Source organism: Acidovorax sp. T1 (genome assembly GCF_002176815.1).
In the GTDB taxonomy this organism is placed as follows: domain Bacteria; phylum Pseudomonadota; class Gammaproteobacteria; order Burkholderiales; family Burkholderiaceae_C; genus Acidovorax.
Genome location: NZ_CP021648.1, coordinates 3,066,146 through 3,179,025, shown reverse-complemented (window position 1 = coordinate 3,179,025; position 112,880 = coordinate 3,066,146). Strand labels below are relative to the sequence as shown.

104 protein-coding genes, 2 tRNA genes and 1 pseudogene (2 of these 107 running past the window's edge) are annotated in these 112,880 nt (G+C 64.8%); 67 read left to right on the top strand and 40 right to left on the bottom strand.

Annotated features, from left to right (window positions below):
• The 7 genes from CCX87_RS14835 to CCX87_RS14805 form a co-directional block, all read left to right on the top strand.
• On the top strand, positions 1–891 hold the 3' portion of the coding sequence (locus tag CCX87_RS14835) for a sensor histidine kinase (RefSeq protein ID WP_087747493.1). The gene continues 954 nt to the left of window position 1, outside the view; only the last 891 of its 1,845 coding nucleotides appear in the window; its start codon lies off the left edge, out of view; its stop codon occupies positions 889–891.
• Positions 892–922: 31 nt separating this feature from the next.
• Complete coding sequence (gene rodA, locus CCX87_RS14830) at positions 923–2,095, top strand: rod shape-determining protein RodA (RefSeq protein WP_087747492.1); 1,173 nt, start codon at positions 923–925, stop codon at positions 2,093–2,095.
• 125 nt (positions 2,096–2,220) lie between these two features.
• Positions 2,221–2,568 carry a YegP family protein gene (locus tag CCX87_RS14825; protein ID WP_087747491.1) on the top strand — a complete coding sequence of 116 codons (348 nt, stop codon included), beginning with the start codon at positions 2,221–2,223 and terminating at the stop codon, positions 2,566–2,568.
• Between the two features lie 99 nt (positions 2,569–2,667).
• Positions 2,668–4,152 carry a metalloprotease TldD gene (tldD, locus tag CCX87_RS14820; protein ID WP_087747490.1) on the top strand — a complete coding sequence of 495 codons (1,485 nt, stop codon included), beginning with the start codon at positions 2,668–2,670 and terminating at the stop codon, positions 4,150–4,152.
• 92 nt (positions 4,153–4,244) lie between these two features.
• Positions 4,245–4,781 (top strand): hypothetical protein, encoded by a 537-nt coding sequence (locus tag CCX87_RS14815; RefSeq protein ID WP_087747489.1) that lies wholly within the window; start codon positions 4,245–4,247, stop codon positions 4,779–4,781.
• 281 nt (positions 4,782–5,062) lie between these two features.
• Complete coding sequence (locus CCX87_RS14810) at positions 5,063–6,184, top strand: 3-deoxy-7-phosphoheptulonate synthase (RefSeq protein WP_087747488.1); 1,122 nt, start codon at positions 5,063–5,065, stop codon at positions 6,182–6,184.
• Positions 6,185–6,282: 98 nt separating this feature from the next.
• Complete coding sequence (locus tag CCX87_RS14805; protein WP_087747487.1) at positions 6,283–6,594, top strand: hypothetical protein; 312 nt, start codon at positions 6,283–6,285, stop codon at positions 6,592–6,594.
• 48 nt (positions 6,595–6,642) lie between these two features.
• Here the strand turns inward: CCX87_RS14805 and mpl are convergent, their stop codons facing one another.
• Positions 6,643–8,067, bottom strand: a complete 1,425-nt coding sequence (mpl, locus tag CCX87_RS14800; protein ID WP_087747486.1) for a UDP-N-acetylmuramate:L-alanyl-gamma-D-glutamyl-meso-diaminopimelate ligase — start codon at positions 8,065–8,067, stop codon at positions 6,643–6,645.
• Between the two features lie 197 nt (positions 8,068–8,264).
• On the opposite strand from mpl, the gene CCX87_RS14795 reads away from it, so the two are divergent.
• From CCX87_RS14795 to CCX87_RS14765, 8 genes and pseudogenes are all read left to right on the top strand, one after another.
• Positions 8,265–8,861 (top strand): hypothetical protein, encoded by a 597-nt coding sequence (locus CCX87_RS14795; protein ID WP_087747485.1) that lies wholly within the window; start codon positions 8,265–8,267, stop codon positions 8,859–8,861.
• A complete protein-coding gene (locus CCX87_RS14790) occupies positions 8,858–9,439 on the top strand; it encodes a TlpA family protein disulfide reductase (RefSeq protein ID WP_087747484.1) in 582 nt (193 codons plus the stop codon). The genes CCX87_RS14795 and CCX87_RS14790 overlap by 4 nt, the downstream gene beginning before the upstream one ends.
• A 149-nt stretch (positions 9,440–9,588) precedes the next feature.
• Entirely contained in the window at positions 9,589–10,038 is a 450-nt protein-coding gene (accB, locus tag CCX87_RS14785) for an acetyl-CoA carboxylase biotin carboxyl carrier protein (protein ID WP_087747483.1), read from the top strand.
• Between the two features lie 118 nt (positions 10,039–10,156).
• Entirely contained in the window at positions 10,157–11,506 is a 1,350-nt protein-coding gene (gene accC, locus CCX87_RS14780) for an acetyl-CoA carboxylase biotin carboxylase subunit (protein WP_087747482.1), read from the top strand.
• Between the two features lie 77 nt (positions 11,507–11,583).
• On the top strand, positions 11,584–12,486 hold the full coding sequence (gene prmA, locus CCX87_RS14775; RefSeq protein ID WP_087747481.1) for a 50S ribosomal protein L11 methyltransferase: 903 nt from the start codon (positions 11,584–11,586) through the stop codon (positions 12,484–12,486).
• 55 nt (positions 12,487–12,541) lie between these two features.
• Positions 12,542–12,607, top strand: a pseudogene (locus tag CCX87_RS21680) (zinc-ribbon domain-containing protein); the annotation flags it as partial.
• A 435-nt stretch (positions 12,608–13,042) separates the two neighbouring features.
• Positions 13,043–14,017 carry a DUF3426 domain-containing protein gene (locus CCX87_RS20925; RefSeq protein ID WP_232476592.1) on the top strand — a complete coding sequence of 325 codons (975 nt, stop codon included), beginning with the start codon at positions 13,043–13,045 and terminating at the stop codon, positions 14,015–14,017.
• Positions 14,018–14,038: 21 nt separating this feature from the next.
• Entirely contained in the window at positions 14,039–14,935 is an 897-nt protein-coding gene (locus tag CCX87_RS14765) for a carbohydrate kinase family protein (RefSeq protein ID WP_087747478.1), read from the top strand.
• Between the two features lie 125 nt (positions 14,936–15,060).
• Here CCX87_RS14765 and CCX87_RS21355 read toward each other — a convergent pair whose 3' ends face one another.
• The 8 genes from CCX87_RS21355 to CCX87_RS14725 all read right to left on the bottom strand — a co-directional run bounded on the left by CCX87_RS21355 (position 15,061) and on the right by CCX87_RS14725 (position 25,261).
• Positions 15,061–15,600, bottom strand: a complete 540-nt coding sequence (locus CCX87_RS21355; RefSeq protein WP_087748379.1) for a histone — start codon at positions 15,598–15,600, stop codon at positions 15,061–15,063.
• Between the two features lie 190 nt (positions 15,601–15,790).
• A complete protein-coding gene (locus CCX87_RS14755; protein WP_087747476.1) occupies positions 15,791–16,987 on the bottom strand; it encodes a ribonucleotide-diphosphate reductase subunit beta in 1,197 nt (398 codons plus the stop codon).
• A 135-nt stretch (positions 16,988–17,122) separates the two neighbouring features.
• Positions 17,123–20,053, bottom strand: a complete 2,931-nt coding sequence (locus tag CCX87_RS14750; RefSeq protein WP_087747474.1) for a ribonucleoside-diphosphate reductase subunit alpha — start codon at positions 20,051–20,053, stop codon at positions 17,123–17,125.
• Between the two features lie 368 nt (positions 20,054–20,421).
• Positions 20,422–21,042, bottom strand: coding sequence for a 1,6-anhydro-N-acetylmuramyl-L-alanine amidase AmpD (gene ampD, locus CCX87_RS14745; protein WP_087747471.1), 621 nt, complete (start codon positions 21,040–21,042; stop codon positions 20,422–20,424).
• Entirely contained in the window at positions 21,026–22,516 is a 1,491-nt protein-coding gene (locus tag CCX87_RS14740; protein ID WP_087747469.1) for a sigma-54-dependent transcriptional regulator, read from the bottom strand. Before CCX87_RS14740 ends, ampD begins: the two co-directional genes overlap by 17 nt.
• Positions 22,517–22,531: 15 nt before the next feature.
• Positions 22,532–24,235: an ATP-binding protein gene (locus CCX87_RS14735; RefSeq protein WP_087747465.1), complete on the bottom strand. Its 1,704-nt coding sequence runs from the start codon at positions 24,233–24,235 to the stop codon at positions 22,532–22,534.
• Positions 24,236–24,239: 4 nt separating this feature from the next.
• Entirely contained in the window at positions 24,240–24,467 is a 228-nt protein-coding gene (locus CCX87_RS14730; protein ID WP_087747463.1) for a PP0621 family protein, read from the bottom strand.
• The gene (locus CCX87_RS14725; RefSeq protein WP_087747461.1) at positions 24,464–25,261 is read right to left on the bottom strand and encodes a cytochrome C assembly family protein; all 798 of its coding nucleotides are present in this window, start codon (positions 25,259–25,261) and stop codon (positions 24,464–24,466) included. The genes CCX87_RS14730 and CCX87_RS14725 overlap by 4 nt, the downstream gene beginning before the upstream one ends.
• An 86-nt stretch (positions 25,262–25,347) precedes the next feature.
• Here CCX87_RS14725 and ffh point away from each other — a divergent pair, with 86 nt between their 5' ends.
• Positions 25,348–26,724: a signal recognition particle protein gene (gene ffh, locus CCX87_RS14720; protein ID WP_087747459.1), complete on the top strand. Its 1,377-nt coding sequence runs from the start codon at positions 25,348–25,350 to the stop codon at positions 26,722–26,724.
• Positions 26,725–26,835: 111 nt separating this feature from the next.
• On the opposite strand, the gene miaB is transcribed toward ffh, so the two are convergent.
• The 7 genes from miaB to CCX87_RS14685 all read right to left on the bottom strand — a co-directional run bounded on the left by miaB (position 26,836) and on the right by CCX87_RS14685 (position 33,592).
• Positions 26,836–28,170: a tRNA (N6-isopentenyl adenosine(37)-C2)-methylthiotransferase MiaB gene (gene miaB / locus CCX87_RS14715; RefSeq protein ID WP_087748378.1), complete on the bottom strand. Its 1,335-nt coding sequence runs from the start codon at positions 28,168–28,170 to the stop codon at positions 26,836–26,838.
• A 91-nt stretch (positions 28,171–28,261) separates the two neighbouring features.
• Positions 28,262–28,609: a hypothetical protein gene (locus CCX87_RS14710; RefSeq protein WP_087748376.1), complete on the bottom strand. Its 348-nt coding sequence runs from the start codon at positions 28,607–28,609 to the stop codon at positions 28,262–28,264.
• Positions 28,610–28,793: 184 nt separating this feature from the next.
• Positions 28,794–28,870 (bottom strand) — tRNA-Met (locus tag CCX87_RS14705).
• A 24-nt stretch (positions 28,871–28,894) separates the two neighbouring features.
• Positions 28,895–29,674, bottom strand: coding sequence for an enoyl-CoA hydratase (locus CCX87_RS14700; RefSeq protein WP_087748375.1), 780 nt, complete (start codon positions 29,672–29,674; stop codon positions 28,895–28,897).
• Between the two features lie 75 nt (positions 29,675–29,749).
• Positions 29,750–31,579, bottom strand: a complete 1,830-nt coding sequence (locus CCX87_RS14695; RefSeq protein WP_087747456.1) for a M61 family metallopeptidase — start codon at positions 31,577–31,579, stop codon at positions 29,750–29,752.
• Between the two features lie 103 nt (positions 31,580–31,682).
• Positions 31,683–32,408: a DsbC family protein gene (locus CCX87_RS14690; protein WP_087747454.1), complete on the bottom strand. Its 726-nt coding sequence runs from the start codon at positions 32,406–32,408 to the stop codon at positions 31,683–31,685.
• Between the two features lie 50 nt (positions 32,409–32,458).
• Positions 32,459–33,592, bottom strand: a complete 1,134-nt coding sequence (locus tag CCX87_RS14685; protein ID WP_087748373.1) for an FAD-dependent monooxygenase — start codon at positions 33,590–33,592, stop codon at positions 32,459–32,461.
• Positions 33,593–33,680: 88 nt separating this feature from the next.
• Here CCX87_RS14685 and CCX87_RS14680 point away from each other — a divergent pair, with 88 nt between their 5' ends.
• The gene (locus tag CCX87_RS14680; RefSeq protein WP_087747452.1) at positions 33,681–34,550 is read left to right on the top strand and encodes an MOSC domain-containing protein; all 870 of its coding nucleotides are present in this window, start codon (positions 33,681–33,683) and stop codon (positions 34,548–34,550) included.
• Positions 34,551–35,115: 565 nt separating this feature from the next.
• Here CCX87_RS14680 and CCX87_RS14675 read toward each other — a convergent pair.
• A complete protein-coding gene (locus CCX87_RS14675; protein WP_198314719.1) occupies positions 35,116–35,931 on the bottom strand; it encodes a DUF4189 domain-containing protein in 816 nt (271 codons plus the stop codon).
• A gap of 661 nt (positions 35,932–36,592) precedes the next feature.
• On the opposite strand from CCX87_RS14675, the gene ychF reads away from it, so the two are divergent.
• The 6 genes from ychF to CCX87_RS14645 all read left to right on the top strand — a co-directional run bounded on the left by ychF (position 36,593) and on the right by CCX87_RS14645 (position 44,724).
• Complete coding sequence (gene ychF / locus CCX87_RS14670; RefSeq protein WP_087747450.1) at positions 36,593–37,687, top strand: redox-regulated ATPase YchF; 1,095 nt, start codon at positions 36,593–36,595, stop codon at positions 37,685–37,687.
• Positions 37,688–37,698: 11 nt separating this feature from the next.
• Entirely contained in the window at positions 37,699–38,256 is a 558-nt protein-coding gene (locus CCX87_RS14665; RefSeq protein WP_087747447.1) for an antibiotic biosynthesis monooxygenase, read from the top strand.
• A gap of 294 nt (positions 38,257–38,550) precedes the next feature.
• Complete coding sequence (locus CCX87_RS14660) at positions 38,551–39,306, top strand: ABC transporter ATP-binding protein (RefSeq protein WP_087747443.1); 756 nt, start codon at positions 38,551–38,553, stop codon at positions 39,304–39,306.
• 94 nt (positions 39,307–39,400) lie between these two features.
• Positions 39,401–41,779, top strand: a complete 2,379-nt coding sequence (locus CCX87_RS14655) for an ABC transporter permease (protein ID WP_087747441.1) — start codon at positions 39,401–39,403, stop codon at positions 41,777–41,779.
• Between the two features lie 45 nt (positions 41,780–41,824).
• Entirely contained in the window at positions 41,825–43,069 is a 1,245-nt protein-coding gene (locus CCX87_RS14650) for an efflux RND transporter periplasmic adaptor subunit (protein ID WP_087747440.1), read from the top strand.
• Positions 43,070–43,083: 14 nt separating this feature from the next.
• On the top strand, positions 43,084–44,724 hold the full coding sequence (locus CCX87_RS14645) for a bifunctional aminoglycoside phosphotransferase/ATP-binding protein (RefSeq protein WP_087747438.1): 1,641 nt from the start codon (positions 43,084–43,086) through the stop codon (positions 44,722–44,724).
• On the opposite strand, the gene CCX87_RS14640 is transcribed toward CCX87_RS14645, so the two are convergent.
• Complete coding sequence (locus CCX87_RS14640; protein ID WP_087748369.1) at positions 44,699–45,223, bottom strand: YqaA family protein; 525 nt, start codon at positions 45,221–45,223, stop codon at positions 44,699–44,701. The two genes, CCX87_RS14645 and CCX87_RS14640, sit on opposite strands and share 26 nt — an antisense overlap.
• Positions 45,224–45,384: 161 nt before the next feature.
• Here CCX87_RS14640 and CCX87_RS14635 point away from each other — a divergent pair, with 161 nt between their 5' ends.
• The 4 genes from CCX87_RS14635 (at position 45,385) to purH (ending at position 49,104) form a co-directional block, all read left to right on the top strand.
• Positions 45,385–45,939: a M15 family metallopeptidase gene (locus CCX87_RS14635; protein ID WP_087747436.1), complete on the top strand. Its 555-nt coding sequence runs from the start codon at positions 45,385–45,387 to the stop codon at positions 45,937–45,939.
• Positions 45,940–46,118: 179 nt separating this feature from the next.
• Positions 46,119–47,165: a tRNA dihydrouridine synthase DusB gene (dusB, locus tag CCX87_RS14630; protein ID WP_087747434.1), complete on the top strand. Its 1,047-nt coding sequence runs from the start codon at positions 46,119–46,121 to the stop codon at positions 47,163–47,165.
• Positions 47,162–47,395, top strand: a complete 234-nt coding sequence (locus tag CCX87_RS14625) for a Fis family transcriptional regulator (protein ID WP_087747432.1) — start codon at positions 47,162–47,164, stop codon at positions 47,393–47,395. Before dusB ends, CCX87_RS14625 begins: the two co-directional genes overlap by 4 nt.
• Positions 47,396–47,490: 95 nt before the next feature.
• Positions 47,491–49,104, top strand: coding sequence for a bifunctional phosphoribosylaminoimidazolecarboxamide formyltransferase/IMP cyclohydrolase (gene purH / locus CCX87_RS14620; RefSeq protein ID WP_087747431.1), 1,614 nt, complete (start codon positions 47,491–47,493; stop codon positions 49,102–49,104).
• An 85-nt stretch (positions 49,105–49,189) separates the two neighbouring features.
• Here purH and CCX87_RS14615 read toward each other — a convergent pair whose 3' ends face one another.
• The 3 genes from CCX87_RS14615 to thiD form a co-directional block, all read right to left on the bottom strand.
• The gene (locus CCX87_RS14615; RefSeq protein ID WP_087747429.1) at positions 49,190–50,935 is read right to left on the bottom strand and encodes an alkaline phosphatase D family protein; all 1,746 of its coding nucleotides are present in this window, start codon (positions 50,933–50,935) and stop codon (positions 49,190–49,192) included.
• Between the two features lie 174 nt (positions 50,936–51,109).
• Positions 51,110–52,420 (bottom strand): glutamate-1-semialdehyde 2,1-aminomutase, encoded by a 1,311-nt coding sequence (gene hemL / locus CCX87_RS14610; RefSeq protein WP_087747427.1) that lies wholly within the window; start codon positions 52,418–52,420, stop codon positions 51,110–51,112.
• Positions 52,404–53,351 carry a bifunctional hydroxymethylpyrimidine kinase/phosphomethylpyrimidine kinase gene (thiD, locus tag CCX87_RS14605; protein ID WP_087747424.1) on the bottom strand — a complete coding sequence of 316 codons (948 nt, stop codon included), beginning with the start codon at positions 53,349–53,351 and terminating at the stop codon, positions 52,404–52,406. The genes hemL and thiD overlap by 17 nt, the downstream gene beginning before the upstream one ends.
• 94 nt (positions 53,352–53,445) lie before the next feature.
• Here thiD and CCX87_RS14600 point away from each other — a divergent pair, with 94 nt between their 5' ends.
• From CCX87_RS14600 to CCX87_RS14570, 7 genes are all read left to right on the top strand, one after another.
• Positions 53,446–53,619 carry a rubredoxin gene (locus CCX87_RS14600; protein WP_087747422.1) on the top strand — a complete coding sequence of 58 codons (174 nt, stop codon included), beginning with the start codon at positions 53,446–53,448 and terminating at the stop codon, positions 53,617–53,619.
• Between the two features lie 60 nt (positions 53,620–53,679).
• Entirely contained in the window at positions 53,680–54,078 is a 399-nt protein-coding gene (locus tag CCX87_RS14595) for a response regulator (RefSeq protein WP_086911440.1), read from the top strand.
• The gene (locus tag CCX87_RS14590; protein WP_087747420.1) at positions 54,078–54,443 is read left to right on the top strand and encodes a response regulator; all 366 of its coding nucleotides are present in this window, start codon (positions 54,078–54,080) and stop codon (positions 54,441–54,443) included. Before CCX87_RS14595 ends, CCX87_RS14590 begins: the two co-directional genes overlap by 1 nt.
• 15 nt (positions 54,444–54,458) lie before the next feature.
• Positions 54,459–54,986, top strand: coding sequence for a chemotaxis protein CheW (locus CCX87_RS14585; RefSeq protein WP_087747418.1), 528 nt, complete (start codon positions 54,459–54,461; stop codon positions 54,984–54,986).
• 21 nt (positions 54,987–55,007) lie between these two features.
• A complete protein-coding gene (locus CCX87_RS14580; RefSeq protein WP_087747417.1) occupies positions 55,008–57,296 on the top strand; it encodes a methyl-accepting chemotaxis protein in 2,289 nt (762 codons plus the stop codon).
• Between the two features lie 54 nt (positions 57,297–57,350).
• Positions 57,351–63,497: a hybrid sensor histidine kinase/response regulator gene (locus CCX87_RS14575; protein ID WP_087747415.1), complete on the top strand. Its 6,147-nt coding sequence runs from the start codon at positions 57,351–57,353 to the stop codon at positions 63,495–63,497.
• 96 nt (positions 63,498–63,593) lie between these two features.
• Positions 63,594–64,748, top strand: coding sequence for a PilT/PilU family type 4a pilus ATPase (locus tag CCX87_RS14570; RefSeq protein WP_087747413.1), 1,155 nt, complete (start codon positions 63,594–63,596; stop codon positions 64,746–64,748).
• A gap of 39 nt (positions 64,749–64,787) precedes the next feature.
• On the opposite strand, the gene CCX87_RS14565 is transcribed toward CCX87_RS14570, so the two are convergent.
• On the bottom strand, positions 64,788–66,266 hold the full coding sequence (locus CCX87_RS14565; RefSeq protein ID WP_198314718.1) for a cryptochrome/photolyase family protein: 1,479 nt from the start codon (positions 66,264–66,266) through the stop codon (positions 64,788–64,790).
• 21 nt (positions 66,267–66,287) lie between these two features.
• Between CCX87_RS14565 and CCX87_RS14560 the strand changes: the two genes are divergently transcribed.
• The 6 genes from CCX87_RS14560 (at position 66,288) to CCX87_RS14535 (ending at position 71,032) form a co-directional block, all read left to right on the top strand.
• The gene (locus CCX87_RS14560) at positions 66,288–66,887 is read left to right on the top strand and encodes a YqgE/AlgH family protein (protein ID WP_087747409.1); all 600 of its coding nucleotides are present in this window, start codon (positions 66,288–66,290) and stop codon (positions 66,885–66,887) included.
• Positions 66,884–67,303 (top strand): Holliday junction resolvase RuvX, encoded by a 420-nt coding sequence (gene ruvX, locus CCX87_RS14555; RefSeq protein WP_087747407.1) that lies wholly within the window; start codon positions 66,884–66,886, stop codon positions 67,301–67,303. The genes CCX87_RS14560 and ruvX overlap by 4 nt, the downstream gene beginning before the upstream one ends.
• A complete protein-coding gene (pyrR, locus tag CCX87_RS14550; protein ID WP_087747405.1) occupies positions 67,300–67,821 on the top strand; it encodes a bifunctional pyr operon transcriptional regulator/uracil phosphoribosyltransferase PyrR in 522 nt (173 codons plus the stop codon). The genes ruvX and pyrR overlap by 4 nt, the downstream gene beginning before the upstream one ends.
• A 2-nt stretch (positions 67,822–67,823) precedes the next feature.
• Positions 67,824–68,786 carry an aspartate carbamoyltransferase catalytic subunit gene (locus CCX87_RS14545; RefSeq protein ID WP_087747403.1) on the top strand — a complete coding sequence of 321 codons (963 nt, stop codon included), beginning with the start codon at positions 67,824–67,826 and terminating at the stop codon, positions 68,784–68,786.
• Between the two features lie 79 nt (positions 68,787–68,865).
• A complete protein-coding gene (locus tag CCX87_RS14540; RefSeq protein ID WP_087747401.1) occupies positions 68,866–70,158 on the top strand; it encodes a dihydroorotase in 1,293 nt (430 codons plus the stop codon).
• Between the two features lie 136 nt (positions 70,159–70,294).
• The gene (locus CCX87_RS14535; protein ID WP_087747399.1) at positions 70,295–71,032 is read left to right on the top strand and encodes a lysophospholipid acyltransferase family protein; all 738 of its coding nucleotides are present in this window, start codon (positions 70,295–70,297) and stop codon (positions 71,030–71,032) included.
• Between the two features lie 122 nt (positions 71,033–71,154).
• Here the strand turns inward: CCX87_RS14535 and CCX87_RS14530 are convergent, their stop codons facing one another.
• Positions 71,155–72,219, bottom strand: a complete 1,065-nt coding sequence (locus tag CCX87_RS14530) for an ABC transporter ATP-binding protein (RefSeq protein WP_087747396.1) — start codon at positions 72,217–72,219, stop codon at positions 71,155–71,157.
• 104 nt (positions 72,220–72,323) lie between these two features.
• Here CCX87_RS14530 and CCX87_RS14525 point away from each other — a divergent pair, with 104 nt between their 5' ends.
• Positions 72,324–73,952 (top strand): ABC transporter permease, encoded by a 1,629-nt coding sequence (locus CCX87_RS14525; protein ID WP_232476409.1) that lies wholly within the window; start codon positions 72,324–72,326, stop codon positions 73,950–73,952.
• A gap of 189 nt (positions 73,953–74,141) precedes the next feature.
• Positions 74,142–75,554 carry a phospholipase D-like domain-containing protein gene (locus CCX87_RS14520; protein ID WP_087747392.1) on the top strand — a complete coding sequence of 471 codons (1,413 nt, stop codon included), beginning with the start codon at positions 74,142–74,144 and terminating at the stop codon, positions 75,552–75,554.
• A gap of 397 nt (positions 75,555–75,951) precedes the next feature.
• On the opposite strand, the gene CCX87_RS14515 is transcribed toward CCX87_RS14520, so the two are convergent.
• The 7 genes from CCX87_RS14515 to CCX87_RS14485 form a co-directional block, all read right to left on the bottom strand.
• Positions 75,952–76,026, bottom strand: a tRNA-Arg gene (locus CCX87_RS14515).
• A 52-nt stretch (positions 76,027–76,078) separates the two neighbouring features.
• Entirely contained in the window at positions 76,079–80,425 is a 4,347-nt protein-coding gene (locus tag CCX87_RS14510; protein WP_087747390.1) for a translocation/assembly module TamB domain-containing protein, read from the bottom strand.
• The gene (locus CCX87_RS14505; protein ID WP_087747388.1) at positions 80,425–82,305 is read right to left on the bottom strand and encodes an autotransporter assembly complex protein TamA; all 1,881 of its coding nucleotides are present in this window, start codon (positions 82,303–82,305) and stop codon (positions 80,425–80,427) included. Before CCX87_RS14505 ends, CCX87_RS14510 begins: the two co-directional genes overlap by 1 nt.
• 4 nt (positions 82,306–82,309) lie before the next feature.
• Positions 82,310–83,497: a vWA domain-containing protein gene (locus CCX87_RS14500; protein ID WP_087747386.1), complete on the bottom strand. Its 1,188-nt coding sequence runs from the start codon at positions 83,495–83,497 to the stop codon at positions 82,310–82,312.
• An 18-nt stretch (positions 83,498–83,515) separates the two neighbouring features.
• Positions 83,516–84,118, bottom strand: coding sequence for a GNAT family N-acetyltransferase (locus CCX87_RS14495; protein ID WP_087747383.1), 603 nt, complete (start codon positions 84,116–84,118; stop codon positions 83,516–83,518).
• Positions 84,119–84,138: 20 nt separating this feature from the next.
• Positions 84,139–84,384, bottom strand: a complete 246-nt coding sequence (locus tag CCX87_RS14490; RefSeq protein ID WP_087747381.1) for a hypothetical protein — start codon at positions 84,382–84,384, stop codon at positions 84,139–84,141.
• Positions 84,385–85,239, bottom strand: coding sequence for an AAA family ATPase (locus tag CCX87_RS14485; protein ID WP_087748368.1), 855 nt, complete (start codon positions 85,237–85,239; stop codon positions 84,385–84,387).
• Between the two features lie 106 nt (positions 85,240–85,345).
• Between CCX87_RS14485 and CCX87_RS14480 the strand changes: the two genes are divergently transcribed.
• Positions 85,346–86,008, top strand: a complete 663-nt coding sequence (locus tag CCX87_RS14480) for a c-type cytochrome (RefSeq protein WP_087747379.1) — start codon at positions 85,346–85,348, stop codon at positions 86,006–86,008.
• Between the two features lie 117 nt (positions 86,009–86,125).
• On the opposite strand, the gene CCX87_RS14475 is transcribed toward CCX87_RS14480, so the two are convergent.
• Complete coding sequence (locus CCX87_RS14475; RefSeq protein WP_087748367.1) at positions 86,126–86,560, bottom strand: DUF1841 family protein; 435 nt, start codon at positions 86,558–86,560, stop codon at positions 86,126–86,128.
• A 177-nt stretch (positions 86,561–86,737) separates the two neighbouring features.
• Between CCX87_RS14475 and CCX87_RS14470 the strand changes: the two genes are divergently transcribed.
• The gene (locus tag CCX87_RS14470; RefSeq protein WP_198314717.1) at positions 86,738–86,959 is read left to right on the top strand and encodes a hypothetical protein; all 222 of its coding nucleotides are present in this window, start codon (positions 86,738–86,740) and stop codon (positions 86,957–86,959) included.
• 61 nt (positions 86,960–87,020) lie between these two features.
• Here the strand turns inward: CCX87_RS14470 and CCX87_RS14465 are convergent, their stop codons facing one another.
• Positions 87,021–87,818: an IclR family transcriptional regulator domain-containing protein gene (locus CCX87_RS14465; protein WP_087747377.1), complete on the bottom strand. Its 798-nt coding sequence runs from the start codon at positions 87,816–87,818 to the stop codon at positions 87,021–87,023.
• Positions 87,819–87,910: 92 nt separating this feature from the next.
• Between CCX87_RS14465 and CCX87_RS14460 the strand changes: the two genes are divergently transcribed.
• The 6 genes from CCX87_RS14460 to CCX87_RS14435 all read left to right on the top strand — a co-directional run bounded on the left by CCX87_RS14460 (position 87,911) and on the right by CCX87_RS14435 (position 93,338).
• Positions 87,911–88,612 carry a 3-oxoacid CoA-transferase subunit A gene (locus CCX87_RS14460; RefSeq protein ID WP_087747375.1) on the top strand — a complete coding sequence of 234 codons (702 nt, stop codon included), beginning with the start codon at positions 87,911–87,913 and terminating at the stop codon, positions 88,610–88,612.
• Between the two features lie 29 nt (positions 88,613–88,641).
• On the top strand, positions 88,642–89,286 hold the full coding sequence (locus CCX87_RS14455; protein ID WP_087748365.1) for a 3-oxoacid CoA-transferase subunit B: 645 nt from the start codon (positions 88,642–88,644) through the stop codon (positions 89,284–89,286).
• A gap of 28 nt (positions 89,287–89,314) precedes the next feature.
• Positions 89,315–90,517, top strand: coding sequence for a 3-oxoadipyl-CoA thiolase (gene pcaF, locus CCX87_RS14450; protein WP_087747373.1), 1,203 nt, complete (start codon positions 89,315–89,317; stop codon positions 90,515–90,517).
• A 2-nt stretch (positions 90,518–90,519) separates the two neighbouring features.
• Entirely contained in the window at positions 90,520–91,320 is an 801-nt protein-coding gene (gene pcaD, locus CCX87_RS14445; protein ID WP_198314715.1) for a 3-oxoadipate enol-lactonase, read from the top strand.
• Between the two features lie 36 nt (positions 91,321–91,356).
• Complete coding sequence (locus CCX87_RS14440; protein WP_087747371.1) at positions 91,357–92,085, top strand: SDR family oxidoreductase; 729 nt, start codon at positions 91,357–91,359, stop codon at positions 92,083–92,085.
• A gap of 242 nt (positions 92,086–92,327) precedes the next feature.
• Complete coding sequence (locus tag CCX87_RS14435) at positions 92,328–93,338, top strand: Bug family tripartite tricarboxylate transporter substrate binding protein (RefSeq protein ID WP_087747369.1); 1,011 nt, start codon at positions 92,328–92,330, stop codon at positions 93,336–93,338.
• A 92-nt stretch (positions 93,339–93,430) separates the two neighbouring features.
• On the opposite strand, the gene CCX87_RS14430 is transcribed toward CCX87_RS14435, so the two are convergent.
• Both CCX87_RS14430 and kefC read right to left on the bottom strand, forming a co-directional pair.
• Positions 93,431–94,072 (bottom strand): trimeric intracellular cation channel family protein, encoded by a 642-nt coding sequence (locus CCX87_RS14430; protein WP_087747367.1) that lies wholly within the window; start codon positions 94,070–94,072, stop codon positions 93,431–93,433.
• Between the two features lie 81 nt (positions 94,073–94,153).
• Positions 94,154–96,019, bottom strand: coding sequence for a glutathione-regulated potassium-efflux system protein KefC (kefC, locus tag CCX87_RS14425; RefSeq protein WP_087747365.1), 1,866 nt, complete (start codon positions 96,017–96,019; stop codon positions 94,154–94,156).
• 202 nt (positions 96,020–96,221) lie between these two features.
• Here kefC and CCX87_RS14420 point away from each other — a divergent pair, with 202 nt between their 5' ends.
• The 3 genes from CCX87_RS14420 to CCX87_RS14410 all read left to right on the top strand — a co-directional run bounded on the left by CCX87_RS14420 (position 96,222) and on the right by CCX87_RS14410 (position 98,130).
• Positions 96,222–96,860, top strand: coding sequence for a LysE family transporter (locus CCX87_RS14420; RefSeq protein ID WP_087748362.1), 639 nt, complete (start codon positions 96,222–96,224; stop codon positions 96,858–96,860).
• Between the two features lie 106 nt (positions 96,861–96,966).
• On the top strand, positions 96,967–97,584 hold the full coding sequence (locus tag CCX87_RS14415) for a ParA family protein (protein ID WP_087747363.1): 618 nt from the start codon (positions 96,967–96,969) through the stop codon (positions 97,582–97,584).
• 81 nt (positions 97,585–97,665) lie between these two features.
• Positions 97,666–98,130: a MaoC family dehydratase gene (locus tag CCX87_RS14410; protein WP_087747360.1), complete on the top strand. Its 465-nt coding sequence runs from the start codon at positions 97,666–97,668 to the stop codon at positions 98,128–98,130.
• A 28-nt stretch (positions 98,131–98,158) separates the two neighbouring features.
• Here the strand turns inward: CCX87_RS14410 and CCX87_RS14405 are convergent, their stop codons facing one another.
• Positions 98,159–98,470 (bottom strand): DUF4148 domain-containing protein, encoded by a 312-nt coding sequence (locus CCX87_RS14405; protein ID WP_087747357.1) that lies wholly within the window; start codon positions 98,468–98,470, stop codon positions 98,159–98,161.
• Between the two features lie 221 nt (positions 98,471–98,691).
• On the opposite strand from CCX87_RS14405, the gene CCX87_RS14400 reads away from it, so the two are divergent.
• Positions 98,692–99,633, top strand: a complete 942-nt coding sequence (locus CCX87_RS14400) for a LysR family transcriptional regulator (protein ID WP_087747356.1) — start codon at positions 98,692–98,694, stop codon at positions 99,631–99,633.
• Here CCX87_RS14400 and CCX87_RS14395 read toward each other — a convergent pair.
• Both CCX87_RS14395 and CCX87_RS14390 read right to left on the bottom strand, forming a co-directional pair.
• The gene (locus tag CCX87_RS14395; RefSeq protein ID WP_087748360.1) at positions 99,625–100,128 is read right to left on the bottom strand and encodes a tRNA (cytidine(34)-2'-O)-methyltransferase; all 504 of its coding nucleotides are present in this window, start codon (positions 100,126–100,128) and stop codon (positions 99,625–99,627) included. The genes CCX87_RS14400 and CCX87_RS14395 overlap by 9 nt on opposite strands.
• Positions 100,129–100,190: 62 nt before the next feature.
• Positions 100,191–100,913: a ComF family protein gene (locus CCX87_RS14390; protein WP_087747354.1), complete on the bottom strand. Its 723-nt coding sequence runs from the start codon at positions 100,911–100,913 to the stop codon at positions 100,191–100,193.
• A 35-nt stretch (positions 100,914–100,948) separates the two neighbouring features.
• On the opposite strand from CCX87_RS14390, the gene CCX87_RS14385 reads away from it, so the two are divergent.
• The 8 genes from CCX87_RS14385 to CCX87_RS14355 all read left to right on the top strand — a co-directional run bounded on the left by CCX87_RS14385 (position 100,949) and on the right by CCX87_RS14355 (position 107,203).
• On the top strand, positions 100,949–101,851 hold the full coding sequence (locus tag CCX87_RS14385) for a biotin synthase (RefSeq protein WP_087747352.1): 903 nt from the start codon (positions 100,949–100,951) through the stop codon (positions 101,849–101,851).
• Positions 101,852–101,963: 112 nt separating this feature from the next.
• A complete protein-coding gene (locus CCX87_RS14380) occupies positions 101,964–102,425 on the top strand; it encodes a DUF2244 domain-containing protein (protein WP_087747349.1) in 462 nt (153 codons plus the stop codon).
• 58 nt (positions 102,426–102,483) lie between these two features.
• Entirely contained in the window at positions 102,484–103,653 is a 1,170-nt protein-coding gene (gene coxB, locus CCX87_RS14375; protein WP_087747347.1) for a cytochrome c oxidase subunit II, read from the top strand.
• A 30-nt stretch (positions 103,654–103,683) separates the two neighbouring features.
• A complete protein-coding gene (gene ctaD / locus CCX87_RS14370) occupies positions 103,684–105,303 on the top strand; it encodes a cytochrome c oxidase subunit I (RefSeq protein WP_087747346.1) in 1,620 nt (539 codons plus the stop codon).
• An 11-nt stretch (positions 105,304–105,314) separates the two neighbouring features.
• Entirely contained in the window at positions 105,315–105,425 is a 111-nt protein-coding gene (locus CCX87_RS21350; RefSeq protein WP_232476408.1) for a cytochrome oxidase small assembly protein, read from the top strand.
• Positions 105,426–105,435: 10 nt separating this feature from the next.
• Complete coding sequence (locus tag CCX87_RS14365; RefSeq protein ID WP_086911482.1) at positions 105,436–106,053, top strand: cytochrome c oxidase assembly protein; 618 nt, start codon at positions 105,436–105,438, stop codon at positions 106,051–106,053.
• Complete coding sequence (locus CCX87_RS14360; protein ID WP_087747343.1) at positions 106,050–106,268, top strand: DUF2970 domain-containing protein; 219 nt, start codon at positions 106,050–106,052, stop codon at positions 106,266–106,268. Before CCX87_RS14365 ends, CCX87_RS14360 begins: the two co-directional genes overlap by 4 nt.
• Positions 106,269–106,321: 53 nt before the next feature.
• The gene (locus CCX87_RS14355) at positions 106,322–107,203 is read left to right on the top strand and encodes a cytochrome c oxidase subunit 3 (RefSeq protein WP_087747341.1); all 882 of its coding nucleotides are present in this window, start codon (positions 106,322–106,324) and stop codon (positions 107,201–107,203) included.
• Positions 107,204–107,265: 62 nt separating this feature from the next.
• On the opposite strand, the gene CCX87_RS14350 is transcribed toward CCX87_RS14355, so the two are convergent.
• The gene (locus tag CCX87_RS14350; protein ID WP_087747339.1) at positions 107,266–107,487 is read right to left on the bottom strand and encodes a twin transmembrane helix small protein; all 222 of its coding nucleotides are present in this window, start codon (positions 107,485–107,487) and stop codon (positions 107,266–107,268) included.
• Positions 107,488–107,502: 15 nt separating this feature from the next.
• On the opposite strand from CCX87_RS14350, the gene CCX87_RS14345 reads away from it, so the two are divergent.
• From CCX87_RS14345 to CCX87_RS14325, 5 genes are read left to right on the top strand one after another with little or no spacing between them, the layout of a single operon-like run.
• On the top strand, positions 107,503–108,276 hold the full coding sequence (locus CCX87_RS14345; protein WP_087747338.1) for an SURF1 family protein: 774 nt from the start codon (positions 107,503–107,505) through the stop codon (positions 108,274–108,276).
• Positions 108,218–108,964, top strand: coding sequence for an SCO family protein (locus tag CCX87_RS14340; RefSeq protein WP_087747336.1), 747 nt, complete (start codon positions 108,218–108,220; stop codon positions 108,962–108,964). Before CCX87_RS14345 ends, CCX87_RS14340 begins: the two co-directional genes overlap by 59 nt.
• Positions 108,961–110,142, top strand: coding sequence for a COX15/CtaA family protein (locus CCX87_RS14335; RefSeq protein ID WP_087747334.1), 1,182 nt, complete (start codon positions 108,961–108,963; stop codon positions 110,140–110,142). Before CCX87_RS14340 ends, CCX87_RS14335 begins: the two co-directional genes overlap by 4 nt.
• Complete coding sequence (gene cyoE / locus CCX87_RS14330) at positions 110,139–111,035, top strand: heme o synthase (RefSeq protein WP_087747332.1); 897 nt, start codon at positions 110,139–110,141, stop codon at positions 111,033–111,035. The genes CCX87_RS14335 and cyoE overlap by 4 nt, the downstream gene beginning before the upstream one ends.
• 5 nt (positions 111,036–111,040) lie before the next feature.
• On the top strand, positions 111,041–111,652 hold the full coding sequence (locus tag CCX87_RS14325) for an SCO family protein (protein ID WP_198314714.1): 612 nt from the start codon (positions 111,041–111,043) through the stop codon (positions 111,650–111,652).
• Positions 111,653–111,706: 54 nt separating this feature from the next.
• Here the strand turns inward: CCX87_RS14325 and CCX87_RS14320 are convergent, their stop codons facing one another.
• Entirely contained in the window at positions 111,707–112,711 is a 1,005-nt protein-coding gene (locus tag CCX87_RS14320) for a Bug family tripartite tricarboxylate transporter substrate binding protein (protein ID WP_087747329.1), read from the bottom strand.
• Positions 112,712–112,841: 130 nt separating this feature from the next.
• Positions 112,842–112,880, bottom strand: partial view of an RNA polymerase sigma factor RpoH gene (rpoH, locus tag CCX87_RS14315; RefSeq protein ID WP_087747327.1) — the 3' portion only. The gene runs 903 nt beyond the window's last position; only the last 39 of its 942 coding nucleotides appear in the window; its start codon lies beyond the right edge, outside the window; it ends in the stop codon at positions 112,842–112,844.

Sequence of the window (112,880 nt, the reverse complement as noted above, 5' to 3'; positions counted from 1 at the left end):
TTTGTAGCGCTGTACTGCTGGTCTGCGCTGCGCACGGGCAGCCATCTGCACCGGCTGGTTGCTGCCGCCTTGGTTTTCAACTTGCTGGTGGGCGTGCGGGATTGGGCTGTGTTTCGGGTGCAGATGACGCTGGGGGGCAATACGTTGATGCGTTACTCCTCGGTGGTTTTCGGCGTGTTGCTGGCCTATATTGTGTTCACGCGGTTTCGGGAGGCCAGCGTGCAGGTGCGATACCTGCTGTCCACCATGGCCCTGCAGATGGCCGCCAAGGAGCAGGCGCTGCAATCAAGCTACGAGCGGCTGGAGTTGCTTGCGCGGGAGCAGGAACGGGTGAACGAGCGCACACGCATCCTGCGTGATCTGCACGACGGGGTAGGGGCCCACATCAGTGCCGCCATCCGGCAACTGCAGTCGGGCCGGGCGAGCAACGACGAGGTGCTGCATACGCTGCGGGATTCACTGGACCAGATCAAACTGTCGATAGATGCCATGCACCTTCCTGCGGGGGATGTCACGGGCTTGCTGGCCAATCTGCGTTACCGGCTGGAGCCTAAGCTCAATGCGGCGGATATCGAACTGCTTTGGGACGTGGACCTGATTGAACCGCTGGAGCGGCTGGATGCGGTCGGCATGCGGCATCTGCAATTCATGGTGCTGGAGTCCTTGTCCAATGTGCTGCAGCATGCGCACGCCAGCAAGCTGCGGATCGAGGCCAAGGCGCAGGGACACTGGGTCGTGGTTCGCATTGCGGACAACGGGGTGGGTTATGACACCGCGCGACCGTTTCGCAAAGGGCTGCTTGCGCTCCATGAGCGTGCCAAGGCCATCGGTGCCGCCCTTGTCATTCGCAGCAGGGTGGGCGAGACCGTGGTGGAAATCACGTTGGCCTGACAGGTCGTGGTGCCGGCAGGGATAATTGCCCATGGCCGCCGTTTTCGACAAACCTTCTTTCCCCCAGCGTTTTTTGCCCCTGTTCCAAGGGTTTGACTGGCCGCTCGTCCTGGTGGTGGCTGTGCTCGCCAGCGCCGGGTTGCTGGCCATGTATTCATCCGGGTACGACCACGGTACGCGCTTTGCGGACCATGCGCGCAACATGCTGATTGCCGTTGCCATCTTGTTCATGGTGGCCCAGGTGCCGCCCCAGAAGATCATGGCCCTGGCTGTGCCCCTGTATGCCGTGGGGGTGGCGCTGCTGGTGGCGGTGGCCTTGTTCGGCATCACCAAGAAGGGGGCCCAGCGCTGGATCAACCTCGGCGTTGTCATTCAGCCCAGCGAACTGCTCAAGATCGCCATGCCCCTGATGCTGGCCTGGTGGTTCCAGAAGCGCGAGGGGCAACTGCGGCCGCTGGATTTTGCCGCCGCGGGGCTGCTGCTGGTCATTCCCGTGGGCCTGATCATGAAGCAGCCCGACCTCGGCACCTCGCTGCTGGTGCTGGCGGCGGGGCTGTCGGTGATCTTTTTTGCCGGCTTGTCGTGGAAGCTGGTGCTGCCCCCGGTGTTGCTGGGCGTCGTGGGCATCGTGCTGCTGGTCTCGCTGGAGCCCCGGCTGTGCGCCGACGGCGTGCGCTGGTCCATCCTGCATGACTACCAGCAGCAGCGCATATGCACCTTGCTCGATCCCTCGCGCGACCCGCTGGGCAAGGGTTTTCACATCATCCAGGGCATGATTGCCATTGGCTCGGGCGGCGTTTTTGGCAAAGGGTTCATGGCCGGCACGCAGACCCACCTGGAGTTCATTCCCGAGCGCACCACCGACTTCATCTTTGCGGCCTTTTCCGAAGAATTCGGCCTGGTCGGCAACCTGTTTCTGATTGTGTGCTTTTTGCTGCTGGTGTGGCGCGGGCTGGCCATTGCGGTGGGCGCAACCACTTTGTTCGGGCGGCTCATGGCGGGGGCGGTGTCGATGATCTTCTTCACCTATGCGTTTGTGAACATGGGCATGGTCAGCGGAATCTTGCCGGTGGTGGGCGTGCCGCTGCCGTTCATCAGCTATGGCGGCACGGCCATGGTCACGCTGGGGCTGGCGCTGGGCATTCTGATGTCGGTGGCGCGGGCGCAGCGCATCGACCCCAGCGACGCGCGGCCGGCGCTGTAATCGGCGCTTAACGGGCGCTTTCCCGTTTCCCTGCCGCCTTCCCTGCCGCCTCTTGCGCGATGGGGGCTTGCGGGTTACAACGCGGGTGCCAACCGTGTTTTGGCATTCATCCGGAGGTGTTTCCCATGGCGTCCAGGTTTGAGCTGAAAAAATCCAAGAACGAAAAGTTCGTCTTCAATCTGCTGGCAGACAACGGCAAGGTCATTTTGACCAGCGAGCTCTACGACTCCAAAGCCAGCGCGCTTAATGGTATTGAGTCGGTCAAGAAAAATGCGCCCGACGATGGCCGTTATGGCAGGCTGAGCGCCAAGGACGGATCGCCCTATTTCACGCTCAAGGCGGGCAACGGCCAGGTCATTGGCCAAAGCCAGATGTTTTCTGGCGAGAAGGCGCGCGACGAAGGTATCGCATCGGTCAAGGCCAACGCCCCCGGGGCGGCGACGGACGACCAGACGGCGAATCAGGCGGCGTAACCAGACGGTGCCATGGCCCCGCAGGGGTGGGGCGGTGCGCCGCGAGGGCATGCGCCCCTTGCGCCGCGCAGGGCATGGCGGCACGCCTAAAATGGCTGTATGTCATCACGCTCCCCCTCTGCCGCGCCCCAGCGCGCGTCCACCCTGCAACGCATGGATGTTGCCCGCCAGTTGCTCCTGACGCCTTTTGGTCTTGACGAAGGCCATCTGGCGCGTGCGCTGGCTGAAATTCGCACCCACCAGGTGGACGATGCCGATCTGTATTTCCAATACACCCGTAGCGAAGGCTGGAGCCTGGAAGAGGGCATCGTCAAAACAGGCTCGTTCTCCATTGACCAGGGCGTGGGGGTGCGAGCCATCAGCGGCGAAAAGACAGCCTTTGCCTATTCCGACGATATCTCCGAAGCCTCGCTGCTTGATGCGGCCCGCACTGTACGGTCTATTTCGGCTGTGGCGCAGGCGGGTCGTGCGCGAGTAGCTTCTAAAAAGATAGCAGGCGGGCGCAGCCTCTACCCCGGCGTGGATCCCATCTCCACGCTGGACAGCACGGCCAAGGTGGATTTGCTGATGCAGGTGGAGCAGCGCGCCCGCGCCAAGGACCCGCGCGTGGCCCAGGTCATGGCCGGTTTGGCCAGCGAATACGACGTGGTGCTGGTGGCCCGCGCGGACGGCACGCTGGCGGCCGATGTGCGGCCGCTGGTGCGGCTGTCGGTGACGGTGATCGCTGAACAGAACGGTCGCCGTGAAATGGGCTCGGCCGGTGGCGGTGGGCGCTTTGGGCTGGCGTATTTTGATGAAGCGCAAATTGCCCAGTATGTGGACGAGGCGGTGAACGCCGCATTGGTCAATCTCGAGTCGCGCCCCGCGCCTGCGGGCGAGATGACGGTGGTTCTGGGCCCCGGCTGGCCCGGCATCCTGCTGCACGAGGCCATCGGCCACGGGCTGGAGGGCGATTTCAACCGCAAGGGCTCCAGCGCCTTCAGCGGCCGCATCGGCCAGCGCGTGGCGGCCAAGGGCGTCACGGTGCTCGATGACGGCACCATCGCCGACCGGCGCGGCTCGCTCAATGTGGACGACGAGGGCAACACCAGTCAGCGCAATGTGCTGATCGAAGACGGTATTTTGAAGGGCTACATCCAGGATTCGCTCAACGCCCGCCTGATGGGCGTGGCGCCCACCGGCAACGGCCGGCGCGAAAGCTATGCGCACATTCCCATGCCGCGCATGACCAACACCTACATGCTGGGCGGCGACAAGGACCCCCAGGAGATCGTGGCCAGCATCAAAAAGGGCCTGTATGCCACCAACTTTGGCGGCGGGCAGGTGGACATCACGTCGGGCAAGTTCGTGTTCTCGGCCAGCGAGGCCTACTGGGTGGAAAACGGCAAGATTCTTTACCCGGTCAAGGGCGCGACCATCGTCGGCAGCGGCCCCGACTGCCTCAAGCGCGTCAGCATGATCGGCAACGACATGCGCCTGGACAGCGGCGTGGGCACTTGCGGCAAGGAAGGCCAGAGCGTGCCGGTGGGCGTGGGGCAGCCCACGATGCGGATCGACGGGCTGACGGTCGGCGGAACGGCCTGAAACCCCGCCGGGGTGGGGGCTTCGGTGCCCTGCGGCTTTCGGCGGGCCGCACGGGGGACGACATCCCGCAGAGGCGGGCGCACAATCACGCCATGCCGGCGCCGCTTTCCAGTTTGCAGCAAACCCTTCAGTCGTTTGGCGACATCAGCCGTTTTCTGCGCGAAGGCGTGGCCGACGAGGATTCCCGCCAGCTGCGGGACAGCCTGGGGGCGCTGTCGATGCACATCGACGAGGCGACGCGTCTGCGCCGGTCTGGCGCGGATGCCAGTGCTATCACCCGCCGCGTGGTCGAACTGGCCCAGTGCGCACGCGAGCACCAGCTTTTCCTGACGGGCCTGGGTTCCGCCTGGCACGCGTTGTACGAGTTTGGCGCCTACCAGCGCGCGCTGCGGGAGTTGCGCGACACCATTGCCGCATGGCTGCAGGCGCTGGAGCGCCATAGCGCGCGCGAGGGCGCCTGCTTTCGGCAATTCGAACTGCTGGCCTGGCGCACGCTGGGCGAGGCCTTGCTGCTCATCGATATGTACGAGCACGATAGCGGCCCGCACAGCGATGTGTCCGAGGCCGCGCCGCCGCGCTTGTCGGGCTGGCAGCGCGTGCAGGCCTGGCTGCGGCACTTGCGCGGATAAAAGCCTGCCCCTCGCCAGCCGGGTGCCATCGCCGTCCGCCAGGGCAGTTGCCGCCACGCCACAAAGCCCCATGCTTGCTGCGGTGCGGCAAACACTGTGCTACATTGATTCACATGCAAGTTCGCAGCGCGTTTTATTTTTGGTTTTGGATCTCAGTCCCCGGCGGATGAGAGGACAACGCGCAAGCCCACCAACCTCACCATACCAACCGCCGACGCTGAAAAGCCCGGCGGTTTTTGTTTTTCTGACCTTCTGACATTTCAATCCACGAGGAAGCCACCATGACGGCCCACGCCACCCCCGCTACCGATTCCTGGTACCGCAGCGTCGAGAAAACCAGCCAGACCGACGACGAACGTATCAAGGACATTACCGTGTTGCCACCTCCCGAGCACCTGATCCGCTTTTTCCCCATCAGCGGAACGCCGGTGGAAGCGCTGATCACCCAGACGCGAAAGAACATCCACCACATCATGGCCGGCAAGGACGACCGCCTGCTGGTGGTGATTGGCCCCTGCTCCATCCACGATCCCGCCGCGGCGCTGGAATATGCCCGCCGCCTGGCCGCCGTGCGCGCCCAGTACGCCGACACGCTGGAAATCGTGATGCGCGTGTATTTCGAGAAACCCCGCACCACGGTGGGCTGGAAGGGCCTGATCAACGACCCCTATCTGGACGAAAGCTACCGCATCGACGAAGGCCTGCGCATCGCGCGCCAGTTGCTGATCGAGATCAACCGCCTGGGCATTCCCGCCGGCAGTGAGTTTCTGGACGTGATCTCGCCCCAGTACATCGGCGACCTCATCAGCTGGGGCGCCATTGGTGCTCGCACCACCGAGAGCCAGGTGCACCGCGAGCTGGCATCGGGCCTGTCGGCGCCCATCGGCTTCAAGAACGGCACGGACGGCAACATCCGCATCGCCACCGACGCCATCCAGTCGGCCAGCCGGGGCCACCACTTCCTGTCGGTGCACAAAAACGGCCAGGTCGCCATCGTCAACACCAAGGGCAACAAGGACTGCCACGTCATCCTGCGCGGCGGCAAGGCGCCCAATTACGATGCCGCCAGCGTGGCCGCCGCGTGCAAGGACCTCGAAGCCGCCAAGCTGCCGCCCACCCTGATGGTCGATTGCAGCCACGCCAACAGCAGCAAGCAGCACGAAAAGCAGCTGGATGTGGCGCGTGACATCGCCGCCCAGATTGCCGGCGGCTCGCGCAGCGTTTTTGGCCTGATGATCGAAAGCCACCTGAACGCCGGTGCCCAGAAGTTCTCGCCGGGCAAGGACCTGCCCGCTGCGCTCGAATACGGCAAAAGCATTACCGATGCCTGCCTGGGCTGGGATGATTCGCTGCAGTCGCTGGCCGAACTGTCGGCCGCCGTGGTGGCCCGCCGCGCGCGCTGAGTCTGCGCTGCTGCGCGGTGTAAGCTCAAACCTTTGGTGGGGCCCGCCGGTGTGCGGCCCCGGCTTACATCCCCCTTGCGCCAGAAAGGCAACCCATCATGCACAGCGAAGTGTCGGTCCAGCTGACTGGAAACCAGGAGTTCCGTTTTGATCTGGAGGGCCAGGAGCCCATGGCGCATGAAGCCGGGCGCCACTGGCTGGACGATCAGTTCATTGCCCTGGATTGCGAACCCCTGCGCGCCAGTGGCAAGGTGTTGCTGGCCGACAAGGTGCTGACCGTGGCGCGCGCCGCCGGCGCCTCGTTGTTCAACGATCCCGTGTGGTCGCGTGATTTCGCCCGCGCCGCCAGTGCCGCGCTGGCCAAACCCGTGGTGCGAGTGGACGTGCCGGGCATGGCGGTTTCCTTCTGAATATTCAGCAAAAATAGCCGCTAGCGCTTATGTAGTAAGCGCAAACAGCTATTTTTTTGATAGTGCCTGCAACAGCCGCTCGTGCACGCCGCCAAAGCCGCCATTGCTCATGCAGACAATGTGATCGCCCGGTTGCGCCGCTTGCACCACCTGGCTGACCAGGGTGTCAATGTCCGGCGCGGTCTGCGCGCGCTGGCCGGGGCCCACGCCCAGCGGCGCCAGGGCCGCAGCGGCATCCCAGTCCAGCCCCGCCGTGTGGCAAAAGGCCAGGTTGGCGGGCTCCAGCGCCCAGGGCAGCTGGCTTTTCATGGCGCCCAGTTTCATGGTATTGCTGCGCGGCTCGAACACCGCCAGGATGCGCGCATCGGGCCCGAGGCTGCGGCGCAGGCCGTCCAGTGTGGTGCGCAGCGCCGTGGGATGGTGCGCAAAATCGTCGTACACGGCGATGCCGCCCACGGTGCCGCGCAACTCCATGCGGCGTTTGACATTCTGAAAATCGGCCAGCGCCTGTGCCGCCTGCTGCACCGGCACGCCCACATGGTGCGCCGCTGCGATGGCGGCGAGCGCATTGAGCTGGTTGTGCACGCCAGTCAGGCCCCATTGCACGCGCGCTGCGGCTTCGCCCTGGTGCAGCACGTCAAAAGCCTGCGGGTCGCCCACGGCAGAAAAATCGCTCACTGCGGCACCGAAGCTGCTCACCGTGCTCCAGCAACCCGTGTGCAGCACGCGGGCCAGGCTCTCTTCGAGCCCGTTGACCACCACGCGGCCCGAAGGCGGCACGGTGCGCACCAGGTGGTGAAACTGGCGTTCGATGGCGGCCAGATCGTCAAAAATGTCGGCGTGGTCGAACTCCAGGTTGTTCAGCACCGCCGTGCGCGGGCGGTAGTGGACGAACTTGCTGCGCTTGTCGAAGAAGGCGGTGTCGTATTCGTCGGCCTCGATCACAAACAGCGGGCGGGTGTCGAGCGCCCCGTCGCCTGCGCCGGGACGCTGCGGGGCGCCCAGGCGGGCGGAGACGCCAAAGTTCAGTGGCACGCCGCCAATCAGGAAGCCCGGCTGCAGCCCGGCGCTATCCAGAATCCAGGCCAGCATTGACGTGGTGGTCGTCTTGCCATGGGTTCCTGCCACTGCCAGCACATGCCGGCCCTGCAGCACCTGTTCGGCCAGCCACTGCGGGCCGCTGGTGTAGGGCAGGCCGGCATCCAGGATGGCTTCCATGAGGGGAAACTTCGGGCTGCCGTCTGCCAAGCGGGCCCGGCTGACCACGTTGCCCACGACGAACACATCGGGGCGCAGCGCCAGCTGGTCGGTGCCAAATCCTTCGATCAATTCGATGCCCAGGGCCCGCAACTGGTCGCTCATGGGTGGGTAAACGCCGGCATCACAGCCCGTTACCCTGTGTCCGGCTTCGCGGGCCAGCGCGGCCAGACCCCCCATGAAGGTGCCGCAGATCCCCAGTATGTGTATGTGCATGGGCGCAGATTCTAAGGTTCAACCAGAAAACGCCCTGTAGCGCTTGAGCGGTAAGCGTGAGAAGCTATGAAAAACATAGTGTCATCGGTGGCCTGTGGCCACCAATGGCCGTGTCGCCGCCGGGCCATGGGGTGCGCAGTGGCGGTCTGTCATGGGTTCGCGCCACAATAGCGCCTCCAACGCCATCCGGTTCTGCCATGCCAACATCTTTGAGCGCCGAAATCGTCAGCACCACTGCCCGGCTGGTCGTGGAAGAGGGGCTGGAATGGGGCCCTGCCAAGCGCCGCGCGCTGCGTGAACTCGGCCTGCCAGCGCGCACCCCGCTGCCCGACAACGACGCGGTGGAAGAGGCGGTGCGCGAATACATCGCGCTCTTTTGCGCCGACACCCAGCCAAACGAATTGCGTGCCCTGCGCCAGCTGGCGCTGGTCTGGATGGAACGCATGGCGGCCTTTCGGCCCCACTTGGGAGGGGCGGTGTGGCGTGGTACGGCCACGCGGCTGTCAGATATTTATTTGCAGTTGTTCTGCGATGACTCCAAATCGGCCGAAATCGCGTTGATAGACCACAACGTCGATTACGAGCCGCGCACTGTTCCGGGCTTTCACGGCGATTCTGTGGAGGCCCTGAGTGTGGGCAGCATGTGTCCTGAACTGGGTGAAATGATCGGCGTGCATTTGCTGATCTACGATCTTGACGATTTGCGCGGGGCTTTGCGCCCCGATGCCAAGGGGCGATCGCCGCGTGGTGACATCACCGCCGTGCGGCGCCTTCTCCAGGAAAATGTTCCATGACCGCGCCCATGATGGAATCTTCTGCTTCTTCTGTGCCCCCTCACGCCACAAAGCCGGTGAGCCGGCGCCGGGCCCTGTATGCCGGTGTGGCCGCAGCGGCCGCCGTTGGCGGTGCCGGTCTGGCATGGTGGCGCCTGCAACCCCATGCCGTGCAGGCGGGCGCAGAGCAGGCGCTATGGGCGCAGGCGTTCGATACGCCCGAGGGCGCGCGCCTGGCCATGGGGGCGTTTGCGGGCAAGCCCTTGCTGCTCAACTTTTGGGCAACCTGGTGCCCGCCCTGTGTGGACGAGTTGCCCATGCTCAATGCCTTTTATCGCGAGAACCAGGCCAACGGCTGGCAAGTGGTGGGGCTGGCGATTGATCAGCCGTCTTCGGTGCGGAAATTCCTGGCGCGGTTGCCGCTCGATTTTCCCGTGGGCCTGGCGGGGCTGGGGGGCTCGGAGTTGGGGCGTTCGCTGGGCAATCTGACGGGGGGGCTGCCCTTTACGGTGGTGTTCAGTGGGGACGGGCGTGTGGCACATCGTAAAATGGGCCAAGTGACCCCGGAAGATTTGCAAAAGTGGACCATCCTGCGCTGATGGAATCGCGCTGCAAAATGGCACTTTAACGTCACATGGCATTGGTAATGCCCTGATGTCAGCGGTGGAAAATGTGCTCCGAAGACTGAAGTAGGCTGAAATTGGAGTAAATTCGCGCCCTATTTAGTTTTATAGCCGTTGGAGCTCCCATGGATTTGCGAAAACTCAAAACCCTGATCGACCTGGTATCCGAGTCGAATGTGTCCGAACTCGAAATCACCGAAGCCGAGGGCAAGGTCCGTATCGTCAAGAGTGGCGGCGCCGTGGTGCAGCAATATGTTCCGGCCCCCATGCCCGCTCCGGCGGCTGCCGCTGCACCCGCAGCTGTGGCGGAGTTGCCGGCCCCGGTGGCAGCAGCGCCGACCGGTCATGTGGTGAAGTCTCCCATGGTGGGCACGTTCTACCGCTCGTCGAGCCCCGGCGCCAAGGCGTTCGTCGAGGTGGGTAGCCAGGTCAAGGAAGGCGAGACGATCTGCATCATTGAAGCCATGAAGATTCTCAATGAAATCGAGGCCGACAAAGCCGGCACCGTGACGAAGATTCTGGGTGAAAACGGCCAGGCCGTGGAATACGGACAGCCGCTGTTCGTGATTGAGTAACCCCTGCCCATGTTTAAAAAGATTCTGGTCGCTAACCGCGGCGTTCTTGCCGAAGGCAAGGCGAAGCAGATTGCCCTGGCACGCGCCAGCGTGCGGGCGATGAGCCGCGAGACAGCCTATGTTTAAAAAGATTCTTGTTGCCAATCGCGGCGAAATCGCCCTTCGCATCCAGCGCGCCTGCCAGGAACTGGGCGTCAAAGCCGTGATGGTCTATTCAGAGGCCGATCGTGATGCCAAGTATGTGAAGCTGGCCGAAGAGGCCGTCTGCATTGGCCCGGCGCCGTCGCCACTGTCCTACCTCAACATGCCCGCCATCATCTCGGCGGCCGAGGTGACGGATGCGGAAGCCATCCACCCGGGTTATGGTTTCCTGTCCGAAAATGCCGACTTTGCCGAGCGGGTGGAAAAAAGCGGTTTCCAGTTCATTGGCCCCACGCCCGAAAACATCCGCATGATGGGTGACAAGGTGTCGGCCAAGCAGGCCATGATCCGCGCTGGCGTGCCCTGCGTGCCCGGGTCTGACGGCGAGTTGCCGGACGATCCGGTGCAGATTCGCCGCATTGCAAAGGCCGTGGGTTACCCGGTGATCATCAAGGCCGCTGGTGGCGGTGGTGGCCGCGGGATGCGCGTGGTGCACACCGAGGCTGCCCTGATCAACGCCGTGCAGATGACCAAGGCCGAGGCGGGCGCTGCGTTTGGCAATCCTGCGGTGTACATGGAGAAGTTTCTTCAGAACCCGCGCCATATCGAGATCCAGATTCTCGCCGACAAGCACCGCAATGCTGTGTATCTGGGCGAGCGCGACTGCTCCATGCAGCGGCGCCACCAGAAGGTGATTGAAGAGGCGCCGGCGCCCGGCATTCCCCGCAAGCTGATCGAGCGGATTGGTGAGCGCTGTGTGGCGGCCTGCAAGAAGATCGGTTACCGCGGCGCGGGCACGTTCGAGTTCCTGTATGAAAACGGTGAGTTCTACTTCATCGAGATGAACACGCGCGTGCAGGTGGAGCACCCGGTGACCGAATGGATCACGGGCGTGGACATCGTGCGCACGCAGATCATGGTGGCCGCCGGTGAAAAGCTGCCCTTCACCCAGCGGCAGATCGAGATTCGTGGCCATGCCATCGAATGCCGGGTGAATGCGGAAGATCCCTACAAGTTCACTCCTTCGCCGGGACGCATCACCATGTGGCATGCACCGGGCGGCCCGGGTGTGCGCGTGGATTCGCATGCCTATGCCAATTATTTTGTTCCCCCGAACTATGACTCGATGATCGGCAAGATTATTGTGCATGGCGATACGCGTGAGCAGGCCCTGGCCCGCATGCGCACGGCGCTGTCGGAGACGGTGATTGAGGGGATCAGCACCAATGTACCGCTGCACCGCGAGTTGATGGTGGATGCCAAGTTTGTGGCGGGTGGCACCAACATTCACTATCTGGAAGAGTGGTTGTCACAGCGCAAGCGGTGAAGTCACCTTGTGCATCGTTCTATGCTGGCTCCTGGCAACGGGTGCCAGCATTTCATTTTTTCTGAGAGGCGTGTCCCATGTTTGAGCTGAGTCTGATGTGTCCGGAAGACCGCATTGAGGCGGTGAGCGATGCGCTGGACGCGCTGGATGCCCTGAGTGTGTCGGTGGAGGACGCAGACGCACAGACCGACGCCGAGCAGGCATTGTTCGGGGAGCCGGGCATGCCGCCGCCCAAGGATGGCTGGCAACGCAGCCGGGTGGTGGCCTTGTTTGCGACGGAAGCCGCCGCGCGCGACGCGCAGCAACTCTTGGCCGTGCAGGACTTTTTCGCAGGCTGCCAGGTGCTGGGTCTGGCGACCGTGCCGGAACAGGACTGGGTGCGGCTGACGCAGTCTCAGTTTGCGCCGGTCGATATCACCCCCGACTTCTGGATTGTTCCCACTTGGCACGAGTTGCCTGCGCAGGCGCTGCGCAGCATCCGGCTGGATCCGGGGTTGGCCTTTGGCACGGGCACCCATCCCACCACGCGCATGTGCCTGCGATGGATTGCGCGCCATGGTGCGGCGGGTGCCGAGGCTGGAAATCCGCTGGGGCGTGTGCTGGACTACGGTTGTGGCTCGGGCATCTTGGCCATCGGTGCGGCCAAGTTCGGTGCTACGGATATTGATGCCGTGGACATTGACCCGGCGGCCGTCGAATCCACGGTGCAGAACGCGCAGGCCAATGGTGTGCAGGTACAGGCTGGCCTGCCGGACAAGGCCCTTGGGACTTATCAGACCGTGCTGGCTAACATTCTGGCCACTCCGCTGAAGGTGCTGGCCCCCTTGCTGTGCGCGCATGTCGCTTCAGGCGGGCACCTCGTGCTCGCGGGTATCCTGGAGCGCCAGGCGCAGGAGCTGCAGGAAGCCTACGCACCGTGGATCCGCCTGGAGGTTGCCGATGCCGAGGATGGCTGGATTCTCATGACGGGCTCCCGCTGAATTTCTTGTGCCGCAGCCGATTGCCTAAGGGGGCGCCAACTACCATGGATCGCAGATGAGCCAGATTACACGCTGCCCGTCCTGCACGACCAAGTTCAAGGTGGTGGCCGACCAGTTGCGCATTTCCGACGGCTGGGTGCGATGCGGGCAATGCAAGGAGGTTTTTGATGCATCGGCCCACCTGCTGCCCTCGGAGCCGCAGGCCTTGCTGCCGGATGTGTCCATGACCGCCGCGCGCCCACCGCTGACACCTGTGGCGCGTGCCACCGATGCAGGGCGCGCCTGGGGCGCCCCCACAGCTGGGGACAACTCTGCTTCTTCCGCGCCATCCATGCCGCCCACCGACTCGCACGACACATCGTGGGATTCCTCTGCGCGAGACGCTGTGCTGGATGTGCCGGGCCCGGTGGTTCCTGCATTTCTTGTTACGGAAACAGCGGTTGCATCTTCCTTAGAGACAGAGACAGAGACAGAGACAGAGACAGAGACAGAGACGATACCGCAGTCATCCAGTCCATTTCCCTGGCGATCTGGTGTGTCTGCAGGTGCCACCGATATGGCGCCGATATCCGATACGTTGTCGCCGTTCACGCAGATGGGTGGTGAAGAATCGTCCAAGGAAGAAACGCCTGCGGTCGAGATGTGCGAGAGTCCGGCCGGCTATGAGCTGCCATCTGCCGAATGGCGTGACGCGGAGTGGCCAGAAGAGTTGCGGGGCGAAAATTCGACCGCTGCAGCCGGTGCGTTGCATCCACCTACGGAGTTGCTGCGCAAGCAATCGGTTGAGGAGCAGGACATTGGTGATTTCGCGGATGCGCTTGACAGTGCGCAGGCGCAGGAGAACGGGTCAGAGCAGGGTCCTGACATGTCATTCGATGAGCCCTCATTGTCTGAATCGTCTTCCTGCAAGTCGCCGTCCGGCATGGGGCTGGGGGATGCGTTGGATGGGAACCTTCGTGACAGCATGCCGCAAGATCAGCAAGAGGATGACTTGCACGACGGGGTTTTGGGCGCAGATGAGGTGAGTTTCGTGCGCGCGGCGAAGCGCAAGGCCTTCTGGCGGCGCCCCCTTGTGCGGGTGGCGTTGGGGGCCGTTGTGTTCGTGCTGTTGTGCACATTGGCATTGCAGGTGGTGCTGCAGGAGCGCGATCGCATTGCTGCCATGGATGCGCGTGTTCGCCCTTGGCTTCAGATGCTGTGTGAACCCTTCCAATGTGCGTTGGCTCCGCTGCGGCAGATATCGGATGTCATGATCGACAGCTCTTCATTCCACAAGGGGCGCGCAGACAGCTACCAGCTGACCTTTGCCATCAAGAACCGTGCAACCGTGCCCCTTGCCACGCCTGCCATGGAATTGACCTTGACCGATGCACAGGACCAGCCTGTGCTCCGGCGGGTGTTTTTGCCGCAAGAGATGGCGGCTCCCACGGAACTGCCTGCCTTGGGCGATTGGACCGCTTCGGTTGCGGTCAACGTGACCACTGGCGGGGCACGCGTGGCGGGCTATCGGCTGCTGGCGTTTTATCCCTGATCTTTCTATCTATCTTTTGCCATGGCTGTACTGATTTGCGGTTCACTTGCGTTTGACACCATCATGACTTTTGAAGGGCGGTTTGCCGAGCAGATCTTGCCCGATCAGTTGCATATCCTCAATGTCTCGTTTCTGGTGCCCTCCTTGCGGCGCGATTTTGGAGGATGCGCTGGCAATATTGCCTACAGTCTGCGGCTGCTGGGTGGCGAGCCGCTGCCCATGGCAATGCTGGGTAGCGACGGCACCGACTATCTGTTGCGACTGAAGGAGTTGGGCATCAGCACGGCACACGTAGGTCAGAGCCATGACACCTACACGGCGCAGGCCATGATCATGACGGACCGTGACAACAACCAGATCACGGCATTTCACCCCGGGGCCATGATGCAGGCCCATGCGAACCGCATTGAGCCTTGGACGGATGCGCGTCTTGGCATTGTTGCGCCCGATGGTCGGGACGCAATGCTGGAGCATGCGGCGCAGTTTGTGGCGGCAGATATTCCGTTTGTCTTCGATCCAGGCCAGGGTCTGCCCATGTTCAGCGGAGCTGAACTGTCCCGGTTTGTCGAGCAGGCCACCTGGGTCACTGTGAACGACTATGAAGGCAAGATGCTGTGCGAGCGCACGGGCTGGTCATGCGCGGAAATCTCGCGCAAGGTGAAGGGGCTGATCGTCACGTTGGGGGCGCAGGGTTGTGAGGTGTGGATTGACGGAGAAAAGACGTTGGTCCCTGCTGTAAAACCCGCACAGGTGGTAGATCCGACGGGATGTGGCGATGCATGGCGGGGTGCGCTGCTTTTTGGGTTGGAGCGTGGCTGGTCGCTCGTGCGTTGCGCCGAGTTGGGCAATCGCGTGGGGGCTCTCAAAATTGCACAGCGTGGACCGCAGAACTACACATTGGACTTCACCCCAGCCTGACGCGGCGTGCATGCCGGAGTTTGCGGTCTGTGCTGCCGATAGCAGCCCAGACGTCTGGCCACCATTGTTCTGGGCATAAAAAACCCGGTGCACGAGCACCGGGTTGGGCACTGAATGGGCCTGGTTTACGGCTTGGTGCCGGTCGGGAAGGGCCAAGCGGCCTGGGGGTTCAGCGTGGTTTGCGCAGATGGCGCGGCCGCAGGGGCCTTCACGGCTTTCTTTGCGGGGGCTGCCTTTGGGGCAGATGCAGTAGCCTTCTTTGCAGCCACTACCTTCTTGGCAGGAGCAGCTTTCTTCGCTGGTGCAGCCTTCTTGGCGGCCACTACCTTTTTGGCAGGAGCGGCTTTCTTTGCTGGTGCAGCCTTCTTGGCGGCCACTACCTTCTTGGCAGGAGCAGCTTTCTTCGCTGGTGCAGCCTTCTTGGCCGCCACTACCTTTTTGGCAGGAGCGGCTTTCTTTGCTGGTGCAGCCTTCTTGGCGGCCACTACCTTCTTGGCAGGAGCAGCTTTCTTTGCTGGTGCAGCCTTCTTGGCGGCCACTACCTTTTTGGCAGGAGCGGCTTTCTTTGCTGGTGCAGCCTTCTTGGCGGCCACTACCTTTTTGGCAGGAGCAGCTTTCTTCGCTGGTGCAGCCTTCTTGGCGGCCGGTTTTTTCGCAGTTGCCATCATGTTCTCCTTGGGTCAATTTGCAAAGAGCACTTCCTGTCTGCAGTGGACAGAAAGCGATCCATGGGGATGGAGAAGAGCTCCATCCCCATGAACACGGGAACGCCCCACCAGGCGGCGCTCTGCGGCACTGTCTGTGTGGGGTGTGGTGTAAAAATCCATGGTGGTGTGATGCCTGCAAAAAGGGGCGCTAATCCCAGGACAGCGCACCACCGGACTGGTATTCAATAACCCGGGTCTCGAAGAAGTTGCGTTCCTTCTTCAAATCGATCATCTCGCTCATCCACGGAAAAGGGTTTTCTTCGTTGGGAAACAGTGTCTCCAGCCCGATCTGCGTGGCCCGGCGGTTGGCGATGTAGCGCAGATAACCCTTGAACATCGAGGCGTTCATGCCCAGCACGCCACGGGGCATGGTGTCTTCGGCGTAGCGGTATTCGAGTTCGACAGCCTTGAGGAACAGCGCCTTGATCTCGGCCTTGAACTCTGCCGTCCACAGGTGGGGGTTTTCAAGCTTGAGTTGGTTGATCAGGTCGATGCCGAAGTTGCAGTGCATGGACTCATCGCGCAGGATGTACTGGTATTGCTCGGCCGCACCGGTCATCTTGTTCTGGCGGCCCAGCGCCAGGATCTGGGTGAAGCCGACGTAGAAGAACAGCCCTTCCATCAGGCAGGCGAACACGATCAACGACTTGAGCAGAGTCTGATCGGTTTCGGGCGTGCCGGTGTGGAAGTTGGGGTCCATGATCGCTTCGATGAAGGGGATCAGGAACTGGTCCTTGTCGCGAATCGACTGGACTTCGTTATAGGCGTTGAATATCTCGCTCTCATCCAGGCCGAGTGACTCGACGATGTACTGGTAGGCGTGCGTGTGGATGGCTTCCTCAAACGCCTGGCGCAGCAGGAACTGTCGGCACTCAGGCGCGGTGATGTGACGGTAGGTGCCCAGCACGATGTTGTTGGCAGCCAGCGAATCGGCGGTGACGAAGAAGCCGAGGTTGCGCTTGATGATGCGGCGCTCGTCTTCGGTCAGGCCGTTGGGGTCTTTCCACAACGCGATGTCGCGCGTCATGTTCACCTCTTGCGGCATCCAGTGGTTGGCGCAGGTGGCCAGGTATTTTTCCCACGCCCACTTGTACTTGAAGGGCACCAGCTGGTTGACGTCGGTCTGGCCGTTGATGATGCGCTTGTCGGCGGCGTTCACGCGGCGTTGCGTGGCTGCAGCAGGTGTTGCTTGCAGTGCTGCGGGGGCAGGCATTGATGCATGTACTTCCTGCAGGGAAGGGGCTGGGAAAGGCAAAGGCGGCTGTCCCGCCGGGTGGCTTTTGTGCAGTCCACCGTCCAGTTGATTTTGCGATGAGGGCTTGACTTCTTCGTCCCAGGTCAACATAGATTTTCCAGTGTTCGGATTATGAAAGCAGTGCTGCAAAAAGAAAAGCACTGAAGCGTTGTGCAGCAACGATTTGTTGCTTCACAGCACATGCGCAACGCCTCGGAAGAGTTCGAGGCGTTGCACGTAAAGTCTTTATTGGCAGGCTTCGCAGCCAGGATCGTCGATGGCGCAGAACTTGACGTCCGTGGCAGGCACCGCTGCTGCTTGATTGGCCGCCGCAGCGGCTGCCGCTTCCAGTGCGGTGGGCTTGGCATGTGCAGGTGCCGAAGCCGCAGTTGCGCCACCATCGGTGCCAGACGAAACCGAGTTGAGCTGGCGCGTATTTACGGTGCTCATCTCGACGTGGGTCGCGCTTTGTGTGCGCAGGTAATACGTAGTCTTGAGGCCGCGTACCCAGGCGAGTTTGTAGGTGTCGTCCAGTTTCTTGCCTGATGCACCTGCCATATAGATGTTCAGGCTCTGCGCCTGGTCGATCCACTTCTGGCGACGCGATGCGGCCTCCACCAGCCACTGGGGTTCGACTTCAAACGCCGTGGAGTACAGCGCCTTGATGTCCTGCGGCACGCGGTCGATAGGATGCAGCGAGCCCTTGAAGTGCTTGAGGTCCATGATCATTACGTCGTCCCACAGGCCCAGGCGCTTGAGGTCGCGCACCAGGCCGCCGTTGATGACCGTGAACTCACCCGACAGGTTGGACTTGACCGACAGGTTGCCGAACGACGGTTCGATCGACGCATCGACACCGATGATGTTCGAGATGGTCGCCGTGGGGGCGATGGCGACGCAGTTGGAGTTGCGCATACCGTCTTGCGCGATCTTCTTGCGCAGGGCTTCCCAGTCCAGCGTGGACGAACGGTCCACTTCCACATAGCCGCCACGGGCTTGCGAGAGCATGTTCAGCGTGTCGAAAGGCAGGATGCCGCGATCCCACAGCGAGCCCTTGTAGCTGGAGTACTTGCCGCGCTCCCGGGCCAGCTCGGTGGACGCCCAGTAGGCGTAGTAGCAGATGGCTTCCATCGACTGGTCGGCAAACTCCACGGCTTCCTGCGAAGCGTAAGGAATGCGCAAATCGTACAGGCTGTCCTGGAAGGCCATCACGCCCAGGCCCACCGGGCGGTGGCGCAGGTTGGAGTCGCGGGCCTTCTTGACGGCGTAGTAGTTGATGTCGATCACGTTGTCGAGCATGCGCATGGCCACCGTGATGGTCTTCTTGAGCTTGTCGTGGTCGATCTGGCCGTCCTTGATGTGCTGCAGCAGATTGACCGAGCCCAGGTTGCACACAGCGGTTTCGGTGTCGCTGGTGTTGAGCGTGATCTCGGTGCACAGGTTGGACGAATGCACCACGCCGGCGTGCTGCTGGGGCGAGCGCACATTGCAGGCATCCTTGAAGGTGATCCAGGGATGGCCGGTCTCGAACAGCATGGTCAGCATCTTGCGCCACAGGTCCGTGGCCTGCACGGTCTTGGCGGGCTTGATCTCGCCACGCGCTGCCTTCTCTTCGTAGGCGACATAGGCCTTTTCGAAGGCGGCGCCGAACAGGTCGTGCAGGTCGGGCACGTCGGACGGCGAGAACAGGGTCCAGGTGCCCTTTTCCATCACGCGGCGCATGAACAGGTCGGGGATCCAGTTGGCCGTGTTCATGTCGTGCGTGCGGCGGCGGTCGTCGCCGGTGTTCTTGCGCAGCTCCAGGAACTCTTCGATGTCCAGATGCCAGGTTTCCAGGTAGGTGCAGACGGCGCCCTTGCGCTTGCCGCCCTGGTTCACGGCCACAGCCGTGTCGTTGACCACCTTGAGGAAGGGCACCACGCCCTGCGATTCGCCGTTGGTGCCCTTGATATGGCTGCCCAGGGCACGCACGCGGGTCCAGTCGTTGCCCAGGCCGCCGGCAAACTTGGACAGCAGGGCATTTTCCTTGATCGACTCGTATATGCCATCGAGGTCGTCGGGCACCGTGGTCAGGTAGCAGCTCGACAGTTGCGAGCGCAGCGTGCCGCTGTTGAACAGCGTGGGCGTGCTGGACATGAAGTCGAAGCTGGAGAGGATTTCATAGAACTCGATCGCGCGGGCTTCGCGGTCGATTTCGTTCAGGGATAGGCCCATGGCCACGCGCATGAAGAAAGCCTGGGGCAGTTCGATGCGGCTTTTCTTGACGTGCAGGAAGTAGCGGTCATACAGGGTCTGCAGACCGAGGTAATCGAATTTCAGGTCGCGGTCCGCCTTGAGCGCGGCGCCCAGGCGCTGCAGGTCGTATTGCAGCAGGCGTTCATCGAGCAGGTCGTTTTCCACCCCCTTCTTGATGAACTGCGGGAAATAGTCCACATAGCTTTGCGCCATGTCGCTCTGGGTGACTTCGCGGCCCAGCACTTCCCGCACGATGGTGTGCAGCAGCAGGCGCGCCGTGGCGTAGGTGTAGTCCGGATCTTTCTCGATCAGGGTGCGCGCGGCGAGGATGGATGCCTTGTAGACCTCTTCCATCGGAACGCCGTCATACAGGTTGCGCATGGTTTCCGCCACGATGGGCTGGGCGCTGACGTCTGCACCCAGGCCGACACAGGCCGATGCAATGAGCGACTGCAGGCGTGCCAGGTCCAGCGCCACACGCTCGCCGCCGTCAATGACATGCAGCTGGGGGGCGGCAGGCGTCTGCTCTTCGGTTTGCCGGGCGCGTTCCTGGGTGCGGCGCTCGCGATAAAGCACATAGGCCCGGGCAATTTCATGGTGGCCGCCGCGCATCAGGCCCAGTTCCACCTGGTCTTGCACGTCTTCAATATGGAAGGTGCCTCCGCCGGGGCGTGAGCGCATCAGCGCGCGAATCACGTTTTGCGTTAGCGCATCCACCACCTCGCGCACGCTGGCTGATGCAGCGCCCTGCGTGCCGTGCACGGCCAGGAAGGCTTTCATCATGGCGACAGCTATTTTTTGCGGCTCAAACGGGACGACAGCACCGTTGCGCCGAATGATCTGGTAGTGCGTCAGCACGTTGGCCGCAGCGCCGCCGTGAGTGGGCAACCCCTGCGGGGTGGCGGCGAGGGCGGCGGGCGGGGTGTTCAAAGCAGCTTGCATGGGTGTCCTCTTCTGTGGGCTGTGCGGGATGGGCTGGCGGGCTGGAAAAGCAGTCGCGGAATTCGCAGGGTGCAACGGCTTTCAATCAGCAGCACGCTATATGTGGTGTGTCGTGAGTGTTCAAGACACTACCGGTAGTGTACAGCCGGGAAAACCCTTCCTGTCTCAAACAAGTTGTTGATAGGGCGCGAAGTAGGACATCGACAGGCCCGGCAAGCCCCATGCAGCGGGCTTTCCATGACCGAAATCAAGCAAAATAGGGCGATACAGGCGGTTTTCCGATAGCGAGCCGCATGGATATTGCGGCAGACTTTTTTTAAGCCGCCGGATGGCGGCGCCAGTGCTGATGTTTGCGTGCTACAGCGGCATCATCGGATGGTGTTGGCAGCGCCTCGGGTTTCGATGGGGAACCGCGCGAGGGGCCACGCGAGCAGGTTTTGCAGCTGCGTCCAGTTGAATCCCGGGCCGGGGTCTTGCTTGCGTCCTGGGGCGATATGTTCATGTCCCGCCACATGGGCCACGGGGTAGCGCCCTGCAAGGTCGACGCACAGGCGGGCCAGCACCTCGTATTGCGCCGGCTCGAAGGTCCGTCCTTCGAGTCCCTCCAGCTCGATACCAATCGAGTCGTCGTTGCATTGGGCGCGGCCGCGATAGCAGGACTGGCCAGCATGCCAGGCGCGCTGGTCGCAGTCGACAAATTGCCAGAGGGTGCCATCCCGCTCTATGAAGAAGTGCGACGACACCTGCAGCCCGCGGATGCTTTGAAAGTACGGGTGCGCGTCCCAGTCGAGGGTGTTGGCAAACAACTGCTGCACTGCCCCGCTGCCATATTGTCCCGGCGGAAGGCTGATGGAGTGGACAACGATCAGGTCGATGCCGGCGCCATGGGGTCGTGGACCAAAATTAGGCGAGGGCTGCCTGAGGGCGTTCCGATGCCAGCCCGCGTCCCACAAAGTTCGCGCTGCAGGTTCGTCAGGCAAGGTCGTCATGTACGTCGTTGTCGTTCGGCGCAGCAATGTTCAAGCGGGCAATGCGGTAGCGGATCTGGCGCAGGCTGATGCCCAGCCGTGCTGCAGTGGCTGTCCGGTTGAAGTGGGACTCGCGCAGTGCGCGCACCAGGATCTCCCGCTCCTGCTGGTCCAGCCAGGCCTGAAGGTCATTGGGCAACGTGGCGCATGGGGGTGGCCCACTGGCCCCGTGCGTGCCAGAGGGTACTTCGGTGATGGGTGCTGGCGGGGCGGGCCGGGTGCCGAAGGCCTCTGCGGTGGAAGTGGCGCACTCCACATGCAGTTCGTCTCCGTCACTCAGCGCCACGGCGCGGTGCAGCAGGTTTTCCAGCTCGCGCACGTTGCCGGTGAGGGGATGGCTGGCGATGGCGCTCAGCGCACGCTCTGTCAGCGCCGGTGGCTTGATGCCCGATTCGTGCGCAATGCGGGCCAGCAAGGCGGCGCACAGGGCGGGCAGGTCCTCCCGGCGCTCGCGCAGCGGCGGAATGACGATCTCGATCACGTTCAGGCGGTAATACAGGTCCTGGCGGAATCGCCCCGACAGCACGTCGGCAGCGAGGTCGCGGTGGGTGGCGCTCACGATGCGCACGTCCACGGTCTCCTCCTGGGTCGAACCCAGGGGGCGCACGCTGCGCTCTTGTATGGCGCGCAGCAGTTTCGATTGCATTGCCAGGGGCAGGTCGCCGATTTCGTCGAGAAACAGGGTGCCGCCGCGTGCTGCCTGAAAATATCCGTCGCGATCCTGGCTGGCGCCGGTGTACGAACCCTTGCGGGCGCCAAAAAATTCGGCTTCCAGCAGATTTTCAGGGATGGCACCGCAATTGACGGCAACGAGCGGGCCGTCAGAGCGCTGGCTGCTGGCGTGCAGCGCCTTGGCCACCAGTTCCTTGCCTGTGCCGGATTCGCCATGTATCAGCACCGGGGCCATGCTGCGGGCCACCTTGGCGATGCGCTGCTTGACATTGCGAATGGCCTGCGAATCGCCCACGAGGCGGTCCAGCGCCTCGCCGGTGCCGGCCTGCTCGGTCGCACTGCTGCCTGGGCGACCCGGGCTGCGGCTGGAGCGCGGGGCAGGCACACCGCCGGTGCCCTGGATGGCAGATGCCACCACAGAGCGAAACTGTTTCAGATCCACCGGCTTGGTCAGGTAGTCGAATGCCCCTGCGCGCAGGGCCTCGACGGCGTTCTCGGCCGAGCCGTAAGCCGTCATGACCACGCAGCGCTCCCGGCGCTGCTGGTCCCGCAAATCCTGCAACAACTCCATGCCAAAGCCGTCGGGCAGGCGCATGTCGGTGATGACGGCGTCAAACCGCTGGTCTTTCAGTTGCTGGCGCGCCTCCTGCACGCTGGAGGCGGTCTCCACGCGGTAGCCTTCGCGCAGCAGCGTCAGTTCGTACAGGGTGCGCAGATCGGGCTCGTCGTCGATCACAAGGATGGAGGCGGTTGGGGCGTTCATGGGTGCAGGAGCGATTCAGACCACGATGGTGTCAAAAAGGGTGGCATTTTCGGCGGGGCGTGTGTTGCGGCGAAAACCTACGGTGAACGCATTACCGCCGATCTTGCCGCGCGCTGTGGCGTACACCAGGCGCTGGTAACCAATGGAGGCGCCGTGGCGCTGACACAGCTCACGGCAGATATACAGGCCCAGTCCGCTGGATCGACTTTCCGAGGAAAAGAAGGGCTCGAACAGGTGGCGCTCCACTGATTTGTCCATGGGCGCGCCATCGCTCCACACCTGCAGGCTGATGGGCCCTGAGGGGCTGACGCGCGTGGTGATGATCAGGGAATCGTTTTCCTGGCTCTTGTAGCGCAGGGCGTTGTCCAGCAGGTTGAAAAGGACACGCCGCAGATGCTCGGTATCGAACTCGATCTGGGCGCCCTGGGCCATCAGTGAAATGGTGGCGCGGCGCTGCGCCGGATCATGGCGTTGCCAGTCAGCGCAGATCTGGGCCACGGATTCGTCCAGCATCAGTGTGGAGGCGGGCGCGTGGCTGATCTGGTGTTGCACCCGCGCAATGTCCAGCACCTCCTCGGCGATGCGCGCCAGGCGCTCCGCGTTCTGTCGCACCATTTGGGCGAGTCGTTTCTGGCCCGGGTCGTGCAGATCCTCTTCGAGCAAGGCATTGGCCTGGACAATGGCCGCCAGCGGGTTGCGTATTTCGTGGGCCACGGCAGCGGACATGCGGCCCATGGAGGCCAGCTTTTCGGTGCGCAAACGGGCCTCGAGCTCGCGCAGATCGTGCAGGAACATCACGCACAAGCGCTCGCCGGCCTCTTGCAGGGATTCATGGCGCGCGGCGGTCAGCCAGGTGCGCACATGCAGCCCGGTGGGGCTCTGCCCGGGGTGAAACAGGTCTGTGTCGGCCGTGACGGGCTGGTCCTGGCGAAACGTGCGTTGCGCCAGTCGTACCAGCGGTTGCCAGGCGGGGCTGTCGTCCAGGGCAAAAGGGGGCTTCAGCGCGCTGGGGCCGCCCAGCAACAGCAGTGCGGCAGGGTTGGCAATCCGCACCATGTCCTGACTGTCCAGCACCAGCACGCCGTCGGTGAGATGCTCGATCACCAGCGCGTTCACCTGGGACTGCACTCTCGCGGCCAGCTGGCTTTGCTGGGCCAGCTGCTGTTCGCGCGCCAGTCGCACCGACAGCTGGTGCACCAGGTAGCTGATGATGAAAAAGCCGGTGCCTGTCAGGGCGCTCTGGAGATAGCGCGCGGCGTCATCGCCCCCGTTGTGCTGGCCCTGCCACCAGGCCCAGGCCAGCAACAACAAGGTGACGCCCGCCGTCGTGCCCAGGGCCAGGGTCAGCGTGCCCAGCACAGCCGCCATCAGGATGGGCAGGCCGAACAGGGGCGTGTAATTCATCGTGCCGGCCTGCAGCAACTGCAAGGCGCACACGGCCGCCAGATCCACGCCGATGAACGGGAGCCATTGCGGGCCCGCCGCGGGCTGCGGAGGGGCGCGGCCTGTCAGGGCGCGCTCGGCCACGGTGGCTGCCAGATAGGCCAGGCACACCGCCAGCACGGCCGGCTCGGCTCCCAGGTTGATGAACTGGCCCAGGCCCTGCAAAAAAAGCAGTGCCAGCGCGACCATGACGCGGCCGGTCAGGAACCCCCGCCACAGGCGCACAAAAGGGGCATCGACGGCAGAAAGAGAAAGGCCGGCGGGCAGGAGAGGCATTGCGTCAGGCGCTGTGTTGGCGCCTGTGCTCGGCGCAGCAGTAGGCGTGCTGCCCCAGCATCAGGGCCTCAGTGCGTGGCACATGCAACCCGCAGTGGTCGCAGGCCACCATGTCCTGCGGCAGGGCGGGCGGGCGGGGCGCTGCCTTTGCGGCGCCGGATGCGGTGGGGCGGCGGCTGCGCCAGATGCCCACGGCCACCACCAGAACCACCAGCAAAACGAGGTATTTCATGCGTTGCGACCCAATACGACTTCCATCACGAAGCGCGAACCCACATAGGCCAGCAACAAAAGCCCGGCGCCAGCGTAGAGCATGCGCACAGCATTGCGCCCCCGCCAGCCAAAGCGCGAGCGGCCCAGCAGCAGGGCCGCAAAGGTGATCCATGACAGCAGCGAGAAGATCGCCTTGTGGTCCCAACGCCCTGCATGCCCGTAAAGCGTTTCCCCAAACAGCCAGCCAGCCAGCAGGGTGGCCGTCAACAGCACGAAGCCGGCGGTCACGAAGCGGAAGGTGAGCCGCTCCAGCGTGAGCAGCGGGATGCCGTTTTGCGGGTCTGCGGCCTGGCGGATATGGCGCTCGGCGCGTGTCATGAGCCAAGCATGCACTACCGCCGCGGCGAAAAGTCCGTAGCAGGCAATGCCCAGTGCCAGGTGCAGCGGCAGCCAGGCCGAAGCGGCCACATGCAGGGGCTGGCCAGGAAACAGCAGGCTCAGCACGATGGCCGCCGCGCCCAGCATCGCCAGGATCCAGCGGGCCTGCAACTGTGGGAAAAGCTGCCGCTCCACGGCATACATGGTGAGCACCAGCCACGCGGTCATCGACAGCGCGGGCGCGAAACCGAAGCGGGGGGCTTCGCCCCATAGACCCCACACCAGCACGGCGGCGTGCAGCACCCACGCCAGCAGCAGCGCGTTGCGCGCTGCGGTGGCGCTCAGGCGCGAGGACGCCGCCGCCGACACGGCATACGCGGCAGCGGCTGCCAGGGCCAATAGCCAACTGGCAGGGGAAGCACTGGGTAAAATCATGACTGACAGTTTAGCCTTTCGCCCACCGCCAGCGCCCTGGCGGGTCCGCGCGCCGATGGCGCTCGCGGGCACTACCGGAATACCCTATGGCATCCGCCCTTACCGACAAACTCACGCGCCTCGTCAAGGAGATGCGTGGCCAGGCCCGCATCACCGAGTCCAACGTTACGGACATGTTGCGCGAGGTGCGCATGGCCCTGCTCGAAGCCGACGTGGCCCTGCCCGTGGTGCGCGACTTCATTGCCCGCGTCAAGGACAAGGCGCTGGGCCAGGAGGTGCTGGGCTCGCTCAAACCCGGGCAGACGCTGGTCAGCATCGTCAACCGCGAACTCGCCGCCACCATGGGCGAGGGCGTGGCCGACATCAACCTGGCCGCCCAGCCGCCTGCCGTGATCCTGATGGCCGGCCTGCAGGGCGCGGGCAAAACCACCACCACCGCCAAGCTGGCCAAGCACCTGATCGAAAAGCGCAAGAAGAAGGTGCTGACCGTGTCCGGCGACGTGTACCGCCCAGCCGCCATCGAGCAACTCAAGACGGTGACCAGGCAGGCCGGTGCCGAGTGGTTCCCCAGCACGCCCGATCAGAAGCCGCTCGATATCGCTCTGGCCGCCCTCGACTACGCCAAGAAGCATTACTTTGATGTGCTGCTGGTGGACACCGCGGGCCGCCTGGCCATCGATGAAGCCTTGATGAAGGAAATCAAGGATCTGTATGCCGCGCTGAATCCGGTCGAAACCCTGTTCGTGGTCGATGCCATGCAGGGCCAGGACGCCATCAACACCGCCAAGGCTTTCAAGGAGGCGCTGCCGCTGACCGGTATCGTGCTGACGAAGCTCGATGGTGATTCGCGTGGCGGTGCCGCACTGTCGGTGCGCCAGATCACGGGGGCACCCATCAAGTTTGCCGGGGTGTCCGAAAAGCTCGATGGCCTGGAAGTGTTCGACGCCGAGCGCCACGCCGGCCGCATCCTGGGCATGGGCGACATCGTGGCGCTGGTTGAGCAGGTGACTGCGGGCGTGGACATCGAAGCCGCCCAGAAGCTGGCTGCCAAGGTCAAGAGCGGCGACGGCTTTGATCTGAACGACTTTCTCTCGCAGATCCAGCAGATGAAGCAGATGGGCGGTCTGTCCAGCCTGATGGACAAGCTGCCGTCTCAGCTGACCGCCAAGGCCGGTGCCCTGGACATGGACAAGGCCGAAAAAGACATCAAACGCAAGGAAGGCATCATCCAGAGCATGACGCCCTTGGAGCGCCGCAAGCCCGAGCTCATCAAGGCCACGCGCAAGAAGCGCATCGCCAATGGTGCGGGCGTGCATGTGCAAGAGGTCAACCGCCTGCTCAAGGAGTTCGAGCAGATGCAGGGCATGATGAAAAAGATGAAGGGCGGCGGCCTGATGAAGATGATGAAGAAGATGGGCGGTATGAAAGGCTTGGGCGGTGGCATGCCCAAGATGCCGTTCTGATTTTTTGGTGTTTTTGGCCTCAAGCGCTTGTGTGGTAAGCGCTAGTAGCTATAAAAACAGAAGCAAAAACCGGTGCAAGGCCGGTTTTGGATGGATTGGATGCGCAGGTGCTCAAGCGTTTTCGCGCACCAGCACCTCGCCGCGCAGTGTGTAGGCCTTGGCTTCAGTGATGCTCACATCCACCATTTGCCCCACCAGGCGGGGTTGGCCGACAAAGTTGACCACGCGGTTGCATTCGGTGCGGCCCATCAGCTCGGTGGCGTCGCGCTTGGAGGCGCCTTCCACCAGAATGCGCTGCACCGTGCCCACGCGGCTTTCGCTGATGGACTTGATGTTGGCGTTGATGACAGATTGCAGGTGCTGCAGGCGGCGCAGCTTCACATCGTGCGGCGTGTCGTCGTGCAGGCCCGCCGCCGGTGTGCCGGGGCGGGGGCTGAAGATGAAGCTGAAGCTGTTGTCGAAGTGGATGTCGTCAATCAGCTTCATCATTTTGTTGAAGTCGTCTTCCGTCTCGCCGGGGAAGCCCACGATGAAATCGCTGCTCATCGCCAGGTCAGGGCGGATGGCGCGCAGCTTCTTCACCGTGCTCTTGTATTCCATGGCGGTGTAGCCGCGCTTCATGGCCATCAGGATGCGGTCGCTGCCATGCTGCACCGGCAGGTGCAGGTGGCTGGCCAGCTTGGGGATGTTGGCGTAGGCCTCGATCAGCCGGGGCGTGAACTCGTTGGGGTGGCTGGTGGTGTAGCGGATGCGCTCAATGCCCGGGATGTCGGCCACGTATTCGAGCAGCAGGGCGAAGTCGGCAATTTCTGCCGTGTCGCCCATCTTGCCCAGGTAGGCGTTGACGTTCTGACCCAGCAGGGTGATTTCTTTCACGCCCTGGTCGGCCAGGCCCGCCACTTCGACCAGCACGTCGTCAAACGGGCGGCTCACTTCTTCGCCGCGCGTGTAGGGCACCACGCAGTAGCTGCAGTATTTGCTGCAGCCTTCCATGATCGATACAAAGGCCGATGCGCCCTCGACCCGTGCAGGCGGCAGGTGGTCGAATTTCTCGATCTCGGGGAAGCTGATGTCCACCTGGGGCTTGTTCAGGCGCGCACGCTGGTTCAGCATCTCGGGCAGGCGGTGCAGGGTTTGCGGGCCAAACACCACATCCACATAAGGCGCGCGCTTGATGATCTCGGCACCCTCCTGGCTGGCCACGCAGCCGCCCACGCCGATGAGCACGCCCTTTTCCTTGAGGTGCTTGATGCGCCCGAGGTCGCTGAAGACCTTTTCCTGCGCCTTTTCGCGCACCGAGCAGGTGTTGAACAGGATCAGGTCGGCTTCATCCACGTTTTGCGTGGCTTCGTAACCCTGGGCGGCGCCCAGCACGTCGGCCATCTTGTCCGAGTCGTACTCGTTCATCTGGCAGCCGAAGGTTTTGATAAAGACTTTTTTGGACATGGCGATTTCTTCAACGGGAATGCACGCCATGGCGCACAGGGGCGTCGTGGCGTGGACTGCGCACCACCGGGCAGGCCAGTGGTGGCAACGGTTATTTCTGTGCCGAATCCGACTCGGCGCGGAAGTTGCGCTCGACGGAGTCGCTGCCCTTGCGTGGCTGGCTCGCCTCTGCCTGGGTGAGGATCCAGGCAGAAATCAACAGGCCCGTGCCGGGCTCGATGACGTAGTTGACCTTGAAGCTTTGCCCCAAGACCGTGTGCGCCATGACCAGCGTGTTCTGCGGGCTGAACAGCCGCATGCCAGGCGCCATGCGGATGGCGCGCCCGTTCAGGGTGGCATCGGCGGTGCTGTTGAGGGTGAGATTGCCGCGCAGCGCGGCTTCGGGAAAGTTGCGCACCATGCCCATGCCCGAAGGCACCTGGGCGGTGGCGGGGGTCATGGTCAGCACCAGTGCTGTGATCCATGCGCTCGCAAGGGCGCGACCACAGTGGCGAGGTGACGCGGTGGCCGAAAGCGACTTGAAGTGGCAGCGGTTCATGGTGTGTATCCAGAGGCTGTGGGGGCAAAGGAGCCCGATTTTATGGGCCAAGAAAAAAGCCAGCGCGAGGCTGGCTTTTTTGATTTGGTGGTGATAGGTGGATTTGAACCACCGACATCAGCATTATGAATGCTGCGCTCTAACCAACTGAGCTATATCACCGAAGAGCAATATTATAGAACAAATTTACTGGTGGGTGAAGTTCGCCGCGCGCTTGTTCACAAAAGCATCCATGCCTTCCTTCTGGTCCTGGGTGGCGAACAGCGCATGGAACAGGCGGCGCTCAAACATCACGCCATCGGACAGGGAGCTCTCGAAGGCCCGGTTCACCGACTCCTTCGCCGCCATGACGGCGATCTGCGAGAAGTTCGCAATGGTCAGGGCAGCGCCCAGGGCTTCTTCCATCAGCTTGTCCAGGGCGACCACGCGGCTCACCAGGCCGGCGCGTTCGGCTTCCACCGCGTCCATCATGCGCGCGGTGAGGGCCATGTCCATGGCTTTGGCCTTGCCCACCGCGCGCGGCAGGCGCTGCGTGCCGCCCGCGCCGGGAATGACGCCGAGCTTGATTTCGGGCTGGCCGAACTTGGCGTTGTCGGCGGCGATGATGAAGTCGCACATCATGGCCAGTTCGCAGCCGCCGCCCAGTGCGAAGCCGCTCACGGCGGCAATCACGGGTTTGCGGATGGAGCGGATGGTTTCCCAGTTGCGGGTGATGTAGTCGCCCTTGTAGGCGTCGGCAAAGCTGTATTTGGCCATGGCGCCAATGTCGGCACCCGCCGCAAACGCCTTTTCGCTGCCCGTGATGATGGTGCAGCCGATCTTTTCATCGGCGTCAAAAGCCTTGAGCGCCTCGCCCAGCTCGTTCATGAGCTGGTCGTTCAGGGCATTGAGTTGTTTGGGGCGGTTGAGCGTGATGACGCCAACCTTGTCCGCTTCGGTGCGAACTTCAATGGTTTCGTAGGCCATGAAATCTCCTGGGTTGATGGGTTCAAACAACTTTGAGGACTATACCGAAGCGCGAATTTTGGCTGTTGAGCGCAATCATGGCGCTGCCGTTCCGGTCAGCCAACGCCTCAGCGCGGCGCTGCCGGTTGCGGTGAGGCTGATGGTGTCTGGCGTTGCCGCAGGTGCCTTGCGGCTGCGCTGCCCTGCCGGCTTGGACGTGGCGGGGGCAATGGCCGGCAGGGTCAGTGGCAACTGCAGCAGGCGGCCATCGCGCGCCACCACGGCGGTGATCTGAGTGGCTTGGCCGGCATAGAACGCCACATCCTCCAGCCGGGCAATCCGCCAGCCCTGGCCTTGTACATCCAGGCCCAGCCATTCGTCACCAGCGGCCAGGCCTGCCTTTTCGGCGGGCCCGCCGCGCAGCACGGTCTTGATCTGCACGCTGTGGTTTTCCGTGACGCGCAGGCCCAGGCGCTGCGCCAGCTGGGGCTGCTCGGGTTGGAGTGCCACGCCGTGGGCGGCCAGCAGCTCGTCCAGCGGGAGTTCGGCGGTGCTGTGCACCCACTGGTCGAGTTCTGTGTCAAAAGACCGCCCCGCCAGCGTGGCCAGTTCGGCGCGCAGATCGGCCTCGCTCATGGGGCCACCGGCGCAGCGTTTCCACAGGGCGCGCATCACGTCGTCGAGCGTGGTCTTGCCTTCACGGCGCAGAGTCAGGTCCAGGCACAGGGCGACCAGTGAGCCCTTGGTGTAGTAGCTCACCGTGGCGTTGGGGGTGTTTTCGTCCTGGCGGTAATACTTCACCCAGGCATCGAAACTGGCCTGCGCCACCGTCTGCACGGTGCGGCCCGGTGTCTGCAGGACCTGGTTGGTGGCCTTGGCCAGCAGCTTGAGGTAGGTGGCATCGTCGATCAGGCCAGCGCGGCGCAGCAGCAGGTCGTCGTAATAGCTGGTGAACCCCTCGAAGAACCACAGCAGCTGGGTGTAGTTTTCCTGGCTGTAGTCGTAGCGAGAAAACTCTGCTGGGCGCAGGCGCTTGACGTTCCAGGTGTGAAAGTATTCGTGGCTGATGAGTCCGAGCAGGGTGGTGTAGCCATCGCTGGCGCGCGCCTCGCCTGTGCGGGGCAGGTCGCGCCGGCCGCAAATCAGGGCCGTGGAGTTGCGGTGCTCCAGGCCGCCATAGCCGTCGTGAACGGCATTGAGCATGAACAGGTAGTTCTTGATGGGCGGCTTGCCCTTGCCGTGCCAGAAGCGGATGGCGGTCTCGCAGATCTTTTGGGTGTCGGCCAGCAGGCGCTTGCCGTCAAAAGAGGGCGCGGCCCCGGCCACCACGAAGCGGTGGGGCACGCCACAGGCCGTGAATTGGCCACTCCAGAAGGTGCCCATTTCGACCGGGCAATCCACCAGTTCGTCATAGTGGCCTGCTGCATAAACCCCAAAGCCCTTCTTGTCGACGGCTTGCGGCGTGAGGCCCGTGGCGACGGACCAGTGCGCAGTGGCCGCCGTACTGGCGATGTCGAGCGCGTGGGGCGCGTCTTCCTGCCCGTGCACCCGCAGGCACAGGCTGGTGCCGTTGAAGAAGCCGCGCGAGGCATCCAGCCATGCCGTGCGTACCGAGGTGTCGTAAGCGCACACTTCGTAAGTCAGCACAAGGGGCCGGTCGGTGCGGCAGTTGGCCTGCCAGCGGTGCTTGTCGAGCTGGACCAGTGGAACAGCGCGCCGCCCCTGCTGTGCCACCAGCCGCTGAAGGTTTTTGGAAAATTCGCGCACCAGGTAGCTGCCCGGTATCCAGACAGGAAGCGACAACTCCTGCTGCGCCTGGGGCTGCGCCACGGTGAGCGTGATGGTGAACAGGCGTGCATGCAGGTCGGCGGCTTCCACGCGGTAATGAACGGGGGCCTGCGTGGCGGGGGGGCGGGTGGTGGGCATGGGTGCGGCGTCGCGGAAGGCGGGTGCCTGGTGCTGGTGCGCACGTCACCCGTGGGGTCTCTGGGGCTCGAAGGGGAGGGAGGGGGTGCCCCCTCGCATGAACTCAGTTGCTGCTCGGGGCGCCGCCGGCTTCCGCCAGGCGCTTTTCCACATCCTGGGCGCTGATGGCGCCGGGAACGCGCGCGCCGTTCGCAAAAATCAGCGTGGGGGTCCCGGTGATCTTGTATTTTTTGCCGAATGCAAGATTGCGCTGCAGGGCACTGGTGTCGCAGCTGGCCGTGTTGGGCGTCTTGTCGCGCAGCATGAGGTCGTGCCAGGTGGTCGCCCTGTCTTTGGCGCACCAGATGTTGCGGGATTTTTCTGCTGAGTCGGGGCTCAGGATGGGATACAGAAACAGATAGACCGTGATGTTGTCCACGTTTTGCAGGTCTCGCTCGAAACGCTTGCAATAGCCGCAGTTCGGGTCTTCAAACACCGCCAGCTTGCGTTTGCCATCGCCACGCACGATGGTGAAGGCATCCTTCAGGGGCAACGCCGCAAAATCCACCGCAGTGAGTTTGTTGATGCGGTCTTCGGTCAGGTTGCGGCGTGCCTTGGTGTCGATCAGTTCGCCCTGGATGACGTAGTTGCCCTTGGCATCGGTGTAGAAAAGGTCGGTGCCGATGCGCACTTCATACAGGCCCGGCATGGCCGTGGTGCGGACCTCGTCGATTTTTTCCATTTGCGGAATGCGTTCGGCCAGCGTTTTACGGATGGCGGCTTCCTGGGCGGAGGCGGTAAAGCTCAGGGCGAAAGTGGCTGCAGCCAGCAGGGTGGGAATCAATTGCATCGTGTTCTCGTTCGGTGTTGTCGCGGCGGCTGCGTTTGCAGCCGCGGGTATCAGTGGGTTCCCATGGCCTGGCGGGCCATCCAATCTTTAAGGGGGCCGCTGTGCTCGAAGCCCTTCATGCCCCAGTTGCGCAGCGCCTGCCAAGGCCCTTCGGTGCGCGCAAAAAGTTGCTGCAGTCCGTCAGTGGCCAGCCCCATGGGCAGCATGGCCGCCTTGCGCTCGCGCTCGTAACTGCGCAGCAAGCGCAGGTCGGCCACGCTGCGCCAGTAGTCGCGCCCATGCAGCACGCGGGCCAGGGCCTGCGCATCAGCCAGTCCCAGGTTCAGCCCCTGCCCGGCCAGTGGATGCACGTTGTGCGCTGCATCGCCGGCCAGCACCCAGCTGCGTGCCTGGCTGCCCTGGGCTGGCAAGGCGCCGCACCAGCGGTTGGCCTGCGCCTGTTGCAGGGGCCATGCGGCACGTTCGCCCTGCAATTGCAGCGTTCCCAGCGCACCCTGACTGGCGGCTTCGAGGCGCTGGGCAAATTCCTGCGGCGCCAGCGCCAGCAACTGCGGCACCTGTTCCTTGAGAACAGACCACACCACTGCCACAGAGTTCCCCTGCGCGCCGTCCAGCGGCAAAAAGGCCAGGATGCCGTCGGGCAAAAACCACTGGCGGGCGACTTGGCCGTGGGGGGATTCGCAGGCCAGCCGGGTGGCGATGGCGTGCTGCTCGTAGGCGGTCACCTCGAAGGCCACGCCAAACTCGCTACGGGTGCGGCTGGCTCGGCCTTCGCACACCACGGTGAGGGTTGCCGGCACCGGCTCGGAAACCACCTCGACCTGGGGCTGGTAGCGCACGGCTTCCGCCAGGCGGGCTTCGAGTGCGGGAACGTCCACGATCCAGGCCAGTGCATCAACGCCCTGCGTGGTGGCATCAAAGCGCACGGCGCCTCCCTGGTCGCCAAAAACCTGCATCTGGGTAATTGCCGTGGCATGGGCCGGATCTGGCCAGCTGCGCAATGAATCGAGCAACTGGCGCGATGCTGCGTTCAGTGCGTAGGCCCGCACGTCGCCCGCGGGCGCCAACGAAGGAGCGGGCGCAGCCACCAGGGCCACGCGCAGCCTCTCGCGGGCGAGCAGCAAGGCCAGGGTGCGGCCCACCACGCCGGCGCCACGGATACAGATGTCAAAGGTTTTCGCCATGGCGGCATTGTAGGAGGGGGCCACCGGTCAGCAGGCGGGGCAAAATGGCCCATCCGGCCCATGGCGCCGCTGACTGGAGCTTCCCCGCGTGACTTCCCTTCCTGATTCCGATCTGTCCGGCACGATCTCGCGCTTGTTTGTGTACCCGGTCAAGTCCTGCGCGGGCATCGCGGTGCAAGAGGCTCTGCTCACCGATACGGGCCTGGATCTGGACCGTGCCTGGATGGTGGTCGATGCAGAGGGCGTGTTTTTGACCCAGCGCACATTGCCTCGCATGGCGCTGATCCGCCCCCAGCTCAAAACCTCGGAACTGGTGCTGCGCGCGCCGGGCATGCTGGCGCTGCATGTGGCCATCGATGCCGTGGAAGGCCCCGCCACCGTCACGGTATGGGAGGACACCGTGCCCGCCTGGGACATGGGCCCACTGGCTGCACAATGGTTCAGCGATTTTCTGGGGCAGCCCTGCAGCCTGGTGCGGTTTGATCCGGATTACCGCCGCCTGTCGAGCATGGACTGGACCGAGGGGGTGGAGGCGCCCAATCAGTTTGCGGACGCGTTTCCGCTGCTCGTGACCAGCGAGGCATCGCTGGCGGAGCTGAATGCACGGCTGGCGGCCACCGGGCAGGAGGGGGTGGGTATGGAGCGTTTTCGGCCCAATGTGGTGCTGGCGGGCTTCGGGGCGCACGATGAAGACCGTGTGGACATGGTGCGTGTGGATGCTGGGGGGCACGAGGTGCATTTGCAGCCCGTCAAGCCCTGTTCGCGCTGCCCCATCCCCAATATCGATCCGGCCACCGCACAAAGCAGCCCGGCTGTGGCCGACACCCTGCAGACCTACCGGCAGGACGAGCGCCTGGGCGGCGCCGTCACCTTCGGCATGAATGCCATCGTGCGGCAGGGGGCCGGGCAGGTGCTGCGGGTGGGCCAGTCCATTGCGGCGGATGTGCCTTTCAAATGAACGGAGGGGGCTTTGCCCCCAGGTCCGTAAAGAAAACCAGAAAGTCCTGCCAAGAGCCTCCAATGGGGCAACCTCGGCAAGGCCACCCTTTTCAACGCCCTGACTAAGGCCGGCATTGCCGCCGAAAAGTATCTCGCAGGCAGGATGGGCTGAGGACCCCAGCAGGATCACGCGCTTTCAGGGCGCGGCATACAAAGCCAGGACAAAAATGCGGAGAACCACAAAGGCCATCCTACGATGGCCGTTGTCGGTCGCAGTGCAGGCGGGGCGTAGCCGAGTGATGTGCTGGAGCAGGCGGGCAAGACTATTTGCTTTATGCGTGAAAGTAGTCCATCAGGACAGCCGCTAATTTCTTCGGCCGCTTTCGACGCGGCCTATAAGTCGTCCGAGGGCTGCAGATCGGCGAAGCTGGCCCTATCGCTGTTGATCTCGCAGCAAAGGGGGGAGCAGCGCGCAGGCGTTTGCCCCACTGTGCGGAGTCGTGGTCCGGCGGGGCGCAGGCCCTCAGGTGCTCGTGTCTGTCATGCTGTCCCGCCAGGCCGTAAACCGAGGTAAGCGGCGGGTGCTACTTCCTGCTGATCACCACGGCGCCGCTCAAACCCTTTGCGTCGGAGTTTTGACCACGCATCAGGTTGGGGCTGGCGATGACGAGGGTGTAGTTGTCGGGGTAGTACACCCCGGATCCCAGCAGGTAGACCGGGTTGCTGGCGTTGACGGTCACGGTGTCGCCCCGTACGGTGATGGTCGCGTCCTGCTGCACCCGTTTGGACTCGCCCGATGTAGCGACATAGGCCAGCACCAGCACCCCGCGAAAGCTGTCATTGCCCAGGCTCTCTGTCACGCGCAAAGTGCCGGTGGCGGTGTAGCTGGTCTGGGACACATAGTCCACCAACCACTCGCCCAGCAGGGGGAAGCCGCCGGCGGTCGCCTTGTTGCTATCTTGAGGTGTGGGTGGACGTGCGACCTGGGCGGGGGGCAGGGTTGTGGTCTGCGGCGTGGACGACACCTTGGCATCGCAGCCCCATGCGCGTACCTTGCAGCTGGAGCCGCCTCTGGCCCGGCATTCCGACATGGCCCGCGCCTGGGTGTTGGAGCTGGTGTTGCCTGTGCCCCACCCATAGGCGTTGGAGCCCTTGGCCAAGTCGGCGGCGTAGGCGCCGCATTGGCCGGCGAAGCGCAGCACGACGGAACAGTCCGCACCGCATTCGCGCAAGGCGCGCTGATCGGCCTGATCCATGTTGGGGTGGTTGAAGGAAAAACCGTATTTCTCGCCCTGTAGGGTGTCGATGGCCAAGGAGCCCGATGCCATGGCATGGCTGCCCGCAAGCAGCAGCATGCCAACGGCCAACCTGGCAACAACAGTTATCAGTGCAGAGACCATAGTTTTTCTCCAAAAGAATGTAGTGCTTGCCACGCAGGCTCGACCCACGCAGGCGGTCGTCCCTGGGTGGGCCCCGGCAGATTATCAGGTGGAGCCCTCTATTGGCCATCGCGTGGGGCGGCTTGTCACGCTCGCACTAAGCGCTGTCGAGGTGGTCATCCCATCCTCAACACCCAAGCCAACTCAGTGACGGTGCAGCACGGCGGTCCTGGGTGCGTGTGGTTCAGGACTCTCCACATCGCCCTGGCGACCTGCATTCATTGCGTCTCAAGCCCGCGTAGAGCGCCAGATTCAGCAAGTCGCGTTAGCGTTTAGCCAGCTTGTTCATCGCAGTTTTCCGGACGGCAGATCAGAATGCTGGAGGACGCGCGCCCGTGGCTTTGCTCGTTTGGGCATCTGAATGCAAAACCCGGATAGCAGGCGGTCGCAGAGAAACCGCCCGTCAGCCACGGTGCTTCGACGTAGCAAAGATTCGCTGATCAGTACAATCGGCATCAGTTTCCCCTTGGCAAAACGAGGACCAAGTCCTCAAAAATCATAGATTCCGACACCCGGTTCGCTGTGATTGCCGGCCATTCGCCAAACGCGCGGATCGGGCACCTCCACCACACCCGTGTTGGGCTCGATGGTGCGAAAGGGGTTGATTCATAAAGGATTTTCCATGAGCCTCCAATGCGGCATCGTGGGCCTGCCCAACGTCGGCAAGTCCACCCTTTTCAACGCGCTGACCAAGGCCGGCATTGCCGCCGAAAACTACCCCTTCTGCACCATTGAGCCCAATGTGGGCGTGGTGGAAGTGCCCGATCCGCGCCTGCAGCAGCTGGCCGAGATCATTCATCCGGAGCGCATCGTCCCGGCCATTGTTGAATTTGTGGACATTGCCGGCCTGGTGGCTGGCGCCAGCCAGGGCGAAGGCCTGGGCAACCAGTTTCTGGCCCATATCCGCGAAACCGACGCCATTGTCAATGTGGTGCGCTGCTTTGAAGACGACAACGTGATCCACGTCGCGGGCCGGGTGGACCCGATTTCCGACATCGAGGTCATCCAGACCGAGCTGTGTCTGGCCGACATGGGCACCGTCGAGAAGGCGCTCAACCGCTACACCAAGGCCGCCAAGTCGGGCAACGACAAGGACGCCGCCAAGCTGGTGGCGCTGCTCACGCGCATCCAGGCCGCGCTCAACGAAGGCAAGCCGGCACGCAGCGTGGAAATCACCAAGGAAGAGCAGCCCCTGCTCAAGTCCCTGTGCCTCATCACCGCCAAACCGGCGATGTTCGTGGGCAATGTGAGTGAAGACGGCTTCGAGAACAACCCGTTCCTCGATCGCCTGAAGGAATACGCGGCCAGCCAGAACGCCCCCGTGGTGGCCATTTGCGCCAAGATGGAAGCCGAAATGGCCGAGATGAGCGACGAAGACCGCGACATGTTCCTGGCCGAAATGGGCCAGACCGAGCCCGGCCTGGCCCGTCTGATCCGTGGTGCGTTCAAGCTGCTGGGGTTGCAGACTTATTTCACCGCCGGCGTGAAGGAAGTGCGCGCCTGGACCATCCACATTGGCGACACCGCCCCGCAGGCCGCCGGCGTGATCCACGGCGACTTTGAACGCGGCTTCATCCGCGCGCAGACCATTGCTTTTGAGGACTTCATTGCCTACAAGGGAGAGCAGGGCGCCAAGGACGCCGGGAAGATGCGCGCAGAAGGCAAGGAATATGTGGTGAAAGACGGCGATGTGCTGAATTTCCTGTTCAACGTCTGAGACTCACTGCCATGCAAGCTGTAACCGTTTTGATCAGTCGGCAGGTCAAGCCTGAGTATGAGGTGGAGTTTGAACGCGTGATGGATCAAATCATTGCCACTGCGGCAACGTTCAAGGGCTATTTGGGCGCTCACCTGGTTCGCCCTGGCGATGAACAGGGTGTCAATGACAGCTTGCACCATGTTGTGATGGCATTTGACAGCGAAGCCAATCTTGATTTGTGGCAGAACTCGCCAGCCCGATCCCTTGGGTTGGCAGCAGCAGCCCCGTTCATCGAGGGCCAGGCCCTGATCCGGCATGTTTCGGGTTTGGCGCATTGGTTTTTGCCGCGCGGCGAGTCCAAGCAGGTGCCCCCGCCGCGATGGAAGGTGGCCGTTGTCACCTGGCTGGGCATCTTTCCTACGGTTTACGTGCTGTTCCTGGCACTGGGCGATTTGCTGGCGCCTTGGCCGTTATGGGCTCGCATTCTGCTGATCACCATACTGGTGGTCGGTTTGATGACTTGGGTTGTGGCGCCGCAACTGACTCGGTGGCTCAAGCCATGGCTCTACTCTGGCTCAAACAAGTAAGCCGCAGGCACAGGTAGGCGACCTCTACAAAGACACAGGCTGCAGCGCCTGGTAATTTGATATAAAAGTGCCTCTAGCGCTTATGGGGTAAGCGCTAGTAGCTATTGTTTTAATAGTGAAAATGGGGCGCTATTGGCCGTGGACCGGGTGAGCGGTGGGCGCTTCCCGCAAGGCGGGTTCACGCGGCTGCTGCGGTGGCGTGTTCTTTGCTTGACCCAGGGTGGTTGACACGCATCAGGCAGCGTCCACACTGTCCGGCATTGTCCTGATGTCCGGCGCGCAGCGCTGCCCTCCATGCCCGATGCCCTGGTTGACCCAACCCCCGCGCGCCCTGTGCCGTATGGTGCCGTGGTGGTGTTCCATGCGCGCAATTTGTGCAAGACCTACCAGACGGGCGAGGTGCAGGTGCGCGCGTTGCACGACGTCAACCTCGACATCGTGCGCGGCGAGTTCGTGGTGCTGCTGGGCGCCTCGGGCAGTGGCAAGTCCACGTTGCTCAACATCCTGGGCGGGCTGGATGTGCCCACCAGCGGCGAGGTGCGTTTTGCCGACCACGCCCTGAGCGGCGCCAGCGAGAGCGAGCTCACCGCTTACCGGCGCGAGCATGTGGGCTTTGTCTTCCAGTTCTACAACCTGATTCCCAGCCTGACGGTGCGTGAAAACGTGGCCCTGGTCACCGACATCGCGCCGCACCCCATGCCCATCGACGAGGCGATTGCGCTGGTGGGGCTGACGCCGCGCCAGCACCACTTTCCGGCGCAGCTGTCGGGCGGCGAGCAGCAGCGCGTGGCGATTGCCCGCGCCATCGTCAAGCGCCCCGATGTGCTGCTGTGCGACGAGCCCACGGGCGCGCTCGACTACCAGACCGGCAAGATGGTTCTGGAGGTGATCGCCCGCATCAACGCCGAGCTGGGCACCACGGCCGTGGTCATCACGCACAACGCGGCCATCGCCGCCATGGCCGACCGTGTGGTCTATCTGGTGGACGGCACCATTCAGCGCATCGAGCGCAACGCGCACCGGCTCTCGCCTTCGGAGCTGTCATGGTGAAAAAAACAACGCCCCCACGCTTGTCCGCTGCGCGGGGTCCGCTGCCCCCCACGGGGGTCGCTTTTTGCCTTGGGGCGGCCCGGCGGCAAAAAAGATGAAAGCCCTCGACCGCAAACTGCTGCGCGACCTGCGCCGCATGTGGAGCCAGGCCCTCACCATCGCGCTGGTGGTGGCCAGCGGCCTGGGCGGCTTCATCACCACCTTGTCGGCGGTGGATTCGCTCGCGCTGGCGCGTGACCGGTTTTATGCCCAGGGCCACTTTGCCGATGCGTTTGCCGCCGTCAAGCGCGCGCCGCTGGCGTTGGCCGACGTGCTGCGCGGCGTGCCCGGCGTGGCTGACGTGCAGGTGACGGTGGAGCAGGTGGTCCGCGTGGAGATCGCCGGGCTGGTCGATCCCATCATCGGCCAGCTGATTGGCGTGGACCTGCGCCAGCCGCCGCGCATGAACCAGGTCACGGTGCGCAGCGGCCGGGCGCTGGCGCCGCCCGGTGCGGGGCAGGGCCGCAGCGACAGCGCCATCGATGCGCTGGTGTCCGAAGGTTTTGCCCGCGTGCGCGGCCTGCACCCGGGCGACGAGCTGCTTGCGCTGGTTAATGGCAAGCGCCGCACCCTGCGCATTGTGGGCACGGCGCTGTCGCCCGAATACATCTTTGCGGGCATGGCGGGCATGCCCGACCTGCGCGGCTTCGGCGTGTTCTGGGTGGACCGCGAGGCGCTGGCCGCGGCCTACGACATGCAGGGCGCGTTCAACCGCGTGGCCGTCAAGCTGGCGCCGCAGGCGTCAGAGCCCGCCGTGCTCGATGGCCTCTCGCGCTTGCTGGCGCCCTACGGCGGGCGCGACGCCCGCGGCCGCGAGGACCAGGCATCGCACGCCATGCTCGACAACGAGATCAAGGAGCAGCGCGTGATGGGCACCCTGCTGCCCGCCATCTTTCTGGCCGTGGCGGCCTTCTTGCTGCACGTGGTGCTGTCGCGCCTGGTGGCCACGCAACGCGAGCAGATCGCCGCGCTCAAGGCGCTGGGCTATGCCAATGCGGCCATTGCCGGGCATTACCTCAAGCTGGTGGCCGTGATCGTGGTGGTGGGGCTGGTACTGGGCGTGGCGCTGGGCCACTGGCTGGGGACGATGCTGACCGGGTTGTACGCCGAGTTTTTCTTCTTTCCGGTGTTCGAGCACCGCATCGCGCCGTGGCTGATTCTGGTGGGCGCGGGGGTGACGGGCACCACGGCCCTGCTGGGCACGCTCAGCGCCATTGGGGCCACGGTGCGCCTGGTGCCGGCCGAGGCCATGCGCCCGCCGGCCCCGGGCCAGTACCACCGCACGGTGCTGGAGCGCCTGGGGGTGCGCCGCATTCCAGCCGGGCTGCGCATGATTCTGCGCAACATGGAACGCAAGCCGCTGCGCACCACGCTCACCATTGGTGGCACGGCGGCGGCGGTGGCCATTGTGGTGATGGGCAACTTCTTTCGCGATGCCATCGACCATATTGTGGACACCACCTTTCACCTCGCGATGCGCAGCGATGTGAATGTGTGGATGACCGAGCCGGTGGATGCCCTGGCCCGCCTGCAGCTGGCGCGCCTGCCGGGGGTGACGGGCGTGGAGCCCACGCGCAGCGTGGCGGTGCGCATGGGCTATGGCCACCGCAGCGAGCGGGTGGGGCTGGAAGGCGTGGCGCCGGATGCGCAACTGCTGCGCGTCATTGACGTGGATGGCCGCCAGAGCCCCGTGCCCGAAGCCGGCCTGCTGTTCACCGACCGCCTGGCCGACAAGCTCGGGGTGCGCGTGGGCGACAGCGTGCGCGTAGAGGTGCTGGAGGGCCGCCAGCGCACGCTGCAAGTGCCGGTGCAGGCCACCGTGCGCGAAATGATGGGCCTGAACGCCTATGTGCAGCGCGATGTGCTCAACCGTTGGCTGCAAGAGGGCGATGTGGCCTCGCAGTTTGACGTGGCGCTGGAGCCCGGCTCTGAGGCGCGCTTTCTGGAGGCCACCAAGGCCTTGCCGCGCGTGGCGGGCGCTTTCAGCAAGGCCACGCTGCTGCGCAACATGCAGGATGTGAGTGCGCGCAATGTGCGCATCATGAGCACCATCCTCACGCTGTTCGCGGCCGTGATTGCGGTGGGTGTGGTCTACAACAATGCACGCATTGCGCTGGCCGAGCGCACCTGGGAGCTGGCCAGCCTGCGCGTGCTGGGCTTTACGCGCGGCGAGGTGTCGGCACTGCTGCTGGGCGAGTTGGCGATTGGCATCGCGCTGGCGCTGCCATTGGGGATGGCCATGGGCTGGGGGCTGGTGCACTTGCTGGTGGAGCTGCTCAAGAACGACCAGTTTCTGTTTCCGGTGGTCATCAGTGCGCGCACCTATGCCTGGGCGGGCCTGTGCGTGGTGGTGGCCGGCGTGGCCAGCGCCCTCGTGGTGCGCCGGCAGATCGACCGGCTGGACATGGTGGCTGCGCTCAAGACGCGCGAATGACATGCGGCCAACAATGCCGACAATGCAGGCAACAGGAACTGGGCAATGCAAAAGAAGACGGTGATGCTGGGCGTGGGTGCACTGGTGGTGCTGGGCGCATTGCTGGCGTGGACGTTTGCTCCCCGGCCACTGCAGGTGGAGGCCGCCGCCGTAGTGCAGGGCCGCTTTGAGGCCGGTATCGACGAAGACGCCAAGGCCCGCCTGCGCGACCGCTACAGCATCTCGGCCCCGCTGGCCGGGCGGCTGGCGCGTATCGCGCTGCGCGAGGGCGACGCGGTGCAGGCGGGCGACGTGGTGGCGCGTATCACCCCCGCCATGCCCGCGTTGCTGGACGAGCGCAGCCTGCGCGAGCAGCAGGCGCGCGTCACCGCCGCCCAGGCCAATGTGCAGCGCGCCGCCGTGCGCATCGAGCGCAGCCGCGTGGCGCAGGAGCAGGCCCGCAACGACCTGCGCCGCAGCGAGCAGCTGGCGCAGCAAGGCTTTGTGGCCCCCACGCGGCTCGATACCGAGCGCCTGGCGCTGCAGGCGGCCGACAAAGACACCGACGCCGCAGTGCAGGACCAGCAGGTGGCACGCGCCGATCTGGCCCAGGCGCGCGCGGCGCTCGACGTGGTGCAGCGGCCCGGCAGCGCCCCGTCGGCCAAGGCCTTTGAGGTGCTGTCCCCCGTGGCCGGCCGCGTGCTGCGCGTGGCGCAGACCAGCGAGGGCGTGGTAGCGCTGGGCACGGTGCTGGTCGAGGTGGGCGACACCGCGCAGCTCGAAGTGGTGGCGCCGCTGCTGTCCACCGATGCGCTGCAGGTGCGCCCCGGCAGCCCCGTGCGCATCGAGCGCTGGGGTGGGCCGGGCGTGTTGCAAGGACGTGTGCGCAGCGTGGAGCCGGCGGCGTTCACCAAGGTGTCGGCGCTGGGCGTGGAAGAACAGCGGGTCAACGTGCTGATAGACCTGACCAGCCCGCCCGCGCAGTGGGCGGCGCTGGGCGACGGCTACCGCGTGGTGGCGCGTGTGCTCACCCGCGAGGCGCCAGACGCCACGCTGGTGCCCGTGAGCGCGCTGTTCCCGCTGCCCGCCAGCGACGCCGCCGCATCGGCCCCCATGGCGGATACCCCCGCGCCGCGCATGGCGGTGTTTGTGATCGATGGTGGCCGGGCACGGCGCACGCCGGTGGTGCTGGAGGCGCGCGGCAGCACCCACGCCTGGGTGAAAGAGGGGCTGCAGGCGGGTGCGCAGGTGGTGGTCTACCCGCCCGCTGCGCTGACTGACGGTGCCCGCGTGAAGGTGCGCACCCCCTGACGGAGCGTTGGCCCATGCATCCTGAATCCCTTGCCGAGGCCTATTCCGCTGCTGAGCAGCGCCTGCGCCAGTTGCAGCGCAGCCCCGAGGCCTTTGGCCACCCCACCGGCACCATGGAGTGGATCGAAACCCATATCTCCTGGCTGCTGCTGGCGGGCGACTTTGTCTATAAGTTCAAGAAGCCCCTGAAACTGGATTTTCTGGACTTCAGCACCCCCGCGCTGCGGCGCGCCGCCTGCGAGGAAGAACTGCGCATCAACCGGCGCACTGCGCCGGCGCTGTACTTGGGGCTGGTGGCGCTGAGTGGCTCCGCAGGCAGCCTGCGGTTGCACCCTGCCGAAGCAGCCACGGCCGATGCGGAGCCCGCCGTGCGCATGCGCCGCTTTGCGCAAGAGGCGCTGCTCAGCCACCTGCTGGAGCAGCAGCGCCTGCTGCCCAGCCACATCGACGCTCTGGCGCAGCATGTGGCGCAGTTCCACGCCGGGGCGGGGGTGGCTACGCCCGAGCAGGGCTGGGGCACGGCCCAAGCCGTGGTGGCGCCGGTGCAGGATTGCCTGGCGGCGCTGCAGCCGCTGGTGGCGCAGGCCCTGCCAGACATGGCCCCTGCGCTGCGCCAGGTGGCGCAGTGGTGTGCCGCGCAGGGCGCCGCGCTGGCGCAGGTGTTCCGGCAGCGCCTGCAGTCCGGGCGCGTGCGCGAATGCCATGGCGACCTGCACCTGGCCAATCTGGTGCTGATTGATGGGCAGCCGCAGCTGTTCGATGCGATCGAGTTCAACCCGGCGCTGCGCTGGATCGACTGCGTGGCCGACATCGCCTTTCTGGCCATGGACCTGGAGGCGCGCGGCCGTGCCGACCTGGCCTGGCGCTTTCTGAATGCCTGGCTGGAGTGCACGGGCGACTACGCCGGTCTGCAGGTGCTGCAGTACTACCGCGTGTACCGGGCCCTGGTGCGCGCCCGCGTGGCGGGCCTGCGGCTCGCGCAGGTGGAGGGGGAGGGTGGGGGCGACGCGCGCGCCGCCAGCCTGCGGGAGCTGCAGCGCTATCTGGCGCTGGCGCAGCGCTTCACAGAGCCCCGGGCGGTGGAGCTGTGGCTGGCCCATGGCTTCTCGGGCGCGGGCAAGAGCACGCAGTCGCAGGCGCTGATCGCCGAACGCGGCGTGGTGCGCGTTCGCGCCGATGTGGAACGCAAGCGGCTGTTCGGCCTGGCGCCGCAGGCGTCGAGCGCGGCGGTGCCGGGCGGCATCTACACGGCCGAGGTTTCGCTGCGCACCCACGAGGCCCTGGCGCAGGCGGCCCGCTGGGCGCTGGGTGCGGGCTATACCGTGCTGGTGGATGCCACGTTCCTGAACCCGGCCATGCGCGAGCGCTTCATGGCGCTGGCGGTGCAGGCGCAGGTGCCGTGCCGCATCCTGTTGTTCGAGGCGCCTCTTGCCGTGCTGCGCGAGCGGGTGCGCAGCCGCGAGCAGGCCGGCGGCGATGCATCGGAGGCCTCGGTGCAGGTGCTGGAAGCGCAATGGGCGGCGGCCCAGCCGCTCTCGCCCGCGGAAGAGGCGCTGACAGTGCATGTGGACACCACACGGCCGGTGGACTGGAGCGTGCTGCTGCCGCCGGACGATGGCGGGGCGCCGGTTACATCGCCAGTTGTCCCGGCATGAAATACAGCAGCATGCTGGTCATGAGCAGGTAGCGAAAGAACTTGCCCACCGCCATGTAGGCCAGGCAGGGCCAGAACGGCAGCTTCAGCCAGCCCGCCACGGCGCACAGCGGGTCGCCCACCACGGGCAGCCAGCTCAGCAGACAGGTCTTGGCCCCCCATTTGCGCAGCCAGATGCGCGCGCGGCGCTCCGTGCGGCTGAGCTCGCGCGCCGGTGTGGCATCGGCGCTGGCGGGGTGGCCGGCGCGCCGGTGGCGCCGTGCCGCATCCCAGGCGCGGTGCGCACCCAGGCCCATCCACCAGCTGACGCCGCCGCCCAGCGTGTTGCCCAGCGTGGCCACGGCGATGGCGGGCCAGTACAGGTCGGGGTTGAGCTTGATGAGGCCGAACACCGCCGGCTCCGAGCCCATCGGCAGCAGCGTGGCCGAGATGAACGACACGACAAAGACCGTGCCCAGACCGAACTGCGGCAAAGCCAGCCACTGCAGCAGTTGGTGCATCCAGATTTCCATAGGCGGCAAGTGTAGGGCGGCAGCGCATGTGCTGCGGGCCCTGAGGATGCCGTCCTACACGGCGCTGCGCCGTTTGGCCACGGCCCGGGCGCGCCAGGGTTCGTATCGTCAGCTAACTCGAACCTTTGGCAGATATCGGAAGGCTGGCGATGCACAACAACCCCCAACAAACGTCATTTCCCTACCATGCGTATTGGCTCTCGCTCGCCGCTGGCATCTGGCTGACCGCCTGTGTCCAGAGCCCCCAGGCCGCCGTGCCCGCACCGACACTGTCGCCGGTGCCCATGGCCTGGGATGCCGCGGTGGATGGCTGCGCCGGTGGTGAGCATCTGCGCGCAGCAGTGGGGCGCGTGCGCAGCGAGTTGCAGGCCCAGGGGCTGGCGCTGAAGACGTCGTGCCAGACGTCTCAGGGTGCACTGGCTGTTCAGGTGGAGGTGGTGGACGGCTTGCGTGCCAGCAAGGTGCTGCGCGGCCCCCTGGCCGAAGGCGAGGCAGTGGATATGGGAACGCCCGCCGGGGTGAGCGGCGCCAACGCCGCCAGCTACAACGCGGATCTTTCGCCCGATGTGCAGCACAACCGCCAGTGGCTGCGCGCGCTCATGGCGCGCCACCAGTTCGACAACCTGCCGGACGCCTGGTGGCGTTTTGCCCAGAAAGCCGCGCCGCAACCGGCGCTGGCCGAAGTGGACTTGGTGGCGCGCTGAGATCGTGAACGCGGTCTCAGCGCGCTGGCGTCAGAAGACATGCGTGGATGGATGGAGGGCGAGACCGGCCATTTATTTCCTCTGTCTGGCGTGAGCGCCCATTTCGTTTGCTGAAAATTTAAGCAGGTACAATGCCGCCTCCTTTTTCAGCATTCGCTGCACGCCCATTCCCTTCCCTCATGCAGATCGGCCACATCCCTTTGGCGAATCGCCTGTTCGTCGCCCCGATGGCGGGTGTCACGGACCGGCCGTTTCGCCAGCTGTGCAAGGCGCTGGGCGCGGGCTATGCGGTGAGTGAAATGGTCACCTCGCGCAAGGACCTGTGGAACAGCCTGAAAACCTCGCGCCGCGCCAACCATGAAGGGGAGCCGGGGCCCATTGCCGTGCAGATCGCCGGCACCGAAGCGCAGATGATGGCCGAGGCCGCGCTCTACAACGTGGAACGCGGCGCGCAGATCATCGACATCAACATGGGCTGCCCGGCCAAGAAGGTCTGTAACAAATGGGCAGGCTCTGCCCTGATGCAGAACGAAGCCCTGGCGGTGGAAATTGCCGCTGCGGTGGTCGAGGCCTGCGCTCCCTTTAACGTGCCCGTCACGCTGAAGATGCGCACCGGCTGGTGCCAGCAGCACAAGAACGCTGTCGCCTTGGCGCGGCAATTTGAGAACGTGGGTATCCAGATGCTCACGGTGCACGGCCGCACGCGCGAGCAAGGGTACAAGGGCCAGGCGGAATACGACACCATCGCGGCCGTCAAGGCGGCGGTGAAGGTGCCCGTGGTGGCCAACGGCGACATCACCTCGCCCGAGAAGGCGCGCGATGTGCTGGCCACCACCGGCGCGGACGCCATCATGATCGGCCGCGCTGCCCAGGGCCGGCCCTGGATCTTTCGCGAGGTAGGCCATTTCCTGGCCACGGGCGAACACCTGGCGCCGCCGCTGGTGGCCGAGCTGCGGCGCCTGCTGCTCGACCATTTGCAAGACCACTACAGCCTGTATGGCGAAGGTACCGGCGTGCGCAGCGCGCGCAAGCACATTGCCTGGTACCTGCGGGCCTTGCCGGGGGGCGAGGCCTTGCGGCAACACATCAATACGATAGAAGACTGCACCACGCAGTGGCAGGCCGTGGCCGATTATCTGGATGCCCTTGCGCAACAGATGGACCGGCTGCCCGCCCGCAGTGGCGTGGATGCGGAACCAGAAGAACAAGAGGGAATGGCTGCATGAGCAAGAAAAACATCGAAGAATCCGTGCGCGAGAGCCTGCAAGGCTACTTTCGCGACCTGGGCGGCGAGACGCCCGACGGCATGTACACCATGGTGGTCCGCCTGGTCGAAAAGCCGCTGCTCGAAGTGGTGATGCAGCAGGCCGACAACAACCAGTCGCGTGCCGCCGAATGGCTGGGCCTGAACCGCAACACCCTGCGCAAGAAGCTGGTCGAGCACAAGCTGCTCTGACATGATGGCGTTATTTGCTATTTAATTTATAGCTACTAACGCTTGATGGATAAGCGCTAGAGCCTGTTTTTATTCAAACTCTCCCCACCCACACCATGAACGCACTCATCTCCGTCTCCGACAAGACCGGCATCGTCGAATTCGCGCAAGCCCTGCACGCGCTGGGCATCAAGCTGCTGTCCACCGGCGGCACCGCCAAGCTGCTGGCCGACAAGGGCCTGCCCGTGACCGAAGTGGCCGAGGTCACCCAGTTTCCCGAGATGCTGGACGGCCGCGTGAAGACGCTGCACCCCAAGGTGCACGGCGGCCTGCTGGCCCGCCGCGAGCTGCCCGAACACATGGCGGCGCTCAAGGAACACGGCATCGACACCATCGACCTGCTGGTGGTCAACCTCTATCCCTTTGAAGCCACCGTGGCCAAGGCCGGCTGCACGCTGGCCGACGCCATCGAGAACATCGACATCGGCGGCCCCGCCATGGTGCGCAGCGCCGCCAAGAACTGGAAGGACGTGGGCGTGATCACCTCGGCCGACCAGTACGAGGCCGTGCTGGCCGAACTGAAGTCGGGCGGAAAGCTCAGCGACAAGCTGCGCTTTGCGCTGTCGGTGGCCGCGTTCAACCGCATAGCGCAGTACGACGGCGCGATCAGCGACTATCTCTCGTCCGTCACGTTCGAAGAAGAAAAACTGTCGGAAACCTACGTGCCCACGCGCACCCAGTTCCCCGGCCAGAGCAACGGCATCTTCACCAAGGTGCAGGACCTGCGCTACGGCGAAAACAGCCACCAGCAGGCTGCGCTGTACCGCGACCTCTACCCCGCGCCAGGCTCGCTGGTCACCGGTGTGCAACTGCAGGGCAAGGAGCTCTCATACAACAACATCGCCGACGCCGATGCAGCGTGGGAATGCGTGAAGAGCTTTGAGGCCGCTGCCTGCGTGATCGTCAAGCACGCCAACCCCTGCGGCGTGGCCGTGGGCCTGGACGCATTGAGCGCCTACAGCAAAGCCTTCCAGACCGACCCGACCAGCGCCTTCGGCGGCATCATCGCGTTCAACCGCGTGGTCGATGGTGCAGCGGCCGCCCAGGTCAGCAAGCAGTTTGTGGAAGTGCTCATGGCGCCCGACTTCACCGCCGAGGCGCTGGAGATCTTCAAGGGCAAGGCCAATGTGCGCCTGCTCAAGATCGCGCTGCCCGCACACGGTGGCAAGACCCAGAACCTGACAGATTGGGAACGCGGCCGCAACGCCATGGACGCCAAGCGCATCGGCTCGGGCCTGCTGCTGCAGACGGCCGACAACCACGAGCTGGCGCTGACCGACCTGAAGGTGGTCACCACCAAGCAGCCCTCGCTGGAAGAAATGCAAGACCTGCTGTTTGCGTGGAAGGTGGCCAAGTACGTCAAGAGCAATGCCATCGTCTTTTGCAAGGGCGGCATGACCATGGGCGTGGGTGCAGGCCAGATGAGCCGCCTCGATTCCGCGCGCATCGCCAGCATCAAGGCGCAACACGCCGGCCTGACCCTGCAGGGCACGGCCGTGGCCAGCGATGCCTTCTTCCCCTTCCGCGACGGCCTGGATGTGGTGGTCGATGCGGGCGCCACCTGCGTCATCCAGCCCGGCGGCTCCATGCGCGACCAGGAAGTGATTGACGCCGCCAACGAGCGCGGTGTGGCCATGGTGTTCAGCGGCGTGCGCCATTTCAGGCACTGATATCCGCGCGCGGTTCATCACCCCATGAAAAAAGCGGCCTTGGCCGCTTTTTTGTTGTCTGCGCGCCTGCGCGGAACGCGGGCGGTCAGACCGCCACGATGCGCCCGCGTCCGCTGACACCGGCCAGCACCTTGAGCGACTTGTCGGTACTGGCTGTGTAGCTGCGGCTGGTGATGGTGTTCACATACACCCAGTCGGCGCGGCATTCGGTGGCGGTGGCCGTCACCAGCATGTAGCCCCGGCGCGCGGTGTCGCAGTATTTGAGTGGGGCAATCAGCTGCTGGAGCGCGCCCGCCAGCATGGCCGGGTCTTCCTTGGGCAGGTATTCCTCAAAGCCCGGCGACGACACCGACGAGGTGGCGAATTCCACGCCCACCGCGTTGCCGTTCATGTCCGCCAACTCATTGGCCCAGGCGTTGTGCGTGTCGCCCGACAGCACGACCAGGTTCTTGCCCAGGCTGCGGGCCGTGCCCAGCACGGTTTCGCGGGCGGCCTGGTAGCCGTCCCAGGCGTCGAGGTTGTAGGGAATCGACGGTTGGGCCAAGATGGCTTTCTCGGCGGCGGTCAGCGTGGCGGGTGCTGTCTGGGCCTTGGCTGCCATGGCCGCGTATTCCGACACCGTCACGCCCGCGCCGGGCTGGATGGTCCCGATCAGGATCGGCGCCGGAATGTTCATGCGCCCCATCAGCACCTGCTGGCCCAGCACCTGCCAGGTGGCGGTGGAGGCGGCCATCTGCTGTTGCAGCCACTGGGTCTGCGTGTCGCCCAGGAGCTGGCGGGTGGGGGCGCCCACGGCGGCGGTAAAGCCGGCGGCGTCAAAGCCGCTGTCGGTGATGAAGCGGGTGTAGTCGGCCTGCTCATCGCGCCCGACCACGCGTGTGTCCAGCATGTGCAGCGCCACCAGGTTGCCGAAGTTGAAGCTGCGGTAGATGAGATCGGGCTGGGCGTTGCGCGTGGGCATCCACTCGTGGTAGGCCTGCAATGCCGCAGCCTTGCGCACGCCAAAGCTGCCTTCGGTGGCGGTTTGGTGGTTTTCGGCGCCATTGGCCCAGGTGTCGTTGGTGATCTCGTGGTCGTCCCACACGGCGATCATGGGCGCGGCGGCATGCAGGGCCTGCAGGTCGGGGTCGGTCTTGTACTGTGCGTGGCGCGCGCGGTAGTCGGCCAGCGTGAGGATTTCAGTGGCGGGCTGCGACAGGCGGCCCAGCTGCTCGGCATTGGCCGAGGCGTAGCCACCGCGGGCGTATTCATACAGGTAGTCGCCCAGGTGCACGGTGGCATCCAGGTCGTTGCGGCGCGCGGCCTCGGCGTATACGTTGAAGTAGCCCGCCGGGTAATTGGCGCACGAGAACACGGCCAGCTTGACCTGCGCGATGCTGCCCGTGGCCAGCGTGCGGGTGCGCGCTGCGGCCGACTTGGTGCCATAGGCGGTGAATCGGTAGTGGTAGGCTGTGGCGGGCTTGAGGCCCGTGGCATCGACCTTGACGGTGAAGTCCTTGGCGGCGGTGGCTTGAACCTCGCCTTTGGCAACCACGGTGGTGAAGGCGGCATCGCTGGCCAGCTCCCACTGCACTGGAATGTCGGCGGTGTGGCCTGCAGGCGGCGTGACGCGGGTCCACAGCATGATGCGGTCGCTCAGTGGATCGCCACTGGCCACGCCGTGGGCGAAGCGCACTTCGGGGTCGTTGTCGCTGCCACCGCAGGCGGCCAGCGGCAAGGTGCCGAGCGCCGTGGCGCCCAGGGCCAGCTGGCGCACGAAGACGCGGCGGCCTTCATCGGCAGGGGCTGCGTCGCGGATGGGGTGGGAGGTAGGGCGAACAGGAGTTTTCATGGTGGTGGCGTGCCGTACAAAACCGCCAAGGCTGACAGGCGGTTGTGACGGGCGCGTGAACGCATGCACAACGCAAAAACCCCGTGGCAATGCGGTGCGCTGCCACGGGGTGGATGAACAAAAAGTTAAGGCGTTTTTGGCCTGTAGCGCTTATCCAATAAGCGCAAGCAGCTCTTAATTTGAGAGCGTTTTGAACACCTCGCGGGCAATCGCCACGGTGTCGGCAATGTCCTGCGCCGTGTGGGCGGCGCTCACAAAGCCGGCTTCGTAGAGCGCGGGCGCGATGTAAACGCCGCGGTCCAGCAGGCCATGGAAAAGCTGGTTGAAGCGCACGCCGTCGGTCTTCAGCACCTGTGCGTAGTTTTGCGGCAGCTGGGGCAGCAGGAAGAAGCCGAACATGCCGCCCTCGCAGTCGGCACTGAAGGGCACACCTTCGGCGGCTGCGGCGGCAACCAGGCCATCCGCGAGGGAGCGGGTGCGGGCCGACAGGGCATCAAAGAAGCCAGGTTTTCGGATTTCGCGCAGCGTGGCCAGGCCGCAGGCCGTGGCCACCGGGTTGCCCGACAGCGTGCCGGCCTGGTACACGGCGCCCAGCGGCGCGAGGTTTTCCATGATGGCGCGCGACGCACCAAAGGCTGCCAGCGGCATGCCGCCGCCGATCACCTTGCCCAGCACCGTGATGTCGGGCTTGAAGCCCGGGATGCTTTGCGCATACAGGCTTTGTGCGCTGCCCAGGGCCACGCGAAAGCCGGTCATCACTTCGTCCAGGACCAGCAGCGCGCCATATTCGGTGCACAGCTCGCGGCAGCGGCGCATGAAGGGCACGCTGGCGCGCACGAAGTTCATGTTGCCGGCGATGGGCTCGATCATCAGGCAGGCGAGTTCCTTGCCGTGCAGGGCGAAGGCTTTTTCGAGCTGCGGGATGTTGTTGTATTCGAGCACGATGGTGTGCTGCACCACCTCGGGCGGCACGCCAGCGCTGGTGGCATTGCCAAAGGTGGCCAGGCCCGAGCCGGCCTTGACCAGCAGCGCGTCGGCATGGCCGTGGTAGCAGCCCTCGAACTTGATGAGCTTGCTGCGGCCGGTGGCGCCGCGCGCCAGGCGAATCGCGCTCATGCCGGCTTCGGTGCCCGAGCTGACCAGCCGGATCATCTCCATGGAGGGCACCAGGCCCAGGATTTCTTCGGCCAGCTCGATCTCGCGCTCGGTGGGGGCGCCAAAGCTGAAGCCTTCCAGCGCGGCTTTCTGCACGGCTTCGAGCACGGCCGGGTGCCCGTGGCCCAGGATCATCGGGCCCCAGGATCCGATGTAGTCGATGAAGCGCTGGTCGTTTGCGTCCCAGAAATACGCGCCTTGGGCGCGCTTGACGAAGCGCGGCGTGCCGCCCACGGCCTTGAAGGCCCGCACGGGCGAGTTCACGCCGCCAGGGATGAGCGCCTTGGCGCGTTCGAACAGGGGGATGTTGAGGTCAGTGCTTGGTGTCATGGGGGGGCATCACAAAGCCTTCGAGGGCCTGTGTTTCGTCAAGGGGTTCGTCTGCATCGCCATCTTCGTCATCGGGCTGGGCCCAGAACATGCGATCGGGAATGATGTGCCCCATTCCGGGGCGAAATCCGGCGTCCAGGCACCGGTCCAGGTAGCTCAGCGCCTCGCTGGTGGCTTCGCCCAGGTCGTTGCCGCTGGCCACCAGGGCCGTCAGGGCGGCCGAGAGGGTGTCGCCGGCGCCGGAAAACGTGGCATCGAACAGCTCGAACTTGCCACTGCCCAGCACGGTCTGGGGGGAGGCCAGCACGTTCTCGACAAACTGTTCGGGCAGCGGGATGCCGGTGACCAGGGTGTAAGGCACGCCCATTTCGGCGGCGGCCCGGGCGATGTCGCGTGCGGTGGGGCTGCGGTCGCCGCGCCATTCGGGAAGCAGCCAGCGCCACAGCGTACTGTGGTTGCCCACCAAAACGGAAGTTTGCGGCAACAGCAACTCGCGGAAGGCATCCAGGTACTGGTCGATCAGGTCATCCTGCCACCACGAAAGGTTGGGCATGTAGGCGATGACGGGCACCTCGTCGTAGTCGGCGGTGATCTCGGCAATGGCGCTGATGTTTTCGGGGCTTCCCACAAATCCGACCTTGATGGCCTGCACGGGCAAATCCTCCAGCACAACGCGCGCCTGCTCGGACACGGCCTCGTCGTCAAAGCTGAAGTGGTCGAAGATCTCGGCGGTGTCGCGGGCGTAAGCACCCGTAACAACGGCAATGGGGTGTCCGCCCACGGACGCAATGGTGCTGATATCGGCGGTCAGGCCACCCGCACCGCTGGGGTCGCTGGCATTGAACACCAGCACACAGGCGGGGCTGGCTTCGTCCGATGCCTCATCGGCAAAGTCCGCTATATCAGATGAAGGGAGAATTTGTGATGTCATGGGCCTGATTCAGCGATAAGGGTGGCACAGAAGCAGCAGCCCGGTGTGATGACTAGATACAATCGTTGCATTCTATGTGAAGGCCCCTTAAGCTGTGATCGACTCTAAAACGTGGATGTGTCTGATTTGCGGTTGGATATATGACGAGGCGAAAGGTTCGCCTGAGCATGGCATTGCTCCCAACACTCCCTGGGACCAGGTTCCCATGAATTGGACTTGCCCTGAATGTGGTGCGCGCAAAGAAGATTTCGAGATGGTTCAATTTTGAGGCGCATTAGCACCATGTGCTGCTGCGTTGTTTGTTTTTCTCCATCGGGAGCAGTGACAATTGACTACAACAGGCGCAACTTTCAAAGTGCTCGTGGTGGATGACAGCAATACCATTCGCCGAAGCGCCGAAATTTTTCTCAAGCAGGGCGGGCATGAAGTCCTGCTGGCAGATGACGGCTTTGATGCCTTGGCCAAGGTGAATGACTACCAACCGCAGCTCATTTTCTGTGACATTCTGATGCCCAAGCTTGATGGGTATCAAACTTGCGCCATCATCAAGCGCAATGCCCGTTTTGCCGATACTCCGGTGGTCATGCTGTCGTCCAAGGACGGCGTATTTGACAAAGCGCGTGGCCGCATGGTCGGTTGCCAGGAATATCTCACCAAACCTTTTACCAAAGACCAGTTGTTGCAGGCGGTGCAGCAATTTGGTAATTCCCAACAAGGAGCCATGTAATGCCTATTCAGAAAGTGCTGGTCGTTGACGACTCGAAGACCGAGTTGATGTTTCTGACCGACTTGCTGCAGAAAAAGGGCATGCAAGTGCGTACCGCTGAAAATGCCGAAGAGGCCTTTCACCGGCTGGCAGAAGAAAAGCCTGATTTGATATTGATGGATGTGGTGATGCCGGGGCAAAACGGATTCCAGTTGACCCGCGCCATCACGCGTGATCCTCTCTATGCCGATGTGCCCATCATCATGTGCACCAGCAAGAATCAGGAGACGGATCGTGTCTGGGGGATGCGCCAAGGCGCACGCGGCTACATCACCAAGCCGGTGGATGCGGCCGAGCTGCAGGCCAGGATTGACGCGCTGAGCTAAGGCGTTTGCGCGGTCATGGCCAATCGCGAAGCACTGCGAGAGCTCCAGACCCGTCTTGCCAGCCGTCTTCAGGCTGCAAGGGGCGAGGGAGTGTCTGTTTCCTCCTGGCTGGCGGTAGAAGCTGCCGGTCAGGCCTATTTGTTGCCGCTGGGGCAATCGGGTGAGATTTTCCCGTGGGTGGCAGTTCAGCGGGTTCCCTACACTCAACATTGGTTTCTTGGTGTTGCCAACCTGCGTGGAGGCCTTGTGGGGGTGGTGGATCTGGCGGGTCTGCTGGGGTCAACCGTCACGCGCAACGAGCAAAACCTGTCTGACGCCAGTCTGCTTGCCTTCAATGCAGCGCTGGAAGTCAATGCCGCCCTTCTGGTAGATCGGTTGGCGGGGCTGCGGGGCACCGATGCCTTCGTTTCGTCGGAGCCTCCGGCCGACGATGCGCCTGCCTTCTTTGGCACCATCTACGTGGATTCGAGCGGGACTCGCTGGCAAGAGATCAATCTCCAGATACTGTCCCAAAATCCTGTTTTCCTGAGCATCAGTGCTTGAGTTTTTCTGTAAGGCTGCACCATGTCCGTTGTGAATCAATTTGGAAAACTGTTCAATCGCAAGCCCACGGAACCAGATACAGGGCTAGGTGCCGATGTGGTGGACGATAGTCAGAATGTCCTGGCGACGGGTTCCATGGATGCCAGCGCATTGCGTGATTCTTATCAGACCGATGCCATGAACAGCGTTCAGGGTGATCCTGGTGGCGCATCGTCCGAACCATCAACCACGGCCGCTGACGAAGACCTTATTTCCTTGCCGCTGCTGGGCAGTTCCACGGCGGCCGGTCACCAGCGGCGTTTGCTCATATTGCTCGCCGTTGGTGTGGTGGTGCTGGCATTGATTGCGGGTTGGGTGCTTCAGCAGGCGAACCGCTCTGCACAGCAGCTGGCCGCTACCGGTCAGTCGCTGATGCAGTCGCAGCGGCTTGCCAAGTCGGTTTCGCAGGCACTGGTGGGCAGTGCTGAGGCTTTTCCGGAGGTGGTGGAAAGCTCTGGCGTGCTGGCCCGCAATGTGCGCGCGCTGAACACTGGCGATAGCGAGCTGGGTGTGCAGGCCCTTGGCGAACAGTTCGAGTCCGACCTGAACAGTGTGACTCCGCTCGTAGAGCGCGCGGAACGTAACGCCAAAGTGGTCATGGGACAGCAGAAAATTCTGACGCAGGTGGGCGATGCGCTGCGCACCATCAATCGCCAATCAGCTGATCTGCTGGAGATCGCGGAAACCGTGTCTTCGCTCAAGCTGCAGCAAAACGCACCAGCGGCCGAAATTTCAGCGGCTGGCCAGCTGGTGATGTTGACCCAACGCATCGGCAAGTCGGCCAACGAGTTCCAGACCATGGAGGGTGTGAGTCCTGAGGCCGTGTTCTTGCTGGGCAAGGACTTGAATTCTTTCCAGGAAATTGCCAAGGGGCTGCTCGATGGAAGTCCTGAAATGCGGCTGTCCGCCACCAAAGATGCGCAGACGCGTGAGCAGCTCGAAGGCTTGATCAAGCTCTATGAGCAGACCCGCACGCAGGCCAGTGCCATTCTGGGCAACTTGCAGGGGCTGGTTTCCGCACGTGAAGGGCAGTCGTCGATCATTGCTGACAGCGAGCCGCTGCGCCGCCAACTGGAAGGCATGCAGGATAAGCTTTCTTCGCAGACGGGCCTGGGTGCGGGGCAATTTGCCGCCTTGGCCTTGGCTGGCGTGTTCGTGCTGCTGTGCGGTATCGGTATTTCCCGTGTGCAACTGCTGGACAGCCGGGGCCGTCAGGTGGCAGCTGAAGTGCAGCAAAAGGATGCAAAGCGTCAGGAGCAAGAGGCCAAGCGCGTCAACGACGCTAACCAAGCTGCCATTTTGCGGTTGATGAACGAGCTGCAATCGGTTGCCGAGGGTGATCTGACACAGGAAGCCACTGTGACGGAAGACATCACCGGCGCCATCGCCGACTCGGTGAACTACACAGTGGAAGAGTTGCGCCAGCTGGTGGGCAGCGTTCAAAACACCGTAACCCGTGTGGCACAGACGACAGCCCAGGTGGACAGTACGTCCACCGAACTGCTGGCCGCATCCACCGAGCAGTTGCGCGAAATTCATGAAACCGGCCGGTCCGTGCTGGACATGGCGACCCGAATCAACGAAGTGTCCATGCAGGCGCAGGAGTCCGCCACGGTGGCGCGTCAGTCGCTGCAGGCGGCTGACTCGGGCTTGCAGGCCGTGCAAAACGCCATCGGTGGTATGAACTCGATTCGAGACCAGATCCAGGACACGTCCAAGCGGATCAAGCGTCTTGGCGAATCGTCGCAGGAGATCGGTGAAATTACCGAGCTGATTTCCGACATTACGGAGCAGACGAACGTGCTGGCCCTGAATGCCGCCATTCAGGCTGCATCGGCGGGTGATGCGGGCCGAGGATTCTCGGTCGTGGCCGAAGAAGTGCAGCGGCTGGCTGAGCGCTCGGCTGATGCAACGCGGCAGATCTCGGCTCTGGTGAAAGCGATTCAGACCGACACCCAGGATGCTGTGGCAGCTATGGAGCGGTCCACGCAGGGCGTGGTGGAAGGGGCTCGCCTGTCCGATAGCGCCGGTACCGCACTGACCGAAATTGATCGTGTGTCGCGCCGCCTGGCTGAGCTGATTGAGCAGATTTCGTCCTCGACATCCCGCGAAGCCGTTCTGGCCAACGAGGTGGCAGACAACATCCAGCACATTTTTGCCGTGACTGAGCAGACAGGCGAAGGCACTCGCACAACGGCACAGCAGGTGCGCGAACTTTCGCACATGGCGGAAGAGCTGCGCCAATCGGTAGCACGTTTCAAGATCGCCTGACGCCGCCCGCAAACAGTCATCAACCAGCGGCTCATTGCAGCCGGGGACGAATTCATGTCATCTATTGATGTCAACAATGCACCGGCCGCGGATGGAGTCCAGGGCGATCAGGATCTAGGTCCGTTGGCATGGGTGCTTGACGAACTGCGCAAATCGCTCGATGGCGCTGTCAAGGCAATGCGCCGTTTTGTGCGTGACGCCGAACTGGCCCGAGAGTCCGATCTGGCTTCACTGGATGCGGGCGCATTGCGCATTGCCCGGCAGCAGCTTCATCAGGCAAGCGGCGCACTGGAAATGGTGGGCATGGGCTCACCGGCGCTGGTATTGCGCGCCATGGAGTCTGCCGTTCAGAAGTTTGTGCAACGCCCGGAGCAATGCACGGATGAGGCTGCAGCGGCTATCGAGCGCGCCAGTTTTGCGCTGATCGAATATCTTGAAAACGTACTGGGGGGTAAGGCCGTTTCTGCGGTAGCCCTTTTCCCTCAGTATCGTGATGTCCAGGCCCTGGCAGGAGCCGAGCGCGCGCACCCTGCAGATCTGTGGCCGGCGGAGCGCCGTTTCCGTGAGCCGGAAGATTCCATGGTGAGCGCTCCGCTGCCATATGGCCCCGAGGCTCGGGCACGTCTGGATTCCGCTGTTCTGAAAATTGTCAAATCGGGCGATTTGTCGGCTGCGGCCAGCATGCGGGAAGCCTGTCTGGGTTTTGTTGCCGCACAGTCTGATCGACAGGCGCGGGCATTCTGGAAGATCTGTGCCGGTTTCTTCGACGCCCTTGGCGGGGGCCTGCTGGTGCCAGATGTCTATGTAAAGCGGGTCGCGTCGCGCGTGCTGATGCAGTACGCCACCCTGGCAAAAGGCGATAGCACCATTGCGGATCGCCTGGTTCAGGACATGCTTTTTTTCTGCTCGCAGGCGAGGCTCGCAGACGGTGAAGTGGGTAAAGCCCCGGCTCTTGAGGCGGTGCGACAGTCCTTTGGCCTCAATCGGTTCAAGCCAGTAGATTATGAAACTGCGCGTTTTGGCCGGTTTGATCCCGCCTTGCTGGCACAGGCACGCAAGCGCATTGCATCGGCTACGGAAACATGGTCTGCGCTGGCGGGCGGCGATCGCAACAAACTCAAGCCGGCTGCCGATCAGTTCAGCCTGGTTTGTGATTCGCTGCGCAAGATGCATCCGGGGAGCGAGAGCCTTGCTGCGGGTCTGACACGAGCCCTTGAGGCCACTACCCGGTCGGGAGAGCCTCCGTCCGCAGCGCTGGCAATGGAGGTGGCGACCGCTGTTCTTTACCTGCAGGCTGCTTTTGAGGAACTGGACGCTGCCGACGGACAGATGGAGGCGCGTGCAGCACACCTGGCGCAGCGGCTGGACGCTGTGGTCGCGGGCGCAGAATCAGAGCCGCTAGAGCTGTGGATGGAAGAACTGTACCGGCGGGTCAGCGACAACCAGACCATGGGCAGTGTGGTGGACGAGTTGCGCTCCACGCTGGGTGAGGCGGAAAAGTCTTTGGACCAGTTTTTCCGGAATCCCCAGGATACGACAGTGTTGGCGGCGGTGCCGGGCCACCTGGCACAGATGCGTGGCGTCTTGTCCGTGCTCGGCCTGGACCAGGCATCCTTGGCGGTGGTGCGCATGCGCGATACCGTAGAGCGGTTGCTTATCAATGAGATTTCTGAAGAAGAGCGGCAGCCAGCCTTTGAAAAGTTGGGGAACAGTCTGGGGGCGCTCGGATTCCTGATTGACATGTTGAACTACCAGCGCGCGATGGCGCGCAAGCTCTTTGTTTACGATGAAGAACTGGGTGAGTTGCGCATTTTGGTCGGTAAAGCCCGCGCGCGTGCCACGGATGACCTGGCAGAAGCGCCAGTCAAAATGGAGGAGCGTGTCGCTCCGCCCCTGCCTGACGTGGTGCCACGTTTCCCTGCGCAGAACCACCAGGCGCCGGCGACAGAGGCGGTGGTGCAGGTGCCAGAGGCCAGTCCTGCGGCAATCTCGGAATTTTTGTCGCCCGATTTTTCTTTCGATCACCAGATGCCGGGGGATCCGTCCTCTGCCGCACCCGGTCAGTCCGCCGCTGTTGCAACTACTCCTGCCCCCGCTCCCGCATCCCAGCCGGAGATTGAAGACGAGTTGCTTGACGTCTTCCTCGAAGAGGCTCGCGAGGTGGTGGGCACCGGTTTGGCCGCCATTGGTGTACTGGCTAACGAGCCAGCCAATCTGAGCGAGCAGACCACTCTGCGCCGTGCGTTCCATACGCTCAAAGGTAGCTCGCGTATGGTGGGGCTCAATGATTTTGGCGAGGCTGCGTGGTCAATGGAACAGGTGCTGAATGCCTGGCTGGCCGAACAAAAGCCCATGCAGCCCCAATTGCTGCAATTGTCGTCGGACTGCTTGCAGGCGTTTGGCCGCTGGGCTGATGACATCGCGGCAGGATCAGCCTCAGCCTGGGGGGTAGAACCATTTCGCAAATCTGCCGATGCCATGCGTCTGGACGGTACGTTGCTGCCGCTCGTGGCGCGGGAAGTGGCGATCGAGCCTGCCGAAACGGACGCTGCTGTGCTCAACGCCCTGTCTGAGGCGGCGCCCCATGCAGCAGATGTGGCCGATGCTGACTTGGACTTGCAGTCTGCGGTACCGCCACAAGAAGATGTTTTGGTAGAAGCAGACGCCGCAGGCGCTATCGATGTGCTCGAACCATTGGCTGCAGACTTCACCGAGACCGAGACCGAGATCGAGACCGAGACCGAGACCGAGACCGAGACCGAGACCGAGACCGAGACCGAGCTGGAGCCTGAATTCGTCGCTACAGTCCCAGGACTGGATGCGGCTGCGATGACGGTGACCGAAAACATCGACTTCTCCGTGTTCTCCGAGGCCCTGAGCGAAACTCCGGGCACAGCGGAGGTGGCGAGCGCGCACCTGCCGCTGGACCTGGAGTTGCCCGATATGGAGCCTTTGTCCGCCGTGGACGCGGATGCTGATGCTGCAGTTCGCGATGGAGCTGTCAATGGGGTCGCCATCCCGGACGGTTCGGGTGCTTCCCGAGTATTGACCGATGTCGAACTGGAGTCCATCGATGCGGCCGTGCAAGATCCTGACGTCGCCGATGCGGGCGTGCAGGTCGATGTTTCAGAGGACTTCTTGAAGCTCGTCGCCGCTGATGCCGCTGCCATCGAGGAGGAGGAGGCGACTGCCGATGACGCGGTCAAGGTGATTGACACCTTGCGTATTGGTATTCCGCTCTACAACGTGTACCTCAATGAGGCCGACGAGTGGTCACGGCTACTGGCTACGTGCCTGCAGGAGTGGGCGCTGGAATTACATGAGCCTTTGCCGGATATCGCGGTGGCGCTGGCGCATTCGCTTGCGGGCAGTTCGGCGACCGTGGGCTTTTCTGCGCTGTCGGAACTGGCCAGGCTGTTCGAGCATGCTTTGCAGCATGTTCAGCTGCAGTCCGGCGGCACGGCAGAGCAGGCCGACGTGTTTATGGCGGCCGCAGATGATATTCGTCGTCTTTTGCACCAGTTCGCAGCCGGGTTCCTCAAAGAGCCGAGCGAGCAAGTGTTACAGCAATTGCGCCAGCTTCTTGAAGCCGAGGTAGCCAATACCCTGTCGCCTCCGGAGGATGAGATCGATGGCATTGAAGGGCCTCTGGACATCGTTCAAGTGGCCGATGTTCTTGCTGAGCCGGTGCCATCAGAAGCTCCGATTGCAAAATCGGGCGACATGGTTACTGCGGGGTATGTGGCCCCGGCGCTGTCTGTCGTGGCCATTGACGGTGACCAGCGGATCGACGAAGCGATAGCGCATGCCGTTTCGATGGGTTCGGACGTCGATGATGATATTGACGCCGTCGATGTCATCGATCCCGATCTGTTTCCCATTTTTGAAGAAGAAGCAGCGGAACTGCTGCCCCAGTTGGGGGGCGCCTTGCGGCAATGGGCATCCCGTCCGGAAAATCTCGGCGCGCGAAACGAAGTGCTGCGTGCCTTGCACACCCTCAAGGGCAGCTCCCGCCTTGCTGGTGCCATGCGGTTGGGAGAGATGTCGCACCGCCTGGAGTCGGCCATCGAGCAACTCGACCTGGAGACCCTCACGGCAGACCAGATTGAGCCCTTGCTGGCGAATTTTGATGGTTTGCAGGCGAACTTCCAATTCCTCCGCGTTGTTGGTGGCCAAGCGTCGGCGGATGCTGCGGTTTCTGCCCCTGCAGTTCCGCACGATCTGAGCGTATCGGCGAGTGATTCGGATGCTGCGATGGCGCCTGTGCCGGCGTCCGCGCCCTCCATACGGCTTCCTGGCCCTTCACAGCTTGCGCCGGTGCGTGTGGCTGCGAACCAGTCGGTGCGTGTGCGTGCACAGTTGCTGGATCGTTTGGTGAACCAGGCCGGCGAGGTGATGATCAGCCGGTCCCGCCTGGATGTGCGTCTGGGCCAGTTCCGCAGCTCGTTGAACGATCTGTCGGGCAACCTCGATCGTCTGCGCCAGCAGCTGCGAGACATCGAAGTTCAGTCCGAGTCGCAAATGCAGTCGCGTCTGGCTCTCTCGAAGGACTCCGCTGCGGGGTTCGACCCATTGGAGTTCGATCGTTTCACGCGGGTTCAGGAACTGACGCGCATGATGGCCGAGTCCGTGAACGACGTGGCCACCGTGCAGCGCAACCTGCAGCGCGCCATGGAAGGCGCCGAAGATGAATTGATCGCTCAGGGCCGCCAGGCGCGTGAGTTGCAGCGCGATCTGCTGCGTACCCGCATGGTGGAATTTGAGGGCATTGCCGAGCGTTTGTATGCGGTGGTGCGCCAGGCATCCAAGGAAACCGGCAAGCCGATCAAGCTGGACATCACTGGTGGCTCGATTGAAATGGACCGAGGCGTGCTGGACCGCATGACACCGGCCTTCGAACATTTGCTGCGCAACTGCGTGGTGCATGGCATTGAGACGCCTGAGACCCGTGTCGCTGCAGGTAAGCCCCCGTCGGGCACTATCACCGTGGATCTGCGCCATGAAGGCAATGACGTGTCGGTTGAATTTCGGGACGACGGTGCGGGTCTTGATCTGCAGCGTATCCGCGAAAAGGCACTGGCCCAGGGGATCGTGCAAGCCGACACGGAAATCAGTGATGCAGAGGCTGCCAACCTGATCTTCATGCCGGGCTTCTCCACTGCCTCTGAGGTGACGGGACTTGCAGGCCGCGGCATCGGCATGGATGTGGTGCGGTCGGAGGTCAACGCATTGGGCGGCCGGATTGAAATCTCGACCGAGGCGGGCAAGGGTGCAGCGTTTCGCATGGTGCTGCCTTTGACTACGGCTGTGACGCAAGTGGTGATGCTGCGTGCAGGCGATCTGGCGATTGGCGTACCTGCGAACGTGGTCGAAATTGTGCGCCGTACCTCCGCCGCAGAACTGGAAGAAGCATATCGGACGGGCTTTTTTGACGATGGTTTCGAGCAATTGCCTTTTTTCTGGGTAGGCGCATTGCTGCAAGCCTCGGCTCGTAGCAATGAAGTGGCCGGCAAGACGCGTCCTGTGGTGATTTTCCGCAGCGCTTCGCAGCGCATCGCCATGCATGTGGATGAAGTTCTGGGCAACCAGGAAGTTGTGGTGAAGAACCTGGGGCCCCAGTTGTCACGGTTGCCTGGCCTGGCTGGAATGTCCGTGCTCGCCTCCGGGGCCGTGGTGCTGATTTACAACCCGGTGGCGCTGTCTGCTGTGTATGGCGATCAAGTCCGTGACGCCAACCCTGGCTTGCCAGCCACTTTGGAAACCGAAGATGCGGGCACCGGCAAATCTGCGGGATCGGTGCTTGCCGGCCCCAATCAGGTGCCTCTGGTGTTGGTCGTGGATGACTCCATTACCGTGCGTCGTGTGACGCAACGGTTGCTGCAGCGCGAAGGCTACCGTGTGGCGCTTGCTGCCGACGGCCTGCAGGCGCTGGAGCGCCTGCAGGAAGAGCGGCCAACGGTGGTGTTGTCCGACATTGAAATGCCCCGCATGGACGGCTTTGACTTGGCGCGCAACATCCGCGCAGACGGTGCACTGCGTGGGCTGCCGATCATCATGATCACCTCCCGCATTGCAGAAAAGCACCGTGAGCATGCGATGGAGCTGGGTGTGAACCACTATCTCGGCAAACCATACTCGGATGAAGAACTGCTCAGTCTCATCCAGCATTACGCCCGGCTGGAGGCCAACGCAGCGGCATGATCTGAGTTGACTGCCCTGGAGAATGGGCCGGTCAATCAGGGCAGCATCCTTGCTGGTACCGCCGCCGGGAAGATGCCCGCACGATCAGGAGGTTTCATGGATTCGGTGGCCTCTGCGGCTGACAGCCGCCTGCTGTCTTGCCTGGCATTGATGGTGCGCGAAAGCGCTTCCGACCTGTTCCTGCTGGCCGGGGCGCCCCCCACACTCAAGCGGCAAGGGGCATTTTTGCCCATCACCAAGGGGCCGGTGACTGCCGAAGAAATCCGGACGATGGTGTACTCGATCATGCGTAAGGCGCAGATCGACGAATTTGAAACCTCGATGGAATGCGATTTCTCGTTTCAGGCCCAGGATTTGTCGCGCTTTCGGGTCAACGTGCACCTGCAGCGTGGCAACGTGGGCGTGGTTATTCGCCATGTAATAGCCAGGATACCAAGCCTTGACGCGCTGGGTTTGCCGCCGGTGCTCAAACAGCTTGCCTTCCTGAAGGGCGGGTTGGTGCTTGCGGTGGGCTCGGCGGGGTCAGGCAAGACCACCACACTGGCTGCCATGCTCGACTATCGTAATGAGCACACAGCGGGTCATATCCTTACGGTGGAAGACCCCATCGAGTACCTGCACACGCACAAGAAATCGCTGGTGACGCAGCGTGAGGTGGGGCTCGATACCGCGTCCTATGACGAGGCCTTGCGCCGTGCCATGCGCGAGGCGCCCAACGTGATCATGATTGGCGAGATCCGCGATCGGGCCACCATGCAGCATGCGCTGCATTACGCCGAGTCGGGGCATCTGTGCGTGTCCACCCTGCACGCCAACAATGCCAACCAGGCTGTGCAACGGATTCTGAATTTCTTTCCTGAGCAAGCCCACCGCCAATTGCTGATGGATCTGTCGCTGAACCTGCAGGCGGTGGTGGCCCAGCGGCTCGTCAAGAGCGTACAGGGCCCGGTCGTGCCGGCAACGGAGGTGATGCTGCGCACTACCTATGTGTCGGAGCTGATTCAGAAAGGCCAGATCGACGAGATCAAGACGGCCATTGCTCGCAGTGGTGAGCAGGGCATGTGCACCTTCGACCAGTCGCTGTTCGACCTGTACGAGCGCGGTGTCATTTCGCCGGCCGAAGCCGTGGCCAATGCTGACAACCGCACCGATGTATCGCTGCGCCTGCGCCTGGCCTCGGGTGCGCCCCTGGGGGTGGATGGGATGCGCATGAATGACCAGAGCGCCCAGGATGCGCCAACCCGCCCGTAAAGACCGTCCGCGCCATGGAGGCAGGGGCTGAGTGGGCGCTCACCCCGCCTTGACCACCGCGTAGCGCTGCAGCGTGCGCAGTCTGGCGCTGTCATGGTCCACCACGGGGTGCGGGTAGGTCTTGCCCAACACCACCCCGGCCTCCTGCAGTTCCAGGGGGCGCGCCAGCCAGGGGGCATGCAATGCCTTGGCGGGAAGCCGGGCCAGCTGCGGCAGGTAGCGGCGGATGAACTTGCCGTCCGCGTCGAATTTTTCGCTTTGGCTCACCGGATTGAAAATGCGGAAATAGGGCTGCGCATCACAACCGCTGGAGCTGGCCCATTGCCAGCCGCCATTGTTGGCGGCCAGGTCAAAGTCATTGAGCTGCGAGGCAAAGTAGGCCTCGCCCCGGCGCCAGTCGATGCCCAGATCCTTCACCAGAAAACTCGCGACCACCATGCGCAAGCGGTTGTGCATGTAGCCCGTCTGGTTGAGCTGGGCCATGGCCGCATCCACCAGCGGATAGCCGGTGCGGCCCTGGCACCAGGCGGCAAACAGGGCGTCGGCCTCGGGGCCTGATTCCCACGCGATGGCGTCATACGCCGGCTTGAAGCTGTGCCCCACCACATGGGGGTGGTGGTGCAGGATCTGAAAGTAAAAGTCGCGCCAGATCAACTCGCTCAGCCAGGTGCTGGCGCCCGGGTTGCCCTGCTGCATGAGCCGGTGCGCGGTGCGCGCCAGCTGCCGCGGCGAGATGGTGCCAAAACGCAGGTGCACGCTCAGGTAGCTGGGGCCCTTGATGGCCGGAAAATTGCGCGTGTCGTCGTACCGCTCCATGCGCCCCAGGAAATCGTTGAACAACTGCTGTGCGCCGCTGGCACCGGTGGGCAGTCTGGGCTGCGACAGGGCCGTGGTCTCGAACCCCAGTGACGCCAGCGTGGGGACCGGTTGGCAGTGTTCCAGCGGGCGGGGCGCCAGGCGGTGCGCATGGCGCTCCACGGAGTAGCTTGAGAGCTGAAAGGCATCCACCTTCTGGAGCCAGGCGTTCTTGTAGGGCGTGAACACGCTGTAGGGCTTGCCGGTCTGCGTCAGCACCTCGCTGCGCTCCAGCAGGGTGTGGTCCTTGAAGGTGTGAAAAGCCCGTCCTGCAGCGGCCAGCCGGGTGCGCACCCGGCTGTCGCGCTGCAGGGCCTGGGGCTCGTCGTCGTGGTTGGCAAACACGGCCTGTACCTGCAGCGCCTGGGCCAGTGCCGGCACGGCATCGCTGGCAACGGCGTGGTGCACGATGAGTCCGGCGTGGGCGTGCTGGCCCAGTGCGCGCAGCGCGGCATCCAGCTCGACCAGCGACGCGCGAATGAACTCTACGCGCCGGTCTGCTCGGGGCAAAAGGTCCAGAATCTCGCGGTCAAAAACAAAGACGCAATGCACCTGCTGGCACTGGGTGAGCGCCCGGTAAAGCGCTGCATGGTCGTGGGCGCGCAGGTCGCGGCGGAACCAGACGAGTCCGGCTGTGTAGGAAGGCTCGGGGGAGGGCGCCATGTTCACCGTTAAAATTGGCCGATGTCTCCTGATTCTGCGCCCATCAACCTGACGCACCATTTCCTGATCGCCATGCCCGGTCTGGAAGATGAGTCTTTCGCGCGCAGTGTCGTGTACCTGTGCGAGCACAGCGAACGCGGCGCCCTGGGCCTCATCATCAACAAACCCTCCGACATCACGCTCAAAGGCCTTTTTGACAAGGTCGACCTTTCCTTGCGGCGCGAGGACCTGCGCGCAGAGCCGGTCTTCCAGGGCGGCCCGGTGCAGACCGAGCGCGGCTTTGTGCTGCACGATCCCATGCTGATGGACCGCGCCGAAACCGACGAATCCGCCTACGCCTCCACCATGACCATCCCCGGCGGCCTGGAAATGACCACCTCCAAGGACGTGCTCGAAGCGCTGTCCACCGGCGCCGGCCCCCGCAGGGTGCTGGTCACGCTGGGGTATTCATCGTGGGGCGAGGGCCAGCTGGAGTCGGAGCTGGCCGAAAACGCCTGGCTCACGGTGGCGGCCGATCTGTCGGTGATTTTTGACACGCCCGTGCCACAGCGCTATGACAAGGCGCTGGCGCTGCTCGGGTTGCAGACCTGGATGCTCTCGCCCGATGTGGGGCACGCATGACCGGCTTGCCCGCTCAGCCCGCTGTTCCTGCGCATTTCCAGACCTTTCTTGCTTTTGATTTTGGCCTCAAGCGCACGGGCGTGGCCACGGGCAATCGCATGCTGCGCAGCGCCACGCCGCAAGCCACCATCAAGGCCGAGGGCGATGCGCGTTTTGTGCAGGTGGCGCAGCGCATCCAGGAGTGGCAGCCCGACGCGCTGGTGATCGGCGTGCCCTACCACCCCGATGGTGCCAGCCACGAGAACACCGAGAAAGCGCTCAAGTTCGGCCGCCAACTGCGCGGGCGCTTTGGTTTGCAGGTGTTCGAAGTGGACGAGCGCTACAGCACCACCGAAGCCATTTCCGGTGGAGCGAAAGACGCGGACGCCGCCTCGGCCTGCATCATCCTGGAACAGTTTTTGAGGAATCTTCCATGAGCCATCCATCCCCTGCGGCCTCTGGCAGCCTTGTGCTTGACGCCGAGGCGCTGTATCGCGAACTGCTGCGCGGCGTGCGCAGCATGCTCACCCCCACCACGCGCCTGGCGGGCATTGCCTCGGGCGGCGCCTGGCTGGCTGAGCGCCTGCAAAAAGACCTGGGCCTGGAAGGCGCGCCCGGTGTGCTCTCGTCGGTGATGCACCGCGACGACTTTGCCCAGCGCGGCCTGTCCGCCAGCGCGCAAACATCGCTGCCGTTCGATGTGAACGGCGCCGACGTGCTGGTGCTCGACGACGTGCTCTACACCGGCCGCACCATCCGCGCCGTGCTCAACGAGCTGTTCGACTACGGCCGCCCCGCCAGCGTGCGCCTGGCCGTGCTGGTGGACCGCGGCGGGCGCGAGCTGCCGGTGCAGGCCGACTTTGCCGCTGCGCGCGTGGCGCTGCCTGCTCCCCAGTTGCTGGCCCTGGCGCGTGACGACAGTGGCACCTTCCAATTCCAAGTCAAAGAGGCCTGACCGTGCTGCACCAGCGCAACCCCCAACTCAACGGCAACGGCGAACTCATCCACCTGCTGTCCATCGAGGGCCTGCCGCGCGACATCGTCACGCACATCCTCGACACCGCCGCCAACTTCGTCAGCGTGAACGACCGCGAGGTCAAGAAGGTGCCGCTGCTGCGCGGCAAGAGCGTGTTCAACCTGTTCTTCGAGAACAGCACGCGCACCCGCACCACCTTCGAGATCGCGGCCAAGCGCCTGTCGGCCGACGTGTTCAATCTGGACATCGCGCGCAGCTCGGCATCCAAGGGCGAATCGCTGCTCGACACCATCGCCAACCTGTCGGCCATGGCGGCCGACCTGTTCGTGGTGCGGCACAGCGAGTCGGGCGCGCCCTACCTGATTGCCCAGCATGTGGCGCCGCATGTGCATGTGATCAACGCTGGCGATGGCCGCCATGCCCACCCCACGCAGGGGCTGCTGGACATGTACACCATCCGCCACTACAAAAAAGACTTCAGCAACCTCACCGTGGCCATCGTCGGCGATGTGCTGCACTCGCGCGTGGCGCGCTCCGACATCCATGGCCTGACCACCCTGGGCTGCCCCGAAGTGCGCGTGGTGGGCCCGCGCACGCTGGTGCCGTCCGACATGGCGCAGATGGGCGTGCGCGTGTGCCACACGCTCGAAGAAGGCATCAAGGACGCCGATGTGGTCATCACCCTGCGCCTGCAGAACGAGCGCATGAGCGGCGCGCTGCTGCCGTCGAGCCAGGAGTATTTCAAGAGCTTCGGCCTCACGCCCGAAAAGCTGCAACTGGCCAAGCCCGACGCCATCGTGATGCACCCCGGCCCCATCAACCGGGGCGTGGAGATCGACTCCGCCGTGGTCGATGGCCAGCAGAGCGTGATCCTGCCGCAGGTCACCTTCGGCATCGCCGTGCGCATGGCGGTCATGTCCATCGTTGCCGGTAACGAGGCGTGACGCTTGAAATGAATACTCCTGTTTTCATAGCTGCTAGCGCTTATCCCATAAGCGCTAGCAGCCAATTTGGCTTGAAATCATGAAGATACTGATCCAGAACGGCCGTGTGATCGACCCCGCCTCGGGCCTCGATCAAACCTGCGACATTGCGATTGCCGCAGGCCGCATCGTGGGTGTGAACCGCGTGCCGCCCGACTTTGACCCCAAGCGGGTGATCGACGCCGCAGGCTGCATCGTGCTGCCCGGCCTGGTGGACCTGGCGGCGCGCCTGCGCGAGCCCGGCCATGAGCATGAAGGCATGCTCGAATCCGAAATGGCCGCCGCCGTGGCCGGGGGCGTGACCAGCCTCGTGTGCCCGCCCGACACCGACCCCGTGCTCGACGAGCCGGGCCTGGTGGAGATGCTCAAGTTCCGCGCCGAGAAGCTGCACCAGTCGCGCCTGTTCCCGCTGGGGGCGCTCACGCGCGGCCTGGCGGGTGAGGTGCTGACCGAAATGGCCGAACTCACCGAATCGGGCTGCGTGGGCTTTGGCCAGGCCGAGGTGCCGCTGGCCAGCACCCAGGTGCTGCAGCGCGCGCTGCAATATGCCGCCACCTTTGGCTACACCGTGTGGCTGCGCCCGCAAGAGATGCACCTGGGCAAAGGCGTCGCCGCCAGCGGCCCGCTGGCCACGCGCCTGGGCCTGTCGGGCGTGCCCGTGGCGGCCGAAACCATTGCGCTGCACACCATTTTTGAACTGCTCAAGACCACCGGCGCCCGCGTGCACCTGTGCCGCATCAGCAGCGCGGCGGGCGTGGAGCTGCTGCGCCGCGCCAAGGCCGAGGGCCTCCAGGTCACGGCCGACATCAGCATCAACTCGCTGCACCTCACCGATGTGGACATCGGCTTTTTTGACAGCCGCGCCCGCCTGTCGCCCCCGCTGCGCCAGCAGCGCGACCGCGATGCGCTGAACGCCGCGCTGGCCGACGGCACCATCGACGCGCTGGTGTCCGACCACACCCCGGTCGATGAAGACGCCAAGACCTTGCCGTTTGCCGAGGCCGAGCCCGGCGCCACCGGGCTGGAGCTGCTGCTGAGCCTGGCGCTCAAGTGGTCGCAGGACAGCGGCGTGCCGCTGCAGCGCGCGCTGGCCGTGGTCACGTCCGAGCCCGCGCGCGTGCTGGGCAACGCCCTGGGCACCTTGCAGGCCAGCGTCGGCCAGATCATCGAGGGTGGCGTGGGTGACCTGTGCGTCCTCGACCCGCAGGCCGCCTGGACGGTGCAGGACGGCGCACTGCGCAGCCAGGGCAAGCACACGCCGTTTTCGGGCTACGAGCTGCCGGGCTGTGTGCGCATGACGCTGGTCGGCGGCCAAGTCGCTTTCGAAAGGTGACCGCCCTGAGCGGCTTTGCCGCTTCCCCCCAAGGGGACGCTACCAGTGGCCCGACAAAGCCGGTTCCACGGTGGCTCTGGCTTTCGACACGCCAGTTTCTTGGGCCGTGGGGAACGCAGCGCAATGGTTCACTGACATGAGAAATCTGCGCGCCTGCTGGCGCCTGCTGCGCGTGCTGGGCCACATCGTCAAGGGCCTGGCGATTGTGGCGGTGCGTTTTCCGGTGTTGTCGCCCGACCAGCAATACGCCCGCGTGCAGGCCTGGTCCATGGAGCTGTTGGCCCATGCGGGCGTTGCGCTGCGCATCATCGGCACCCCGCCCGTGAGCGGGCCGGTGATGCTGGTCGCCAACCACCTGTCGTGGCTGGATATTCCGGTCATGCACGCGGCGCGGCATTGCCGTTTTGTCTCCAAATCGGATGTGCAGGCCTGGCCGCTGATTGGCACGCTGGCCACCGCCGCAGGCACCCTCTACATCGAACGCAACTCGCGCCGCGATGCGCTGCGCATGGTGCGCTCCATGCACGAGGCGCTGGAGCGCGGCGAGGTGCTGGCGGTGTTTCCCGAGGGCACCACGGGCGATGGCCGCGCGATGCTGCCGTTCCATGCCAACCTGCTGCAGGCGGCGGTGACGGCAGACGCTTTTGTGCAGCCGGTGGGCCTGCACTTTGCCGACAAGGCCACTGGCGTGACCAGCTTTGCGCCCAGCTACATCGGCGACGAAACCCTGGTGGGCTCCATCTGGCGCACCCTGCGCGCGCCCGCCATCGAGGCCGTGGTGCACTACGGCGTGCCCGAGCAGGCCGGCGGCCGCGACCGCCGCGCCTGGACGCAGCACCTGCACGACACGGTGGACCGCCTGCGCCGGGGTTGATGCGGATTCGCCATCCCCGCGATCGCTGCGTTGCCTCGCCTTGGTTAATTGTGCTATTTTTTCGATAGCTTTCAGCGCTTTGCACATAAGCGCTAGCGGACGATTTGGCTTGTAAAACTGCCTCAGCTGCGCGCAAACGTCACCACATGGTCAACCTGCGCCCGGATGCCAATCCACTCGCCCACGGCGTGGTTGTGGTGGCTGGGCACATGGGCCATCAGGGTCAGGTCGCTGGCCAGGCGCAGCGTGTACAAAAACTCCGAGCCGCGAAACGACTTGCGCACGATCTGCGCCTGCACGGGCGCGTGGTCGTCGTGCACCACGTCATCGGCGCGCAGCAGCACATCGCATTCGCCGCCGGGGTAGCTGGCGGGCAGGGGGCATTCGCTCAGATCGGTCAGGTCGCCCAGCGGGGTCTGCGCCACCACGTTGTTGCCGCGCTGCACCAGCGTGGCGGGCGCAAAAACGCCGTGGCCGATGAAGTCGGCCACGAAGCGGGTGGCCGGCCGGTGGTAGAGGGTGTAGGCATCATCCCACTGGTGCAAGTGGCCTTCGTGCATCACGCCAATCACGTCGCCAATCGCGAAGGCCTCGAACTGGTCGTGCGTGACAAACAGCGCCGTGGCCCCGGCGGCCTTCAAAATGTCGCGCACCTCGTGCGCCAGGCGCTCGCGCAAATCGACATCGAGGTTGGAAAACGGCTCGTCCAGCAGCATGAGCTGCGGGCGCGGGGCCAGCGCCCGCGCCAGGGCCACGCGCTGCTGCTGCCCGCCCGAAAGCTCGTGCGGAAAGCGCGCCCCGCTGCCTTCCAGCCCCACCAGTTGCAGCGCCTCGGCCACGCGCGCGGCCTGCTCGGCCCGGGGCAGCTGGTGGATGCCAAACGCCACGTTGCGCTCCACGCTCAGGTGCGGGAACAGGGCGTAATCCTGGAACACCATGCCAATGCGCCGCTCTTCGGGGGGCACGTTCAGGTGGGCGCTGCCCACCAGCTGGCGCGTCAGGCGGATCTCGCCGGCCGATACGGGCTCCAGCCCCGCCACGGCGCGCAGCAGCGTGGTTTTGCCGCAGCCCGAAGGGCCGATCAGCACGCCGATATCGCCCGCATGCAGCCCCAGCGTGACGCCCTGGACGGCCGCCTGGGAACGGCCCGCGTAACGCACTTCCAGTTGTGAAACCTCAAGAAACATGGCTGGATTCTAGTGGGGCGGAGCGAATGCTTAAAATTCGCATTTGCATTCCCGGTCATCCCTTGGTCGGTCGTGCCATTTCTTCCTCTGCCGAGCCCCTCGCCTTGCACCGCACCCGCTTTTCCCTCTCTACCGTCCCCCTGATCCTGCTGGTGGGCCTGCTGGCCTTGCCCGTGCTGGCGCTGCTGGCATCGTGGCTGCCCTGGGGCGTGGTGCCGGCCGACACCGGCGCCATCCTGCGCGAGATGGCCAGCACCGTGCTGCCCGGCTACCTGTGGACCACGCTATGGCTGGGCCTGTGGGTGGGGGTGGGCGCTGCCGTGGTGGGCACCGCCGCGGCGGCAGCGGTCACGCTGTTCGAGTTTCCGGGCCGGCGCACCTTTGAGTGGCTGCTGCTGCTGCCGCTGGCCATGCCGGCCTATGTCACGGCCTATGCCTACACCGACTTCCTGCAGTTCAGTGGGCCGCTGCAGGTGGCGCTGCGCGAGACCTTCGGGCTGGAAGGGCGCCTGCTGCCCGAGGTGCGCAGCCTCTGGGGTGCCATCTGGGTGTTCACCTTTTCGCTGTATCCCTATGTCTATCTGCTGGCGCGCACGGCGCTGGGCGAGCGCGCGGCGCACCTCATGGAGGCGGCACGCCTGCTGGGTGCACCGCTGCGTCGGCGCATCACCACCATCGCACTGCCGCTGGCGCGCCCAGCGGTGGCTGCCGGCGTGGCGCTGGCGCTGATGGAAACCCTGGCCGACTTTGGCGTGACCAGCTACTTTGGCATCCAGACCTTCACCACCGGCATCATCAAGGCCTGGTTGTCCATGGACAACCGCATTGCCGCCGCGCAGCTGTCCACCATGCTGCTGGCGCTGGTGCTGCTGCTGCTGTGGCTGGAGCACCGCGCCGAGCGGCGCATGCGCTTCACCGCCAAGGGCACGGGCCACGCGGGCGCCACCGAGGCACAGCCCGTGCCACTGCGCGGCCTGGCGCGGGGCGTGGCCTGGGGTGTGTGCACGCTGCCCGTGTTCATGGGGTTTGTGGCGCCGGTGGCTTTCATGCTGCGGCCGCTGGCGTCTGACTGGTCGGTGCTGCCCTGGAGCCGTTTTCTGGAATGGGCCTGGAACAGCGTGTGGCTCGGTGGCATCACTGCCGGCCTGGCCGTGGCCGTGGCGCTGGCGCTGGCCTTTGCCGTACGCCGCAAGCCCGACCTGCTCACGCGCGGCGTGGTGCGGCTGGCCAGCGTGGGCTATGCCGTGCCGGGCGCCGTGATCGTGGTGGGGCTGCTGCTGCCGGTGGGGTGGCTGCAGGCGCACTTTCCCCAATGGGGCGTGGGCGCGCTGGTCACCACCACGGCGGTGGGCATTGTGTGGGCGTATCTGGTGCGCTTTTGCGCGGTGGCGCTGCAGTCGGTGCAAAGCGGCTATGCGCGCATTCCGGCCAGCCTGGATGACTCGGCGCGCATGCTGGGCGCAGGCAGCGCGCGGCTGATGGCCCGCGTGCACTGGCCGCTGCTCAGGCGCTCCACCGCCGCCGCCGCGCTGCTGGTGTTTGTGGATGTGATGAAAGAGCTGCCCGCCACCATGGTACTGCGCCCCTTCAACAGTGACACCCTGGCCGTGGTGGCCTATCAGCTGGCGCGCGATGAGCGCCTGGGCGAAGCCGCCCTGCCTTCGCTGGCGCTGGTGGCGGTGGGGCTGGTGCCGGTGATCCTGCTCAGCCGCACGCTGCGCAGCCGCGCCTGAGGCTTGGCGGGGCAAAGTGCCCGCCCGCCATGCAGCGTCGCTATGCTTGCGCACTATGCGGCTGCCTGCACAAACCCCTCCTCGCAACACCATGAGCAGCCTGTTGCGCTCCACCGATTGCGCCACCGTGGGCGGCATGGCCCACCCAACTCCGCCACGTTGGCGCATGGCCGCGCGGCGAGGTGCCCCATGACCGGCTTGGTGCTGCTGTCCGGCCTGGGCCACGCCATGCTCGTGGTTGCTGGCTTGCTGGTGTATGTGATGTTCACCCGCATCGATCACCAGCGGCGCCATCCTTCGGCGGCGCTGGCGTGGGTGCTGGGCATCGTGGCTTTTCCCTATGTGGCGCTGCCCTTGTTTTTACTGGTGGGCTCGCGCAAGTTTGCGCGGCCGTTGCGCGAGCCCCACCGGCGCGGTGATGCGTCGGCGCCCGGCACCGCTGCGGTGGGCGAGGGCCCTGCTTGGGCCACGCACCTGCTGGCGGGCATGGACCTGGCGCCCGCCGTGCGCAATGCCCATGTCCACTTCCACGAAGATGGCACCGATGCACTGCAGGCCCTGCTGGCGCTCATCGACTCCGCCCGGCACAGCCTGGATGTATGCACCTTCGTGTTCGGCCACGACGCGGTGGGCGAACGCGTGGCCCAGGCCCTGGCGCAGTGCGCCCAGCGCGGCGTGGCCACGCGGCTGCTGCTGGATGCCGTGGGCAGCTGGCGCACCCCGGCGGCCATGCTGCGCCACCTGAGGCGCCAGGGCGTGCAGGTGCGCCGCTTCATGCCCCTGCTGCACAACCCTATGCGCGGGCGCACCAACCTGCGCAACCACCGCAAAGTGGCCGTGGCCGACGGCGCGCGCCTGTGGAGCGGCGGCCGCAACCTGGCCAGCGAATACTTCATGGACCGCCCCGGTATGCCCGCGTGGCGGGACCTGAGCTTCGATGTCGAAGGCCCGCTGGCCGCGCTGGCCCAGGCGCAGTTCCGGGCCGACTGGCGTGCTGCCACCGGCCGCGTGCGCTTCACCCGCCACCTGCCGCCGCCGCGCCAGGCGCTGGCCGGCCCGCCCGGCGGCGCGCTGGCCCAGTGGGTGCCCAGCGGGCCAGACCAGCCCGACGACACCGTCTATGCCCTGCTGCTCACGGCGGCCTTCCACGCGCAGCGGCGCATCGTGGCCATCACGCCCTATTTTGTGCCCGACGAGGCCCTGCTCGACGCCTGGTGCATTGCCTGCCGGCGCGGGGTGCAGGTGCACCTGGTCGTGCCCGCCCGCTCCAACCACCGCCTGGCCGACTGGGCCCGCGAACGCGCCCTGCGCCAGCTGGCCGCAGCGGGCGCCCAGGTGTGGCTGGCCCCCGGCATGGTGCATGCCAAGGCCGTGGTCATCGACGACAGCATGGCGCTGACCGGCTCGCTGAACCTGGATGCGCGCAGCCTGTTCCTCAACTACGAAAGCATGACGGCCTTCTACGAGCGCGAGCAGGTGCAATGGCTGTCCGACTGGTGCGCCCGCCAGATCGCCACCGCCCAGCCCCACCAGGCGCGCCAGCCGTCCTGGCTGCGCGACATTGCCGAGGGCGTGGTGCGGGCGGTGGGGTTTCAGCTGTAGGGGCCGCTGCGGGCGAGGGCGCGCAGCAAATCAAGCGTGCTGAACGTTGCCCGTGGATGGTTAAAAAACTCCTAATTTAATAGCTGTTTGCGCTTTTGAATAAAGGGCTAGAGGCCAATTTGACTCAATGCTTGCAAATGAGTGCTTCTCTCTGCCTTCAGCGTCCCTTCCCACTCAGGCGGCGCCTGTCTCAATGGCGGTTGCTGCTGGGCATTCACCACGCCTTGGGAGCGCGGCATGCGCGCTACATGGCAATGCAAGCACTTATGCGAGGCGCGATGGGCCCCTTGCAGCTGGCGTCATCGCCTCGCCGCACGTTGTTGCACTGATTCAAGCCACTTCTCACAGGGGAAAAAGAAAAAGGCCGGAAACTTGCGGAAGCTCCCGGCCTTGCAGGTGGTCCCCCCGACAGGAATCGAACCTGTATCTAGCGCTTAGGAGGCACTCGTTCTATCCATTGAACTACGAGGAGGCAGCCGGCGATTGTAGAGGCTGGGCGGGCGCCATATTTCTGCGCGGTGGGATCAGTCGTAGCGCACGGTGTAGATGATGTCCACGGCGCTTTTCTCGCCCGTCTGGCCGCGCAGCGTGAGGCGGCGCGAGAGGTCGTAGAAGATGTAGAGCGTGCCCAGCGTGCCCGACAGGCTGCGCTCGTAGGTCACATACATGTCCTTGGACAGGCGCTTGCCAAAGGTGAGCGCGGCGCTGGTGGCGTCTTCGCCGGCGCCGGGGCCCTTGAAGCCGATTTCGTCCAGACCCAGGCGGCTGGCCACCTGGGCGGTGGGGTTGCCGCCGCCGCGGCCCAGCAGGGTCAGGGCGGCTTGCTGCAGCACGGCGGCTTCGGCGCCGCCGTTGGCTGCATCGCGGCCCAGCACGACCCACGAGAGTTTTTCGGCGTCGGGCAGTTCGGGGTCGGAATACAGCCGCACGCGGGGCGCCAGCGCCGAGCCGGTGACCTGCACGCCCGCGCGCACGCTGATGTTGGGGCGCAGCGCCAGAATGTCGAGCGCGGGGTTGTTGTAGGGGCCGTTGAAGCGGATCAGGCCCGTCTCCACGTCCAGCACCTGGCCCCAGGCGCGGTAGCGGCCTGCGTCGGTGCGCACCTCGCCCGTCACGCGCGGCGGTGCGCCGGGCACGGTGCTGCTGCGGATGTCCAGTTCGCCGGTGAGGCGGGTGGTGATGCCCTGGCCTTGCAGTGCAAAGTCGCGGCCCAGGTTGAGGGTGATGGCCACGGCGGGCGACCGGGCAGTTTCGGCCTGCGCTGCTTTCTGGTTGGCGCGGCCGGCCGCCTGCGCCTTGGCCTGGTCGGCGCGGTCTTTGGCGGCCGAACGCACCACCACGTCCGATCCCAGGCTGGGCGCCGATTCGTCGGGCAGGATGATGGTGGCGCGGTCGGTGGTGAGCTTGCCGCGCAGTCTGAACTGCCCTTGCTGCAATTGCGCCTGCACCTGGCCCGACACGCTGACCTGCCGGTCGGCGCGCACCAGCACCTGCAGCGCGCGGGCCTCGGCGGTGATGTCCATGGTGATGCCCGACATGCCCGCGCCGGGCTCGCCCCAGCCCAGACGGCCCGAGCCGGTGAGGGTGCCGCCGTCTTGCGGTGCGGGCGTGCGGTTGCCGCTGAAACCCGCGATGCGCGCATTGCTGCCGCGCCCGCCTTGCAGGCGGAACTCGGTGATGTCTAGCTGGTTGCCCCGCAGGGTGGCGCGCAACTGGCCGTTTTGCAGGTCCACCCCATCGACGATGGAGCGCACGGCCAGCCCATCGGCGCCCAGCGTGCCGGCCCAGCGGGGGGCGGCGCGCGTACCCGACAGGGTGGCGTTGGCGTCGAGCGTGCCGCGCACGCGCCAGCCCGGCGGGGCCAGGGCCGACCACACGCCCATGTCGGGCAGGCGCGCGCGCACGTTGGCGGCCAGCGGTGCATCGGGCGCCCAGGTGGCGCCCGCCAGTCCGTTCGCATCTGCCAGCGTTTTGCCCAGCGTGAGGCGGGTGCTGGCGCTGGCATCGATCTCGCCGGCGCGATCGCTGGCCCAGAGAAGGCGTGCGCGCAGGGCCTCGCCTTCGGCCTCCAGCGTCAGTTCGGCCTGGCGCACGCCGGCGCGGCTGCCGGGTTCGGGGGCGGTGATGGCGGTGGGGCTGCCCGCGCCGGTGCCCTGGCCCGTGCTTTGCAGCACCGTGACGGGGGCGGTTTCCCCGGTGAGGATGCGCAGGTCGCCGCCAGTGCGCCGCAGGCTGGCCTGGGCGCGCAGGGTGGCGCCGGCGTCCACGCTCCACTGGCCCTCCAGCACCATGTCGCCGCCCAGGCCCAGGCGGGCCAGCAACGGCTGCGCCGGTTGGTCGGCTACCGCGGGTGCGCCCTCCAGCCCCAGCGCATCCAGCCAGGCGAAGGGCAGGCCCTGCAGGCGGCCCTGGCTTTGCAGGCGCGATGCCGTGCCCGGCCCGGACTGGTAGCGCACGGGCTGCCATTGCAGCGCCACGGTGCCGGGCAGCGGGCCGCTCACGCGGGCCTGGCCGGCGGCGGCCTGCACCACCACCATGCCCGATGTGCCGGGCGCGGCGGGGGGCGCGCCAAGCTGCGCCGTCAGGGCCAGCGCCTCGGAGAGTTCCAGGGTCCAGGGGCCGGGGCGGGTGGTGTCTTGTGCCTGCACGCGCAACGCGCTCACCTGCGCCTTCCACAGCGCGGCCGATGCCAGCCCGCCGGTCGCGCGGGTGTGCAGCGTGGCGAGGAGCGTGCCGGTGCGCAGCTTGCCGTCCAGTGCCAGGCGGGCCTGCCGCAGCGAACCCGACAGTTCGGCCTGCAGCGATTGCAACTGCACAGCGGTCGCAGCGGCTGCCTTGCCGGAGTTGCCTGGCGGCAGGGTCAGGTCGAGTTGCGGCGCGGTCAGCGTGGCCTGCAGCGTGAACGGGGTTTTGTCCGTGGGCAGCGCCTGGCCCGCGCGGGCGGCTTGCAGCTGCTCTGCCAGGCTTTGCCAGCCGCCGCTCCAGCGGCTGGCCAGTTGCGCCTGGCCCTTGAGCGTTGCGCCGTGCAGGGCGGTGGCCAGGCCGGGCAGGCTGGTCAGCCAGCGCTGGGTGCGGTCGGCGTCGGTCCACTGCACCTGCAGCTCGCCGGCGCCGGTGCGGGGGGCCAATGCACCCTTGGCCTGGGCGCTGGCGCCGGGCACGGTGAGCTGCAGTTGGCCTTGTACAGCGATGGTGCCCAGCGTCACTTGCAGCGCGGTGGCCTCCAGCCGCGCCTGCATGGCATCGACCCGCAGGCGATCCAGCCGCACGGTGCCGTCGCCTTGTTGCGGCTGCCATTGCCCTTTGGCTTGCAGGGCGTTGATGCGCAGCGCAGGGGCGGGCTGCGTGCGGGGCTGGTCCGCAGTACCGGGTTTGGGGTTGCCCCGGGCGCCGGGCGACCGCGTGGCAGTGTTGGCCTGGATGTCGGCCGTGAACGCCACGTTGCCGCCGCCCTCGGTCTGCGCCACCACGCTGCCGGACAAGGGCGCCGCCGCCAGCGCCGAGTGAAGTGCCTCGGGGGGCAGGTTGCGCAGCTGGGCTTTGCCATCGATGGCGCCCGTGGCGGGCGTGTAGTGGCCTTGCACGGTGGCTGTGCCCTGGCCCACGCTGGCCGTGGCGGCGGGGATGCTCCAGCGCGTGCCGTCCCAGGTGGCGCTGGCGGCCAGGGCGGTGAGTGGCAGGCGCGATTGGTCCCACGGGCCTGCCAGTGCGTTGCGGATTTGCGCCTGCAGGGCCCAGCCCGACGCGGCTGGCGCTGCCGTGGGGCCGGCCTGCAGCGTGCCGTGCAGCAGCGTGGCGGGGGCCTGGGGCCACAGCGTGGCCAGGTTGACGGCGCGCAGCGTGGCACGGGCCTGTTCTATGGGCTGGGGTGCCCAGGGCGCCAGCGTGGCATGCAGGTCGGCCTGCATGGGTTCGGGCACGGAAGCGGGGGTGGATGGGGCGCGCGGTCGGGCGGGTGCAGGCTTTGCGGCCGGTGCGGGGGGCGCGGTGGATGCGGGCGGCGTGGCGGCTTCAGCAGCCTGTGCATTCGGTGCATCCGGTGCAACTGGGCGCAGGCGGGCATCCAGCTGCAATCGGGCCGCCGCTGTGGACAGCGTGCCCTTGAGCGTGGCGTGGGCCAGCACCTGCACGCTGGCGCTGCTGCCGGGCACGGCCTGGTGCACGCTGCCGCTCACCGTGGCATCGAGCGCCATGGGGGCCTGGGCGTCCAAGGTGGCGCGGGCGGTGTAGCGGCCCTGGGCCAGTGCCACATTGCCGATGGTCAGGTGGTGCTGGCGTCCGTCAAAGCGGTAGTCGCCCACCAGCCCCAGGGCTTCCACGGCGGGCGAGCCGGCCCATTGCAGGCGGTCGATGCGAAAGGGCAGGCCGATCTGCAGCGGCAGCACCAGTGTGTCGAGCGGGGTCAGGGGCTCGGTGCTGGGCGGGCCCAGCGGGGTGATCGTTACCGTGGCGGCATGCACCTCGCCCAGTTCCAGGCGGCGCTGCAGCAAGGGCGCCAGCTGCCAGCCCACGCGGGCATCGCTGACTTCGACGCGCAGCGTGGGGCTGCTCCAGCGCAGCCAGCCAATGCGGCCACCGCTGCGCAGCGATCCGCTCACCTCGCGGCTGTCCAGCGTCTGGCCTGCTGGCAGGTATTGGGCTGCGCGCGCCAGCAGGGTGGCCAGAGAGTTGTCGCGGCCCGACCACCACCAGGCCAGCGTGCCGGCCGCCAGCACCAGGGCGCACAGCCCCACCAGCAGCCAGCCGGTGAAGCGCAGCGCCCGGCGCGCCCGCTGGCCGTGCATGCCGCGTGCGGAGGCGGTGGCTGGCGCGGCGCTGCCTGCAGAAAAATCTGCCTCGGGTGCGCGATGGGCGGGTGGCTGGCGGCGCATCAGAAGCTGAACCCCAGGCGCAAATGCAGCCGCAGTTGTTTGGCTTGCACGCCATAAGCCAGGTCGGCCTGCAGCGGGCCCACCGGGCTGCGCCAGCGCACGCCGGCGCCCACGCCGACGCGGGCGGTGAGGTCGCCCACGCGGTCGGCCACGGCGCCGGCATCGACAAAAACGGCGCTCTCCCAGTCGGTCATGGCGCCGTTGTAGACGATGGGGCGTTGCCATTCCGCGCTGGCCAGGCCCAGATAGCGGCCGCCGTAGAGCAGGTTGTTCTCGGTGCGCGCGCCGATGGCGCGGTAGCCATAGCCGCGCACGGTGGTGTCGCCGCCGGTCAGGAACAGCTGGGTCACCGGGATCTGCGCCGCCTGGCGCGCCAGCACGGCGCCGGCTTCTGCGCGCAGGGCGATGCGCGCGTTGCGGGCACCACCGGTGGCGGCCTGCACCCGGCCCGCCGCAATGAACGATTGCCAGCGCAGCAGCGTGCGCACAAAGGGCGCGCGTTCGGGGGTGAGCGTGGTGCCCGCCCCCAATTCCACCGCCAGCCCGTATCCGCGCGTGGGCGCCACGGTGCTGTTGAAATAGCGGCCCGTCCAGCCGTAGTTCAGGCTCAGCGCCGTGCCCGAGGGCGGAGCGTTCAGGCCCTGGCTGTTGGCGTAGTCGTATTGCAGAAAATAGTTGCGGTCGATGCGCGTGCTGCTTTTGCTGCGGCCGGTGCGCAGGCGCGCGCTGTTGACCTGGTAGTCGCCCGTGGTTTCGCGCTGCGCCTGGGCCGCGGCAAACCAGCGCCAACCATTCTCGTCGGGCAGGTCGGTCCACTCGGTGCTTGCCAGTTGGGTTTCGCGGTCCAGCAGCAGTTTGCTGACCGCACGCCAGCCCATGCCGGGCAGCTGGTTGTGGATGTGGTCCATCGAAAGGCGCGGGCCGCTGTCGGTGGACAGGCCGGCGCCAAACACCAGCTTTTGCAGCCGTGCCTCGCGCACCTGCGCCACCACGGGGGCGGCTTGCGGGTCGCTGCCTTCGGTGTCGAGCGTGAGGAACACGGCGTCGTAATAACCGCTGCTGGCCAGGCGCAATTGCGCGTCCAGCAATTGCGCCTCGTCATAAAAGGCCCCGGTGGGCAGGCGGGCCAGGCGCCGCGTGCCATCAGGGTCGTAGCGTTCGCTGCCTTGCACCTGCAGGGGGCCGAAGCGGTAGGCGGGGCCGGTGTCGTAGTGCACGCTCAGCGCCGCCTGGTGGGTGTCGGCATCCACCTCGGACCGGCTTTGCGCGATGCGGGCCGTGGGGTAGCGCCGCACCTGCAGCTGGCGCAGGCCGTCGGTCTTGGCGCTGTCCCAGGCCGACTGGGTGAAGGGCTGCCCGGGCGGCAGCGACCAGTTGCGCTGCACGCGCTCTTGCCGGCGTGCGCGGTTTTCGGTGCCGTCGTCGGTGCGCTCGTCCACGGTGATGCGGGTGCTGGCAACGTGGGTTTGCGGGCCGGGCTCTGCCACCAGCACCACGGCACGCAAGGCGGCGCTGCTGCCCGGGGTGTCGGTCATCAGCACCGTGATGGTGGGGGCAAAGTAGCCCAGCGTGCCCAGCAGTTCGCGCGCGTTGGCGTCGGCCGCACCCAGCAGGCGCTGCAGTTCGCCGTCTTGCAGATCGGGCAAGGTGCGGAAACGCTGCAGCTCCAGATGGCGTTCCAGCGTTTCGCGCACGCCGTCGGGCGCACGCACTTCGAGCGTGAACGCGGGCAGGGTGGAACGGTCGGTGACCGGCGTGGAGGCGGTGTCGGCGGCGGCGCTGTGTTCGCCCCGGGGCAACAGGCTGCAGCCTTGCAGGCACACCACGCAGAAAAACAGCAACGCCGGCCATCGGGCCGGCGTTGGGGAAGCGATGGGCATGCGTTTATTTTGACAGCAGCCGCATGGTTTCTTCGAGCCCCTTGAGTGACAAAGGGTACATGCGGTTGCCGATGAGCTGCTGGATGATGCTGATGCTTTGGCGGTATTGCCACACGCCCTGCGGCTCGGGGTTGATCCACGCAAACTTGGGGAAGGCGTGCGTGAGGCGCTGTAGCCACTCTGCGCCCGGCTCCTCGTTGTTGTATTCCACACTGCCGCCGGGCTGCAATATCTCGTAGGGGCTCATGGTCGCGTCGCCCACAAAGATCAGTTTGTAGTCCTTGTTGTACTTGCGGATGATGTCCCAGGTGGGGAACTTCTCGGCAAAGCGGCGCCGGTTGTTCTTCCACATGAAGTCGTACACGCAGTTGTGGAAGTAATAGAACTCCAGGTGCTTGAACTCGCTCTTGACGGCGCTGAACAGTTCTTCCACCCGCTGGATGTGTTCATCCATGGTGCCGCCCACGTCCATCAGCAGCAGCACCTTCACGTTGTTGTGCCGCTCGGGCACCATCTTGATGTCCAGATACCCCGCGTTGGCTGCCGTGCTGCGGATGGTGTCGGGCAGGTCCAGTTCCAGCTCATGCCCTTCACGCGCAAACTTGCGCAGGCGGCGCAGCGCCACCTTGATGTTGCGCGTGCCCAGCTCCTGCTGGTCGTCGTAGTCCTTGTAGGCACGCTGCTCCCACACCTTCACGGCGCTTTTGTTCTTGCCCGCGCCGCCAATGCGCACGCCCTGCGGGTTGTAGCCGCCATGGCCAAACGGGCTGGTGCCGCCGGTGCCGATCCACTTGCTGCCACCCTCGTGGCGTTCCTTTTGCTCTTCGAGCCGCTTCTTCAGCGTCTCCATCAGCTCGTCCCAGCCCATCTTCTCGATGGCAGCCTTTTGCTCGGGCGTGAGTTCGTTCTCCAGGATCTTGCGCAGCCAGTCGGCCGGGATCTCCTTGGTGAAGTCGGCCACCATTTCCACGCCCTTGAAGTAGGCGCCGAAGGCCCGGTCAAACTTGTCGTAGTGCTTCTCGTCCTTGACCAGCGTGAGGCGCGAGAGGTTGTAGAAGTCGTCCAGGCTCCACGCGTCATCCGACTTGGGGCCCACCACACCGGCTTGCAGGGCTTCGAGCAGGGTGAGGTATTCCTTGACCGACACGGGCAACTTGGCCGAGCGCAGGGTGTAAAAGAAGTCGATCAGCATGATTTTGGCCTCCAGCGCTTATGGGTTGTGCGCATGCTGCTCTAAAAGATATAGCAACTGTGCTTTGGCCTCGGGCCATTCGCCCGAGCGCATGCTGTACATCACCGTATCGCGGATGGTGCCGTCGCGGCGCAGCGCGTGGCCGCGCAGCACGCCGTCCTTCTTGGCGCCCAGGCGCTCGATGGCGCGTTGCGACGCAAAGTTGTAGTTGTCGGTGCGCCAGCCCACTACATGGCAGCCCAGCGTGTCGAAAGCGTGGCCCATCATCAGCAGCTTGGCAGTGGTGTTGACGTGGGTGCGCTGCGCGCTTTTGGCATACCAGGTCCAGCCGATTTCCACGCGGCGCGCGGCGGGCACGATGTCGTGGTAACTGGTGGAGCCCAGCACCTTGCCGGTGGCGTCTTCCACCACGGCAAAGGCAAAGCGGTTGCCGTCTTCGCGCATCTTGAGCGCGGCCTCGATGTACGCGCGGGTGTCCTGCGGCTCGGGCACCGAGGTGATGCGCAGCTTCCACAGCGCGCCATCGGCGGCAGCGGCCCGCAGGCCTTCTTCATGGGCCAGCGCCAGGGGCTCCAGGCGGACGCCGCGATCGCGCAGCGTGACAGGTACTACAAAAGCCATGGGTCTCTACCCTTTGATCATCAATCCTTGGACGGCTGGCTGTGGCGGCTGTTTTGCCAGCGCCGAGCCGCATGCAGGCCCAGGCCACCACCGATGCCCACCAGGGCGATGCCGATCAGGCTGCCGGTGCCGTAGCCAGGCGCGAAGATGTCGAACCCCAGCAATTGGCCCAGCCAGAAGCCCAGCAGTGCGCCCCCCACAAAGCCAATGGCATCTGCCAAGCCGTTGACCAGCAATTGGCGGGTGTCGTTGGTGCCGTCGCTCACTCAACGGTTCCTCTGGTTCATGAATACCAGCTTTTCAAACAGGCTCACGTCCTGTTCGTTCTTGAGCAGCGCGCCCACCAGCGGCGGCACCGCCACCTTGTTGTCGGCGCTTTGCAGGGCCGACAGCGGAATGTCTTCGGCTACCAGCAGCTTGAGCCAGTCGATCAGCTCGCTGGTGGATGGTTTCTTTTTCAGGCCGGGCAGGTTGCGTACGTCGTAAAACGTCTTCATCGCCACGCCCAGCAGCTCGCTCTTGAGCGTGGGAAAGTGCACATCCACGATCTGGCGCATGGTGTCGGCTTCGGGGAACTTGATGAAGTGAAAGAAGCAGCGGCGCAAAAACGCGTCGGGCAACTCTTTTTCGTTGTTCGAGGTGATGAACACCAGGGGGCGGTGCTTGGCCTTGATGAGCTCGCGCGTCTCGTAGCAGTAGAACTCCATGCGGTCGATTTCGCGCAGCAGGTCGTTCGGAAACTCGATGTCGGCCTTGTCGATCTCGTCAATCAGCAATGCGACCGGGCGGTCGGCCGTGAAGGCTTGCCACAGCACGCCCTGAATGATGTAGTTGCGGATGTCCTTCACCCGCTCGGCGCTGTCGCCGTCCTGGAGCTGGCTGTCGCGCAGGCGGCTCACGGCGTCATATTCATACAGGCCCTGCTGCGCCTTGGTGGTGGACTTGATGTGCCACTGCAGCAGCGGCATATCAAGCGCCTGGGCCACTTCTTCGGCCAGCATGGTCTTGCCGGTGCCGGGCTCTCCCTTGACCAGCAGCGGGCGTTGCAGCGTGATGGCCGCGTTCACGGCAAGCATCAGGTCTTGGGTGGCGACGTAGTTCTGGGAGCCTTGAAATTTCATGAACAAAAACACCGGATCGTTGATGGATGGGCTTGACAAAGCGCTGGCTATAATCGCCGACTTATCAGAGCCCTGAGCTGAACCTTCATACGATTGTGCGCGCAAAATGAACAAGACGTTGACCACGATATTTGCCCTGGCTGTCGCTTCCGTGACGGCGTTGTCCCACGCGCAGGAAGCCAAGGGTGATGTCGAAGCCGGCAAGCAGAAAATTGCGATGTGCATTGGCTGCCACGGCATTCAGGGTTATCAGGCCAGCTTTCCCGAAGTGCACAAGGTGCCCATGATCTCGGGCCAGAGCGGCAAGTACATTGCGGCCGCCCTCACCGCCTACAAGAAGGGTGAGCGCAAGCACCCCACCATGCGCGGCATTGCCGACTCGCTGACCGAGCAGGACATTGCCGATGTGGCGGCCTACTACGAACAACACGGCAAGACCAGCGCCGAACTGCCCGCCAAGCCCGGCCGCGAACCCAGCGTGCAGGTGGCCGAGTTGCTGAAGAAGGGCGCCTGCGTGTCTTGCCACGGCGACAACTTCGCCAAGCCGATCGACCCGTCCTATCCCAAGATTGCGGGCCAGCACGCCGACTACCTGTTCGTGGCGCTCAAATCGTACAAGGTGGAAAAGAACACCAACGTTGGCCGCAACAACGCCATCATGGGCGGCATCGCCAAGCAGTTCACCAACGCCGAGTTGAAGGCGCTGGCAAGCTATGTGGGCTCGCTCGACGGCGATCTGCACACGGTGCCGCAATCGCGCTTTCGTTGAGCGGCCAGTCCGTCTGGGTTTACTTTGACCCCGGCCAGCGCCGCCCATCCACACACACAAAGACAAAGCCCGCAGCCTGCGGGCTTTTTTGTACCGTCTGAACCCGCCCGGGTCGCTTCAGTCCCGCGTGGCGCGGCGCTGCACGCAGGCGATGTAGGCGTCGCCATCGGGCGGGCGGCCGGCGCGCTGGCTCTCCCACAGCATCTGGCCCAGGCAGTCCATGGTGGCGTGGTGCGCGTCGTGCAGGGAGTCAAGGCGCGCCGTGAGCAGTTCCACCGCCTGGCGGATGCCGCGCGGCTGGTCGATGCTGCACTGCTCGCTGATCGACAGGTGCATCGACAGGTGCAAAAAAGGGTTGGTCTGATCCGGCGTTTCGTCGTAGTTGCGTGCTACGGCGGCATCGGCGTCGGCCAGTTCGGCGTGGTATTCGGGGTGCTCTGCGATCCACAGGCTGGCCAGGGTTTCGATAGCCTCCATGGGCTCGCCGCTGCGGGTCTTGGCGTGCACCGCGCAGAGGAAGCGGCGCACATCGGATTGGGATGGGTTGAACATGGGGGCAGAGCGTAGCACGCAGATGCGGCGGTCATGGCGCGGCGCTGGTGGCGCGCCATCGCGGTGGCGTCCTACGCGCGCCGCCTCTGCCAACGCCTACAGTGGCCAGGCACAGGCGGGGAAACCGGGGTCGCTGCTGCGCCTTTGTCCAACAGCCCCGGATTGGGGAGATATGCCATGAATGCACTGCGTCTGACCGGAGTGGTCCTGATCGTGCTGGGGCTGGCCGGGTTCTTGACCGGCGGTTTCAGCTTTACCAAGGAAACCACGCAGGCCAAGCTCGGTCCGCTGGAGCTTACGGTGAAAGAAAAGGAATCGGTGAATGTCCCCCAGTGGCTGAGCCTGGGCGCCATTGCGCTGGGGGCGGTGGTGTTGGTGCTGGGCTTTCGCAAGCGCTGATCAGTGCGCGGCCTGCCGTCCACCAGCGGCAGGTTCCAATCGCTTGCGCGCGCGTCAGGCGTCAGGTGCGTTGGGTGCCCAGCATGCGTGAAATGGTCTGCGCCGCGCGCAGCAGCGCGGGCAGCATGGTGGCCTGCATCACCTCGGCGCTGGTGCGGTTGGCCTGGCCGCTGATATTGAGCGCGGCCACGGTCTGGCCGGCGCGGTTGGTCAGCGGCGCGGCCAGCGAAATCAAGCCTTCTTCCAGCTCCTGATTGATCAGGCACCAGCCCTGCGCGCGCGCCTGGCGGATATGCGCCAGCAGGGTGGGCATGTCTGCCGTGGTGTACTGGGTGAAGCGTTGCAGCGTCAGCCCCTGCAGCCGTGCCACCAGTGCGTCGTCGGGCAGGCCCGCCAGCAGCACCCGCCCCATGGATGTCCAGGCGGCGGGCAGGCGCGAGCCCACGCCCAGGTTGGTGCGCATGATCTTGTGCGTGGGCAGGCGCAGCACGTAGACGATATCGAGGCCGTCGAGCACGGCCGCCGAGCACGACTCGCGCACCTGCTCCACCAGCGCTTCCATCACCGGCTCGGCCAGGTCCCAGATGGGCATGGACGACAGGTAGGCAAAACCCAGGTCGAGGATGCGCGGGGTGAGGCGAAACAGCCGGCCGTCACTTTCCACATAACCCAGGGTCTGCAGCGTGAGCAGGATGCGCCGGGCGCCCGCGCGGGTCAGCCCGGTCTGCGCGGCGACTTCGCTCAGCGTCTGCTGCGGCGCGGCGGCGCTGAATGAGCGGATGACTTCGAGGCCGCGCGCGAAGGACTGCACATAGCTGTCGCCGGGTTTGGGGCGCGCAGAGGGGGTGGGGTTGCCCATGGAGCTGTCCGTTCTATAATTCATGATGCGAACATTTGTTCATTCTACGAACAAATGAGGGCGTTTTTTTGATACTTCCCGGAAGACATTCCATGATCAACAAGATAGCGGACTCGGTAGCGCAGGCACTTTCGGGTGTGCAGGATGGCGCCACCGTGCTGATTGGCGGCTTTGGCACGGCGGGCATTCCTGACGAGCTGATCGAAGGGCTGATTGCCCACGGCGCGCGCGACCTGACCATCGTCAACAACAACGCCGGCAATGCCGAGCAGGGCGTGGCCGCGCTGCTCAAGGCCGGGCAGGTGCGCAAGATCATCTGCAGCTTTCCGCGCCAGGCCGACAGCTATGTGTTTGACGACCTGTACCGCAGTGGCAAGCTCGAACTGGAGCTGGTGCCCCAGGGCAACCTGGCCGAGCGCATCCGCGCTGCCGGTGCCGGCATTGGCGCCTTCTTTTGCCCCACGGCCTATGGCACCGAGCTGGCCAAGGGCAAAGAGACGCGCGAAATCAATGGCAAGCACTACGTGCTCGAATACCCCATTTACGGCGACGTGGCCCTGATCAAGGCCGAAAAGGGCGACCGCTGGGGCAACCTCACCTACCGCATGTCGGCGCGCAACTTCGGCCCGGTGATGGCCACCGCCGCCAAGACCACCATTGCCACGGTGCACGAGGTGGTGGAACTGGGCGCGCTCGATCCCGAAGCCATCGTCACGCCGGGCGTCTATGTGAGCCACGTCGTCAAGATCGCCCGGGTTGCCACGCAGGCCGGTGGTTTCAAGAAATCTGCATGAAATTGGCCTCTGGCGCAAAAGGAGCAAGCGTGAGCAGCTATCAAAGACGTAGTAAAGAAGAGTTGGCCAAGCGCGTGGCGCAAGACATCCACGACGGTGCCTATGTCAACCTGGGCATCGGCCAGCCGACCCTGGTGGCCAACCACATCCCCGCAGGCCGCGAGGTCATCCTGCAAAGCGAGAACGGCATTTTGGGCATGGGCCCGGCGCCGGCTGCTGGCAGCGAAGACTATGACCTCATCAACGCCGGCAAGCAGCCCGTCACCTTGCTGGCGGGCGGCGCATATTTTCACCATGCCGACAGCTTTGCCATGATGCGCGGCGGCCACCTCGATATCTGCGTGCTGGGCGCCTTCCAGGTGTCGGCCACGGGCGACCTGGCCAACTGGAGCACGGGCGAGCCCGGCGCCATTCCCGCCGTGGGCGGCGCCATGGACCTGGCCATCGGTGCCAAGCAGACCTGGGTGATGATGGACTTGCTCACCAAGCAGGGCGCCAGCAAGGTGGTGGCGCAGTGCACCTATCCGCTCACCGGCATTGCCTGCGTCAAGCGCATTTATTCCGACCTCGCCACGCTGGCCTGCACGCCGCAGGGCCTGCAGCTCATCGACAAGGTCGACGGGCTGGACCACGCCGAACTCGAACGCCTTGTCGGCCTGCCCATCCAGGCCTGAACCTTCCTTAGATATCCCAGGAGACACCATGACCCAAGCCTTCATCTGTGACGCCATCCGCACCCCCTTCGGCCGCTACGGCGGTGCCTTGTCCAGTGTCCGCACCGACGACCTCGGCGCCATCCCGCTCAAGGCGCTGATGGAGCGCAACCCGGGCGTGGACTGGGCCGCCGTGACCGATGTGCTCTATGGCTGCGCCAACCAGGCCGGCGAAGACAACCGCAACGTGGCCCATATGTCCAGCCTGCTGGCGGGCCTGCCGGTGGAAGTGCCGGGCGCCACCATCAACCGCCTGTGCGGTTCGGGCCTCGATGCCGTGGGCACGGCCGCGCGCGCCATCAAGGCCGGCGAAGCGGGGTTGATGATCGCTGGCGGCGTGGAAAGCATGAGCCGCGCCCCGTTTGTCATGCCCAAGGCCGAAAGCGCCTTCAGCCGCAACAACGCGGTGTATGACACCACCATCGGCTGGCGCTTCGTCAACAAGCTGATGAAGGCGCAATACGGCGTCGATTCCATGCCCGAAACGGCCGAAAACGTGGCCACCGATTTCGGCATCGAGCGCGAGGCGCAAGACCGCATGGCCCTGCGCAGCCAGCTCAACGCCGTGGCGGCGATCAAGGCCGGCCACCTGGCGCGTGAAATCGTGGCGGTGACGATTCCCCAGAAAAAGGGCGACGCCATCATCGTCAGCCAGGACGAACACCCCCGCGAGACCAGTCTGGAAGCGCTGGCCAAGCTCAAGGGCGTGGTGCGGCCCGACGGCACCGTCACCGCAGGCAATGCCTCGGGTGTGAACGATGGCGCCTGCGCGCTGCTGCTGGCCAACGAAGCCAGCGCCGCCCAATATGGCCTGACGCCGCGCGCCCGCGTGGTGGGCATGGCCACCGCCGGCGTGGCGCCGCGCATCATGGGCTTTGGCCCCACGCCCGCCACCCTGAAGGTGCTGGCGCAAACCGGCCTCACCATCGACCACATGGACGTGATCGAGCTCAACGAAGCCTTTGCAGCACAAGGCCTGGCCGTGCTGCGCGCCCTGGGCCTGAAAGACGACGACGCCCGCGTGAACGCCTGGGGCGGCGCCATTGCGCTGGGCCACCCGCTGGGCGCCAGCGGCGCCCGCCTGGCCACCACGGCCGTGAACCGCCTGCACGCCACCGGCGGCAAATACGCGCTGTGCACCATGTGCATCGGCGTGGGGCAGGGCATTGCCGTGATCCTCGAACGGGTCTGAGCATGCAGACGCAAACCATCGACACCCCCGGCGGGCCATTCCGTGTGCGCCTGGACGGGCGTGCGGATGCGCCCGTGCTGGTGTTTTCCAACTCGCTGGGCACCACGCTGGAGATGTGGGACACGCAGGCGCAGCACTTCGCCCAAACCCACCGCGTGCTGCGCTACGACACGCGCGGCCATGGTGGCAGCGTGGTGTCGCCAGGCCCCTACAGCTTTGAGCAGCTCGGCGGCGATGTGGTGGCGCTGCTGGATGCTCTGAATATCGCCAAAGCCAGCTTTTGCGGCATCTCCATGGGTGGCCTTACCGGGCTGTGGCTGGGCGTGCACGCGGGCGAGCGCCTGAACCACCTGGTGGTGTGCAACAGCGCCGCCAAGATTGGCACGGCCGAAGGCTGGCAAACCCGCGCTGCGCTGGTGCGCGACAAGGGCACTGCAGCCATGGCCGAGCTGGCGGCCTCGTCGCCCGGCCGCTGGTTCACCGAGCCCTTCATCGCGGCCCAGCCCGCGCTGGTGGCCACGGCGCAAGGCTGGATTGCCGACATCGCGCCCGAAGGCTATGCCGCCTGCTGCGATGCCCTGGCCCAGGCCGATCTGCGGGGCGCCATGGCCGCCATCCGCGTGCCCACGTTGCTGATTGCCGGTGCCAGCGACCCGGTGACCACCGTGGCCGATGCGCAGGCCATGCAGCGGGCCATAGGGGGCGCGCGCCTGGCCGAAGTGCCGGCTTCGCACCTGTCCAACCTCGAGGCACCGGCCGCGTTTGACGATGCACTGGCCGCCTTTCTGGCCACCGGTGCCTAAGCCGTTAGCACACCACACAACGCCCCTGCAAAAGCCATGACCCACCCGAACACCACCCCCGAGCGCGTACTGATCACGGGCGGCGCCGCCGGCATCGGTGCCGCCATTGCCGAGCGCTGCCGCGCCGAGGGCTACCTGCCGGTCGTCATTGACCGCATGGTGGACGGCGTGCCCGGTGGCATCCGCGCCGACCTGTCGGATGCGGCCGACACCGCGCGCGCATTGCAAGAAGCGCTGGCCGGTGGCCCCATCACCCGGCTGGTCAACAACGTGGGCGTGGTGGTGCCGGCCGATGCCGAGCACCAGACGCTGGCCGAATTCGACCTGGCGGTGGCGCTTAACCTGCGCTGCGCTTTCCAGTGCATGCAGGCCCTGCTGCCGGGCATGAAGGCGGCGGGCTTCGGGCGCATCGTCAACATGTCCTCGCGCGCGGCGCTGGGCAAAGAGCTGCGCACCGCCTACGCCGCCACCAAGGCCGGCCTGATCGGCATGACACGCGTGTGGGCGCTGGAGCTGGGGCCGCACGGCATCACGGCCAACGCCATCGGGCCCGGCCCCATCCGCACCGAATTGTTCGACCGCGCCAACCCACCCGACGCACCGCGCACCCGCGCCATCATCGAGGCCGTGCCCGTCAGGCGCATCGGCACGCCCGACGACGTGGCCCATGCCGCCAGCTACCTGCTGGACGCGCGCAGCGGTTTTGTCACGGGCCAGGTTCTGTATGTCTGCGGCGGCATGACCGTCGGCGTGGCGGGCGTCTGACGGCATGGCGACGGCGGGTTTTGATGGCTTGCGCCATGCCATGTGCGCCGGCGCTGCCGTACCTACAATTGAAAAGCACCACGGACAATGCCGTGGTGTCGATGTTCCTGGTGGCCGCGATCTATATCGCGGTCATCATGATCCGGCCCCACCTGTGAGGCCTTGACACTGGCTGCTGTGCAAGGGCATGCACGCCCCGCGCCGCAGACACCATTCTCCCGAGCAAGACCGAGGAAACAACCATGACCACTTTGACACACCGCACCTCCCTGGCTGGCCGCCGCAAGGCCCTGGCAGTGCTGGCCAGCCTGGCGGCGGGCGCGGCAACCCTGCCGGGCGCTGCCTTTGCGCAGGCCTATCCCACCAAGCCCATCTCCATCGTCGTGCCGTTCTCGGCCGGCGGCACGACCGACATCCTGGCGCGCCTGGTGGGCCAATACCTTTCGACCGAGCTGGGCCAGCCGGTGGTGGTGGACAACAAGGCCGGCGCGGGCGGCAACATTGGCGGGCAATACGCCGCCAGGGCCGCGGCCGATGGCTACACCCTGTTCATGGGCACCGTGGGCACGCACGCCATCAACGCCAGCCTGTACAAGAAGATGCCTTTTGACCCCATCAAGGACTTCGCACCGCTGACGCGCGTGGCCAATGTGCCCAACCTGCTGGTGGCCAACCCCCAGCAGCCGTTCAAGACAGTGCCCGAGATGATCGCCTATGCCAAGGCCAACCCCGGCAAGATCAACTTCGGCTCGCCCGGCAACGGCGCGTCGCCGCACCTCTCGGGCGAGTTGTTCAAGTCGTTGGCCAAGGTTGATCTCACGCACATCCCCTACAAGGGCAGCGCACCGGCCGTGACCGATCTGCTGGGCAACCAGATTGCCATCATGTTCGACAACCTGCCCTCGGTGATTCCGCATGTGCGTTCTGGCAAGCTGCGCGCCATTGCCATCAGCACCGCCAAGCGCTCGCCCGAGCTGCCCGATGTGCCAACCATCGCCGAAGCCGGCGTGCCCGGCTATGAGGCCATGTCGTGGTTCGGCATGTTTGCGCCCGCCGCCACGCCCAAGCCGGTGCTGGACAAGCTCAGCGCCGCGCTGGCCAAGGTGCTGGCCAACCCCGAGGTGAAGAAAAAGATCGCCGACCAGGGTGGCGAGTCCGTCAATGAGACGCCAGCCCAGTTTGCTGCCTTCATCAAGTCGGAATCGACCAAGTGGGGCAAGGTGGTCAAGGAGTCGGGCGCAAGCCTCGACTGATCCGCACCGCAGTTGCTTCTGAATTGATAGCTGCTGGCGCACATGCATGGTGCGCCAGCAGCTATTTTTGTTTCAGGAAACGTGGTGCACGTTTACACCCGCCACGCCGGCAACTGCCAGTTGCGCCACAGCGCCAGCACGCGCAACCCGCCGGTCACCAGCACGCAGGCCAGCAGCGGTGCCCAGTCGGGCACCTCCAACTGGCGCAGGGCCACGTCCACCCAGCCGCCGGCAAAGGCGCACAGGGCATAGGGGCGGTGGTCGCTGAAGGCCTGGGGCACCTCGTTGCACAGCACATCGCGCAGCACGCCGCCAAACACGCCGGTGATCACGCCCATCATGACGGCGATGAGCGGGGGCATGCCCACGGTCATGGCCACATCCACGCCCACCGCCGCAAACAGGCCCAGGCCGATGGTGTCGGGCAGCACCATGGCGCGCTCGGTGGGCTTGATGTGGCGCCGGCGCATGAACAGCATGGCGCCCACGCACAGCGCCAGGATGCCCCACACATAGCCCGTGTGGCGCACCCAGAAGAAGGGCCGCTGGTCCAGCAGCAGGTCGCGCAGGGTGCCGCCGCCAAAGGCGGCCACAAAGGCCACCACGCACACGCCCACGGCATCCATGCGCTGGCGCGCGGCGGCAACCATGCCCGACAGCGCAAAGGCCACGGTGGCCGCAATTTCCAGCACAAAACGCAGGGTGTGTATCCACGGGGTTTCGGACAGGTCCATGAGGGCGATGGTAGCGGGGGGGGGTGAATGATTTGCTACTAAATATATAGCTGCATGCGCTTGTTGTGAAAGCGCTAGAGCCTATTTTTGATCCAATTTTCCGGGCAATCCTGGGGCGGCGTCGGCGTCGGCGGGCATGGCGGCCTGGCGCTCCTGCCGTTCCTTGGCCATCTGCTCGGCCAGCTGGTTGCGCCCCTCGCGGGCCACGGCAATCATCTTGGCGCGGTCCTGGTGGTGTGGGTACATGCGGTCGGCCAGCGCAATGTTGTGTGTGCGAAAGCGCTGCGTGATGTCTTGTGCCTCGGCGGGTGGCAGGCCCATGAGTTCGAGCACGCTGCGGGCGCTCAGCAGGCTCGACTCGAATAGCTCGCGCTGCACGTTCGTCACGCCCAGGTCACGCAGCGCGTTCCAGTGTGTCAGGTCGCGGGCGCGGGCCACCACGGCCAGCTGGGGGAAATGCTTGCGCGCCAGCGCCACGATCTTGAGCGACTGCTCGGGGTCGTCCACCGCCACCACCAGCACGCGGGCCTGGCCGGCGCCGGCCATGCGCAGCAGGTCGAGCCGGGTGGCGTCGCCGTAGAACACGCGGTAGCCAAAGGCGCGCGCCACTTCCAGAATCTCGACGCTGTGGTCGAGCACCGTGGTGGGCACGCCCTGTGCCAGCATCATGCGGGCCACGATCTGGCCATAGCGGCCAAAGCCGGCGATGAGCACGGGCGCCTCCTGGGGTTCGGATATCTCGGCCGCGGGGGGCGGCTTTTTGAGGGTGGCGAAGCGGCGCAGCAGCAGCCGGTCCAGCAGCACCAGCAGCAGCTGGCTCAGCAGCATGGACAGCGCCACGGCGCCAATCAGCAGCGAGGCGGTTTCGGTTTTCAGAACCCGGGCGCCAGCGGCCGCCTGGAACACCACAAACGCAAACTCGCCGCCCTGGGCCAGCAGCAGCGTGAACACTGGCCGCTCCTGGTAGGGGATCTGGGCCGCCCGCGCCAGCCCATAGATCACCACGGCCTTGACGACCAGAAAACCCAGCACCAGGGCCGCCATCTGCCAGGGCGAACGCATGAGCACGCCAAAGTCGATGCTCATGCCCACGGCAATGAAGAACAGCCCCAGCAGCAGGCCCTTGAAGGGCTCGATGTCGGCTTCGAGCGCGCGGCGGTATTCGCTGTCGGCCAGCAGCACGCCCGCCAAAAAGGCGCCCAGCGCCATCGACAACCCCACCAGCACCATCAGGTAGGCAATGCCCACCACCAGCAGCAGGGCGGCAGCGGTGAAGATTTCGGGGGTCTTGCTTTTGGCGATCCAGCGCAGCAGCGGCCGCAGCAGCAGCCGGCCCCCCAGCACGATGGCGCCGATCACGCCCACGATCTTGAGCGCTTCCACGGCAAGGTCGCTGGCACCGAGCTCGGCGCCCTGGCCGACGGCGGCGGCGCCCAGCAGCGGCAGCAGGGCCAGGATGGGAATGGCCGCCACGTCCTGGAACAGCAAAATGGAAAACGCCGCCTGGCCGCTGCTGGTGCGCAGCAGATTGCGCTCGGACAGCGATTGCAGTGCGATGGCCGTGGACGACAGCGCCAGCCCCAGCGCGCCCACCAGGCTGATGCGCCAGGGTAGCCCCGCCAGCCAGCCCAGCGCAAACAGCGCGGCCGCACAGCCCAGCACCTGCGCCGAACCCAGGCCGAAAATGGGCCGGCGCAGGCTCCACAGGCGGCTGGGCTGGAGTTCCAGCCCGACGAGGAACAGCATCAGCACCACGCCGAACTCGGCAAAGTGCAGGATGTCTTGCACATTGCTCACCAGCGCCAGGCCCCACGGCCCGATGGCAATGCCCGCCGCCAGGTAGCCAATGATGGCGCCCAGCCCCAGGGCCTTGGCAATGGGCACGGCCAGCACCGCGGCGCCCAGGTACAAAAAGCCGTAGGTGAGCCAGGTGGGTGCGTGTTCCATGGGGTGTGAGCGTGGGCGGGAAAGGTGGCCCGCCAGCGGCGAGTGTGGCGCCGATTCTGGCATTGCTTTCGATTGCTATATTGTTGATAGCTTGTAGCGCTTTATCCATAAGCGCTGGTGCGCATTATTGTTCGTATTCAAGGGGGCGAGCGTCCGGTTGCTAAGATGCTTGCCCTTCTTTCCTTCTTGTGTGGACTTTTTCATGGACTTGCAGACCTGGCTGGCTTTTTTTGCGGCGTCGTGCCTGATTGCGGTGTCGCCGGGTTCGGGGGCCGTGTTGTCGATGAGCCACGGCCTGTCCTACGGCGTGCGCAAGACGGGGGCCACCATCGCCGGGCTGCAGGTCGGGCTGCTGCTGATCTTGCTGATTGCCGGCGCGGGCGTGGGCTCGCTGCTGCTGGCCTCCGAGGTGGCCTTCAGCGTGGTCAAGGTGCTGGGCGCCTGCTATCTCATCTATGTGGGCTGGAGCCAGTGGCGCGCGGGTGCCACCTCGCCCATTCAGGGGGACGATGCGGCACCGGCCGGGCCGTGGCAAAAGCGCTTTCTGACGGGGTTTTTGACCAATGCCACCAACCCCAAGGGCATCATCTTCATGGTGGCCGTGCTGCCCCAGTTCATGACCGAAGGCCGCCCGCTGTGGTTACAGCTGCTGGTGATGGCCGCCACCACGGTCGCGGTGGACGTGACGGTGATGCACGGCTACGCTGCCGGGGCCAGCGCCTTGCGCCGCCTGATGCGCAGCGCCAGCGCCGTGCGCACGCAAAACCGCGTGTTTGGCGGCTTGCTGATGGCGGTGGGCGCGGGGCTGTTCTTCGTCAAGCGCGGCGGGCAACATGCCTGAGGCGGCAGTTGCTTTGATTTTGATAGCTGCTTGCGCTTTATGCATAAGCGCTAGAGGCACTTTTCATTCAAATTTTATTTAACGGTTGATTCCGGGAGGTTGTGTCATGCCAGTGGTCGTAGTTGCCAATCCCAAGGGCGGCGTGGGCAAGTCCACGCTCTCCACCAACGTAGCCGGGTATTTCGCCCGCCAGGGGCATCCGGTGATCCTGGGCGATACCGATCGCCAGCAGTCCGCCCGCCTGTGGCTGAGCCTGCGCCCGCCCGCTGCCCGCCCCATTGGCGCCTGGGACGCCACGGCGGATGACATCATCAAGCCGCCCAAGGGCAGCTCGCACGCGGTGCTCGACACCCCGGCGGGCCTGCATGGCCGGCGCCTGGGCGATGTGCTCAAGCTGGCCGACCGCATCATCGTGCCGCTGCAGCCCAGCGTGTTCGATATTTTTGCCACGCGCGCTTTTCTGGACCAGCTGGCCGAGCACCGCCGTGCCGCGGGCGTGCAGGTGGGCATTGTCGGCATGCGGGTGGATGTCCGCACCCACGCGGCTGACCAGTTGCACCAGTTTGTCGAAAGCCTCGGCTTTCCCGTGCTGGGCTACCTGCGCAACACGCAAAACTATGTGCACCTGGCAGCGCACGGGCTCACGCTGTTCGACGTGGCGCCCGCGCGCGTGGCGCGCGATCTGGAGCAGTGGCAGGGCATCTGTTCCTGGCTGGACGCCTGATGGACCACCGGAGGTCAGCAGGGGGCACTGCTGTCACCTGCCTGACAGGCCTTGTGCGGGCGGCGACGCACCATTGCCTGCATGAAAACCTTCCACTCCTACTCTGAAGTCAGTGCCTGCGTGGGCCAGGAGGTCGTCGTGACCGACTGGGTCACCATCACGCAGGAACAGGTCAACCTGTTTGCCCAGGCCACGGGCGACCAGCAGTGGATTCATGTGGACCCCGAGCGCGCCAAGGCCGGGCCGTTTGGCGGGCCCATTGCGCATGGCTTTCTCACGCTGTCGCTGATTCCTCGGTTTTTCGACGACGGAATGCGCATCGAAGGCGCCCGCATGGGGGTGAACTACGGCCTGAACCGGGTGCGTTTCACGGCACCCGTGCCGGTGGGCAGTCGCCTGCGCGCACGGCTGCAGCTGCAGTCCACCGAGCCCCTGGCGCCCGAGGGGCTGCAGATGACCTGGCTGGTCACGGTGGAGCGCGAGGGCAGCGACAAACCGGTGTGCGTGGCCGAATCCTTGTCGCGCAGCTACGGCGCTGCGCCATAAAGTTCGGTCCACCGGGATTTTCAACGTCTCATTGGTCGCCGCTGGCCAGGACGGTGGATGTTGCCGTGGGCATCCCGCCGGGCAGCCAGGCGCCGGCGGAGGTGGTGCCCAGCGGCGCCGGAGCGTTGTACCACTCGCCATCACGGGGTAGCGTGCCCGCCTTGCGGGAAGCCACCAGGTCGGCGATCACGGCTTCGCGGGTCAGGGTGCCAGGGGCCTCGGTCGCGGTCAGGGGCTGGTTGGCCCTGTCGCCATCAAGGGGCGGTGGAGAGTCTGCCTGGGCGGCCAAGGCGGTCAGGGTCAGAGCGGCGGCGACGGCCAGGGTGCGGTAGGTGGTCATGATGATTCCTTCAAAAAAGCAGGAGTTGGGCCAGTTCTTCAGGACCTGTCCCGGTGTCTTGGCGCCGGTTTTGTCCTGCCTCGGTGAGTGCCTGCAAGGGTGTCGCTCATCGATGCAATGGACTCTATCGAGGGTTATCCCGTGGGAAAAGCGCTGTTCTCACAATGAATAATTCTTGAAAATGGAATAATCGAGCCGCTGGCAAACATTTACTTACGGAAATGGACAGATTGTTGACCATGCGTGTTTTTCAGGCCGTCGTTGAGGAGGGCGGCTTTGCGGCGGCGGCACGGTCGATGGATTTTTCGCCCCCGGTGGTCACCCGGCTGGTGGCCGATCTGGAGCAGCACCTGGGCACGCGCCTGTTGCAGCGCACTACCCGCAAGCTGGCCCTGACCGACGCCGGAGAGGCCTATTTGCAGCGAGTGCGCGCCATCCTGCATGAAATCGAGGATGCCGAGGCGGCCGCTGCTGCCAGCACTCGTGACCTGCATGGCACCATCCGCGTGCTGGCAGCGCCGGTGCTGGCCACGCACTTTCTGGCACCGCTGCTGGCGCCCTGGCATGCGTGCTATCCCAGGCTCATGCTCGACATCCTGGTCGATGCGTTTCCCTCGTCGCGGGTGGACGAGTTCGATGTCACTTTCATGGTGGCGGGCGGAGATTACGACGGCAATATCGTCGCCCGGCCCATGCTCCATGGCGAAGCCATCGTGATTGCCGCGCCCCGGTATCTGCAGTCCAAGGGGATGCCCGCCGAGCCGGGCGACCTGCACAACCACGAATACCTGCGCGATTCAGGCCAGGTGGTTCGCACCCAGAGCGGTTTCGCGCGCAGGGTGCGGCTGTTGCCCGCGCAGGGCGAGGGGGCGGCGCAGGAGGTGGAAATGCCGGTGGTGTTGCAGTCCGTCAGCACGGACGTGTTGTTGCGCGCCGCCGTGGACGGCATGGGCGTGACCGTGATGTCGCGGCTGCTGGCCGCACCCTATCTGGCCACGGGTGCACTGGTGCATGTGTTGCCCGACTGGATTGTTTCGCGCTACACGGTGTATGCCGCGCTGCCATCGCGCCGCATGATTCCGGCGCGCACCAAGGTGTTGCTTGATTTTGTGAGCGAGCACTCGCGGCGCCTGGCCTCCATGCGCCAGGCGGCGTCAGCGTAACTGCCCCACCACGGTCGTGGCGGCTACGCCGGGCATGCCAAAACTGTTCTGGCGCCATCCCTCAAACACGGTGACGGCTACCGCGTTGGACAGGTTCAGACTGCGTTGCCCGGCCACCATGGGCAGGCGCACGCGCTGCGCGGGCGGGAAGGTTTCGCGCAACTCGGGGGGCAGCCCCCGCGTTTCTGCCCCGAAAACCAGCCAGTCGCCGGGTAGAAAGCAGGTGTCGTAGGCGCTCTGGCTGCCATGCGTGGTCAGGGCAAACATGCGCGTCGGGTCGGGCTGGGCGGTGCGCAAAAAGGCAGTCCACCCCGGATGCCGTTGTACCTGTGTGTATTCGTGATAGTCCAGCCCGGCGCGGCGCATCAGACGGTCTTCCATGGAAAAACCCAGGGGCTCGATCAGGTGCAGTGTGCAGCCCGTGTTGGCTGCCAGGCGAATCACATTGCCAGTGTTGGGCGGTATCTCGGGTTCGACCAGAACGATATGGAACATGCTGCGCATTGTCGTGCGGATGCGCGGGCGCAGCGCAGCGCCGTCGTAAACAAAAGTTTTTTTCAGCTCAATTCGGTGCGCGCCACCACCATGGCAGTGATGTGCACGGCGCCGGCCTCGCGCAGCGCCTGGGCTGCGGCATTCAGCGTGGCGCCGGTGGTCATGACATCGTCCACCACAACGATGCGTTGCCCCCGCACGGAGGCGGCGCGGTGTGGCTCGATGGCAAACGCGCTCTGCAGGTTGCGCAGGCGCTGGCTGCGGGGCAGGCCACTTTGCGCCTCGGTGGCGCGCAGCCGCAGCAGCAGGGTGGCGTCCATCTTGGGGCCGGCGATGTGGCGGGCCAGCAGGGCGGCCTGGTTGAAACCGCGCTGATGCAGCCGTTCACGCGAAAGCGGCACCGGAAGCACGCGGTCGGCGGCGTCCAGCGCCGGTTCCACCCAGGGCGTGCTGCGCAGCAGCGTGGCCAGCGCCTTGGCCCAGCCGGGATCGCTGCGGAACTTGAATTCGGCGATGGCGCAGGCCCATGGGTAACCGTAGTCCACCGCCGCAAAGCACGCGTCCAGGCCAGGCGGCTCGCGCAGGCAGGCGCCGCATTCCGAGACGCCTTCAGGCACCGCCAAGGCGCAGCGCGTGCAGCGCGCGCGGGGTTGCGCAAAACGGGCGGCGCAGCCGTCGCACACGCGCCGGGCCGGCCAGGCGTGGCACACGGCACACTGGCTCGGCAGGCGGTCGACCAGCGCACCGATGCGCCGTGATGTCCCTGCCAGCATCTTGTAAAGCATTCCATCAATATACTTGCTCGCCCTTCTTTGCAGCCATGTCCACCGAGCATCCTCCCTCCATCGATCCCGTTGCTGCCGCCCGCTGGCACGCCGCAGCAACTGCCCAATCGCCCTGGCTGCATGAAGAGGTGGCCCGGCGCATGGACGACCGCCTGCAGTGGATTCGCCACGCTCCCGCAGCCTGGTGCCACTGGGACGCGGTGCGCGGCGGGCTGCAAGGCCACGCCCTGGTCAGTGCTCGCTACCCCCAGGCGCTTTGTCAGGTGACGGAAACATCGCCGCACTGTTTGCCGGTGGCGATGCAGGCGCTGACCCGGCCATGGTGGAGCCCGGCGCGGTGGAGTGCAGGGCGCCCGCGGTTTGGCTTGCCGGAGGACGGGAGCGTGCAGATGCTCTGGGCCAACATGGCACTGCACATGGCGAGCGACCCCCAGGCCCTCATCGCCCAATGGCATCGCGCGCTGGCGGTGGATGGTTATCTGATGTTCTCGTGCCTCGGGCCCGACACCGTGAAAGAACTGCACGCGGTGTATGCAGCGCTCGGCTGGCCACCCGCAGGGCAGTCCTTCACCGACATGCACGACTGGGGCGACATGCTGGTGCACGCAGGGTTTGCCGAGCCCGTGATGGACATGGAGCGCATCCGGCTGACCTTTGCCACGCCGCAGCGCCTGCTGCAGGAACTGGCGGAGCTGGGGTGCAATCTGCATCCCCAGCGCTTCCCGGCGTTGCGCGGACGCCACTGGCGCAGCCGCCTTCACGAAGTTTTACAGGACAAGCTGGGTGATCCGGAACACGATGGACAACTGGCGCTAACGTTTGAAATCATCTATGGCCACGCTTACAAGCCCAAGCCCAGAGTGCGGGTGAGCGCCAGCAGCGCGGTTTCCCTGCAAGACATGCGCGCCATGTTGCGAGAAGGCGGCGACAGGAGCTGAGTCGTAACGTCTTGTCAATGACGTGGGACAAGGAGCGCTACAATTCCGGTCGATTGAGAGTTGGGTACCTTCGCACTGCATCAGTGCGGTGGTCGTTTGCAAGGCTTTTGCGTTGACTAGTCTGATTTTTCGCTTTGCCACGGTGTCGGGCCAGCGTATTGACTGGCAGTTGGCCCGTAATGGTTCGGTTGCACGCGCGCGGATGGGGTTGTGCGCCTTGTCTTTGGCAATGGTTTTTCTTTTCTGGATGACTGGCGGCCGGTGGGACATGCCTTTTGCCTGGCTGGTCATCGTCGCCGTGGGATTGGGATTCGCCAGGTGCGGGCGCCATGCGGCGGATGGCGAGAGGATTTCGCTGCAAGGTTCGCGCCTGGTGGTGGAGAGGGAGACGGCAGGCAGGCTGGAGCGCGCTGAATTTGACCGGAGCCGGGTTCGTGTCGAGCCCAAAACCGGACACCGGTCGCTGATCACGCTGTCTGCGCAGGGTCGCTCGGTGGAGGTGGGGCGCTTCGTGCGCCCCGAGCTTCGCCCGGCCCTGGCATCGGAGATTCGCAGGGCCTTGCGCGCTGCCTGACCCCGCGCAGGTGCGCCAAGTGATTGGTTAAATTGAGGCTTAGAAGTAAGTGAGAACTATGAAGAGCATTTCCAACAAGCTGGCTTCTCTGCTGCTGACTGCCGGTGCATGGGTGGGCACTGCGGCCCATGCCGTTCAAGACCTGCCCGGCGGCCCTGCGGTCAATCAGCTGAACCTGCATCCCCCGGTGACGAAGATTGCCGAAGAGCAGCATTTCCTGCACTGGATGATGCTGATCATCTGCACGGTGATCTTCATTGCGGTGTTTGCCGTGATGTTCTATTCGATCTGGAAGCACCGCAAATCCCGGGGTGCCAAGTCGGCCAATTTCCATGAGTCCGTAACGGTGGAAGTGGTCTGGACCATTATTCCTTTCATCATCGTGATCCTCATGGCCCTGCCGGCCACGAAAGTCCTGGTGGCCCAGAAAGACACCACCAACGCCGACCTGACCATCAAGGCCACCGGATACCAGTGGAAATGGGGCTACGACTACATCACCGGCGAAGGTGAGGGCCTGGCCTTCATCTCCACGCTCGACAGCAGCCACCGGGCCATGTCCGACAGTGGCAATGTCAGCGCGGCGCCTGCCAACTACTTGCTTCAGGTGGACAACCCGATGGTCGTTCCCGTCAACAAGAAGGTGCGCATCATCACCACTGCCAACGACGTGATCCACGCTTTCATGGTGCCAGCCTTCGGCATCAAGCAGGATGCGATTCCCGGCTTCGTGCGCGACACCTGGTTCCGTGCCGAGAGGGTGGGCGACTACTATGGCCAGTGTGCCGAGCTGTGCGGCAAGGAACACGCCTACATGCCCATCCATGTGAAGGTGCTGTCGGCCGAGGATTACAGCCAGTGGGTGGGCGATCAAAAGAAGAAGGCCGCAGCCAAGCTCGACGATCCTGCCAAGGTGTGGGCGCTCGACGACATGCTCAAGCGCGGCGAAAAGGTCTATGCCGCCAACTGCGCGGCCTGTCACCAGGCCAACGGCAAGGGCGCGGGTGCGATCAAGCCGCTGGACGGTTCTGCCATCGTGCTCGATGCCGACCATGCCAAGCAGATCCAGGTGCTGCTCAAGGGTGTGAACAACGGTGCCATGCCCGCGTGGACGCAATTGAGCGACACGGACATCGCTGCCGTGGTCACCTACACCAAGAACAACTGGTCGAACAAGACGGGGCAGCTGGTGCAGCCCGCGGAAATTGTGGCCCAGCGTGGCAAGTAATTACCGCCCCAAAGCATTGAGGAATTCAAAATGAGCGCAGTTCTCGACAATCACGGGCACGCACACGACAGCCACGACCACCATGCACCATCCGGCTGGCGCCGTTGGGTGTATGCCACCAACCACAAGGACATCGGTACGTTGTATCTGCTGTTCGCTTTCACCATGCTGATGATCGGCGGCGTTCTGGCGCTGCTGATCCGCGCCGAGCTGTTCCAGCCTGGCCTGCAACTGGTGAACCCCGAGCTGTTCAACCAGCTCACCACCATGCACGGCCTGATCATGGTGTTCGGCGCCATCATGCCGGCCTTCGTGGGCTTTGCGAACTGGATGATTCCGCTGCAGATCGGCGCGTCCGACATGGCGTTCGCGCGCATGAACAACTTCAGCTTCTGGCTGATGATCCCTGGCGCGCTGATGCTGGTGAGCTCGTTCTTCATGCCTGGCGGCGCACCCGCTGCGGGTTGGACGTTGTATGCGCCGCTGACGCTGCAGATGGGCCCCTCGATGGATGCCGGCATTTTTGCCATGCACATCCTCGGTGCTTCGTCGATCATGGGATCGATCAACATCATCGTGACCATCCTCAACATGCGCGCCCCCGGCATGACGCTAATGAAGATGCCGATGTTCGCCTGGACCTGGCTCATCACCGCCTATCTGCTGATCGCCGTGATGCCCGTGCTGGCTGGCGCCATCACCATGACGCTGACCGACCGCCACTTTGGCACCAGCTTCTTTAACCCCGCCGGTGGCGGTGACCCGGTGATGTATCAGCACATCTTCTGGTTCTTCGGTCACCCCGAGGTGTACATCATGATCTTGCCGGCCTTCGGCATCATCAGCCAGATCGTGCCCGCCTTTGCGCGCAAGAAGCTGTTTGGCTACGCCTCCATGGTGTATGCGACCTCGTCGATTGCCATCCTGTCGTTCATCGTGTGGGCCCACCACATGTTCACGACGGGCATGCCGGTGACCGGCCAGCTGTTCTTCATGTACGCCACCATGCTGATTTCGGTGCCCACGGCCGTGAAGATATTCAACTGGGTGGCCACCATGTGGCGCGGTTCCATGACGTTTGAAACCCCCATGCTTTTTGCCGTGGGCTTCATCTTCGTGTTCACCATGGGTGGGTTCACCGGCCTGATCCTGGCCATGGCCCCGATCGATATCCAGTTGCAGGATACCTATTACGTGGTGGCTCACTTCCACTACGTGCTGGTGGCCGGTTCGCTGTTCTCCATGTTCGCCGGCGTTTACTACTGGCTGCCCAAGTGGACCGGCGTGATGTATTCGGAAACGCGTGGCCAGATCCATTTCTGGACGTCGCTGATCTTCTTCAACATCACCTTCTTCCCGATGCACTTCCTGGGTCTGGCCGGCATGCCACGTCGCTACGCTGACTACCCCATGCAGTTTGCTGACTTCAATGCGATTGCGTCGGTGGGCGCCCTGGGTTTTGGCTTGGCACAGGTGTACTTCTTCCTGGCCGTGGTGGTTCCGGCCATGCGCGGCAAGGGCGCAAAGGCTCCCGCCAAGCCCTGGGATGGGGCAGAAGGCTTGGAGTGGGAAGTTCCCTCGCCAGCCCCGTTCCATACCTTTGAAAATCCGCCCAAGCTGGACGCCACGGCAACCCGCGTGATCGGTTGAAAGCCATGCCCATGACCTCCGAACAAAAGAAGAGCAACCTGCGGATGGCGCTGATCCTGGCGTCCGTGGCTGCCGTTTTCTTCGTCGGGTTCATGGTCAAAGTCGTTCTGCTGTCCCGCTGAGCACCTCGCCATGAGCATTCACCGCGAAAACGCCAAGATGGTGGGCAAGCTGGCCGTGATAGCGGCGGGCATGTTTGCCTTCGGCTACGCGCTGATTCCGATCTACAAGCACATCTGCGAGCTGACCGGCATCAACATCCTGTCGCTTTCAGAGCGGCAGGTGCCGGGCAACGGTGTTGCCGGCAAGGATGTGAAGGTGCCGGCCAACACGCAGGTGGACACGAGCCGCACCATCACGGTCGAGTTCGACGCCAATGCGCGTGGGCCCTGGGATTTCAAGCCAGCACAGCGCTCAGTCAAAGTGCATCCCGGTGAATTGACGACGGTGATGTACGAGTTCCAGAACGTGCAGAACCGCCGCATGGCCGCGCAGGCGATTCCCAGCTACGCCCCGCGGCAGGCGGCTGCACATTTCAACAAGCTGGAGTGCTTCTGCTTCAACCAGTACATCCTGGAGCCGGGCGAGAAGAAGCAATGGCCTGTGGCCTTCGTGATTGACCCGCGGCTTTCCAAGGATGTGACCACCATCACGCTGTCCTATACCTTCTTCGAGGTGGGCGGAAAAACGCCGCCAGCGCCCGAGTCAACGGCTGCCGTCTCTTTAGCGCCGGTGAAGGAGGGATCATGAGCCCCGACAATCCATCCGATTCTGTGGTGCAGCGCAAGGGGGCCCTGTTGCGCACGGTGCGTGCGGTCGCCTGGTCACTGATCGGCCTGCGCAAAGGCAGCGAATACCAGCAAGACCTGCAAAAGATCAACCCCCTGCACATCATTGTGGTGGGGTTGCTGGCCATCTTCCTGTTGGTGCTGTCGCTGATTGCGGTGGTGAACTGGGTGGTCTGACCTTCGCCTAAATGCCAACCCAAAAACAAAGATTTTGAGATTCAGGAGCTGAAATGAGTGCATCAACCCACGGCGCAACCCCTTACTACTATGTGCCCGCAGAGTCGCGCCACCCTGCGATGGCGGCCGCAGGCCTGTTTTTTGTGATTCTGGGCGCTGCCCAGTGGATCAATGGCCACGACTGGGGTAAGTACTCCCTGGCCGTGGGCATGGTGTGGTGGCTGTTTGTGTTGTACCAGTGGTTCCGTGATGCTGCGCGTGAAAGCGAAGGGGGCCTCTACGGTCACAAGATCGACCTGTCCTACCGCTGGAGCATGAGCTGGTTCATCTTTTCCGAGGTGATGCTCTTTGGAGCTTTCTTCACGGCCCTGTGGTGGGCGCGCGCGCACTCGGTGCCGGCATTGGGCAGCCTCGACAACGCCCTGCTCTGGCCCGATTTCAAGGCCGTATGGCCCAGCATTGCCGCAGGTGCCACGGCGTCTCCCGCTGGCATTGTGGAGCCCTTCCAGACCGTCGGCCCCTTCTGGCTCCCGACGATCAACACGGCGCTGTTGCTGACTTCGGGTGTGACGTTGACCATTGCCCACCATGCGTTGCGTGAAAATCACCGCGGCAAGACGATTGGCTTCATGTGGGCCACCGTGCTGCTGGGCTTTGTCTTCCTGTGCGTGCAGGGCTACGAGTATTTCCACCTCTACACCGATCTGAACCTCAAGCTCAGCTCGGGCGTGTTCGGTTCCACGTTCTTCATGCTGACGGGTTTCCACGGCTTCCACGTCTTCCTGGGCATGCTGATGCTGCTGGTCATTACCTTGCGCCTGCAAAAGGGCCACTTCACCGCCGACAAGCATTTTGGCTTTGAAGGTGCCGCCTGGTACTGGCACTTTGTGGATGTGGTGTGGCTTGGCCTGTACATCCTGGTGTACTGGATGTAAGGCGGCCCTGCAGAACAAAAAAAGCGCCGCAAGGCGCTTTTTTGTTGCAATGCAGCGGTGTCTCATCGCGTGGCGGGCAAGCCCGTGGGCTGGATATATCCCAGTTGCCATGCGACCAGGATGCAAATGAACAGAACGATCGAGATTCCCACCCGAAATGCCAGTGCCTTGGCCATGTGGCTGCCCTTGGCCTTGTCGTTGCGTCCGTTACGCATCATGAAAAAGAGGGCGGAGGCCAGGCTGGCGAGAATGGCAAGAAACGCCACAGCGACAAGATATTTCATGGAGCACATTATCCCGTGACACCTGCCCAACGTGCCTGGGGCCTGCGTTTCTGGCTGATCACCCTGGCTGCCGTGGCCGGCATTCTCGTCACCGCTTCGCTGGGGCGATGGCAGCTGTCGCGTGCTGCGCAAAAGGAGGCCCTGCAGTCGCTGCTGGACCAGCGGGTCGCCCTGCCGCCGCTCGACAGCCGCCAGCTGCGCGGGCAGGCCCTTGCCGATGCCGGCAGTGCGCAGGACCTGACGCACCGCGCCGTGCGGCTGCAAGGGCGCTGGCTGCCAGAGCACACCGTGTACCTGGACAACCGGCAGATGCAGGGGCGGCCGGGCTTTTTTGTGCTCACGCCCCTGCGGCTGGAGGAGGGCGGCGCGGTGGTGCTGGTCCAGCGTGGCTGGGTTCCGCGCAACTTCCAGGACCGCCAGCAGCTGCCCCCGGTTCAGACGGAGGCTGGCGTGGTGCAGCTGGAGGGGCGCATCGCGCCGCCGCCGTCGCGCTTGTATGAGTTTGACCGTTCCGCTGGTTCGCTGGGGTCTTCCCGCATCCGGCAAAATCTGGACCTTGCTGCGTTTCGTGCCGAGACGGGGCTGGCATTGATGAACCTGTCGGTGCTGCAAACGGGGCCTGCCAGCGGCGGCCTGCAACGGGACTGGCCCGTGATCGGCGCTGGCGTCGACAAACACTACGGTTACGCATTTCAATGGTTCGGGCTCAGCAGCCTGATTGCACTTCTTTATGTCTGGTTCCAACTCGTCCGACGCTTCTTTCGCCCGCGCCCCCGGCCACTCGCCTGAGGCGGGCGCAGACCATCCCCTGGGCCTCACGGTGCACGACCTGCCCGAGGTCGGCAGCGCCGTGGCCCATGCCCAGACCACCCGCCACGGGCGCTGGAAGATGCTGGCGGTGCTGCTGGTTTGCGCAGCCCCGGTCATTGCCTCGTATCTCACCTATTACGTGGTGCGACCCGAAGGCCGCCGCAATTACGGTGAGCTGATCCAGCCGCAGCGCACCTTGCCCGACCTGGCCACGGCCACGCTCGATGGCGCGCCCGCCAAGCTGCCCGCGCTCAAGGGACAGTGGCTGCTGGTGAGCGTGGGCGGCGGGGCGTGCGAAGCCCTGTGCCAGCAGCACCTGTATCTGCAGCGGCAACTGCGCGAAAGCGTGGGCAAGGAGAAAGACCGTGTGGACTGGGTCTGGCTCGTGACCGATGCAGCCCCTGTGCCGCCAGACATCGCTGCGGCCCTGCAAAAGGCCACGGTGCTGCGGGTTGATGCCCCCGCGCTGGCCCAGTGGCTCGAACCGGCTGCGGGCCACGCTCTGGCCGAACACCTTTACCTGGTGGACCCCATGGGCAACTGGATGATGCGTTTTCCTGCCGGCATGGATGCCGCCGGGGCCGCCAAGGCCAAGCGGGATCTGGAGCGGCTGCTGCGCGCATCCTCCTCCTGGGATGAGGCCGGACGGCCAGGGCAGCCCGGATGATGGACACCCAACCGCTCTACGACCTGGCGCCGCTGGCGCAGCTGATGCTGCTGGGCATCGTGATCGCGCTCGGGCCGCTGGCCTGGGTGGGCTGGCGCACCCGTGGCGGCGCACCGGGGCGCCGTTTGCAGGCGTTGGCGGTGCTGACCCTGTTCCTGACCTTTGATCTGGTGCTGTTTGGTGCCTTCACCCGGCTGACGGATTCCGGCCTCGGTTGCCCCGACTGGCCAGGCTGTTATGGCAGCGCCAGCCCGGTTGGCGCGCGGGCCGAAATAACAGCGGCGCAGGACGCCATGCCCACCGGGCCCGTGACGCACGGCAAGGCCTGGGTTGAGATGATCCACCGCTACCTCGCCACCGGCGTCGGCGTGCTCATCATCGTGCTCACCGTGGCCAGCTGGTTGCAGTGGCGGCAAGCGCGGCGCGGCACCGGCGCGCCCCCGGCCGTGAACCCGTGGTGGCCCACCTTCACCCTGGTCTGGGTCTGCCTGCAGGGCGCGTTCGGCGCGCTCACGGTCACCATGAAGCTGTTTCCCGCCATCGTCACGCTGCATCTGATCGGCGGCCTCGTGCTGCTGGCGCTGCTGTGCGCGCAGGCGGTGCGCCACACCCAGGCGGTGCGGGGCATGCCGCCCGCCGTGCTGGCCGCGCCGCTGCGCTGGGGTATTGCCATTACCGGTGCGCTGGTGGCGCTGCAGATTGTGCTGGGGGGCTGGGTCAGCACCAATTACGCCGTGCTGGCCTGCACCACCTTTCCCACCTGCCAGGGCAGCTGGTGGCCCGTGATGGACTTTGCGCAGGGCTTTGAGCTGTGGCGGCCGCTCGGGCTGCTGCAGGACGGCAGCCACATCAGCTTTGCCGGCCTGACCGCCATCCACTATGCGCACCGCCTGATGGCCTATGCGGTGCTGCTGGCGCTGGCATGGCTGGCGTGGCGCCTGCACCGGGCCGCTGCGCTGCGCGTGCAGGCGCGCTGGCTGGCGGGCCTGGCGCTGCTGCAGCTGGCCACGGGCCTGAGCAACGTGGTGCTGGGCTGGCCCCTGCTGGCGGCGGTGCTGCACACGGGGGGCGCTGCCGCCCTGGTGGTGGTGCTGACCTGGGCGGCTGCGTCCAGCCGGGCCGCCCGCGCGCCATTTGAGTCTTTCGCGCCATCGCGCGCACCGAGAGTTTCCGCATGAGTGTTGCCCCCACCCTTCCCGCGCCGTCGCGCTTTTCGCAGTTTTACGCGCTGACCAAGCCGCGCGTGGTGCAGCTCATCGTGTTCTGCGCGCTGATCGGCATGGTGCTGGCCGTGCCGGGCCTGCCCACCCTGGCGCAACTGGGGCAGATGGCGCTGGCCAGTGCTGGCGTGTGGCTGGTGGCGGGCGCTGCCGCGGCCTTCAACTGCATCGTCGAGCAGGGCATTGATGCCAAGATGAAGCGCACCTCCTGGCGGCCCACGGCCAAGGGCGAGTTGTCCAACACGCAGACCCTGCTGTTTTCGGCCCTGTTGTGCGCGGCCGGCTCGGCCTTGCTGTATGTCTGGGTCAACCCGCTGACCATGTGGCTCACGTTCGCTACGTTTGTGGGCTACGCCGTTGTCTACACCGTCATCCTCAAGCCGCTGACGCCGCAGAACATCGTGATCGGCGGTGCCTCGGGCGCCATGCCGCCCGTGCTGGGCTGGGCCGCCATGACCGGTGATGTGGGCCCCGAGGCGCTGATCCTGTTCCTCATCATCTTCCTGTGGACGCCGCCGCATTTCTGGGCGCTGGCGCTGTACCGGGTGGAGGACTACCGCAAGTCGGGCCTGCCCATGCTGCCGGTCACGCATGGCAACGAGTTCACACGCCTGCAGGTTTTTCTGTACACGCTGATCCTCTTTGCGGGCTGCCTGATGCCCTTCATTTACGGCATGAGTTCGTGGATCTATCTTGCCGCGGCCGTGCTGCTGAGCGCCGGGTTCTGCGGCTACGGCTTTGCCTTGTGGCGCAATTACTCCGACGCGCTGGCGCGCAAGACCTTCCGTTTCTCCCTCATTCACCTGAGCGTGCTGTTTGCCGCGCTGCTGGTGGACCACTACGCGCTGTGAACACCATGCACAAAAGAAACGCTCTTAAATTGATAGCTGTTAGCGCTTTATCCATCAGCGCTAGCGCCATATTGGGTGCTTGCTCTGAAAAAAAGACCGAGTTTCGCGGGGTGGACATCACCGGGGCCGACTACGCCCGCGATGTTCCGCTGACCGACCACAACGGCCAAAAGCGCAGCCTGCAGGACTTTCGCGGCAAGGTGGTGGTGGTGTTCTTTGGCTACACCCAATGCCCCGACGTGTGCCCCACCTCCATGCAGGAGCTGGCCGAGGTCAAGCAGATGCTGGGCAAGGATGGCGACCGCCTGCAGGGCATCTTCGTCACCGTGGACCCCGAGCGCGACACGCCCGAGGTGCTGAAGGCCTACATGGCCAACTTCGACCCCAGCTTTTTGGCGCTGTCGGGCAGCCCAGAGCAAATCGCCGCCGTGGCCAAGGACTTCAAGATCTACTTCAAGAAGGTCGACGGCAAGACCGCCACCAGCTACACCATGGACCATTCGGCCGGCAGCTACGTGTATGACACGGCAGGCCGCCTGCGGGTCTACAACCGCTACGGCAGCGGTGCGCAAGCCCTGGGCGCCGATGTGCGGGCGCTGCTGCAAGAAGCGGGGTAAAGGGGCAAAGCGGGCCACCTGCGCCCGCCGCCATTCGGTCCGTTATTCGGCCCCTTATTCGGCCTTGATCTTTTGTGCGCTGATCACCGCGCCGAGCACGCGCGCATCGGTCTGGATGCGCTGGGACAGCCCTTCGGCCGTGGTGCCGGTCACCTGCCAGCCTTGCTGAAACAGCTTGTCGCGCACCTCCGGGCTGCGGGCAATCTCGCTGAACAGCGCCGACAGGCGCGCCACCACCGGTTTGGGCAGCGACCGGGGCGCAGCCACCGCGTTCCAGATTTCGAGGTTGAAGTCTTTCACGCCCGCTTCGGCCAGGCTGGGGACTTCGGGCACCAGGGTGCTGCGCCCGCTGGAGGTGACGCCCAGCACGCGCAGCTTGCCCGCGCGGGCCTGCGCTGCCGCCATCGCCGGGGGCAGCAGGGCCAGCTCGATCTGGCCGCCGATGATGGCGTTGATGACCTGCGGGTTGCCCGGATACGGCACATGCACCGGGTGGATACCGGCCTTGGCCTTGAGCAGCTCCATGCCGATGTGCGCCACCGTGCCCACGCCCGGCGTGCCATAGCTCCAGCGGTCGCCACTGGCGCGCGCGGCTGCAAAAAACGCCTGCGCGGTCGCCCCCGGCGCGTTGGCTGGTGCGGCGAGGGCCAGCGGGGCCGTGGCGATCAGGCTGATGGGGGCCAGGTCCTTGAGCGGGTCGTAGTTGATTCGGGGGTTGATGAGCCGGGCAATCGTCAGGTTGCCATTGATCATGACGCCCAGGGTGTGACCGTCTGTGGCCTTGGCCACGGCGTCGGCGGCGATGTTGCCGCCCGCACCCACCTTGTTTTCCACAATCACCGGCTGCCCCAGGGCTTGGGCCAGCGGCTCGGCCAGGGTGCGCGCCACCAGGTCGGGCGACGACCCGCCCGGAAAACCCACCACCAGCTTTACCGGCTTGGTGGGCCAGCCCGGTGTCGCCGGGATGGGAAGGGCCGCAGTGGATTGGGCCAGGGCCGGGCTGCAAGCAGCGGCGAGGGCCAGCACCAGCGCTGCGCGACGCAAGGGGGACGGGGTCATCAGAAACTTCTCCGGTCTGGACGGGTGCGCGTGGCATTGCTGGCACCCAAAAAAAAGCGCGCAACCGCAGTTGCGCGCTGAATGATCCCTGCCGTTCGCGCCTGGGTGTGCGCTCGCGGACAGGCAGCGCTCAGGCGTAGTCGGCCAGCGCGGTTTTCATTTTCTTCAT

Bases quoted from the DNA above. Each gene is read 5' to 3' on its own strand.
- CCX87_RS14530 (WP_087747396.1), bottom strand. From the start codon at position 72,219: ATGTTTCTTGAGGTTTCACAACTGGAAGTGCGTTACGCGGGCCGTTCC.
- CCX87_RS14410 (WP_087747360.1), top strand. From the start codon at position 97,666: ATGAAAACCTTCCACTCCTACTCTGAAGTCAGTGCCTGCGTGGGCCAG.
- CCX87_RS14570 (WP_087747413.1), top strand. From the start codon at position 63,594: ATGGATTCGGTGGCCTCTGCGGCTGACAGCCGCCTGCTGTCTTGCCTG.
- CCX87_RS14325 (WP_198314714.1), top strand. From the start codon at position 111,041: ATGCACAAAAGAAACGCTCTTAAATTGATAGCTGTTAGCGCTTTATCC.
- CCX87_RS14565 (WP_198314718.1), bottom strand. From the start codon at position 66,266: ATGGCGCCCTCCCCCGAGCCTTCCTACACAGCCGGACTCGTCTGGTTC.
- CCX87_RS14815 (WP_087747489.1), top strand. From the start codon at position 4,245: ATGCCGGCGCCGCTTTCCAGTTTGCAGCAAACCCTTCAGTCGTTTGGC.
- miaB (WP_087748378.1), bottom strand. From the start codon at position 28,170: ATGTCCAAAAAAGTCTTTATCAAAACCTTCGGCTGCCAGATGAACGAG.
- CCX87_RS14435 (WP_087747369.1), top strand. From the start codon at position 92,328: ATGACCACTTTGACACACCGCACCTCCCTGGCTGGCCGCCGCAAGGCC.
- CCX87_RS14690 (WP_087747454.1), bottom strand. From the start codon at position 32,408: ATGCAATTGATTCCCACCCTGCTGGCTGCAGCCACTTTCGCCCTGAGC.
- CCX87_RS14520 (WP_087747392.1), top strand. From the start codon at position 74,142: ATGACCGGCTTGGTGCTGCTGTCCGGCCTGGGCCACGCCATGCTCGTG.
- CCX87_RS14825 (WP_087747491.1), top strand. From the start codon at position 2,221: ATGGCGTCCAGGTTTGAGCTGAAAAAATCCAAGAACGAAAAGTTCGTC.
- CCX87_RS14685 (WP_087748373.1), bottom strand. From the start codon at position 33,592: ATGGCGAAAACCTTTGACATCTGTATCCGTGGCGCCGGCGTGGTGGGC.
- CCX87_RS14700 (WP_087748375.1), bottom strand. From the start codon at position 29,674: ATGGCCTACGAAACCATTGAAGTTCGCACCGAAGCGGACAAGGTTGGC.
- ruvX (WP_087747407.1), top strand. From the start codon at position 66,884: ATGACCGGCTTGCCCGCTCAGCCCGCTGTTCCTGCGCATTTCCAGACC.
- pcaF (WP_087747373.1), top strand. From the start codon at position 89,315: ATGACCCAAGCCTTCATCTGTGACGCCATCCGCACCCCCTTCGGCCGC.
- CCX87_RS14535 (WP_087747399.1), top strand. From the start codon at position 70,295: ATGAGAAATCTGCGCGCCTGCTGGCGCCTGCTGCGCGTGCTGGGCCAC.
- CCX87_RS14495 (WP_087747383.1), bottom strand. From the start codon at position 84,118: ATGGCTTTTGTAGTACCTGTCACGCTGCGCGATCGCGGCGTCCGCCTG.
- prmA (WP_087747481.1), top strand. From the start codon at position 11,584: ATGTTTGAGCTGAGTCTGATGTGTCCGGAAGACCGCATTGAGGCGGTG.
- purH (WP_087747431.1), top strand. From the start codon at position 47,491: ATGAACGCACTCATCTCCGTCTCCGACAAGACCGGCATCGTCGAATTC.
- coxB (WP_087747347.1), top strand. From the start codon at position 102,484: ATGAAGAGCATTTCCAACAAGCTGGCTTCTCTGCTGCTGACTGCCGGT.
- ychF (WP_087747450.1), top strand. From the start codon at position 36,593: ATGAGCCTCCAATGCGGCATCGTGGGCCTGCCCAACGTCGGCAAGTCC.
- CCX87_RS14710 (WP_087748376.1), bottom strand. From the start codon at position 28,609: ATGACCCCCGCCACCGCCCAGGTGCCTTCGGGCATGGGCATGGTGCGC.
- CCX87_RS21350 (WP_232476408.1), top strand. From the start codon at position 105,315: ATGACCTCCGAACAAAAGAAGAGCAACCTGCGGATGGCGCTGATCCTG.
- CCX87_RS14650 (WP_087747440.1), top strand. From the start codon at position 41,825: ATGCAAAAGAAGACGGTGATGCTGGGCGTGGGTGCACTGGTGGTGCTG.
- ctaD (WP_087747346.1), top strand. From the start codon at position 103,684: ATGAGCGCAGTTCTCGACAATCACGGGCACGCACACGACAGCCACGAC.
- CCX87_RS20925 (WP_232476592.1), top strand. From the start codon at position 13,043: ATGGCGCCGATATCCGATACGTTGTCGCCGTTCACGCAGATGGGTGGT.
- CCX87_RS14405 (WP_087747357.1), bottom strand. From the start codon at position 98,470: ATGACCACCTACCGCACCCTGGCCGTCGCCGCCGCTCTGACCCTGACC.
- CCX87_RS14365 (WP_086911482.1), top strand. From the start codon at position 105,436: ATGAGCATTCACCGCGAAAACGCCAAGATGGTGGGCAAGCTGGCCGTG.
- CCX87_RS14335 (WP_087747334.1), top strand. From the start codon at position 108,961: ATGATGGACACCCAACCGCTCTACGACCTGGCGCCGCTGGCGCAGCTG.
- CCX87_RS14470 (WP_198314717.1), top strand. From the start codon at position 86,738: ATGAATGCACTGCGTCTGACCGGAGTGGTCCTGATCGTGCTGGGGCTG.
- pcaD (WP_198314715.1), top strand. From the start codon at position 90,520: ATGCAGACGCAAACCATCGACACCCCCGGCGGGCCATTCCGTGTGCGC.
- ampD (WP_087747471.1), bottom strand. From the start codon at position 21,042: ATGACGACCTTGCCTGACGAACCTGCAGCGCGAACTTTGTGGGACGCG.
- CCX87_RS14645 (WP_087747438.1), top strand. From the start codon at position 43,084: ATGCATCCTGAATCCCTTGCCGAGGCCTATTCCGCTGCTGAGCAGCGC.
- CCX87_RS14585 (WP_087747418.1), top strand. From the start codon at position 54,459: ATGGCCAATCGCGAAGCACTGCGAGAGCTCCAGACCCGTCTTGCCAGC.
- hemL (WP_087747427.1), bottom strand. From the start codon at position 52,420: ATGACACCAAGCACTGACCTCAACATCCCCCTGTTCGAACGCGCCAAG.
- CCX87_RS14465 (WP_087747377.1), bottom strand. From the start codon at position 87,818: ATGGGCAACCCCACCCCCTCTGCGCGCCCCAAACCCGGCGACAGCTAT.
- accB (WP_087747483.1), top strand. From the start codon at position 9,589: ATGGATTTGCGAAAACTCAAAACCCTGATCGACCTGGTATCCGAGTCG.
- CCX87_RS14355 (WP_087747341.1), top strand. From the start codon at position 106,322: ATGAGTGCATCAACCCACGGCGCAACCCCTTACTACTATGTGCCCGCA.
- CCX87_RS14420 (WP_087748362.1), top strand. From the start codon at position 96,222: ATGGACTTGCAGACCTGGCTGGCTTTTTTTGCGGCGTCGTGCCTGATT.
- CCX87_RS14655 (WP_087747441.1), top strand. From the start codon at position 39,401: ATGAAAGCCCTCGACCGCAAACTGCTGCGCGACCTGCGCCGCATGTGG.
- CCX87_RS14360 (WP_087747343.1), top strand. From the start codon at position 106,050: ATGAGCCCCGACAATCCATCCGATTCTGTGGTGCAGCGCAAGGGGGCC.
- cyoE (WP_087747332.1), top strand. From the start codon at position 110,139: ATGAGTGTTGCCCCCACCCTTCCCGCGCCGTCGCGCTTTTCGCAGTTT.
- CCX87_RS14340 (WP_087747336.1), top strand. From the start codon at position 108,218: ATGTCTGGTTCCAACTCGTCCGACGCTTCTTTCGCCCGCGCCCCCGGC.
- CCX87_RS14540 (WP_087747401.1), top strand. From the start codon at position 68,866: ATGAAGATACTGATCCAGAACGGCCGTGTGATCGACCCCGCCTCGGGC.
- CCX87_RS14590 (WP_087747420.1), top strand. From the start codon at position 54,078: ATGCCTATTCAGAAAGTGCTGGTCGTTGACGACTCGAAGACCGAGTTG.
- CCX87_RS14415 (WP_087747363.1), top strand. From the start codon at position 96,967: ATGCCAGTGGTCGTAGTTGCCAATCCCAAGGGCGGCGTGGGCAAGTCC.
- CCX87_RS14755 (WP_087747476.1), bottom strand. From the start codon at position 16,987: ATGTTGACCTGGGACGAAGAAGTCAAGCCCTCATCGCAAAATCAACTG.
- CCX87_RS14725 (WP_087747461.1), bottom strand. From the start codon at position 25,261: ATGATTTTACCCAGTGCTTCCCCTGCCAGTTGGCTATTGGCCCTGGCA.
- CCX87_RS14615 (WP_087747429.1), bottom strand. From the start codon at position 50,935: ATGAAAACTCCTGTTCGCCCTACCTCCCACCCCATCCGCGACGCAGCC.
- mpl (WP_087747486.1), bottom strand. From the start codon at position 8,067: ATGCACATACACATACTGGGGATCTGCGGCACCTTCATGGGGGGTCTG.
- CCX87_RS14640 (WP_087748369.1), bottom strand. From the start codon at position 45,223: ATGCACCAACTGCTGCAGTGGCTGGCTTTGCCGCAGTTCGGTCTGGGC.
- CCX87_RS14575 (WP_087747415.1), top strand. From the start codon at position 57,351: ATGTCATCTATTGATGTCAACAATGCACCGGCCGCGGATGGAGTCCAG.
- CCX87_RS14460 (WP_087747375.1), top strand. From the start codon at position 87,911: ATGATCAACAAGATAGCGGACTCGGTAGCGCAGGCACTTTCGGGTGTG.
- CCX87_RS14440 (WP_087747371.1), top strand. From the start codon at position 91,357: ATGACCCACCCGAACACCACCCCCGAGCGCGTACTGATCACGGGCGGC.
- CCX87_RS14485 (WP_087748368.1), bottom strand. From the start codon at position 85,239: ATGAAATTTCAAGGCTCCCAGAACTACGTCGCCACCCAAGACCTGATG.
- CCX87_RS14635 (WP_087747436.1), top strand. From the start codon at position 45,385: ATGCACAACAACCCCCAACAAACGTCATTTCCCTACCATGCGTATTGG.
- CCX87_RS14665 (WP_087747447.1), top strand. From the start codon at position 37,699: ATGCAAGCTGTAACCGTTTTGATCAGTCGGCAGGTCAAGCCTGAGTAT.
- CCX87_RS14560 (WP_087747409.1), top strand. From the start codon at position 66,288: ATGTCTCCTGATTCTGCGCCCATCAACCTGACGCACCATTTCCTGATC.
- CCX87_RS14475 (WP_087748367.1), bottom strand. From the start codon at position 86,560: ATGTTCAACCCATCCCAATCCGATGTGCGCCGCTTCCTCTGCGCGGTG.
- CCX87_RS21355 (WP_087748379.1), bottom strand. From the start codon at position 15,600: ATGGCAACTGCGAAAAAACCGGCCGCCAAGAAGGCTGCACCAGCGAAG.
- tldD (WP_087747490.1), top strand. From the start codon at position 2,668: ATGTCATCACGCTCCCCCTCTGCCGCGCCCCAGCGCGCGTCCACCCTG.
- CCX87_RS14395 (WP_087748360.1), bottom strand. From the start codon at position 100,128: ATGTTCCATATCGTTCTGGTCGAACCCGAGATACCGCCCAACACTGGC.
- CCX87_RS14505 (WP_087747388.1), bottom strand. From the start codon at position 82,305: ATGCCCATCGCTTCCCCAACGCCGGCCCGATGGCCGGCGTTGCTGTTT.
- CCX87_RS14400 (WP_087747356.1), top strand. From the start codon at position 98,692: ATGGACAGATTGTTGACCATGCGTGTTTTTCAGGCCGTCGTTGAGGAG.
- kefC (WP_087747365.1), bottom strand. From the start codon at position 96,019: ATGGAACACGCACCCACCTGGCTCACCTACGGCTTTTTGTACCTGGGC.
- rodA (WP_087747492.1), top strand. From the start codon at position 923: ATGGCCGCCGTTTTCGACAAACCTTCTTTCCCCCAGCGTTTTTTGCCC.
- CCX87_RS14320 (WP_087747329.1), bottom strand. From the start codon at position 112,711: ATGACCCCGTCCCCCTTGCGTCGCGCAGCGCTGGTGCTGGCCCTCGCC.
- CCX87_RS14500 (WP_087747386.1), bottom strand. From the start codon at position 83,497: ATGCTGATCGACTTCTTTTACACCCTGCGCTCGGCCAAGTTGCCCGTG.
- CCX87_RS14350 (WP_087747339.1), bottom strand. From the start codon at position 107,487: ATGAAATATCTTGTCGCTGTGGCGTTTCTTGCCATTCTCGCCAGCCTG.
- CCX87_RS14385 (WP_087747352.1), top strand. From the start codon at position 100,949: ATGTCCACCGAGCATCCTCCCTCCATCGATCCCGTTGCTGCCGCCCGC.
- CCX87_RS14750 (WP_087747474.1), bottom strand. From the start codon at position 20,053: ATGCAAGCTGCTTTGAACACCCCGCCCGCCGCCCTCGCCGCCACCCCG.
- CCX87_RS14730 (WP_087747463.1), bottom strand. From the start codon at position 24,467: ATGAAATACCTCGTTTTGCTGGTGGTTCTGGTGGTGGCCGTGGGCATC.
- CCX87_RS14675 (WP_198314719.1), bottom strand. From the start codon at position 35,931: ATGGTCTCTGCACTGATAACTGTTGTTGCCAGGTTGGCCGTTGGCATG.
- dusB (WP_087747434.1), top strand. From the start codon at position 46,119: ATGCAGATCGGCCACATCCCTTTGGCGAATCGCCTGTTCGTCGCCCCG.
- CCX87_RS14510 (WP_087747390.1), bottom strand. From the start codon at position 80,425: ATGCGCCGCCAGCCACCCGCCCATCGCGCACCCGAGGCAGATTTTTCT.
- CCX87_RS14765 (WP_087747478.1), top strand. From the start codon at position 14,039: ATGGCTGTACTGATTTGCGGTTCACTTGCGTTTGACACCATCATGACT.
- pyrR (WP_087747405.1), top strand. From the start codon at position 67,300: ATGAGCCATCCATCCCCTGCGGCCTCTGGCAGCCTTGTGCTTGACGCC.
- CCX87_RS14805 (WP_087747487.1), top strand. From the start codon at position 6,283: ATGCACAGCGAAGTGTCGGTCCAGCTGACTGGAAACCAGGAGTTCCGT.
- CCX87_RS14790 (WP_087747484.1), top strand. From the start codon at position 8,858: ATGACCGCGCCCATGATGGAATCTTCTGCTTCTTCTGTGCCCCCTCAC.
- CCX87_RS14795 (WP_087747485.1), top strand. From the start codon at position 8,265: ATGCCAACATCTTTGAGCGCCGAAATCGTCAGCACCACTGCCCGGCTG.
- CCX87_RS14390 (WP_087747354.1), bottom strand. From the start codon at position 100,913: ATGCTTTACAAGATGCTGGCAGGGACATCACGGCGCATCGGTGCGCTG.
- CCX87_RS14695 (WP_087747456.1), bottom strand. From the start codon at position 31,579: ATGCCCACCACCCGCCCCCCCGCCACGCAGGCCCCCGTTCATTACCGC.
- CCX87_RS14625 (WP_087747432.1), top strand. From the start codon at position 47,162: ATGAGCAAGAAAAACATCGAAGAATCCGTGCGCGAGAGCCTGCAAGGC.
- ffh (WP_087747459.1), top strand. From the start codon at position 25,348: ATGGCATCCGCCCTTACCGACAAACTCACGCGCCTCGTCAAGGAGATG.
- CCX87_RS14735 (WP_087747465.1), bottom strand. From the start codon at position 24,235: ATGCCTCTCCTGCCCGCCGGCCTTTCTCTTTCTGCCGTCGATGCCCCT.
- CCX87_RS14580 (WP_087747417.1), top strand. From the start codon at position 55,008: ATGTCCGTTGTGAATCAATTTGGAAAACTGTTCAATCGCAAGCCCACG.
- CCX87_RS14740 (WP_087747469.1), bottom strand. From the start codon at position 22,516: ATGAACGCCCCAACCGCCTCCATCCTTGTGATCGACGACGAGCCCGAT.
- CCX87_RS14660 (WP_087747443.1), top strand. From the start codon at position 38,551: ATGCCCGATGCCCTGGTTGACCCAACCCCCGCGCGCCCTGTGCCGTAT.
- thiD (WP_087747424.1), bottom strand. From the start codon at position 53,351: ATGACATCACAAATTCTCCCTTCATCTGATATAGCGGACTTTGCCGAT.
- CCX87_RS14480 (WP_087747379.1), top strand. From the start codon at position 85,346: ATGAACAAGACGTTGACCACGATATTTGCCCTGGCTGTCGCTTCCGTG.
- accC (WP_087747482.1), top strand. From the start codon at position 10,157: ATGTTTAAAAAGATTCTTGTTGCCAATCGCGGCGAAATCGCCCTTCGC.
- CCX87_RS14430 (WP_087747367.1), bottom strand. From the start codon at position 94,072: ATGGACCTGTCCGAAACCCCGTGGATACACACCCTGCGTTTTGTGCTG.
- CCX87_RS14810 (WP_087747488.1), top strand. From the start codon at position 5,063: ATGACGGCCCACGCCACCCCCGCTACCGATTCCTGGTACCGCAGCGTC.